The 115,343-nt window shown below is 46.0% G+C and carries 111 protein-coding genes, 3 tRNA genes and 3 pseudogenes (2 of these 117 cut by a window edge); 64 read left to right on the top strand and 53 right to left on the bottom strand.

The genetic code is table 11. The features are described from left to right. Nucleotides 1-839, bottom strand: the 5' end (the start) of a protein-coding gene (locus EYA81_RS14725) for a triple tyrosine motif-containing protein (protein ID WP_119962059.1). Its footprint begins 2,053 nt before the window's first position; 839 of the gene's 2,892 nt are visible here — the first part of the coding sequence; its start codon is at nucleotides 837-839; its stop codon lies beyond the left edge, outside the window. Between the two features lie 537 nt (nucleotides 840-1,376). Here EYA81_RS14725 and EYA81_RS14715 point away from each other — a divergent pair. The 7 genes from EYA81_RS14715 to EYA81_RS14685 all read left to right on the top strand — a co-directional run bounded on the left by EYA81_RS14715 (nucleotide 1,377) and on the right by EYA81_RS14685 (nucleotide 6,003). After that, a tRNA-Thr gene (locus EYA81_RS14715) sits at nucleotides 1,377-1,450 on the top strand. 145 nt (nucleotides 1,451-1,595) lie between these two features. Next, entirely contained in the window at nucleotides 1,596-2,141 is a 546-nt protein-coding gene (locus EYA81_RS14710; protein ID WP_025831900.1) for a DUF4199 domain-containing protein, read from the top strand. A 55-nt stretch (nucleotides 2,142-2,196) separates the two neighbouring features. After that, nucleotides 2,197-3,150, top strand: a complete 954-nt coding sequence (locus tag EYA81_RS14705) for a glycosyltransferase family 2 protein (RefSeq protein WP_016273343.1) — start codon at nucleotides 2,197-2,199, stop codon at nucleotides 3,148-3,150. Between the two features lie 2 nt (nucleotides 3,151-3,152). Next, the gene (locus tag EYA81_RS14700; RefSeq protein ID WP_005835917.1) at nucleotides 3,153-3,638 is read left to right on the top strand and encodes a DUF6452 family protein; all 486 of its coding nucleotides are present in this window, start codon (nucleotides 3,153-3,155) and stop codon (nucleotides 3,636-3,638) included. Next, on the top strand, nucleotides 3,607-4,374 hold the full coding sequence (locus tag EYA81_RS14695; RefSeq protein WP_008663768.1) for a DUF6048 family protein: 768 nt from the start codon (nucleotides 3,607-3,609) through the stop codon (nucleotides 4,372-4,374). The genes EYA81_RS14700 and EYA81_RS14695 overlap by 32 nt, the downstream gene beginning before the upstream one ends. A 7-nt stretch (nucleotides 4,375-4,381) precedes the next feature. Beyond that, nucleotides 4,382-4,960: a manganese efflux pump MntP family protein gene (locus EYA81_RS14690; protein WP_117600722.1), complete on the top strand. Its 579-nt coding sequence runs from the start codon at nucleotides 4,382-4,384 to the stop codon at nucleotides 4,958-4,960. 26 nt (nucleotides 4,961-4,986) lie between these two features. Further along, nucleotides 4,987-6,003 (top strand): FAD:protein FMN transferase, encoded by a 1,017-nt coding sequence (locus EYA81_RS14685; protein ID WP_117600721.1) that lies wholly within the window; start codon nucleotides 4,987-4,989, stop codon nucleotides 6,001-6,003. 21 nt (nucleotides 6,004-6,024) lie between these two features. Here EYA81_RS14685 and EYA81_RS14680 read toward each other — a convergent pair whose 3' ends face one another. Both EYA81_RS14680 and EYA81_RS14675 read right to left on the bottom strand, forming a co-directional pair. Then, entirely contained in the window at nucleotides 6,025-6,393 is a 369-nt protein-coding gene (locus EYA81_RS14680) for a DMT family protein (RefSeq protein WP_005826856.1), read from the bottom strand. A 21-nt stretch (nucleotides 6,394-6,414) separates the two neighbouring features. Beyond that, nucleotides 6,415-7,164 carry an ATP-binding protein gene (locus tag EYA81_RS14675; protein WP_117600720.1) on the bottom strand — a complete coding sequence of 250 codons (750 nt, stop codon included), beginning with the start codon at nucleotides 7,162-7,164 and terminating at the stop codon, nucleotides 6,415-6,417. Between the two features lie 180 nt (nucleotides 7,165-7,344). Here EYA81_RS14675 and EYA81_RS14670 point away from each other — a divergent pair, with 180 nt between their 5' ends. The 7 genes from EYA81_RS14670 to EYA81_RS14640 all read left to right on the top strand — a co-directional run bounded on the left by EYA81_RS14670 (nucleotide 7,345) and on the right by EYA81_RS14640 (nucleotide 15,291). Continuing rightward, the gene (locus EYA81_RS14670; RefSeq protein WP_117600762.1) at nucleotides 7,345-8,775 is read left to right on the top strand and encodes a M48 family metallopeptidase; all 1,431 of its coding nucleotides are present in this window, start codon (nucleotides 7,345-7,347) and stop codon (nucleotides 8,773-8,775) included. Nucleotides 8,776-8,783: 8 nt separating this feature from the next. Further along, the gene (locus EYA81_RS14665) at nucleotides 8,784-9,254 is read left to right on the top strand and encodes an NfeD family protein (RefSeq protein WP_117600719.1); all 471 of its coding nucleotides are present in this window, start codon (nucleotides 8,784-8,786) and stop codon (nucleotides 9,252-9,254) included. A 48-nt stretch (nucleotides 9,255-9,302) separates the two neighbouring features. After that, entirely contained in the window at nucleotides 9,303-10,304 is a 1,002-nt protein-coding gene (gene floA, locus EYA81_RS14660) for a flotillin-like protein FloA (RefSeq protein WP_005826863.1), read from the top strand. A gap of 95 nt (nucleotides 10,305-10,399) precedes the next feature. Continuing rightward, nucleotides 10,400-11,278 carry a nucleoside phosphorylase gene (locus EYA81_RS14655; RefSeq protein WP_117600718.1) on the top strand — a complete coding sequence of 293 codons (879 nt, stop codon included), beginning with the start codon at nucleotides 10,400-10,402 and terminating at the stop codon, nucleotides 11,276-11,278. 262 nt (nucleotides 11,279-11,540) lie between these two features. After that, a complete protein-coding gene (mnmE, locus tag EYA81_RS14650) occupies nucleotides 11,541-12,935 on the top strand; it encodes a tRNA uridine-5-carboxymethylaminomethyl(34) synthesis GTPase MnmE (protein WP_117600761.1) in 1,395 nt (464 codons plus the stop codon). A 251-nt stretch (nucleotides 12,936-13,186) separates the two neighbouring features. Further along, on the top strand, nucleotides 13,187-14,092 hold the full coding sequence (locus tag EYA81_RS14645; protein WP_035449426.1) for a helix-turn-helix domain-containing protein: 906 nt from the start codon (nucleotides 13,187-13,189) through the stop codon (nucleotides 14,090-14,092). 92 nt (nucleotides 14,093-14,184) lie between these two features. Next, entirely contained in the window at nucleotides 14,185-15,291 is a 1,107-nt protein-coding gene (locus EYA81_RS14640) for a site-specific integrase (RefSeq protein ID WP_035449428.1), read from the top strand. Between the two features lie 50 nt (nucleotides 15,292-15,341). On the opposite strand, the gene EYA81_RS14635 is transcribed toward EYA81_RS14640, so the two are convergent. From EYA81_RS14635 to EYA81_RS14620, 5 genes and pseudogenes are all read right to left on the bottom strand, one after another. Continuing rightward, nucleotides 15,342-16,313, bottom strand: a complete 972-nt coding sequence (locus tag EYA81_RS14635) for a hypothetical protein (protein ID WP_242672387.1) — start codon at nucleotides 16,311-16,313, stop codon at nucleotides 15,342-15,344. After that, nucleotides 16,285-16,782 (bottom strand): hypothetical protein, encoded by a 498-nt coding sequence (locus tag EYA81_RS19705; protein WP_242672386.1) that lies wholly within the window; start codon nucleotides 16,780-16,782, stop codon nucleotides 16,285-16,287. Before EYA81_RS19705 ends, EYA81_RS14635 begins: the two co-directional genes overlap by 29 nt. 117 nt (nucleotides 16,783-16,899) lie before the next feature. Continuing rightward, nucleotides 16,900-17,400, bottom strand: a pseudogene (locus tag EYA81_RS14630) (IS1595-like element ISBbi1 family transposase); the annotation flags it as partial. A 1-nt stretch (nucleotide 17,401) separates the two neighbouring features. Continuing rightward, nucleotides 17,402-18,217, bottom strand: a complete 816-nt coding sequence (gene sul2, locus EYA81_RS14625) for a sulfonamide-resistant dihydropteroate synthase Sul2 (RefSeq protein WP_001043260.1) — start codon at nucleotides 18,215-18,217, stop codon at nucleotides 17,402-17,404. Between the two features lie 71 nt (nucleotides 18,218-18,288). Beyond that, nucleotides 18,289-19,197 carry an IS1595-like element ISBbi1 family transposase gene (locus EYA81_RS14620; RefSeq protein WP_005807145.1) on the bottom strand — a complete coding sequence of 303 codons (909 nt, stop codon included), beginning with the start codon at nucleotides 19,195-19,197 and terminating at the stop codon, nucleotides 18,289-18,291. A gap of 259 nt (nucleotides 19,198-19,456) precedes the next feature. On the opposite strand from EYA81_RS14620, the pseudogene EYA81_RS19700 reads away from it, so the two are divergent. Both EYA81_RS19700 and EYA81_RS14610 read left to right on the top strand, forming a co-directional pair. Beyond that, nucleotides 19,457-19,600: pseudogene (locus EYA81_RS19700) on the top strand (mobilization protein); the annotation flags it as partial. Between the two features lie 230 nt (nucleotides 19,601-19,830). After that, a complete protein-coding gene (locus tag EYA81_RS14610) occupies nucleotides 19,831-20,841 on the top strand; it encodes a kinase (RefSeq protein ID WP_117966796.1) in 1,011 nt (336 codons plus the stop codon). A gap of 320 nt (nucleotides 20,842-21,161) precedes the next feature. Here EYA81_RS14610 and EYA81_RS19695 read toward each other — a convergent pair whose 3' ends face one another. Beyond that, nucleotides 21,162-21,428, bottom strand: coding sequence for a helix-turn-helix domain-containing protein (locus EYA81_RS19695; protein WP_226791137.1), 267 nt, complete (start codon nucleotides 21,426-21,428; stop codon nucleotides 21,162-21,164). A 383-nt stretch (nucleotides 21,429-21,811) separates the two neighbouring features. Then, a complete protein-coding gene (locus tag EYA81_RS19690) occupies nucleotides 21,812-22,114 on the bottom strand; it encodes a hypothetical protein (RefSeq protein ID WP_226791135.1) in 303 nt (100 codons plus the stop codon). Nucleotides 22,115-22,937: 823 nt separating this feature from the next. On the opposite strand from EYA81_RS19690, the gene EYA81_RS14600 reads away from it, so the two are divergent. The 4 genes from EYA81_RS14600 (at nucleotide 22,938) to EYA81_RS14585 (ending at nucleotide 27,128) form a co-directional block, all read left to right on the top strand. Next, the gene (locus EYA81_RS14600; protein ID WP_117600704.1) at nucleotides 22,938-24,113 is read left to right on the top strand and encodes an MFS transporter; all 1,176 of its coding nucleotides are present in this window, start codon (nucleotides 22,938-22,940) and stop codon (nucleotides 24,111-24,113) included. A 168-nt stretch (nucleotides 24,114-24,281) separates the two neighbouring features. Next, the gene (gene nhaC / locus EYA81_RS14595) at nucleotides 24,282-25,718 is read left to right on the top strand and encodes a Na+/H+ antiporter NhaC (RefSeq protein WP_117600703.1); all 1,437 of its coding nucleotides are present in this window, start codon (nucleotides 24,282-24,284) and stop codon (nucleotides 25,716-25,718) included. A 65-nt stretch (nucleotides 25,719-25,783) separates the two neighbouring features. Further along, nucleotides 25,784-26,374 carry a DUF4251 domain-containing protein gene (locus EYA81_RS14590; RefSeq protein ID WP_117600702.1) on the top strand — a complete coding sequence of 197 codons (591 nt, stop codon included), beginning with the start codon at nucleotides 25,784-25,786 and terminating at the stop codon, nucleotides 26,372-26,374. 91 nt (nucleotides 26,375-26,465) lie between these two features. Next, on the top strand, nucleotides 26,466-27,128 hold the full coding sequence (locus EYA81_RS14585; protein ID WP_117600701.1) for a response regulator transcription factor: 663 nt from the start codon (nucleotides 26,466-26,468) through the stop codon (nucleotides 27,126-27,128). On the opposite strand, the gene mnmA is transcribed toward EYA81_RS14585, so the two are convergent. Next, nucleotides 27,119-28,183 (bottom strand): tRNA 2-thiouridine(34) synthase MnmA, encoded by a 1,065-nt coding sequence (mnmA, locus tag EYA81_RS14580; RefSeq protein ID WP_117600700.1) that lies wholly within the window; start codon nucleotides 28,181-28,183, stop codon nucleotides 27,119-27,121. The genes EYA81_RS14585 and mnmA overlap by 10 nt on opposite strands. Nucleotides 28,184-28,197: 14 nt before the next feature. Continuing rightward, complete coding sequence (locus tag EYA81_RS14575; RefSeq protein WP_117600699.1) at nucleotides 28,198-29,484, bottom strand: O-acetylhomoserine aminocarboxypropyltransferase/cysteine synthase family protein; 1,287 nt, start codon at nucleotides 29,482-29,484, stop codon at nucleotides 28,198-28,200. A gap of 184 nt (nucleotides 29,485-29,668) precedes the next feature. Here EYA81_RS14575 and EYA81_RS14570 point away from each other — a divergent pair, with 184 nt between their 5' ends. Beyond that, nucleotides 29,669-31,090, top strand: a complete 1,422-nt coding sequence (locus EYA81_RS14570) for a S41 family peptidase (RefSeq protein ID WP_117600698.1) — start codon at nucleotides 29,669-29,671, stop codon at nucleotides 31,088-31,090. Between the two features lie 13 nt (nucleotides 31,091-31,103). Continuing rightward, on the top strand, nucleotides 31,104-32,009 hold the full coding sequence (locus tag EYA81_RS14565) for a DUF4595 domain-containing protein (protein WP_117600759.1): 906 nt from the start codon (nucleotides 31,104-31,106) through the stop codon (nucleotides 32,007-32,009). A gap of 8 nt (nucleotides 32,010-32,017) precedes the next feature. Here EYA81_RS14565 and EYA81_RS14560 read toward each other — a convergent pair whose 3' ends face one another. Then, on the bottom strand, nucleotides 32,018-32,830 hold the full coding sequence (locus EYA81_RS14560; RefSeq protein WP_117600697.1) for an alpha/beta hydrolase family protein: 813 nt from the start codon (nucleotides 32,828-32,830) through the stop codon (nucleotides 32,018-32,020). A gap of 94 nt (nucleotides 32,831-32,924) precedes the next feature. Between EYA81_RS14560 and EYA81_RS14555 the strand changes: the two genes are divergently transcribed. The 14 genes from EYA81_RS14555 to EYA81_RS14490 all read left to right on the top strand — a co-directional run bounded on the left by EYA81_RS14555 (nucleotide 32,925) and on the right by EYA81_RS14490 (nucleotide 45,614). Further along, complete coding sequence (locus EYA81_RS14555; RefSeq protein ID WP_117600696.1) at nucleotides 32,925-34,217, top strand: hemolysin family protein; 1,293 nt, start codon at nucleotides 32,925-32,927, stop codon at nucleotides 34,215-34,217. A gap of 44 nt (nucleotides 34,218-34,261) precedes the next feature. Beyond that, nucleotides 34,262-34,741 (top strand): copper resistance protein NlpE N-terminal domain-containing protein, encoded by a 480-nt coding sequence (locus EYA81_RS14550; protein ID WP_117600695.1) that lies wholly within the window; start codon nucleotides 34,262-34,264, stop codon nucleotides 34,739-34,741. Between the two features lie 160 nt (nucleotides 34,742-34,901). Then, nucleotides 34,902-35,336, top strand: coding sequence for a DUF6078 family protein (locus EYA81_RS14545; RefSeq protein ID WP_005835895.1), 435 nt, complete (start codon nucleotides 34,902-34,904; stop codon nucleotides 35,334-35,336). A gap of 526 nt (nucleotides 35,337-35,862) precedes the next feature. Further along, nucleotides 35,863-36,936 carry a YhcG family protein gene (locus EYA81_RS14535; protein ID WP_057089161.1) on the top strand — a complete coding sequence of 358 codons (1,074 nt, stop codon included), beginning with the start codon at nucleotides 35,863-35,865 and terminating at the stop codon, nucleotides 36,934-36,936. A 116-nt stretch (nucleotides 36,937-37,052) separates the two neighbouring features. Further along, on the top strand, nucleotides 37,053-38,153 hold the full coding sequence (locus tag EYA81_RS14530) for an LPO_1073/Vpar_1526 family protein (protein WP_005826488.1): 1,101 nt from the start codon (nucleotides 37,053-37,055) through the stop codon (nucleotides 38,151-38,153). Continuing rightward, nucleotides 38,150-38,380: a hypothetical protein gene (locus tag EYA81_RS14525; RefSeq protein WP_005826487.1), complete on the top strand. Its 231-nt coding sequence runs from the start codon at nucleotides 38,150-38,152 to the stop codon at nucleotides 38,378-38,380. Before EYA81_RS14530 ends, EYA81_RS14525 begins: the two co-directional genes overlap by 4 nt. A gap of 70 nt (nucleotides 38,381-38,450) precedes the next feature. Next, entirely contained in the window at nucleotides 38,451-38,597 is a 147-nt protein-coding gene (locus EYA81_RS19260; protein WP_005826486.1) for a hypothetical protein, read from the top strand. Between the two features lie 14 nt (nucleotides 38,598-38,611). Then, nucleotides 38,612-39,469: an SDR family NAD(P)-dependent oxidoreductase gene (locus EYA81_RS14520; RefSeq protein WP_005835885.1), complete on the top strand. Its 858-nt coding sequence runs from the start codon at nucleotides 38,612-38,614 to the stop codon at nucleotides 39,467-39,469. 42 nt (nucleotides 39,470-39,511) lie between these two features. Then, nucleotides 39,512-40,201 (top strand): glycine zipper family protein, encoded by a 690-nt coding sequence (locus EYA81_RS14515; protein WP_117600693.1) that lies wholly within the window; start codon nucleotides 39,512-39,514, stop codon nucleotides 40,199-40,201. A 32-nt stretch (nucleotides 40,202-40,233) separates the two neighbouring features. Further along, the gene (locus tag EYA81_RS14510) at nucleotides 40,234-40,545 is read left to right on the top strand and encodes an ATP-dependent Clp protease adaptor ClpS (protein WP_005826483.1); all 312 of its coding nucleotides are present in this window, start codon (nucleotides 40,234-40,236) and stop codon (nucleotides 40,543-40,545) included. Nucleotides 40,546-40,557: 12 nt separating this feature from the next. Continuing rightward, entirely contained in the window at nucleotides 40,558-42,798 is a 2,241-nt protein-coding gene (locus EYA81_RS14505; RefSeq protein ID WP_117600692.1) for an AAA family ATPase, read from the top strand. A 4-nt stretch (nucleotides 42,799-42,802) separates the two neighbouring features. Further along, nucleotides 42,803-43,453, top strand: a complete 651-nt coding sequence (gene aat, locus EYA81_RS14500; protein ID WP_117600691.1) for a leucyl/phenylalanyl-tRNA--protein transferase — start codon at nucleotides 42,803-42,805, stop codon at nucleotides 43,451-43,453. Nucleotides 43,454-43,524: 71 nt separating this feature from the next. After that, nucleotides 43,525-45,153, top strand: a complete 1,629-nt coding sequence (locus EYA81_RS14495) for an RluA family pseudouridine synthase (protein WP_165491393.1) — start codon at nucleotides 43,525-43,527, stop codon at nucleotides 45,151-45,153. Between the two features lie 71 nt (nucleotides 45,154-45,224). Beyond that, complete coding sequence (locus EYA81_RS14490) at nucleotides 45,225-45,614, top strand: VOC family protein (protein WP_117600690.1); 390 nt, start codon at nucleotides 45,225-45,227, stop codon at nucleotides 45,612-45,614. Nucleotides 45,615-45,618: 4 nt separating this feature from the next. Here EYA81_RS14490 and nfo read toward each other — a convergent pair whose 3' ends face one another. The 3 genes from nfo to EYA81_RS14475 are packed head-to-tail and all read right to left on the bottom strand — an operon-like array spanning nucleotide 45,619 to nucleotide 47,324. Beyond that, nucleotides 45,619-46,461 carry a deoxyribonuclease IV gene (gene nfo, locus EYA81_RS14485; protein WP_005835868.1) on the bottom strand — a complete coding sequence of 281 codons (843 nt, stop codon included), beginning with the start codon at nucleotides 46,459-46,461 and terminating at the stop codon, nucleotides 45,619-45,621. 4 nt (nucleotides 46,462-46,465) lie between these two features. Further along, a complete protein-coding gene (locus EYA81_RS14480) occupies nucleotides 46,466-46,783 on the bottom strand; it encodes an MGMT family protein (protein ID WP_117600689.1) in 318 nt (105 codons plus the stop codon). 58 nt (nucleotides 46,784-46,841) lie between these two features. Next, nucleotides 46,842-47,324 (bottom strand): PepSY-like domain-containing protein, encoded by a 483-nt coding sequence (locus EYA81_RS14475; RefSeq protein WP_005835865.1) that lies wholly within the window; start codon nucleotides 47,322-47,324, stop codon nucleotides 46,842-46,844. Between the two features lie 145 nt (nucleotides 47,325-47,469). Between EYA81_RS14475 and EYA81_RS14465 the strand changes: the two genes are divergently transcribed. The 3 genes from EYA81_RS14465 to EYA81_RS14455 are packed head-to-tail and all read left to right on the top strand — an operon-like array spanning nucleotide 47,470 to nucleotide 48,602. Beyond that, nucleotides 47,470-47,928, top strand: coding sequence for a GNAT family N-acetyltransferase (locus EYA81_RS14465; protein WP_005835863.1), 459 nt, complete (start codon nucleotides 47,470-47,472; stop codon nucleotides 47,926-47,928). Nucleotides 47,929-47,964: 36 nt separating this feature from the next. Further along, on the top strand, nucleotides 47,965-48,243 hold the full coding sequence (locus EYA81_RS14460; protein WP_117600687.1) for a zinc ribbon domain-containing protein: 279 nt from the start codon (nucleotides 47,965-47,967) through the stop codon (nucleotides 48,241-48,243). A 2-nt stretch (nucleotides 48,244-48,245) separates the two neighbouring features. Continuing rightward, nucleotides 48,246-48,602: a nitrous oxide-stimulated promoter family protein gene (locus EYA81_RS14455; RefSeq protein WP_117600686.1), complete on the top strand. Its 357-nt coding sequence runs from the start codon at nucleotides 48,246-48,248 to the stop codon at nucleotides 48,600-48,602. Here EYA81_RS14455 and EYA81_RS19685 read toward each other — a convergent pair. Genes EYA81_RS19685 through EYA81_RS14440 form a run of 3 tightly spaced genes read right to left on the bottom strand, consistent with a single transcriptional unit; the run spans nucleotide 48,548 to nucleotide 49,990 of the window. Then, complete coding sequence (locus EYA81_RS19685; protein WP_009036627.1) at nucleotides 48,548-48,754, bottom strand: hypothetical protein; 207 nt, start codon at nucleotides 48,752-48,754, stop codon at nucleotides 48,548-48,550. The two genes, EYA81_RS14455 and EYA81_RS19685, sit on opposite strands and share 55 nt — an antisense overlap. A gap of 2 nt (nucleotides 48,755-48,756) precedes the next feature. Further along, entirely contained in the window at nucleotides 48,757-49,221 is a 465-nt protein-coding gene (locus EYA81_RS14445; protein WP_005826461.1) for a MaoC family dehydratase, read from the bottom strand. A gap of 22 nt (nucleotides 49,222-49,243) precedes the next feature. Next, nucleotides 49,244-49,990 carry an SGNH/GDSL hydrolase family protein gene (locus tag EYA81_RS14440; protein WP_117600685.1) on the bottom strand — a complete coding sequence of 249 codons (747 nt, stop codon included), beginning with the start codon at nucleotides 49,988-49,990 and terminating at the stop codon, nucleotides 49,244-49,246. A 212-nt stretch (nucleotides 49,991-50,202) separates the two neighbouring features. Here EYA81_RS14440 and EYA81_RS14430 point away from each other — a divergent pair, with 212 nt between their 5' ends. Genes EYA81_RS14430 through EYA81_RS14415 form a run of 4 tightly spaced genes read left to right on the top strand, consistent with a single transcriptional unit; the run spans nucleotide 50,203 to nucleotide 54,269 of the window. Next, nucleotides 50,203-52,074 carry a PAS domain-containing protein gene (locus EYA81_RS14430; protein WP_117600683.1) on the top strand — a complete coding sequence of 624 codons (1,872 nt, stop codon included), beginning with the start codon at nucleotides 50,203-50,205 and terminating at the stop codon, nucleotides 52,072-52,074. Nucleotides 52,075-52,097: 23 nt separating this feature from the next. Beyond that, nucleotides 52,098-52,508, top strand: a complete 411-nt coding sequence (locus EYA81_RS14425) for a secondary thiamine-phosphate synthase enzyme YjbQ (RefSeq protein WP_016273290.1) — start codon at nucleotides 52,098-52,100, stop codon at nucleotides 52,506-52,508. Between the two features lie 12 nt (nucleotides 52,509-52,520). Then, a complete protein-coding gene (locus tag EYA81_RS14420) occupies nucleotides 52,521-53,246 on the top strand; it encodes an SDR family oxidoreductase (RefSeq protein WP_117600682.1) in 726 nt (241 codons plus the stop codon). A 42-nt stretch (nucleotides 53,247-53,288) separates the two neighbouring features. Continuing rightward, the gene (locus EYA81_RS14415; RefSeq protein WP_117600681.1) at nucleotides 53,289-54,269 is read left to right on the top strand and encodes a lytic transglycosylase domain-containing protein; all 981 of its coding nucleotides are present in this window, start codon (nucleotides 53,289-53,291) and stop codon (nucleotides 54,267-54,269) included. Between the two features lie 83 nt (nucleotides 54,270-54,352). Here EYA81_RS14415 and EYA81_RS14410 read toward each other — a convergent pair whose 3' ends face one another. The 3 genes from EYA81_RS14410 to EYA81_RS14400 all read right to left on the bottom strand — a co-directional run bounded on the left by EYA81_RS14410 (nucleotide 54,353) and on the right by EYA81_RS14400 (nucleotide 56,659). Continuing rightward, nucleotides 54,353-55,126, bottom strand: a complete 774-nt coding sequence (locus tag EYA81_RS14410; RefSeq protein ID WP_117600680.1) for a TIGR03915 family putative DNA repair protein — start codon at nucleotides 55,124-55,126, stop codon at nucleotides 54,353-54,355. Further along, nucleotides 55,123-56,388 carry a putative DNA modification/repair radical SAM protein gene (locus tag EYA81_RS14405; protein ID WP_117600679.1) on the bottom strand — a complete coding sequence of 422 codons (1,266 nt, stop codon included), beginning with the start codon at nucleotides 56,386-56,388 and terminating at the stop codon, nucleotides 55,123-55,125. Before EYA81_RS14405 ends, EYA81_RS14410 begins: the two co-directional genes overlap by 4 nt. Nucleotides 56,389-56,482: 94 nt before the next feature. After that, nucleotides 56,483-56,659: a histone H1 gene (locus EYA81_RS14400; protein WP_005826447.1), complete on the bottom strand. Its 177-nt coding sequence runs from the start codon at nucleotides 56,657-56,659 to the stop codon at nucleotides 56,483-56,485. A gap of 149 nt (nucleotides 56,660-56,808) precedes the next feature. Between EYA81_RS14400 and EYA81_RS14395 the strand changes: the two genes are divergently transcribed. The 6 genes and pseudogenes from EYA81_RS14395 to EYA81_RS14370 all read left to right on the top strand — a co-directional run bounded on the left by EYA81_RS14395 (nucleotide 56,809) and on the right by EYA81_RS14370 (nucleotide 61,633). Beyond that, nucleotides 56,809-57,450, top strand: coding sequence for a helix-turn-helix domain-containing protein (locus EYA81_RS14395; protein ID WP_025834754.1), 642 nt, complete (start codon nucleotides 56,809-56,811; stop codon nucleotides 57,448-57,450). 291 nt (nucleotides 57,451-57,741) lie between these two features. After that, nucleotides 57,742-57,882: pseudogene (locus tag EYA81_RS14390) on the top strand (sodium:alanine symporter); the annotation flags it as partial. An 86-nt stretch (nucleotides 57,883-57,968) separates the two neighbouring features. Then, nucleotides 57,969-58,595 carry a hypothetical protein gene (locus EYA81_RS14385; protein ID WP_131225963.1) on the top strand — a complete coding sequence of 209 codons (627 nt, stop codon included), beginning with the start codon at nucleotides 57,969-57,971 and terminating at the stop codon, nucleotides 58,593-58,595. Nucleotides 58,596-58,758: 163 nt separating this feature from the next. Further along, nucleotides 58,759-60,855, top strand: coding sequence for a KamA family radical SAM protein (locus EYA81_RS14380; protein ID WP_131225961.1), 2,097 nt, complete (start codon nucleotides 58,759-58,761; stop codon nucleotides 60,853-60,855). A 39-nt stretch (nucleotides 60,856-60,894) separates the two neighbouring features. Further along, a complete protein-coding gene (locus EYA81_RS14375) occupies nucleotides 60,895-61,485 on the top strand; it encodes a uracil-DNA glycosylase family protein (protein ID WP_131225960.1) in 591 nt (196 codons plus the stop codon). Nucleotides 61,486-61,560: 75 nt separating this feature from the next. Beyond that, a tRNA-Trp gene (locus EYA81_RS14370) sits at nucleotides 61,561-61,633 on the top strand. Between the two features lie 57 nt (nucleotides 61,634-61,690). Here the strand turns inward: EYA81_RS14370 and EYA81_RS14365 are convergent. The 4 genes from EYA81_RS14365 to EYA81_RS14350 form a co-directional block, all read right to left on the bottom strand. Beyond that, a complete protein-coding gene (locus EYA81_RS14365; RefSeq protein WP_131225958.1) occupies nucleotides 61,691-62,236 on the bottom strand; it encodes a radical SAM protein in 546 nt (181 codons plus the stop codon). Continuing rightward, the gene (gene queD / locus EYA81_RS14360) at nucleotides 62,223-62,555 is read right to left on the bottom strand and encodes a 6-carboxytetrahydropterin synthase QueD (protein ID WP_005826426.1); all 333 of its coding nucleotides are present in this window, start codon (nucleotides 62,553-62,555) and stop codon (nucleotides 62,223-62,225) included. Before queD ends, EYA81_RS14365 begins: the two co-directional genes overlap by 14 nt. Before the next feature lie 105 nt (nucleotides 62,556-62,660). Next, nucleotides 62,661-63,494, bottom strand: coding sequence for a phosphodiester glycosidase family protein (locus EYA81_RS14355; RefSeq protein ID WP_131225957.1), 834 nt, complete (start codon nucleotides 63,492-63,494; stop codon nucleotides 62,661-62,663). A gap of 14 nt (nucleotides 63,495-63,508) precedes the next feature. Next, on the bottom strand, nucleotides 63,509-64,381 hold the full coding sequence (locus EYA81_RS14350; RefSeq protein ID WP_022401645.1) for a pyridoxamine kinase: 873 nt from the start codon (nucleotides 64,379-64,381) through the stop codon (nucleotides 63,509-63,511). A gap of 35 nt (nucleotides 64,382-64,416) precedes the next feature. On the opposite strand from EYA81_RS14350, the gene EYA81_RS14345 reads away from it, so the two are divergent. Continuing rightward, entirely contained in the window at nucleotides 64,417-64,776 is a 360-nt protein-coding gene (locus EYA81_RS14345) for a YbaN family protein (RefSeq protein ID WP_009036614.1), read from the top strand. Between the two features lie 109 nt (nucleotides 64,777-64,885). Here EYA81_RS14345 and EYA81_RS14340 read toward each other — a convergent pair whose 3' ends face one another. From EYA81_RS14340 to EYA81_RS14325, 4 genes are all read right to left on the bottom strand, one after another. Beyond that, nucleotides 64,886-65,464, bottom strand: coding sequence for an MTA/SAH nucleosidase (locus EYA81_RS14340; RefSeq protein ID WP_005826419.1), 579 nt, complete (start codon nucleotides 65,462-65,464; stop codon nucleotides 64,886-64,888). Nucleotides 65,465-65,622: 158 nt separating this feature from the next. Continuing rightward, nucleotides 65,623-65,913, bottom strand: coding sequence for a transcriptional regulator (locus tag EYA81_RS14335; RefSeq protein WP_005826416.1), 291 nt, complete (start codon nucleotides 65,911-65,913; stop codon nucleotides 65,623-65,625). A gap of 16 nt (nucleotides 65,914-65,929) precedes the next feature. Beyond that, nucleotides 65,930-66,514, bottom strand: a complete 585-nt coding sequence (locus tag EYA81_RS14330) for a hypothetical protein (RefSeq protein ID WP_005826414.1) — start codon at nucleotides 66,512-66,514, stop codon at nucleotides 65,930-65,932. Between the two features lie 12 nt (nucleotides 66,515-66,526). Further along, nucleotides 66,527-66,901, bottom strand: a complete 375-nt coding sequence (locus EYA81_RS14325; protein WP_034525507.1) for a DUF2141 domain-containing protein — start codon at nucleotides 66,899-66,901, stop codon at nucleotides 66,527-66,529. Between the two features lie 529 nt (nucleotides 66,902-67,430). Here EYA81_RS14325 and EYA81_RS14315 point away from each other — a divergent pair. From EYA81_RS14315 to EYA81_RS14300, 4 genes are all read left to right on the top strand, one after another. Next, nucleotides 67,431-67,745, top strand: coding sequence for a hypothetical protein (locus EYA81_RS14315; RefSeq protein ID WP_005835817.1), 315 nt, complete (start codon nucleotides 67,431-67,433; stop codon nucleotides 67,743-67,745). A gap of 14 nt (nucleotides 67,746-67,759) precedes the next feature. Then, nucleotides 67,760-68,050: a cell division protein ZapA gene (locus EYA81_RS14310; RefSeq protein ID WP_005826408.1), complete on the top strand. Its 291-nt coding sequence runs from the start codon at nucleotides 67,760-67,762 to the stop codon at nucleotides 68,048-68,050. Between the two features lie 125 nt (nucleotides 68,051-68,175). Continuing rightward, nucleotides 68,176-69,714, top strand: coding sequence for a ribonuclease Y (gene rny, locus EYA81_RS14305; protein WP_005835816.1), 1,539 nt, complete (start codon nucleotides 68,176-68,178; stop codon nucleotides 69,712-69,714). Nucleotides 69,715-69,799: 85 nt separating this feature from the next. After that, on the top strand, nucleotides 69,800-70,570 hold the full coding sequence (locus tag EYA81_RS14300) for a copper homeostasis protein CutC (protein ID WP_131225955.1): 771 nt from the start codon (nucleotides 69,800-69,802) through the stop codon (nucleotides 70,568-70,570). 76 nt (nucleotides 70,571-70,646) lie between these two features. Here EYA81_RS14300 and EYA81_RS14295 read toward each other — a convergent pair whose 3' ends face one another. Continuing rightward, nucleotides 70,647-71,249 carry an OmpH family outer membrane protein gene (locus EYA81_RS14295; protein WP_131225953.1) on the bottom strand — a complete coding sequence of 201 codons (603 nt, stop codon included), beginning with the start codon at nucleotides 71,247-71,249 and terminating at the stop codon, nucleotides 70,647-70,649. A 25-nt stretch (nucleotides 71,250-71,274) separates the two neighbouring features. Beyond that, nucleotides 71,275-71,508, bottom strand: a complete 234-nt coding sequence (locus EYA81_RS14290; RefSeq protein ID WP_005835814.1) for a hypothetical protein — start codon at nucleotides 71,506-71,508, stop codon at nucleotides 71,275-71,277. A gap of 238 nt (nucleotides 71,509-71,746) precedes the next feature. Between EYA81_RS14290 and EYA81_RS14285 the strand changes: the two genes are divergently transcribed. Continuing rightward, a complete protein-coding gene (locus EYA81_RS14285) occupies nucleotides 71,747-73,204 on the top strand; it encodes an aminoacyl-histidine dipeptidase (RefSeq protein ID WP_131225951.1) in 1,458 nt (485 codons plus the stop codon). Nucleotides 73,205-73,243: 39 nt separating this feature from the next. After that, nucleotides 73,244-74,302 (top strand): endonuclease/exonuclease/phosphatase family protein, encoded by a 1,059-nt coding sequence (locus tag EYA81_RS14280; protein ID WP_117600673.1) that lies wholly within the window; start codon nucleotides 73,244-73,246, stop codon nucleotides 74,300-74,302. On the opposite strand, the gene EYA81_RS14275 is transcribed toward EYA81_RS14280, so the two are convergent. The 3 genes from EYA81_RS14275 to EYA81_RS14265 are packed head-to-tail and all read right to left on the bottom strand — an operon-like array spanning nucleotide 74,299 to nucleotide 77,791. Next, entirely contained in the window at nucleotides 74,299-75,468 is a 1,170-nt protein-coding gene (locus tag EYA81_RS14275; RefSeq protein ID WP_016273209.1) for a mechanosensitive ion channel family protein, read from the bottom strand. The two genes, EYA81_RS14280 and EYA81_RS14275, sit on opposite strands and share 4 nt — an antisense overlap. A 58-nt stretch (nucleotides 75,469-75,526) precedes the next feature. Then, nucleotides 75,527-76,210 (bottom strand): response regulator transcription factor, encoded by a 684-nt coding sequence (locus EYA81_RS14270; RefSeq protein WP_117600672.1) that lies wholly within the window; start codon nucleotides 76,208-76,210, stop codon nucleotides 75,527-75,529. A gap of 45 nt (nucleotides 76,211-76,255) precedes the next feature. Continuing rightward, nucleotides 76,256-77,791 carry a sensor histidine kinase KdpD gene (locus EYA81_RS14265; RefSeq protein WP_117600671.1) on the bottom strand — a complete coding sequence of 512 codons (1,536 nt, stop codon included), beginning with the start codon at nucleotides 77,789-77,791 and terminating at the stop codon, nucleotides 76,256-76,258. Between the two features lie 215 nt (nucleotides 77,792-78,006). On the opposite strand from EYA81_RS14265, the gene EYA81_RS14260 reads away from it, so the two are divergent. Together EYA81_RS14260 and EYA81_RS14255 are read left to right on the top strand one after the other, a co-directional pair. After that, on the top strand, nucleotides 78,007-78,870 hold the full coding sequence (locus EYA81_RS14260) for a GLPGLI family protein (protein WP_131225949.1): 864 nt from the start codon (nucleotides 78,007-78,009) through the stop codon (nucleotides 78,868-78,870). 217 nt (nucleotides 78,871-79,087) lie between these two features. Further along, nucleotides 79,088-81,625 (top strand): carboxypeptidase-like regulatory domain-containing protein, encoded by a 2,538-nt coding sequence (locus EYA81_RS14255; RefSeq protein ID WP_129643859.1) that lies wholly within the window; start codon nucleotides 79,088-79,090, stop codon nucleotides 81,623-81,625. On the opposite strand, the gene EYA81_RS14250 is transcribed toward EYA81_RS14255, so the two are convergent. The 7 genes from EYA81_RS14250 to EYA81_RS14220 all read right to left on the bottom strand — a co-directional run bounded on the left by EYA81_RS14250 (nucleotide 81,616) and on the right by EYA81_RS14220 (nucleotide 89,509). Next, on the bottom strand, nucleotides 81,616-82,302 hold the full coding sequence (locus tag EYA81_RS14250) for a phosphatase PAP2 family protein (protein WP_022401654.1): 687 nt from the start codon (nucleotides 82,300-82,302) through the stop codon (nucleotides 81,616-81,618). The genes EYA81_RS14255 and EYA81_RS14250 overlap by 10 nt on opposite strands. Nucleotides 82,303-82,349: 47 nt before the next feature. After that, nucleotides 82,350-84,248 (bottom strand): LTA synthase family protein, encoded by a 1,899-nt coding sequence (locus EYA81_RS14245; protein WP_131225948.1) that lies wholly within the window; start codon nucleotides 84,246-84,248, stop codon nucleotides 82,350-82,352. A gap of 115 nt (nucleotides 84,249-84,363) precedes the next feature. Continuing rightward, nucleotides 84,364-85,020, bottom strand: a complete 657-nt coding sequence (gene fsa, locus EYA81_RS14240) for a fructose-6-phosphate aldolase (RefSeq protein ID WP_005826385.1) — start codon at nucleotides 85,018-85,020, stop codon at nucleotides 84,364-84,366. Between the two features lie 102 nt (nucleotides 85,021-85,122). After that, a complete protein-coding gene (locus EYA81_RS14235) occupies nucleotides 85,123-86,595 on the bottom strand; it encodes an ATP-binding cassette domain-containing protein (RefSeq protein WP_131226437.1) in 1,473 nt (490 codons plus the stop codon). 10 nt (nucleotides 86,596-86,605) lie between these two features. Beyond that, nucleotides 86,606-88,603 carry a type I pullulanase gene (pulA, locus tag EYA81_RS14230; protein WP_131225946.1) on the bottom strand — a complete coding sequence of 666 codons (1,998 nt, stop codon included), beginning with the start codon at nucleotides 88,601-88,603 and terminating at the stop codon, nucleotides 86,606-86,608. Between the two features lie 34 nt (nucleotides 88,604-88,637). Further along, entirely contained in the window at nucleotides 88,638-89,207 is a 570-nt protein-coding gene (ruvC, locus tag EYA81_RS14225) for a crossover junction endodeoxyribonuclease RuvC (protein ID WP_005826381.1), read from the bottom strand. Continuing rightward, entirely contained in the window at nucleotides 89,204-89,509 is a 306-nt protein-coding gene (locus EYA81_RS14220; RefSeq protein ID WP_005826379.1) for a DUF4286 family protein, read from the bottom strand. The genes ruvC and EYA81_RS14220 overlap by 4 nt, the downstream gene beginning before the upstream one ends. 103 nt (nucleotides 89,510-89,612) lie before the next feature. On the opposite strand from EYA81_RS14220, the gene EYA81_RS14215 reads away from it, so the two are divergent. Together EYA81_RS14215 and EYA81_RS14210 are read left to right on the top strand one after the other, a co-directional pair. After that, a tRNA-Ala gene (locus EYA81_RS14215) sits at nucleotides 89,613-89,686 on the top strand. Nucleotides 89,687-89,751: 65 nt separating this feature from the next. Then, nucleotides 89,752-89,979, top strand: coding sequence for a hypothetical protein (locus tag EYA81_RS14210; protein ID WP_117601196.1), 228 nt, complete (start codon nucleotides 89,752-89,754; stop codon nucleotides 89,977-89,979). Nucleotides 89,980-91,029: 1,050 nt separating this feature from the next. Here the strand turns inward: EYA81_RS14210 and EYA81_RS14205 are convergent. The 11 genes from EYA81_RS14205 to EYA81_RS14150 form a co-directional block, all read right to left on the bottom strand. Next, a complete protein-coding gene (locus tag EYA81_RS14205; RefSeq protein ID WP_227186494.1) occupies nucleotides 91,030-94,359 on the bottom strand; it encodes a DUF4906 domain-containing protein in 3,330 nt (1,109 codons plus the stop codon). A gap of 30 nt (nucleotides 94,360-94,389) precedes the next feature. Beyond that, nucleotides 94,390-95,661 (bottom strand): FimB/Mfa2 family fimbrial subunit, encoded by a 1,272-nt coding sequence (locus EYA81_RS14200; RefSeq protein WP_117601194.1) that lies wholly within the window; start codon nucleotides 95,659-95,661, stop codon nucleotides 94,390-94,392. A gap of 24 nt (nucleotides 95,662-95,685) precedes the next feature. Beyond that, a complete protein-coding gene (locus tag EYA81_RS14195; protein ID WP_117601193.1) occupies nucleotides 95,686-96,648 on the bottom strand; it encodes a fimbrillin family protein in 963 nt (320 codons plus the stop codon). Nucleotides 96,649-96,765: 117 nt separating this feature from the next. Then, a complete protein-coding gene (locus EYA81_RS14190) occupies nucleotides 96,766-97,986 on the bottom strand; it encodes a fimbrillin family protein (protein ID WP_131225944.1) in 1,221 nt (406 codons plus the stop codon). 21 nt (nucleotides 97,987-98,007) lie between these two features. Then, on the bottom strand, nucleotides 98,008-98,994 hold the full coding sequence (locus tag EYA81_RS14185) for a DUF5119 domain-containing protein (RefSeq protein WP_226791129.1): 987 nt from the start codon (nucleotides 98,992-98,994) through the stop codon (nucleotides 98,008-98,010). Between the two features lie 14 nt (nucleotides 98,995-99,008). Continuing rightward, nucleotides 99,009-100,271 carry a DUF3575 domain-containing protein gene (locus EYA81_RS14180; protein ID WP_117601190.1) on the bottom strand — a complete coding sequence of 421 codons (1,263 nt, stop codon included), beginning with the start codon at nucleotides 100,269-100,271 and terminating at the stop codon, nucleotides 99,009-99,011. A gap of 544 nt (nucleotides 100,272-100,815) precedes the next feature. Then, nucleotides 100,816-102,024 carry a site-specific integrase gene (locus tag EYA81_RS14175; RefSeq protein WP_117601189.1) on the bottom strand — a complete coding sequence of 403 codons (1,209 nt, stop codon included), beginning with the start codon at nucleotides 102,022-102,024 and terminating at the stop codon, nucleotides 100,816-100,818. Between the two features lie 1,139 nt (nucleotides 102,025-103,163). Further along, nucleotides 103,164-104,360 carry an MFS transporter gene (locus EYA81_RS14165; protein WP_117601188.1) on the bottom strand — a complete coding sequence of 399 codons (1,197 nt, stop codon included), beginning with the start codon at nucleotides 104,358-104,360 and terminating at the stop codon, nucleotides 103,164-103,166. 136 nt (nucleotides 104,361-104,496) lie between these two features. Further along, the gene (locus EYA81_RS14160) at nucleotides 104,497-105,834 is read right to left on the bottom strand and encodes a RagB/SusD family nutrient uptake outer membrane protein (RefSeq protein WP_117601187.1); all 1,338 of its coding nucleotides are present in this window, start codon (nucleotides 105,832-105,834) and stop codon (nucleotides 104,497-104,499) included. A 19-nt stretch (nucleotides 105,835-105,853) separates the two neighbouring features. Beyond that, on the bottom strand, nucleotides 105,854-109,147 hold the full coding sequence (locus EYA81_RS14155; protein ID WP_131225942.1) for a SusC/RagA family TonB-linked outer membrane protein: 3,294 nt from the start codon (nucleotides 109,145-109,147) through the stop codon (nucleotides 105,854-105,856). Nucleotides 109,148-109,242: 95 nt separating this feature from the next. Next, nucleotides 109,243-111,888: a zinc-dependent metalloprotease gene (locus EYA81_RS14150; protein ID WP_117601199.1), complete on the bottom strand. Its 2,646-nt coding sequence runs from the start codon at nucleotides 111,886-111,888 to the stop codon at nucleotides 109,243-109,245. Between the two features lie 353 nt (nucleotides 111,889-112,241). Here EYA81_RS14150 and pheS point away from each other — a divergent pair, with 353 nt between their 5' ends. The 4 genes from pheS to pgk form a co-directional block, all read left to right on the top strand. Then, the gene (pheS, locus tag EYA81_RS14145; RefSeq protein WP_022401660.1) at nucleotides 112,242-113,276 is read left to right on the top strand and encodes a phenylalanine--tRNA ligase subunit alpha; all 1,035 of its coding nucleotides are present in this window, start codon (nucleotides 112,242-112,244) and stop codon (nucleotides 113,274-113,276) included. Between the two features lie 106 nt (nucleotides 113,277-113,382). Beyond that, nucleotides 113,383-114,579, top strand: a complete 1,197-nt coding sequence (locus EYA81_RS14140; protein ID WP_022401661.1) for an MFS transporter — start codon at nucleotides 113,383-113,385, stop codon at nucleotides 114,577-114,579. Continuing rightward, nucleotides 114,576-115,250 carry an endonuclease III gene (gene nth / locus EYA81_RS14135; protein ID WP_022401662.1) on the top strand — a complete coding sequence of 225 codons (675 nt, stop codon included), beginning with the start codon at nucleotides 114,576-114,578 and terminating at the stop codon, nucleotides 115,248-115,250. The genes EYA81_RS14140 and nth overlap by 4 nt, the downstream gene beginning before the upstream one ends. Nucleotides 115,251-115,338: 88 nt before the next feature. After that, a protein-coding gene (gene pgk / locus EYA81_RS14130; RefSeq protein ID WP_117601185.1) for a phosphoglycerate kinase crosses the window boundary here: on the top strand, nucleotides 115,339-115,343 show its 5' end (the start). It continues 1,255 nt past the right edge of the window; only the first 5 of its 1,260 coding nucleotides appear in the window; the start codon lies at nucleotides 115,339-115,341; its stop codon lies off the right edge, out of view.

Below are 115,343 nucleotides of genomic sequence, written 5' to 3'. Positions count from 1 at the left end.
AGTTGCATGGTGCTGCAATCCACCAGTACCAATCCTTTATGAATGGTTCCCAAGGCAATCTTATCATCCTTTTTGGCCACGCAAAAGACTTCATTCTCACGCATAAACTCTTCGGCACCGGTGATGAACGGTTCCATCGTACGCCCGTCACAATAGTAAAGTCCGTTGTATGCAGTCACCACCAGAACACCTTTCTTATAAGGTATAATGCCACGAATACGTTTGGAAGCTAACGCATCGGCACCCTGAAGAGGGAAAAAAGTGTTTCCAACCAAAAGCCATACACCTCTGTCCGTACCGATGTAAAGAATACCATTGACCATATTGGAACAATCTATCTTGGCATTCATTTCAATGGCGGTATATTTTCCGTTCAGGTACTTCACCACACACCCGTCCCCTTGGAAATACAAAATATTGTCAGTCTCATGGATGCCCCACACGTTTCCAAGAAAACGAACGGAACTCTCCAAAGTATCGGACATGCAATGATAGGCCAAAGAACCGTCCGCATCCGGTTCATAATAGCCGAACTCATTGATGCCCCCCACATAAATTCTTTTTTGGGTAGCAGAAGCCAGAACGGAACGCACATCGGAAGCATTGTTCAATGGAAATACATTCCAGACATTGCCATCAAATTGCACCATACCGTTCTTGTTGGCGAAATATACCCACTTGTCATCATAGGGTGCTATCTGCCAAGTCTGGGTCCCCTTGCCATAAACACTTTTATCAAAATTGACGATAAAGCTATTCCAGCCGGCAATTGCTTCGACCAAAGGGAGAAAAAGAAAAAGGCAGAAAAAAAAGTAGAATGACAATATGTGTTTGTTCATGTGTATAATGACTATATAGTTAGTTGCACAAAAATAATGCTTATTTTCAAGGTAGCGCACAATAGCCTATCAGTTTTTTCGTCCCCGATTATTATTTTCTTCTCGAATGGCAATCTTTTGCATTACTATACTTTAGATTCCGGTATACTAAGAAGTATTCGTCCGACAGTTGTTGAATTATCGTCCGACAGCTGTCGGACGATAATTCAACAGCCGTCGGACGATAAGGTTACATATGTCGGACGAATACTTTTTAGTAAAAGGAATATTTGTCCATCGTAATGCCGGAAAGAATCCGTACCTCCCCTCCAAAGTGTCTGTATAAGGAGCCGTGAAGAGGGATAGAATAGAGAATCTAAAAAAATAAATAAAAAAATCGCCGCAAACTATTGCAGATTTCAAAATAATGCCTACCTTTGCAACCACAAAACGAAAACGGGTAAGTCCTATACGGCCAGCTCCCTTCGAATCCTCCAGGGCTTGATCGCAGCAAAGGTAGTTGGTTGTAGCGGCGCGATATAGCAAGCTTACCCACCCGCCTCTTTAGCTCAGTTGGCCAGAGCACGTGATTTGTAATCTCGGGGTCGTTGGTTCGAATCCGACAAGAGGCTCGAAAGAAAAGCAGATGATACGAAAGTGTTACCTGCTTTTTTCTTTTTGCCCCGCAAAGAATCCTCTAATTTATTTAAAATCTACACATCGGCTTGCCCTTGAATCCAACTATATTTGTACCTTTGCACATTATTTCTAAGAAAGATGGCAGAAAATAGAGGTTACATGCAACGATACGCAATGCTGTTCGGTACCTATATGGGAGGTTTCTGGATATTGAAGTTCATACTCTTTCCTGTGGGGCTGTCGGTTCCTTTTTTACTTTTCCTTTTCATGGGACTCACGCTATGCGTACCTTTTATGGGATATTATTATGCACGGATGTATCGTAATCAGGTATGCGGAGGCGGCATCAGCTTCCTGCATGCATGGATATTCACCGTTTTCATGTATATGTTTGCCGCGCTGCTTGCCGCCGTGGCACACTACATCTACTTCAGGTTCATAGACCACGGATATGTGATAAACACGTGCGAAACGATGGTAGACACGCTTGCCCAAAGCAACATGCCGGGAATGGATTCGTACATCGCCACCTATCAGGAAGCTTTGGAGACAGCCCGACTACTCAGCCCTATCGACATTACGCTACAGATGATATCGTCCAATGTATTTTGGGGTTCGATACTGGCTTTCCCCACCGCCTTGTTCGTGATGAGACGCAAGAAAGACGACGCTCCGGCAGAGTGACGGAACAGCAAAAAGAATTGTTATTTCAATTGTAAAATAGAAAAATCATACATCAATGGATATTTCAGTTGTCGTACCACTATATAATGAAGAAGAATCACTCCCCGAATTGTTCGCATGGATTGAGCGGGTGATGAATGCCAACGGCTTTTCATACGAAGTGATTTTCGTTAACGACGGAAGTACCGACCGTTCGTGGCAGGTTATCGAGCAATTGCAGGCACAAGCTCCGGACAAGGTACGGGGCATTAAGTTCCGCCGCAACTACGGGAAGTCGCCGGCATTGTTCTGTGGTTTCGAACAAGCACAAGGCGACGTCGTGATAACCATGGACGCCGACCTGCAGGACAGTCCCGACGAAATACCCGAACTCTACCGCATGATTACCCAGGAGGGCTACGACCTCGTATCGGGCTGGAAGCAGAAACGTTACGACCCGTTGTCGAAGACCCTCCCCACCAAATTGTTCAATGCCACCGCCCGCAAAGTATCGGGCATCAAAAACCTGCACGACTTTAATTGCGGACTGAAGGCATATCGCAAAGAGGTGGTCAAGAATATAGAAGTATACGGCGAAATGCACCGCTACATCCCTTACCTGGCCAAGAACGCCGGCTTCAAGAAAATCGGCGAGAAAGTGGTGCACCATCAGGCACGCAAATACGGAAAGACCAAGTTCGGGCTGAACCGTTTTGTAAACGGGTATCTGGATTTGCTTTCCCTTTGGTTCCTTTCCCGGTTCGGCATCAAGCCCATGCACTTTTTCGGATTGCTGGGTTCGCTGATGTTCATCTTCGGCTTCATAGCCGTGGTCATAGTGGGTGTCAGCAAGTTGTACTACATGCACCATGGCATGCCCTACCGCCTTGTGACGGACTCTCCCTACTTCTACCTCTCGTTGACCTCCATGATTATCGGCACACAACTATTCGTGGCAGGATTCCTCGGAGAGCTGATTTCACGTAATGCCCCGGAACGAAACAAATATCAAATAGAGAAAACCATTTAACGATGAAAAAATTAGTCAGACTTGTCATACTCGGAGCTATCCTTTGCCCGATAATAAGCATAGCTATCTCCTGCTCGGAGGAGGCAGATTGCTCCATGACGGCACGCCCCATGGTGAATTGCATTCTTTATAGAGTAGACCCCGAAACCCAATACGTGGAGAACGACACGCTCGACTCGCTCACCGTCACAGCATACGGCACCGACTCCATCATCATCAACAACCAGAAGAAGGTACACGACATCTCCCTGCCACTGCGCTATACGGAGGATTCCACCAAGCTGATATTCAAGTATAGCCGGACCAAGAGTGACACGATGGTGATACGCCACACCAACACCCCCTATTTCCTATCGATGGATTGCGGCTATCAGATGAAGCAGGCCATCACAGACGTAACGTGCACCCGCATCTCTCTGGACTCGATATACATCAAAGACAATGAAGCAGGCATCTATGGAAAGGAAAATCTTAAGTTATTCTATTAGTCTGGCACTCTGCCTGCTGATGTTCCTCCCCCTACGGGCGCAGAACGGGAATCCTACCGTCCCCCCCCAGGGAGCACCTCCCAAGAAGGAGAAGAAGGACGCGAAAGAAGAAGTGCACTATCCGTTATACAACGGCATGTCCGTCGGCTTGGACTTGTGGGGAATCGGAAGTTCCGTATTTGGAGGAGATTTCCTGAGTTCCGAAGTGGCCGTGGACGTAAACCTCAAGAACCGCTTCTTCCCTATTGCCGAACTGGGATATGGCTCCACGGACACCTGGAGTGACAAAGGCATACACTACAAAAGCAATGCCCCCTACTTCCGCATAGGAATGGACTATAACACGCTATACAAGAAGCAGCACGGACACATGCTACTCGTAGGCTTGCGTTACGGTGTTAGTAGCTTCAAGTATGATGTAGACGCCTTGGGACTGGACGACCCGATATATGGTGGCATCGTAGGCAATCCGAATCTGGACGACGAGATATGGGGAGGCAGCCTGCCCTATAACCATAAAGGAATGAAAGGCTCCATGCAATGGGCGGAATTTTGTGTCGGTATCCGGGCGCACGTCTGGAAGGCATTGTACATGGGCTGGTCACTACGCTTCAAGTTCAAATTGTCTGCCTCGGCCGATGAATACGGTGACCCGTGGTATGTGCCCGGTTTCGGGAAATATGGCTCCAACACGATGGGAGTAACCTATACGATAACTTATAAACTACCTCTTTAAGCAACTTATGACAGGGTTAGAGATTTGGCTACTGGCCGTAGGACTTGCGATGGATTGTTTCGCCGTTTCTATAGCCAGCGGAATTATATTGAAACGCGTCCGGCTGCGCCCTATGCTGGTGATGGCCGTCAGCTTCGGCTTTTTCCAGGCTTTGATGCCTTTGCTGGGATGGATAGGTGCCAGTTTTTTCAGCCACCTGATAGAAAGTATCGACCATTGGATTGCATTCGGTATCCTTGCCTTCCTGGGCGGACGTATGATAATGGAATCCTTCAAGGACGAAGGTTGCAAGCACGAGTATGACCCTACCAGCCTGAAGGTGGTGCTCGCTCTGGCCGTGGCAACCAGCATCGATGCATTGGCGGTAGGTGTTTCGTTTGCATTCCTCGGTATCAAGCAATTCTCGGCTATTCTTTCCCCCATCGGGATTATCGGTTTTGTATCATTCGCCTTGTCGATGGTCGGCCTGATGTTCGGCATCCGTTTCGGATGTGGCATAGCCCGCAGACTGCGCGCCGAACTTTGGGGAGGGATTATCCTCATTATCATCGGTACCAAGATATTGATAGAGCATCTCTTCTTTTAATTAAAAAGTAAAAAATCAGATAGGATATGGAAAAGAAAGTACAACGGAATTTTTTATGGATTGCCCTACTGGTACTGGGCACCATCTGGATACTTGCCCGCCACAACCAAGTCACTCCTTATCAAACGGATAACGGACTGATATTCGGTACGGTATATAAAGTGACTTATCAATGTGACCAGAATCTGAAGGCGGAGATAGAAGCGGAACTCAAACGTTTCGACGGTTCCTTGTCCCCTTTCAATGATACGGCGACCATTACGCGCATCAACCGCAACGAGGACATTGTGCCCGACACATTCTTTACCAACGTCTTCCGACGTAGCATGGAAATCTCCCGGGAGACCGATGGTGCCTTCGATATCACCGTTGCCCCTCTTGCCAATGCCTGGGGATTTGGGTTCAAGAAGGGTAACTTCCCCGACTCTGCCATGATAGACAGCCTGCTGGAGATGACAGGATACGAAAAAGTAAAATTGTCCGATGAAGGGAAAGTGGTGAAAACAGACCCGCGTATAATGCTCTCGTGCAGCGCTGTGGCAAAAGGATATGCAGTAGATGTCATAGCCCAACTTCTGAAGAAGAAGGGTATCCGCAACTTCATGGTCGATATAGGCGGAGAAGTAGTTGTTCACGGGCAAAACCCTCAAAATGGACTTTGGCGCATCGGTTTGAACAAGCCGATAGACGACTCACTGGCAGTGAACCAAGAATTGCAAGCAGTGCTGCAAGTCACAGATTTAGGCATGGCTACATCGGGCAATTATCGCAACTACTACTATAAAGACGGAAAGAAATATGCGCATACCATCGACCCGCGTACCGGCTATCCGGTACAGCACAGCATCTTGTCAGCCACCGTCATCGCCAAAGATTGCATGAGTGCAGACGCCTATGCCACGGCATTCATGGTGATGGGGCTGGAAGAAGCAGAACGCGTGGCGGATGCACATCCGGATATCGACGCCTGCTTCATTTATACGGATGAAGAAGGAAAGCTTCAAACGTTCTTAACAAAAGGGATGGAGAAGTATATGAAATAATGCGCAAATGCGATTAACCCATCATTTATAAAATACAAAATATACCGCCAGTACCAGACATACAAAAGCGGCAAAATGATTCCAATGCAGCGTTTCTCCCTTGAAAAGAACTGTTGTGAACACCGTAAAGATTATCAAAGTGATTACTTCCTGAATCACTTTGAGTTGCATCAATGAGAACGGGCCTCCATTGCCTAAAAAGCCTATCCGATTGGCCGGAACCTGGCAAGAATACTCAGCCAGAGCTATTACCCAAGAAAACAGCACCACGGCATACAACGGCCAGTTGGAGATGACTTTTGTCTCTTGTAGCTTCAGATGCCCATACCAGGCAAACGTCATGAAAATATTAGATACAATCAATAGCAAAATGGTATAAAATGCTTTCATATATTTTTTAATAATTAATGGTTAATGTTTTATGATTGCAGGCAGCAATTCCTCCTGCACATTCGTCATACTCCCCCATAGACTATAGCGTGCCTCAGGATTCATTTCCTCCAACTGTTTCAGAATGCCTTTCATTGTACTACGGCTGGATTGTGACTCATACGGACAATTCTTCACCTGCTTACGATACCCCCTCACTTGCGCCAACTCCATCAAATCCGCCTCATGAACCAGACACATCGGACGGATAATCGTCATATCAAACTTCTTCATCACCAATCGGGGAGGCATGGAGCTGAACGCTCCCTGATAGGTGATATTCATCAGCAAAGTTTCCAGAATATCATCCATGTGATGGCCTAACGCAATTTTATTACATCCCTGCTCCTTGGCTACGGTAAACAATGCCTTCCGCCTATTCCAAGAGCAAAGAAAACAAGGAGACTTGCGGGTATCTGTCGTGGCATCAAACTCCGTTTCAAAGAGAACAAAAGGCACTCCCCACGACTCTACATACTCCCTCAGATAGTCTACATCGCTCTGATAAGGTATATTCTTCATCACTACATGTACGGCGACAATGGAAAAACGGGGTTTATAGATACGGGCACGCCGTGCCAACAACTCCACCAGCGCCAAAGAGTCCTTGCCTCCCGAAAGCCCGATAAGAATCTTATCGCCGTCCTCTATCAGTCCATATTCCACCACACCTTTGCTAAACCGCTTGTCTATGCGGCGCAACATCTTTTCTTCTTCAGCAAATTGTGCCATTGATACGAGTTATGAGTTATAAGTTATAGCTCTTCCGGCTGCAAAAGTAAGGCAAAAGAACGATTTAAAGAAGAATTAACAAAATAGAATTACGGAAACCAGCTTTATTCACGATAAATTTGTATTTTTGACCTTCTGAACAAATCAGCATGTATCAATATGAATAAAACATGTATCAATATGAATAAAAAATATATCCTTTTCTTTCTATTCAGCCTTTTAAGCATAACAATTTCTGCACAAAGCCTGGCAGAAGCCAAAGCCTTGTACGAGAAGGGAGAATACGAAGAGGCCAAGCCCGCCTTCAAAAAGTTCGTCAAGACACAACCTGGCAATGGAAATTACAACCTATGGTACGGTGTATGTTGCTTGGAAACCGGCGACCCCGCAGAAGCCTTGAAACACCTGGAAAACGCCGTCAAAAGACGTGTCCCCAGCGGGCAACTCTATTTGGCCCGGGCATACAATGATTTATATCGGTTCGAAGATGCCATCGAAACTTATGAGACCTACATTTCCGACCTGAGAAAGAGAAAACGCTCCACCGAAGAGGCCGAACAATTATTGGAAAAAAGCAAATCCAACTTGCGCATGCTGAAAGGTGTGGAAGAGGTTTGCTTCATCGACAGCTTTGTGGTAGACAAGGAAAATTTCCTGGATGCATACAAAATCAGCCCCGAATCGGGCAAGCTGTTCATGTACGACGCCTATTTCAAAGATTCCGGTAAGGAAGGCGGAACGGTATACGAAACGGAGCTGGGCAACAAGCTATATTATAGCGAAATGCAACCGGACAGCACCCTCAGTATCCTTTCGCGCAACAAGTTGCTGGACAAATGGAGCGATGGCAGCTTGTTGCCCGGAAGCATCAACGAGGCCATGAATGCAGATTATCCCTATGTACTTACAGACGGTATCACTATCTACTATGCTTCGGATGGCCCTGGCTCGATGGGAGAATATGACATTTTCGTCACCCGTTACAATACGAATACCGACTCCTATCTGATGCCGGAAAATGTGGGCATGCCGTTCAATTCGCCCTACAACGACTATATGTACGTCATCGACGAATTCAACGCCTTGGGATGGTTTGCCTCCGACCGTTACCAGCCCGAAGGCAAAGTGTGCATCTATGTATTCATTCCCAACTCATCCAAACAAGTGTACAACTACGAAGGGATGGACCCGGACAAGATGATATCATTGGCGCAACTTCACTCTATCAAGGACACATGGACGGACACCGATGCGGTAGAGGCCGCCCGAGAAAGACTTCGGACCGCTGCCAACGCAAAGCCGCGGACTACCAAGAAGCACGATTTTCAATTCGTCATTGACGACCACTCCACCTACTACCAGCTGGACGATTTCCGCTCCCCGCAGGCCAAAGCCTCGTATGGCAAATACAATCAGCTGGAGCAGAGCTACAAACAACTGCAGGAGAAACTGGAAGATATGCGTTCGGAATACTCCCGAGCCAACAAGCAAGAAAAGGACAAGATGTCTGCCGCCATCCTCGACCTGGAGCAACGTGTACGGCAATTGTCCACTGAGATGGAGCAGACTGCCATTCAAGTGCGCAACCAGGAAAAGCAAGCCACCAAATAAAGACAACTATGGATATACTCATTATCGCCTCATTGATTATAGGAGCAATAATCTTGTTCTTAGTGGAATTATTCGTAATTCCGGGCATCAGTATTGCCGGTTTTCTGGCAGGAGGTTGCATCATCTTTGCCAACTACTATGCCTTTGCCTATATGGGCACCACGGCAGGTGTCATTACGCTTATCATATCTGCCCTGGCTTGTATCGGCTCGTTGGTATGGTTCATGCGCTCCAAGACACTCGACAAAATTGCATTGAAAAAAAACATCACCTCCAAAGTAGACCGTAGTGCAGAGGAAAAAGTCAAGGTAGGCGATGTAGGCATCACCACTACCCGCCTGGCCCTCATCGGCTATGCCGAAATCAACGGAGACATCGTGGAAGTAAAGTCATCAGACGGCTTCCTAAACGAAAAGACTCCGATTATCGTAGACCGTATTGCGGACGGAGTCCTCTTAGTGGAGCGGCTCAAGCAGTGAAATTTCTGAAATCAACCTATTTATAACTAACAATTAATATTTAATCTCATGGATCCAAGCACAATGTATTTAACCGCCTTCCTCATTATAGGAGGCATTATCTTCCTGGTACTTTTCTTCCATTATGTACCGTTCTTCTTGTGGCTGTCCGCCAAAGTATCGGGAGTAAATATCTCGCTGGTACAACTTTTCCTGATGCGCATCCGTAATGTTCCTCCTTATATCATTGTGCCCGGCATGATTGAAGCTCACAAAGCAGGATTGCAAAACATCACACGTGACGAACTGGAAGCGCACTACCTTGCCGGAGGCCACGTAGAACGGGTGGTACACGCATTGGTATCTGCCTCTAAAGCCAATATCGAGTTGCCGTTCCAGATGGCAACCGCCATCGACCTTGCCGGTCGTGACGTATTCGAAGCCGTACAGATGTCCGTTAACCCCAAAGTAATCGACACCCCTCCTGTGACAGCTGTTGCCAAAGACGGTATCCAGCTGATTGCCAAAGCCCGTGTAACGGTGCGCGCCAATATCCGCCAATTGGTGGGAGGTGCCGGAGAAGACACGATTCTGGCCCGTGTAGGCGAAGGCATTGTCTCCTCCATCGGTTCGTCAGAGAACCATAAGTCTGTATTAGAGAATCCGGATTCTATCTCCAAACTGGTATTACGCAAGGGGTTGGATGCCGGAACGGCATTCGAAATTCTGTCCATTGACATTGCTGATATTGACATAGGTAAGAATATCGGTGCTGCCCTGCAGATAGACCAAGCCAATGCCGACAAGAACATTGCTCAAGCCAAGGCAGAGGAACGCCGCGCCATGGCCGTAGCCACAGAGCAGGAAATGAAGGCAAAGGCCCAGGAAGCCCGTGCCAAAGTTATCGAGGCAGAAGCGGAAGTACCCAAAGCCATGGCCGAAGCATTCCGCAACGGCAATCTGGGTATCATGGACTATTACCGGATGAAGAATATAGAAGCTGACACTTCCATGCGCGAAAACATTGCCAAACCGACGACGGGCAATACCAGCCAGCCGTTGAGCAAATAACTCGAAAAGTAACTGACAGAAACGCCGAAACCGGTGAACAAGAATCGGCTCCCGGCGTTTCTATTTATAAACATAAAGATTAAAAACTCTATCAAATGAAAAAATATTTCGCCTCTTCCGAACTGATCATCAATGAAGACGGTTCTGTATTTCATCTTCACGTAAAGCCCGAATGGCTGGCAGACAAAGTCATCTTGGTAGGCGACCCCGGACGGGTGGCACTGGTTGCCTCCCATTTCGAGAACAAGGAATGTGAAGTGGAAAGCCGCGAGTTCAAGACTATCACCGGTACTTACCGAGGGAAACGTATTACGGTGGTTTCCACCGGTATCGGATGTGACAACATCGATATCGTGATGAATGAACTGGATGCCCTGGCAAACATCGACTTCGAGACGCGCGAAGAAAAGCCCTGCCTACGTAGCCTTGAGCTGGTACGTATCGGCACCTGCGGAGGCTTGCAACCCTACACTCCGGTGGGTACATTCGTATGTTCTGAAAAATCCATTGGTTTCGACGGTCTGCTCAACTTCTATGCAGGACGCAACTCCGTGTGCGACCTGCCCATGGAACGTGCCTTCCTCAACCATATGGGATGGTCCGGCAACATGTGTGCCCCTGCCCCCTACGTCATTGATGCAAGTGCTGAACTGATAGACCGCATCGCACAAGACGACATGGTACGTGGCGTAACGATTGCCGCCGGGGGCTTCTTCGGACCTCAAGGACGCGAGTTACGCGTGCCGCTTGCCGACCCGCATCAGAATGAAAAGATTGAAAAATTTGAATACAACAGCTACCGCATCACCAACTTCGAGATGGAAAGTTCTGCCCTGGCAGGCTTGAGCCGTCTGATGGGGCACAAGGCCATGACAGTATGCATGGTCATTGCCAACCGCCTGATAAAAGAAGCGAACACGGGATACAAGAATACGATAGATACTCTTATCAAAACAGTACTCGACCGTATCTAAGTTCACCCTCTCTTTCAGCCAGTCCAGGGAGTAAGGTTTAGTAAAGACTTCATCACATCCTGCTTGACGTGCCCGTTGCTGGTCTGTATAGCAGCAATGTTCTGCTATGACCACAATGGGCACAGAGACGGATTAGGCTTTATAAGCATCTATCCATTATCGATTTGTACAAAGTTACAATAAAAGCCCATAAGTTGAATCGTCATCTCTCTTTTTTGTAAAGAAACCATTATCTTTGCTGAATAAAAATAAGCCGGATAAAATGAACCAAGATACCATTTGTGCCATAGCCACCGCCCAAGGGGGAGCCATAGGATGCATCCGTGTCTCCGGACTGGATGCCATAGAGATAACATCCCGCATATTTACCCCTGCCCGGAAGGGGAAGAAGCTGAAGGATGCCAAGCCATATACACTTACCTTCGGTCATATCCATGAAGAAGAAAACATCATAGACGAAGTACTTGTCAGCTTATTCCGTGCCCCCCACTCGTATACAGGCGAGGATAGCACAGAAATCATGTGCCACGGTTCGAGCTATATTCTTCAGAAGGTGTTGCAACTGCTCATCGGCAATGGTTGCCGCCTGGCCGCTCCCGGTGAGTACACGCAACGAGCCTTCTTGGGTGGCAAAATGGACCTAAGCCAAGCCGAAGCCGTGGCCGACCTCATCGCCTCCACCTCTGCCGCCACTCACCGCCTCGCCATGAGCCAGATGCGCGGCGGGTTCAGTAAAGAGCTGACCTCACTACGCAACCAATTGTTGCACTTCACATCACTTATAGAACTGGAACTGGACTTCAGCGACCATGAAGAACTGGAATTTGCCGACCGCTCCGAGCTATGTCTCCTGGCAGACGGCATAGAGCAGGTAATTTCCCGTCTAGTGCAATCCTTCAGTGTAGGCAATGCCATCAAGAACGGTGTGCCCGTAGCCATCATCGGCGAAACGAATGCTGGTAAATCCACCCTGCTGAATGCACTACTAAACGAGGAACGAGCCATTGTAAGCGACATACACGGGACAACCCGAGATGTGATAGAAGACACAGTCAATCTTGGCGGGATAACTTTCCGGTTTATTGATACGGCAGGCATACGCGAAACGAGCGACACCATCGAGAGCCTAGGAATTGAGCGAACCTTCCAGAAATTGGAGCAGGCGGAAATCGTGCTCTGGGTAGTTGATGCCACGAATGCCGTCTCACGGATACCACAACTAACTGCCCAGATACTTCCCCGTTGCGAAGGGAAACGGCTCATTCTCGTATTCAACAAGGCCGATCTGGTGCAGGATGCCTCAACCATCCTCACCCCCAGTTTCACCCTGGCCGCTACTAATGTGCAATGCATCTCCATCTCTGCCAAAGGGCGTACCAACCTCGACAAGCTTCAGCAAATGCTAATCTCTGCCGCTAACCTGCCCACGGTTACCCAAAACGATGTCATTGTCACGAATATACGCCACTACGAGGCTTTGACCCATGCCTTGGAAGCCATCCACCGGGTCCAACAAGGGATAGCAGAAAATCTATCCGGAGATTTTGTTTCACAAGATATCCGCGAATGTATTTTCCATCTAAGCGATATTGCGGGGGAAGTTACGAACGACATGGTACTTGGGAATATTTTTGAACATTTTTGCATCGGCAAGTAACTATCTGATTATCAATGAATTAAATTGATTGTAATCGATTAATATGGCGCTCTTTATGGGGCGCCTTTTTTGTTGCACAAGTATCGTTGATAATCGTTGCTAAGCCTTTTTACGCCATTTTTTGTACCTCTTGTGTACCTCACCACGAAAATCTGAGGATTATCGTTGGCAAGGTCGTGGAGAACTTTTACGCCATTTTACGGGATTTTACGGAGTTATACAAAAATATTGGAGAAATAAGGAGAAATAACATGAGTAGCAACATTGAAATCAGACGAATCTGTGCGTGGTGCAAGCAAGAATTCATTGCGCATAAAATGACTACAACCTGTTGTTCGCACAGATGTGCAAACCTTCTGTATAAACAGAAGAAACGTGAAGCTTCTATTAAGGCTAACAACCAAATTGTCGAAAAAGTCATCAAGGAAAAGCCGATTGAGAAGATCAGAGACAAGCCTATTCTTACTATCACAGAAGCTGCCACATACATAGGCGTAACCCGACCTACTCTTTATGGCTATCTGAAAAGAGGTGAATTAAAAGCCTCTCGACTTGGATATAAATTTCTATTGAAAAAGGAAGATATTGATAACTTATTCAATAAGCCTATAGAATTTAAGATTCCGGTAAGAGACAAACCTTCCATTAATGATTTCTACACCACCGCCGAAGTCAAGGAGAAGTATGGCGTAAAGGATTCCTGGATATTTCATATCGCTAAGGAACATAATATTCCACGAACCTTTCACCGTGGTAAAACCTATTGGAGCAAAAAGCATATTGATGACTACTTTGCAAAGAAAGCTCCCGATCCTGAAATCAAGGAATGGTACAGCACGCAAGACATACAGGAGAAGTTCGGTATGACACTGACGGCCATCTATTCTTTTGTTTCAAAGAATGCCATTCCCAAGAAGAAGGTCGGCATCATGGTGTACTACTCCAAAAAGCATGTGGACATTGCCAAAGGTCTCATTGCCCCAGAAGAGCCCAAATACTACACCATTGCCGAAGCGATGGAGCGATTCAATCTGACACGAGATCAACTCTACCATTATGTGAAATACCATAATATTCCCCGTATCAAGGTCGGTAAATATACCAAGATCCTGCGGGCAGAGCTGGACAAGTTCTTTGAGCCTCCAAAGATAGAATGAGTCGAAAGTTATTTTCCGGTGATAAACATCACCATTAGAACACCTATTTTATTTGCAACAAAAACAAGTATTAATCAAAAAACAATATAGCTATGACACTTACATGCACCAACGTAACTTTGAGACAAAAGCCATTGCGTAACGACCGCATATCTCTTTATCTGGATTATTATCCGGCCATTCGCAATCCTTACACGATGAAGATGAGTCGCCGGGAATTCCTCGGCATTTACATCTATGCCAAGCCCAAGAACGAGCAGCAAAGAATGTTCAATCAGGATATGCTGAATAAGGCAGAGGCCATCCGCTGTATCCGTGTCCAGTCGCTTATCAATGAAGAATTCGGGTTCCTGGACAAGAACAAGCAAAAGGTAGATTTCCTCGCCTACTTCCGGACAAAGGCACGGGAAAAGTATGAGAAATGGGATTGTGTTTACAATCACTTTGAGAAATTTGTCGGCGGCAAATGTACCTTTGGCGATGTCACCGTGGAACTGTGCGAGAAGTTCAGGGATTACCTGCTCAAATGCAAACAAATCAATCATCCCAATGCTTATATCTCACGAAATTCGGCAGCTGGCTATTATTCGACGTTCCGTGCCTTATTAAAAATAGCCTATAAAGAGAAGATGTTGCGTGAGAACTTGAACGACTTTCTGGAAAAAATCGAATGGAAAGAGGTCAAGAAAGAGTATCTGACACTTGATGAAGTCAAAAAACTGGCGGCTACGCCATGCAAGATTCCAGTCTTAAAACAAGCCTCCCTATTCGCTTGTATGACCGGTCTCCGTATCAGTGATATTCTGAAGCTGGACTGGCGTGATTTTGAGGTTGGCCCGGATCAAGGTTACTATATCCGTATCTGCACCGAAAAGACAGAAACCGAGGCTACCCTCCCCATTAGTCAAGAGGCACTGGAGTTGTGTGGCGAATGGGGCACCGGAAAAGTCTTCAAAGGCTTAACCCGCTCCATGACTCATCATCCCTTGAAACAATGGATTGCCGAAGCCGGAATCAGAAAACACATAACCTTCCACTGCTTTAGGCACTCGTATGCGGTCATCCAAATCTCTTTAGGCACAGACATTTACACAGTATCGAAGATGTTGACGCATAAGAATGTCACCACGACACAAATTTATGCTGATTTGGTTAACTCCAAGAAGCGAGAGACGGCGAATAAGATTTCGTTGAAATAATTTAAAAGGGAGTGTGTTGTTATAAACCATACACTCCCTTCTCATTATATTTATAATGTCGGATTTTTATAACTGGGGGCACTGGCAGATGGCTGATGTTTCCCATTAATAAATATAACTTTAGGAATGTATTCTCCTTTATCAATCATATCTTTTTTGACCTCATTTAATTGGGCTTTTATATAATCAATAGAGTCATCCTCAACAATAACCATAAAAATACCACTTGTAGCTTGTTCAGCTTTCATATATGCAGCTAATTGCGTCCGATATCCATGCATTAAATCTTTATTACATGAACGTTTAATTTCCACAACTGTATTTGCTTTTGCACCACGTGTTATTTGAAAATCAAGTTCTCCAACTCCAGGGTTAGACTCGCGAGAAATAGCAACATCAAATTGTCCAGCATTTCTATACGTGTCTGCCACCATAAATAACATTAGTTGCCAATCAGTTTCATCTGGTTTTCTACCTTTGCGATATAATAGCTCTGATAGACGCAAATCTTCTACAAGTCTTTTAAATTGATTACACATTGCTAATGAAAGTTCATAAACCTCTTCTTTTATGTTTTTAGATTTTTCAATATTGCATAAAAATGGGACTTTACTTAATAATTCAGCCAGTAATATATCTTTATATTGTCCTTTTCTATCTTCATTAAAATCATATGGTATTCCCTTAATTTTCTTAAAATACTCAATTGCAACATCATAGCAATCTCTATTGTTGCAAATTAAAGATTTCCAATCAGATTTCTTATATTTAAGACATTCTGTCCAACAAACACCTATAATACTTGCTATTTTCTGTTTCAATCTATTATTGTAATCACAAACTCTATCTATATCATCATAGTCTATAGCATATGGTAAATCGCATAAGAACTGTGTCGGAATAAATAGTATTGGTTTATTTTGATAAAATGGTACATTGAACGATAAATCGTATGAATATCTATATAGTTTTGTCGGCAGTTTCAATTCTGCACTAATGGGTATATGCAAGAAAATGTTCATGTAAAATAGAAATAGTCATATCACTGATTCTATCCGGCCCCATATTATCCTCAATTAATTGCATCAGACAAAAGATCTCAGGATCTGTCATTCCTGCTTTTATAATATCGTATGTGCTTTCTGCTAATTGAATAGACAAGGCTCCACTTATACCTCTTCCACGTGTATTTCCCGTTGAATAACCTAATCCAGTATTTGAAATTTCTTTTAATGTGTATCTATCTACAATCCTTTTAAAAAATTTATCTTTAGTCGATTTACTTCTAGCTGCATTAGTTAATGCAACAAAACCTCTAAAATATTGAAGAAAATCTTCATAAGCATTTTTAAATTCAGGAATTGTACAATCTTTTAATAATAATGGATCTATATGGAGTAATGAATCCTTATCTAGAAATGCATTATATACACCTCTATTAACTAAATCTTCATGCGTAATATTGAAATATGTACTATAATGATTTGCCATATAATTCTATTTTATAGTTTCATAAAGATACTAAATTATAGCCAAACATTAGCATCTAACAAAAGAAATATTATCTCTAATCGAATATTAGAATAATAATTTTATCTGATTATCCGTTTATGCACCTGTTATATTCGCAATTACTAGTCTGTCAAAGAGTTTGTCTCCAAAATACCGTCTGTTTAATTTGTAAATAAACTCGTTGAGATACAACTGTAAGTATTTCCTTTTGATTTTATGGTAGTTGCCCAGCAATGTCCGTTTTGCATTACTGATTGCGATATGCACCCATTTGAGTGTTTCCTTGGTGGTTTTGGCGTCTGATTTCTCGGTGACGTGCAATTCCACCAGATCGGAGATGTCAACGTAAGAAGTGCTTTTGTCCGAAAATACGATGGCATCATCCTCCATGCAGTCCCTGACCACGCCGTTGATTCCTTCACTTTGATGGCTATCCAGTACCCTGGCCTTGAAATAACGCACATGCTTCTCCTTTTTGCCCGTTTCGATATCTTCCAACGGGGTGCTTTCGGCCATCACCGCAACGTTCTGCTTTCCCTCGGCTCCCCGGCCACGTGTACCCTTGCCTCGCTCGATTTCCTTACTGGCCACCGAAAAGTTAACGAATTCTTGCGGTTTCTTTCAGCGCCGCCAATACCGCCAGCCCGTCGCGCAAGGGGCGCGGCTCGTGTGTGCGGATGAAGTCAGCTCCACCTGCGGCGGCGGCAAGCTCTGCAGCGAGTGTCGCGGCCCCGACATCCCCCGGACCACGGCCTGTGAGCGCGCGCAGAAAGGATTTGCGCGAAACAGACAGAAGCACCGGCAAATCGAAGCGCAGCCGCAATTCATCGAACCGCGCCAGCACCGAGAGCGAGGTTTCGGGAGCAGCCCCCAGAAAAAACCCCATGCCGGGATCAAGGACAAGGCGGTTGCGTTTGATACCGGCACCCGTCAGCGCCGCGATGCGCGCGTCAAAGAACGCCGCAATGTGATCCATGATGTCGCCAGCGGGTGCCTCGCGCCGATCTGCCTGCCCGTCTTGCACCGAATGCATAACGACGAGTTTGGCAGATGATTTCGCCAATTGCGGATAGAACGCAGCGTCTGGAAAACCGCGAATATCATTGAGATAGGCCACACCACGCGACAAGGCATAGGCTTGCGTCGCGGGTTGATAACTGTCGAGCGAGACGGGAATGCCATCTGCCTTGAGCGCGTCCAGCACCGGCGCGATACGCGCGATTTCTGTGTCGGACGAAACAGGCGCGGCGTCGGGATTGCTGGATGCCGGACCGAGGTCGATCACATCTGCCCCCTCGGCCATCAGCTTACGCGCCTGCGCAATGGCTGCGTCTGGCGCCAGATACCGGCCTCCATCGGAGAAACTGTCCGAGGTTATGTTGACGATGCCGAAAATGATGAGCGATTTATTCATGGGGGCTTCTATAATAATACCTAAAATCCGCAGGTAGTTAATTAGGATGTTTAAAGATTCTGATTATCCGTTTATGCACCTGTTATATTCGCAATTACTAGTCTGTCAAAGAGTTTGTCTCCAAAATACCGTCTGTTTAATTTGTAAATAAACTCGTTGAGATACAACTGTAAGTATTTCCTTTTGATTTTATGGTAGTTGCCCAGCAATGTCCGTTTTGCATTACTGATTGCGATATGCACCCATTTGAGTGTTTCCTTGGTGGTTTTGGCGTCTGATTTCTCGGTGACGTGCAATTCCACCAGATCGGAGATGTCAACGTAAGAAGTGCTTTTGTCCGAAAATACGATGGCATCATCCTCCATGCAGTCCCTGACCACGCCGTTGATTCCTTCACTTTGATGGCTATCCAGTACCCTGGCCTTGAAATAACGCACATGCTTCTCCTTTTTGCCCGTTTCGATATCTTCCAACGGGGTGCTTTCGGCCATCACCGCAACGTTCTGCTTTCCCTCGGCTCCCCGGCCACGTGTACCCTTGCCTCGCTCGATTTCCTTACTGGCCACCGAAAAGTAACCCTCATCCAGTTCTATCATCCCTTCCAGTGTATACCTTGCATCCCGGTTGCCCATCGCCCTGCGGAGTTTGTGTACCATCGCCCATACCGGTTCGTAACGCTTCAATCCTAATTGCTTCTGGAGTTCGTTGGTGGAGAATCCCTTTTTTGTGCAACTCATCAGGAACATCGTTTTGTACCACACCAGAAACGGCAGCTTGGAGCTCTCCATGATCGTACCGCTGCGCAACGAGGTGCGGAAACGGCAACCTTTGCATTCATAACTCCATTTACCCTGTAACCAATAATGGGAAGTGCCCCCGCATCGCTTGCAGACAACCCCTTCCTTATCACGCTGCTCCTTGAAATGCAAACGACAATCTTCCTCCGAACCGAAATGAGCCGTAAAACTGAATATGTTCATAATCCCTGCTTTTTGAGCGCTAATATACTAAAAATATTAGGTGTGTTTGCGGAGAATCAGATAATTTTATCAGGAATTAGTATAGTTCTTATAAAAGTCTCATTAAAAATTGAAATAATTACAATTCATTGATTATTAGTGTGTAATATTATGTCTTTTGATGAAATCTATTGTCAAAAGGCCATAGTAGGCCAATACTATTGATTTTTTGAAAAAATAATCCTATATATTTGTAGCTGAACAATTAGCAAATATCATCATGAATCAGAAAAAAGCAGAATATATAGCACTTTATTCCTTGGTGTTTGGAGTCATTCTAGTCTTTGGTATTTTAATCCGCCAATTTGTTTTATCAAAAGGTATTGATGACTTCAGTAGTACAGTTGCATTTTTTGCAACGGTAAATAAGCTACATAATACACTAACAATCGACCACTTACACCTTTTAAAATCAAAACCATCCAGGAGTATAAATAGGTATAAATCGACTAATTAACGCCAAACAACAATAATATACAATCTTATTTTGTTACTTAGAAATATTTGAGCAACAAAACAAATGTAATCGCATTGTAAAAAAGTAAACTAATTATCATATTTTGTTATATTTGTACATAAATAATTCTGAAAACCATGAACAATCTGTTATACTATCCATACATAAATCTGCCTAACACTGATTGGGCTATACGAGCTCTGCTTTACTATGACAATATTAGTTCTATAGTACCGACTCAATATTTCTATGAACCAGAACAATATGAGCCTTTTATGCGGGAGGTAATTCAAAATGAACTAATCCACCCAATTAATCCTATGGATGTTCTTGAACATCCTTGGGAAGTTTCAAAAATGTTTATGGAATATTTAACTCAGAACCGAGATATCATACAAAGACGAAGATTTTCACATAACAAATTCGGGACTAGCCATATTCATCCTGAGAAATTTTCATTGAAAAAAAATGGTAATAAATTACACGTAGATAAGTTTGATTTTGAGATTTTTCATGAGCTCACTCAAATGGGATTGGCAGAAAGGATAGATAACAATTGGTATAATGTAGAAAAGAAAACTGCCAATGAACTTATGACTTTTTTGACCTCAGTAATTGCCAATAAAATTGATTTCCAGCCAACTACAGACAAAATTGACTATAGCTTCGCTACAACATACATACGAAACCAAGATATTGAATTACGAACAAGACAATATAAGAGAGATTTGATACTCAAGAATCTGATACCATATCCTAAACAAATAGATTTGATCAATCTTAGAAAATTTAAAGATAAGTACCGTGATTTATTAAAAGCATTCAGTAACAAAGTAGAACTATTAGTTCTAAATCCAACAATTACTCCGGAATCACCATTATTCAAAATAACTCTTGAGGATATGAAAATGGCTAAAGAAGAACTATCCGCAAGGATGAATGAAAGCCATATAGGTGATATCATTTTTGGAACAATATGTGGAACTATTTCCGCAGGAATAGGATTACTAGCCAGTCCTGTTTTAGGTATCCCCGGCTTCCTAAATGCTATCCATTCAGCATGTAAAATTGAAAAACCTGAAAATATAATAGATCAAACGGGATTAAAATATCTGGCTTTAGTTGATAAAAGATTGAGAAGGCAATGAATATCTTCAGAAACAAAATATCATCTATGCAATTTAGAGAAGTTTTGTTGCTTGTTTGTTGCTTAAAAGAGTGTATTTTATGTAATAACTATCTATCATACAACAATATGACTATTTAATTTTCAAATTTTGCATCAGCAAGTAAAGCTAATCATATATACCCAGTTATCCCCAAAGCGAAAACGATGAGAGATTTTCCTTTATAGCTAGCTTAGGATGTTCAGTTTTCCTATCTCCCATTTCAAAACAAAGGCTGTCCATTATCTAATATGTGACAGCCTTTCTATGAAAGTTTTTTTCAAGTAAATATCATACTTTTTTCATAAACTCCTTCGGTGTTTTTCCAAAATACTCCTTATACTGAAGTTTTTCAGATTTCGCATACCCACCATTTCAGCAACCACGGTCACAGAAAATTTTCCGCTTTCCAAAAGTTCCCGTGCCTTCTCCATCCTGATTCTCGAAATCAAATATTTGGGTGCTTCTCCCATCAACAACTTCCACTTATTATAAAAGGTTATCCGGCTCATGCACATCCTGGAGGCAATATCATCTACTGTCAAATCCTCTTTATCCATATTCTCCATAATGTAAAGCTTCACTTCATTCAAAAATCACCAAATCCGGATACTCTTCACATATTACCTCCAATGCTTCCTGACCGTCATCAAAGCTCCTCACTACAAAACATTCCGATAAACGTTTCTCAAGATAATCCCTGAATCCCTTGTCATTATCCGCAAGTATCACTAAAGGTCTAATCCATATTTTTTTCTTCGAGAAACCATGGAAAACCATTTCCGACTCATTCACCTGAAAAGTGTCCGGAATATTTAAGAATGTATACACCCCCCGAAACCGCACACGAACATCTTATGGGAAATCGAAACAGAGCCTCCTTTTCCAAAGTCAGTATTTTCCCGTCACACATATTCATCAACTTGTCAAAAAACACACCGCCCATGCCATACTACTTGCCATGCAGAGGTCGCAGAATAGGAAGCCGCGACGAGTACCATCTGCAACATTTCAAAAATCGCTTGTTGCCTGTGTCCTTAATCTTGATTGCCCAGTAATCCCCCTTCAACAAAACCTGCATCGAGAGGTGCGTTTCCGGCAGAGAACACTCGATGGCACTCAATACAAACCGGTCAACCGGAGATATCTTTCCCGGATCAAACCAAGCGCTTGCATAGTCAAAATCCGGAACCAAATCCAGCTTCATCTGCAACCCGGCCACATGAGACTGTAAAAAAGACACTTTCTTCCTCATAAATGCGCCGATTTCATGTTCTGCAACTACCAGGCTACTAGAATTGCCAAATAGTCGTTTCAACTCCATTAACGCTATCAAGTGCTGCTCCAACCCGCCTATATGATGAAGTGCAACAGCCAGTTCCTTCTTTATGTCTTCCGGACAGTCTCCTTCGTAACTGCCCCTAACGGTGTCTTAATCAAAGAAATGGGATTACGTATGTTTTGAAAGGTATCAATGAAATACTGATTTCCCTCTTTCAGTAAATCTCTTTCTTCACTGATACAGAGCAAATGGAACAAAAGCCAACATAATATACAGATTCCACTAGCCACTATTGGCAGAACAGACCAGGGAACCTTATGATATACGCCGATGGACAGCAGGAAAATGAATAATGACACTACTATTATTATTATCGATAAATGTTTCATACTATTATAAATTTAAGTAATAATGATTCCTACTAATATATACCCGAGTTTTCAGTCAATAGCAGGATAATCCCAAGTATGTCATCAGGAGGCGGTCTAATGGAGGAACGGCAGGTTCCTTGAATCATCAAATTCACCTTACCAACCCTCGTTTGCTAGCAGAGCCTACATTCCGTCCACCTGCATTTCATACCCAGCAACTCTCTAAACCATTCATTTTCCATACCCAACGTATTTTTAAGTACCAATACAATATTCTGCTTATCCAAGATAGCCCCAATCAATTATTTTCAAACAAAATAATAGTATAACAAACGGAAAGATTAAAAAGATGATACCACTTCACACATATTCTTATCATACTCACATATCTTGCCCATGAAACAGAAAGACATTATCTTTGCAGCATGAAACGAGACTTGAAAGAAAACGGAGGATTACCGGCACATATACTCTGGACACTTGCCATCGTAGCTGGCGTGTCCGTAGCCAACTTATATTACAACCAACCCCTGCTTAATATCATGCGGCATGAATTGAGAGTTTCTGAATTCAAAACGAACCTCATTGCCATGGTTACACAAATCGGATATGCGCTGGGATTATTGTTCATCGTTCCATTAGGAGACCTCTATAGACGCAAGAATATCATCCTGACGAATTTCTTCCTACTCATACTTTCCCTTCTAGCCATTGCCCTGGCACCGAACATCTACATCATCTGGGCAGCATCACTCATCACCGGCATCTGCTCCATGATACCCCAAATATTTGTACCGATTGCCTCGCAATTCTCACGCCCCGAAAACAAGGGACGGAATGTAGGTGTCGTCATCTCAGGATTACTGACTGGAATACTTGCATCACGTGTTGTCAGCGGATTTGTGGGTGAAGTGCTTGGCTGGCGTGAAATGTACTTCATCGCCGCCGGAATGATGTTACTATGCGCCATCGTTGTATTAAAGGTACTACCAGACATACAACCGACTTTCCAAGGCAAATATTCCGGGCTGATGAAGTCTCTTTTCTCATTAGTAAGAGAATACCCCTCTCTACGAATCTACTCGATACGTGCGGGACTGGCCTTTGGCTCATTCCTTGCCATGTGGTCCTGCCTTGCATTCAAAATGGGAGAAGCCCCGTTCCATGCATCCAGCGACGTCATCGGCATACTAGGGCTCTGCGGTATTGCCGGAGCCTTAACCGCATCTTTTGTAGGAAAATATGTAAAAAAGATAGGCATACGCAATTTCAACTTTATCGGTTGCGGAATGATTCTGCTTGCATGGGGCTCGCTCTTTTTCTGCGGAAACAACTATGCAGGTATCATTACCGGTGTCATTCTTATAGACATAGGCATGCAATGTATCCAACTCAGCAACCAGACCAGTATTTTCGACATCTGCCCATCTGCCTCCAATCGGGTAAATACGATTTTCATGACCACTTACTTTATCGGCGGCTCTTTGGGTACCTTCCTTGCAGGAAGTAGTTGGCAGACTTGGGGATGGAGTGGCGTGGTCGGCACCGGCGTTATTTTGACAATAATATCGTTGTCCATCACCCTTTACAGCAAGAAATAACAAGGATACTATCATTTTTCCAAGCAAACGCAAAGATTTGATAATTTTTATTTGTCATACAGAGGATAAGAAAGATATTAAACAGAATTGTTATACCTTTGCCGCATCAAACTATAAACGGCAGATTGATAATAGATTTGTCAACCAAGCATAGTCAAAAACAACCCAATGAATTCAGCAAAGAAAATACCCTCTCCACTCGTTTCTCTATTTCCCATCGCTTTTCTCATAGGAATGCTGTTCGCCACCATCCATACTTTCGGAAGTGACGCCTTGAGTGGAGGAAGCCAGATTTCCCTGCTTGCCACCACTGGCATGTGTGTCTTTATCGGCATGGCTTTCTACCGCATCCCTTGGAAAGATTATGAACTTGCCATCACCAACAACATTTCAGGTGTTGCCACAGCTATCATTATTCTATTGATTATCGGTGCTTTGAGCGGCACATGGATGATAAGTGGGGTGGTACCTACCCTTATATATTATGGTATGCAAATTATCCATCCGAATTTCTTCCTTGCTTCTACCTGCATTATTTGTGCATTGGTATCAGTAATGACGGGAAGTTCATGGACCACTATCGCCACCATCGGTATCGCCCTTTTGGGCATAGGTAAGGCACAAGGTTTTGAAGAGGGATGGATAGCCGGTGCCATCATTTCAGGAGCTTATTTCGGAGACAAAATTTCACCGTTATCGGATACCACAGTCCTTGCCTCATCCGTAACGGACACACCGCTATTCAGCCATATCCGCTATATGATGATTACCACCGTCCCCTCTCTCCTCATCACCCTTGTCATCTTTACAGTAATGGGACTCACACACGAAACGAACAATACACAACAGATCGCGGAATTTACGGCAGCATTGGACGCCAAATTCAACATTACTCCCTGGTTACTGGCTGTTCCCGTGATTACGGGAATACTGATTGCCCGGAGAGTGCCTTCCGTCATCACACTCTTTCTCTCCACTCTGCTGGCAGGGATATTCGCCTTCATCTTCCAACCGGGACTACTGAATGAGATAGCGGAAGGTGGGAATATGTTCAAAGGGATAATGATGACATTCTATGGCAGTACCAGTCTACAAACTGACAGTGACATGTTGACAGAACTGATTGCCACACGAGGTATGGCAGGAATGATGAATACCATCTGGCTCATCATCTGCGCCATGTGTTTTGGCGGAGCCATGACGGCAAGCGGCATGCTGGGAAGCATCACTTCCCTATTCGTCCGCTTCATGAAGAACACAGCCAGCATAGTAGCATCCACCGTATGTTCCGGATTGTTCCTGAACCTTGCCACGGCAGACCAGTACATCAGCATTATCCTCACCGGAAACATGTTCAGCAACGTTTACGCAAAGAAAGGCTACGAAAGCCGGCTACTTAGCCGTACCACAGAAGATGCCGTTACCGTCACCTCCCCGCTTATCCCATGGAACACCTGCGGCATGACGCAAGCCACCATTTTGAGTGTACCCACACTGACCTACCTTCCCTATTGCTTCTTCAACCTTATCAGTCCGGTAATGAGTATCTTTATTGCTGCTATCGGATATAAAATAATTAAAAAACCGGTGAACAATCCTGGATAGGCATTGTTCTTGCAATAAACTTATAACGAACAATTTATTTAAACCTAAACAAAAAAAATTCGATTATGAAAAAGTTTATTGCATTAGCAGCAGTAGTATTGGTAAGCATGGCAACAACGACCATGTATGCACAAGAGAGTAGAGCTGAAAAGCGCGCAGACCGTAAAGCCCAGAGAGACGCAGAACGTGCACGCCTGAAAGCTGAAGAACAAGCACAGGATGCCATTTCATATGATGACGCAATGGCGGCCTTGAAAGCTCACCAGTTCGTAATGGAGGCAGACCAGGTGATGTTCCGCAACGGACAGACCGCATTTGTAAACTCCAACACCAACTTCGTATTGGTAAACCAAGGACGCGGCACCGTGCAGGTAGCCTTCAACACCGCATACCCGGGTCCTAACGGCATTGGCGGTGTAACAGTGGACGGAACTGTATCAGACATCCAGATGACTACCGACAAACGGGGCAACGTGAATTGCAACTTCAGCATCCAGGGTATCGGCATTTCCGCCCAGATATTCCTTACGCTGACCAATGGCGGGAACAACGCAACTGTAACCATCAGCCCGAACTTCAACTCCAACACCATGACTTTGAGCGGGAACCTGGTTCCGCTGGAACAATCCAACATATTCAAGGGACGTTCCTGGTAAAACCCTTATATAAATATATATATTCCCACTCCGCCGCAAATCACACTAAAAAGTGTACATTTGTAGCGGAGTTTTTTATATACCAAATGTCATGAGAGAATTTATCATTGCAGACAATCAAGATATCACCAAAGCAGGCATGATGTTCCTATTGGGCAGACAGAAAGACACCTCCCTGCTGCTGGAAGCCGACAACAAGGCAGAACTGATACAGCAACTACGCCTGCATCCCACCGCCGTTGTCATTCTGGACTATACCCTTTTTGATTTTTCGGGAGCCGAAGAGCTAATGGTACTTCACGAACGCTTCAAGGAAGCCGATTGGTTACTCTTTTCCGACGAATTGAGCCTACCGTTCCTGCGCCAGGTATTGTTCAGCAGCATGGCATTCGGCGTAGTGCTGAAGGATAATTCCAAAGAAGAGATACTGACCGCACTACAATGCGCTTCACGCAAAGAACGATTCATCTGTAATCACGTCAGCAACCTGCTACTTGCGGGCAACGGTTCCTCCTCCCCCACCCATCCTGCCATCAAAGACGATTTACTGACTACTGCCGAACGGAGCATCCTGAAAGAGATAGCCCTGGGGAAAACAACCAAAGAAATAGCCGCCGAAAGAAACCTCAGCTTCCATACGGTAAACAGCCACAGAAAGAATATCTTCCGGAAACTGGGTGTAAACAATGCGCACGAGGCTACCAAATATGCCATGAAGGCAGGCATCGTGGACTTGGTGGAATATTATATATAAATCTCCCCACTCCCGATACACAACCGGGCGGCGGCATCATACACCACTCCGAACTGGCCCGGAGCAATGCCTTGCAGCTTCTCTTCCGATATTATGCAGTAGCCCCCCGCCTTCTTTTGCAGCCTGCCTTTGACGAACTCCGGCGTATGGCGTATCTTGAAAGTCACCTCCACCCCTCTCTCTGCTTCCTTCCAGGGGTTATCCGTGATGAAATGGAAATCGTGCATATGAAATTCATTGCCGTATTGCAACGCCGTATGGTATCCTCGTGATACATAAATCACATTCCCTTCAATATCCTTGCGAACAACAAACCACGGTCCTCCACTCAATCCCAATCCTTTGCGCTGGCCGATGGTATGAAACCAATAGCCCCGATGCCTGCCCAACTTCCTGCCCGTTTCCAACTCCACAATATCCCCTTCCCTTTCGCCAAGAAAACGACGTACAAAATCATTATAATCAATCTTCCCCAAAAAGCATATACCCTGACTGTCACGACGTTTGGCACTGGGCAATCCGGCACGCAGGGCTATGTCACGAACCTCATGCTTCATCAGCCCGCCCAATGGAAACATCAGTTTGGAAATTTGCAGATAATCTATTTGTGCCAGAAAGTCGGTCTGGTCTTTCACGGAATCGGCGGCGGTACCGAGCCATGTCCTTCCATCCTTCAACACCGTAGTGGCATAGTGCCCAGTTGCCGTAAAATCAAACCCCTTTCCCACACGTTGCTCAAAGCATCCGAACTTTATCAGCTTGTTGCACATCACATCCGGATTGGGAGTCAAGCCACGTTTTATTTTATCAATGGCATAAGCCACCACCCGGTCCCAATACTCCCGGTGCAGGTCCACTACTTCCAATGACAATCCATAGCGACGGGCAATGGCAGAAGCCATCTCCATATCCTCTTCCGCAGAGCAGTCCATATAATCGGCATCATCCCTCCCTATCTTGATGTAAAAAAGAGAAGGACGATAACCTTGTTCACAAAGGAGATGCACGACAACGGAACTATCCACACCTCCCGACAGTAATACGGCAATATTCATTTAATGTTATCCTTTTAAATTCTGTCAAACGCCTGAGACAAGTCCTCCAGCAAATCATCGATATGTTCTGTCCCGATGGAGAGACGGACCGTACCTGGTTTGATGCCTTGTTCCTCCAATTCCCGTGCACTTAATTGGGAGTGGGTAGTGGTGGCAGGATGAATAACCAGAGATTTCACATCAGCCACATTGGCAAGTAACGAAAATATCTGCAAACTGTCAATAAACGTCTGCGCTTCCTTCACACCGCCCCGCACCTCAAACGTAAAAATAGAACCACCTCCGTTCGGGAAATATTTCCCGTAAAGTGCATGGTCAGGATGCTCGGGCAGAGACGGGTGATTCACGGCAGCCACTTTGGGATGCTTCTGCAGAAATTCAACCACTTTCAAGGCATTCTCCACATGACGTTCCACACGAAGTGACAACGTCTCAAGCCCTTGCAACAGAATAAAAGCATTGAAAGGACTGATTGCAGCACCGGTATCACGCAACAATACGGCACGGATACGGATGGCATAGGCAGCAGGACTGGCAGCGTCGACAAAACGTACTCCATGATAACTCGGGTCCGGTTCCGTCAGTTGGGGAAACTTCCCCGAAGCCACCCAGTCGAACTTGCCGCTATCTACAATAATCCCCCCCAAGGACGTACCATGCCCTCCGATAAACTTCGTTGCCGAATGGACTACAATGTCTGCCCCATGCTCTATAGGACGAATCAGGTAAGGAGTACCGAAGGTATTATCTATAATCAGAGGAATCCGATGACGGTGTGCTATTTCAGCAACGGCATCGATGTCAATGATGTTGCAATTCGGATTGCCCAGCGTTTCAATGAATACCGCCTTGGTATTCTCCTGAATCGCTTTCTCGAAATTGTCAGGATGGTCCGGGTCTACAAAAGTAGTGGTAACCCCATAGGCAGGCAATGTGTGGGCCAGCAGATTATACGTTCCGCCGTAGATGGTCTTAGCCGCCACGATATGGTCTCCTGCACGGGTGATATTTTCAAAGGCATAAGTGATGGCTGCCGCACCCGAGGCTACGGCCAATCCGGCAACACCGCCTTCCAGAGCAGCCACACGTTTCTCAAACACATCCTGTGTGGAATTCGTCAACCTCCCGTAAATATTCCCCGGGTCCTGCAGGCCAAAGCGGGCTGCCGCATGGGCCGAATTATGGAATACATACGAAGTTGTCTGATAGATAGGTACGGCGCGGGCATCAGTGGCCGGGTCAGGTTGTTCTTGTCCAACGTGAAGTTGTAGAGTCTCAAAGTGCAATTTCTTTGTTTCCATTGTCGTTCGTATTTTAGGTAAATAAATCGTTTTTCATTCGGATGTTGCAAAGATAGAGCGATAAGCCGGGGCAGACAATGACATAGGTTAGGGAATTTTATACCACAATTGTGGTAGATAAGCAAGCTATTTTCTATCTTTAGATAAGATAAGCTGCATTTCGGCAAAACTTTTTCATGCAAGCATGAAAGTTCTGCACTCAATTTGCACTATCTTTGCCCCCATGAAAGCAAAAAATATACTGATACTCATATTGGGAACCCTGATTCTTCCCATTTATCTGACTTCCTGCGGAGTGGACCGCTGGAAAGAGTATGCCGGACAGACCCAGACAGACCGCTGGATTGACGACACCATGCGTGTGTGGTACTATTGGGTAGACGCTATCCCCCATACCAACGACCTGAACTATTTCCAAGCCCCTTTCACTTTCTTTGCCTCGCTCAAATCCGAAGAGGACAAATTCTCCACCATCGACAGTCTGGTCAGCGTCACCACTACCCGCAGCATCCCCTATACGGATTACAGCTACGGATTCCAGTTCACTACCAATCAGATAGAAGTAGAAGGAGAAGATAATGCCATTGTTGCACAGATTCTTTACGTTGCCGACGGAAGCCCGGCCTCAGAAATCGGGCTGAAACGGGGTGACTGGATTATGAAGATGGACGGGAACTTTATTACCGAACAGAATTATAAGAAACTGTATGGAGGTAGTGCCATGGAGCTGACAGTAGGTTATTACGACGTGGAGAAAAATGCCATTGTTGCTTACGACAAACCCAGGCAGATAGCATCGGCGCGTCCCGTCAACGACAACCCGGTGCACTATAAGAATGTATATACATCAGGCAGCAAGAAAATAGGTTATCTGGTCTACAACCACTTCAGTTCCGGCCCCACGGACAACAGCAATGAATATGACAACGACCTGCGCAGCGCATTCCAATATTTCGCATCACAGCAAGTCAACGAATTCATCCTTGACTTACGCTACAACAACGGCGGATTACTGAGTTGCGCAGAATTGCTGTGTACCATGCTTGCACCTTCCTCCGCCTTGGGACAAGAGTTGGGGTACCTGGAATTCAACAACCGCTTCAATCCGCAGATAGTACCGTTCACCCTGAACTCCGGACTCATCGGAAACGGAGCAAACCTAAACCTGAATACTCTCTACGTACTTACCAGCAGCCAGACTGCCTCCGCCTCCGAAATGGTGATTAACTGCCTCGACCCGTATATGGATGTTGTCATCATCGGCGGTACTACCGTAGGCAAGAATGTAGGTTCCAGGAATTTCTCCAGCCCCGAACTGATGATAACGATGAATCCCATCGTCTGCAAGATATACAATTCGGAAGGGAAATCTGATTATGAATCCGGATTCCAACCGGCCTACTCGGGATATGTAGTGAATGAGATGAGCGACATGTCACGTTTCCTGCCCTTTGGAGATACCAACGAAGCCTTATTGAGCACTGCACTCGGCGCCATCGACGGAAGCATACAACCGCCCGCACAAGAAGATACCCGTTCTTTAAGAGTGACCACTCTCGCAAACTCCATTGAACGTCGGGCAAGCCATGCCGTACGTATCAAATAAAAAGACAAATAGGATGAAACTAAACAGAAGAGTTACAATCATCACCCGATTTTCGGGAATCATGCTCAGCCTGCTGTTGCTCGGCGGACTGGCAGCTTGCAGCGATGATAACAATGGCAGTGATACGCCAGAACCGGAGCCGTCAACCTACCCCACCACTCCTTTCTCCAAAATCGAACTCAAAGAAGTGATAGAGAGCGATGCGCAACCGGTTACTGCCACCCACACCTACCTTTACAACAGTGCAGGCAGGCTGACCGGCTACACCGGCAAACAGAGCTTTACGGCAGGAGACGAACTCTTCGAGATAGAGAATACCACTACCGTCGAATACAAGGACCATCAAGCCGTGATAACCGACGAAGCAGGTACAGTATCAACCTACACGCTGAATGACAAAGGTTATGCCACCACTTGTACCAGTCAGGATATGGCAGGAAATACCCGTACTTACACCTTCTCCTACCTCATCAACACCGAAGACAAATACTATCTGGAAAACATCACAGAAAGGCTGGACAACGGAAAAGAATACTCATCCATTACAATAGACTACAACAACTTCCGGGCATTACGCATACAGCAAAAGGTAGATGCTTTTGAGCACAACAGTACGGCTACCACACCCTCAGGCGATGAAATTGCAAATATCTCCGAAATACCAAGCCTATTCATTACGGACATGTATCCGCTTTCCATGCATGCGGTTGCCATATACGGGAAGATATTGGGAGAACCTGCAAACTACCTGATTACCCAACTCATCCCGGACAGCAACGGAGAAAGTGAAGAGACCACCACCTATACTTATACGTTGGATAACCGGGGTATCGTCACTTCCTGCCATGCAGTCGTCAGGCATATAAGGAACGGCTACGAGCAGGACTACACACGCGCCGTGAACTATACCATCGAATAACAAGTTACTTACTTCTTAAAGAACTTGTCGAAGAAAAGGACGTGATAGTCTATGGAGTTGTTCCAATACGTTCCGGTATGTCCACCGGGACGGGTGATAAAGTCATGGTCTATCTTCCTTGCCAGCAGCCGGTTGTGCAGGTCCTTGTTCACTTCAAGAAAGAAATCGGCCTCACCGCAGTCGATGATTAGCGCCAAGTCTCCATTTACAATCTTATCCAACTGGTTGACCACCGTATGTGCATCCCAAGATGCCTTGTTGGCAGCAAACTCTCCCAACTGCTTGCTCATTTCCCAATTCTGGGGGAACGGCCGTATATCCACTCCTCCACTCATACTGCCCGCCGCACCGAACACATCCTTATGGCGGATAGCACTCCACAAAGCACCGTGACCGCCCATACTCAATCCACTGATGGCACGCGCCTTTCTATCGGGAATGGTAGCATAGTTCCCGTCTGTATACTTCACCAATTCCGAGGTGACAAAAGTCTCATAACGGTAGGCAGGATTCTCCGGACTGTCCCAATACCAACTGTTCTTGCCGTCCGGACATACAAATATGATTCCTTTCTCATCCGCCATCTGCGGCAATTCCGGCTTCAGCTGCATCCAGCTCCGCGCATTGCCGCCATAACCGTGCAACAGATAAACCACCGGACAAGCCTGCTTGCCGATAGCCTTATCAGGCAATACATACACAACTTTTACATCCTTATTCATGGCTACACTTCTCACCAGCACCGTGTCTACACGTGCCGCCTGCAACATCACGGCAGACAGACACCACAAAAGCCCCAAGGCAGTAATTCTTTTTTTCATCTATTTATTGTTTATTTTTTCTAACGGATGGCAATATTAACAATAAATACTGAAAAATCATTATCTTTGCCTCACAAACTATTCAAAATCCACTATGGAATTTATTATCATTCTACTTTTACTTATCCTGAACGGTATTTTTGCCATGTATGAAATCGCCTTAGTCTCCTCAAGTAAAGCACGCCTTGAAACTCTTGTCGGAAAAGGGAACAAAAGAGCCAAAGGAGTATTGAAACAACTGGAAGAACCCGAAAAGTTCCTCTCCACCATCCAAATCGGTATTACTCTTATCGGTATCGTATCCGGTGCCTATGGCGGTGCCACCATCGCTGATGACGTAGAACCGCTGTTCGCCATCATTCCGGGAGCAGCCGCCTATGCCAAGACTCTTGCCATGATTACCGTAGTAGCCATCATCACCTATCTGTCACTCATCATAGGTGAACTGGTACCCAAATCCATCGCCTTGAATAACCCAGAACGATGGGCCACCATGCTCAGCCCTTTCATGATTGTGCTGACCAAGATCTCCTATCCGTTTGTATGCCTGCTGAGCGCTTCCACCAAACTGATGAACAAACTCATCGGACTGAACAGCGGCGAGGAACGCCAAATGACACAAGACGAACTGAAGATGATCCTCCACCAAAGCTCGGAACAAGGCGTCATCGACAAAGACGAGACAGAAATGTTGCGTGACGTGTTCCGCTTCTCGGACAAAAGAGCGAATGACCTGATGACCTATCGCCGCGACATCGTTGTGCTCCACCCCACAGACACACCGGAAGAGGTGCTGCGTATCATCCATGAAGAACACTTCAGCAAATATCTTCTGGTGGAACGGGGGAAAGATGAGATTATCGGCGTGGTTTCCGTAAAGGACATCATCTTGATGATGGGCGGCGAACACCCCTTCAACTTACGCAATATTGCCCGCCCTGCCCTATTTATTCCGGAAAGTTTGTATGCAAAGAAAGTTTTAGAGCTGTTTAAGAAGAACAAAAACAAGTTCGGAGTTGTTGTAGACGAGTATGGAAATACAGAAGGGATTATCACCCTGCACGATTTGACGGAAAGTATCTTCGGAGACATCCTCGAAGAGAATGAAACGGAAGAAGAGGAAATCGTTGTCCGTCAAGACGGTTCCATGCTGGTGGAGGCTTCCATGAATCTGGATGACTTTATGGAGGCAATGGACATTATGAACTATGATGACCTGAAAGAAGAAGACTTCACCACCTTGAGCGGTCTTGCCATGTTCTTGATAGGACGGGTGCCGAAAGCCGGAGACTTGTTCAGCTACAAAAACCTGGACTTCGAAGTAGTGGATATGGACCGCGGACGAGTGGACAAACTGCTTGTCATCAAGAAAGAAGAAGATGAATAACGAACGCTATTGCGTCTTTATAATTAATTTAAACCATTAAAGCAATGAAAAAAGTAATGATGATTGCAGCCTTTGCCGCTGCATTGGTATCCTGCCAATCAAAAGGAACCCAGAACAATGATGCTGTTGCCGTGGACGAAGGGGTAATGGCTGTTGCCGGCAATGACTCGTCTGCCGTAGCCGTATACGAGGGAATTCTTCCTGCTGCCGACGGTCCGGGCATCCAGTATGTATTGAGCGTGGACAGCGTAGGTCCTGATGGAGAAAGCGGTTATACGTTGGTAACAACTTATTTGGATGCCGAAGGCCCCGGAAAGAACAAAAGCTTTACTTCCAAAGGAAAGAAAGAAGTTATCCAGAAAGACGTCAATAACAAGAAGAAAACAGCCATTAAACTGACTCCAGACGACGGCGACACTCCGGTGTACTTCGTAGTAGTGAACGACACTACCTTGCGCCTTGTCAACGACAGCCTGCAAGAGGCGGTGAGTGACTTGAATTATGACATCATCCAGGTGAAATAGTCCATCCTTGCTTATAAGAAAGAACGGTATAGCCGGAATTACTGGATTCAGTGGTTCCGGCTACTGTTTTTTCAATGAAGAGGCATTTCAAACAAGAGAACAGAAGGCTATATCAAAAAGTTAGTGTTATCTTTGTAGCTTCATCAAAGTATATATAAACATGAAACATTCTTCCGAAAAACCTTTAGCACCTGCCAACTACTCACGCTGTTTCAACAACCAATGCCCGAAAGCCGACAACTGCCTGCATCGCTTAGCTGCCCTTCGCGATACCCCCGAGTACCCGTCCATCCGCATCATCAATCCACTGTGCATTCCAGAGGATAGCAGTCAATGCGCCTATTTCCAATCGACACAAAAGATACATGTTGCATGGGGAATCAGCCACTTGCTCGATGAAGTTCCCTACAAGAATCTCCAACCTCTGAAAAGCCAGTTGATAGCCCATTTCGGCCGCGGAAAATACTACCGCTTCTACCGGGAAGAATCTTACCTTTCCCCCGAAGACCAGAACTATATCCGCAGAACTTTCCACCAATACAACATTCCGGGAGAACCGGCTTTCGGCTCTTACAGCGAGGAATACAAATGGTAGAAAGGTAATCTTCAGCCCCCTTTTCATGTCATTTTATCACTAAAAATATAGATAACACTTTAGTTCACAACGGTGAACACTTTGTTACAACAGTAAGAAACAAAGTGTTCACATACTATGAAACAAACTGTTCGCACTCAATAAAACAAACTGTTTTCTTTAACGGAACAAACTGTTTCCTACTAATGAAACAAACTGTTCTCCATATTGAAACAAACCGTTCTCCTTAGGGAAACAGACGGATTCCCTTTTGAAGCCCTACAAGGGGAATAATTATCGCCTGCGAAAATATAGGAGGAAATACAGCGACATAGTGCGATACCTATTCTCTGCAAAACGGGTGAACGTGTTCGGGAGGATATTGCAGCAACACGGGATGAGGTAAAGGAAAGAGAGGGGGAGATGGTATATTGTGTAGTAAAAGTAGAGAGGTAGAAAAGACGGAAAGGATTACAGTTGAAATAAATTCTTTTTCTTAACTTTGTGAAATAGAAACATCGAATATGACGATGAAGAAAATAAAAATATGAAAACAGCACTATCTATAAATCAACCGTTCAAGGATTGGGTAAACCACCTAAAACAAGACATTCGTAGTGCACAGATTAAAGCGGCTGTACGCGTGAACAGCGAACTGCTTCACCTTTACTGGCAACTGGGGGCAGAAATTATAGAACGGCAGAAAGAAATGACTTGGGGAAGCGGATTTCTCGAAGAGTTGAGTCGTGAGCTGATGGCAGAATTTCCTGATATGAAAGGGTTCTCATATAGAAACATACGCAGTATAAAGCAGTGGTATCTATTTTATAATGAGCCATATACAATTTGGCAACAAGTTGTTTCCAAATTAGGTGAAGAGAAATTTTTCTCCATCCCTTGGGGGCATCATCTCTATATCATCTCCCAATGCAAGGAAGTGGATAAGGCTCTATTCTATCTGAATGAAACTGTAGAAAACGGCTGGAGTCGTGCCGTTTTGCTCAACTTTCTTGATACCAATCTCTATGAGCGGCAAGGCAAAGCGGTAAACAATTTCAGTCGTCTGCTACCAAAACCGCAAAGTGACCTAGCTCTACAGACACTCAAAGACCCCTATAACTTCGATTTCCTGACCATTACCAAAGATTTTCAAGAATTAGAGTTAGAAAAGGTTTTGACACAAAATATCACTCGTTTTCTGCTTGAATTGGGTAAAGGATTTGCATTCGTAGGACGTCAAATGCCTTTGGAAGTAGGCGATGAAACAATCTATCCCGACTTGCTTTTCTACCACTTGGAACTGCGTTGTTATTGCGTAATCGAGCTAAAAGTGCAGAAGTTCAAACCTGAATTTATAGGTCAACTCGGTACTTATATCAGTGCCGTAAACCATCTAAAATGTAAACCTGGCGATAACCCCACCATCGGCTTGCTTATCTGCAAGACAAAAAACCAAGTAATGGCGCAATATGCACTGGAATCAACAAATCAGCCTATCGGCATATCAGAGTATGAGCTGTCTAAGCTGATTCCCGAAGATATTAAAAGTCAACTGCCTTCGATTGAGGAAATAGAGGAACAAGTAAAGAGAATTCAAGGAAAAAAGAAGGAAGAGAGATGAAGGTTATCTTGTATCAATATAGTGAACTTATTCGGAGAAAAGATAAGTCTATTGGTGAAGCATGTGAATATACCACATGACTCAATAGAGTAAAAAAAAATCAAAAACAACTGAATATGTTAGACAACAATAAAATACAGTACATTGGAAAGATTGAGAACTCTAATAATGTAGTTATTATCAATGGAAATCTAACAATTGATGGGCAAATCTCTAAAGACCTCCAGACCTCTTGCCTCGAAATCCTACGGACAGACTTTGATAAATACACTACCACAGCCATAGAACAAGCTAAACAAGAAATTGAAGAGTGTATAAAAAGTATTCTTGAAAAGCTAGCAAAAGAACAACAAAAACACCTGACTGAAAGGTTCCAGTCTTTATCTATGCAAGCCTTTTTACATGATACCCTAATTGAATATATTTCCACAGAAGATAAAAGAGCAAAAGAGTTTATTATAGACGTTTTAATTGACAGACTAAATTTTCAAAACATATCAACAGAAAAAGCTATATTAAACGAAGCGATAAAACTTATACCTAACCTAAATGCATCAACATCTGCTTTGATTACCTTCATGATGCTTAGACAGCAGATGGTCAATCCTTCTATTTCATTTATGCTGGAACTGTTTTTCAAACAACTCTCCCCCATTGTTGACATAGCTTACAATATTAAGACCATTGATATCGAGTATATAATTCAAAGAAATGCTACCATGAATATTTCTGGTTTTTATCCGATAGATACTTTTGAGAATCATTTACTGAAACAATATGATTTATTCTTCAGGCAAAAAATAGACAGACGTTTTTTAGAGGACTTCAAATCAATTCATCCCGAAATTATGAATGCAGTAAACGATATGGGAAGTTGTATGTTTTGTACGTCTCACGAAGAAGACACACTTTCTTTTACAGAGGTAAACAGTGATCTTTTCTATAAAAAATTAAAAGTTAGAGAACAAGAATATCTTATTCCTTTGATTGAAGAGTTTAAAAAGGAAATGCCACCGTTTACAGCCACAGAAGTCAGAAACTATTTTTGTAATTTAAATAAGAACTGGGAGCAAGTATTCAATCTACTAAATAGTTCTACATTAACAAGATTAAGTTTAAGTATCTTAGGATTATATATTGGAACAAAAATCATAGGGAAACTCACTCATTCATCACCGTTATCCATATCTAACTTTAATAAATACATACAAATATGAGCAATCCAGTAGAATTCATACAAAATAATAAAGAGTGGTTAGTTCCCATCATTATAGCCATTTTGACAGCTCTAATTACAGAAATATGTAACTTATTTCGTAAAAGTGGGAAAAGCCACAAACAAAAAGTAGGAAAAATCAGTAAAAGCCATCATATAACTCTCATTAATGGAGAGGTGAATCACCACATTGAAAAAAATAATATGACAAAAGGAAAGAAAACATAATGCTACCCCTATAGCCTTTTCAATACTTTCTCTACCTTTGTAACATTAAACCAAATAAAGTCAAAATGACATGAAGAAACAGATTGCTATACTGACCACCTCCCTGCTCATATTGAATGGATGCGGTTACGTACCCGCCATCGGACAATACCTAAAACAGAACGGACTGGCAGTAGTCATCGGGTACGAAGTGACACACGCCGTAGTTAAACAATAAAACCGGAAACATATATGGCCGATAATTATCTTGAAAATCAGTACGAGCAATACCAGGCACGCAAAGCAGCTTGGGAGAAAGCGAAAAAATCCGGCAAGGTACAAACGCTACATAAGCCGACACTTCCCCTCAAAAAAGGCGGAAAGAAAGTTTTCGTTACCGGAGGTGCCGGGGGTATTGGCAAAGCCATTGTAGAAGCCTTCTGCAAGCTTAATTACCAAGTAGCCTTTTGTGACAAGAATGAAATGAAAGGGCAGCAAACCGCCCAAGCCACCGGAGCACAATTCTATCCCGTCGACCTAAACAGCAAAGAAGCATTGGAACTGTGCTTGCAAAATATTTTCAAGGAATGGGGGGATATTGACATCATTATAAACAATGCCGGCATTAGTGAATTCTCTCCCATCACAGAAACGAGTGTGGAGACGTTCGATAAAATATTGTCTGTGAATTTACGTCCGGTGTTCATTACTTCACATGCGTTGGCAGTACACCGCAAAAGTCAAAACAGCACGAATACCTACGGAAGAATCATTAATCTCTGTTCTACCCGCTATCTGATGAGTGAACCGGGCAGTGAAGGATATGCAGCTTCCAAAGGAGGTATCTATTCATTGACGCATGCGTTGGCTTTATCGCTTGCAGAGTGGCACATCACGGTCAACTCCATCTCTCCGGGCTGGATTCAGACACACGATTATGAACAATTACGAGCAGAAGACCATTCGCAACACCCCTCCGGACGGGTTGGCAAACCGGAAGATATTGCCCGTATGTGCGTATTCCTATGCCAAGACGAAAACGACTTCATCAATGGCGAAAACATAACCATTGACGGAGGCATGACCAAAAAGATGATTTACTGGGAATAGCCCTTTTATAAAACAATCTGCCTAACATAATAATTATAGGATATGAACATGAAAAAGTCTTTTATAGGAATCCTGGCAGCAACCATCATCCTCAGCGGATGCGGCACAAGCCAGATGGCTGCAGGCGACCCTAACGCAGTGCTCGCAGGAGCTGCCATCGGAAGTAATGTAGGCGGTGCCATCGGCGGACTGATAGGTGACAGTAACGGAGGCTGGCGAGGAGGATACCGGGGTTCTGCCATCGGCACCATCATAGGGACCATTGCGGGAGCTGCCATTGCCAATGCAGCCACAGCCCCCCAAAAGCAGGAGGAGTACAGCTACCGGATAGAAAGGACACAGCCCTATCCCCCGCAATCCGGAAGACAGCCGCAAGCATCGGCCATCGACCACTTGAGGATACGGAATATACGTTTCATTGACGACAGCCGCAACCACGTCATCAATTCGGGCGAAAACTGTAAAGTGATTTTTGAAATCATGAACGAAGGAAACAAAACAGCCTACAATGTAGTGCCGGTGGTGGCGGAAACCACGGGCATGAAGCGCATTTACATATCACCGTCGGTCATGATAGAGCAAATAACTCCGCACAACGGTGTGAAATACACCGCCAACATCAGTGCCGGAGAACGGATAAAGACGGGTAACGTCACCATACGCATAGCCATAGCCGACGAGTATGGGGACGAATATGACTGGCAGGAGTTTTCGTTGCCCACACAACGGTAGAACAATGTCTTAACAGTAGTTTTTAAAAAGAAATGGAACAACAGCAATCTTCTTTCAAAGAAAAAGAACGCATAGAATTACGGGAACCCCGACGCTTCAAAGTCACCATCTACAATGATGACTTCACCACCATGGAGTTTGTGGTAAAGGTACTCACCACCGTCTTTTACAAATCATCGGCAGAAGCGGAAACACTGATGCTGCAGGTGCACAAGAGCAACTCCGCGGTAGTGGGCATCTACTCATACGACATCGCCCACTCCAAAGTACAGAAAGCCACCCGCATGGCACGCAATGAAGGTTTCCCCCTCCGGCTCACCGTCACCCCGGAGGAAGAAGAATAAGAAAGAAACAATATGGATATAAAAAATACGATATTCGTAAACCAAGCATTCGCTTCCGCACAAAGAAAAGCCGAGTCTTACCGGCACGAGTTCATCATGCCCGAACATCTGCTGAGCGCCATTCTGGAACAGGAACCCTTTATCAACACCCTGCAAGATACCTTCTACAATTATGTGGAGCTCAGCATCTCACTGGAAAACTATCTGACGGAAGAAGTGGAAACTATCCCCGACAATGTGGAATACGAGTTGGGACTTTCCGTCCAGCTCAGTTCACTCCTGCAACATGCCTATATGGTGACAGAGTATTCCAGCGCCGAAGAGCTGGGTGTTCCCCATCTGATACAAGGCTTGCTGCAACTGGAAGATTCCTGGGCATGCCATTTCCTAAAAGAAGCAGTCGGCGGCGACCTGTCCGAATTCCTCAGTCTGCTCATTACCCACTACGAAGAAGCGGAGCTGGCAGAAGAAGCAGGCGATACGCCATCTCCCGATGAACAAGAGAAAACAGAAGCGTGGCGTAACTACGTGACCTGCCTCAACGACCATCTGGCAGGCCACAACCCGCTTATCGGCAGGGAGATGGAGTTGGAGCGAACCATACAAGTGCTCTGCCGCAAAGAAAAGAACAACCCGTTGCATGTGGGCGAACCCGGTGTAGGCAAAACAGCCCTTGCCTATGGGCTTGCCGCCCGTATCGAAGCGGGCAACGTCCCCGAACGGCTTGCCGGCTTCCGCATTTATGAGCTGGACTTGGGCAGTCTACTGGCAGGCACACAATATCGCGGCGATTTCGAGAAGCGGCTGAAAAGTATCATGGAAGGTATCGGACGTGAAGGACACGCCATCATCTACATTGACGAGATACACAACCTGATAGGCGCTGGACGCACGGGTGAAGGCTCCATGGATGCCTCCAACATGCTGAAACCCTATCTGGAAACCGGGGCAATACGTTTCATCGGTTCCACCACCTACGACGAGTACAACCGCTACTTCGCACGCAGCAAGGGACTGGTACGCCGCTTCCAGCAGATAGACATACTGGAACCGAGCATTGAAGAAGCCATACATATCGTAGAAGGCCTGAAAGAGAAATACGAAACCTACCACGGCGTCACCTACGAGCCCGACGTCATCCCCTACGCCGTAAAGGCAAGCGCCCGCTACATCAGCGACCGTTTCCTGCCCGACAAAGCCATCGACCTGGTGGACGAAGCAGGAGCTTACCGGGAAATACATCCCACAGACTCCGGAGAACAGACCGTGGACAAGGCACTGATAACCGACATACTGGCACGTACCTGCAAGGTCAATGCCCTCGCCATGAAAGAGGACGACACCGTCGCCTTGGAAAGCCTGCACGAACGCATCAGTTCCCACATCTACGGGCAGGAAGAAGCCGTCCGTCAGGTGGTGGAAGCTGTGCAAATGTCCAAAGCCGGGCTACTGGACGAAAACAAACCGATGGCAAGCCTGCTCTTTGTAGGTCCCACCGGAGTAGGAAAGACCGAGGTTGCCAAAGTGCTCGCCGCCGAGCTGGGCATCGCCCTGCAACGTTTCGACATGAGCGAATATACCGAAAAGCATACCGTAGCCAAACTGATTGGCTCGCCTGCCGGCTATGTGGGTTACGAGGACGGCGGCCTGCTGACCGACGCCATACGCAAGACTCCAAACTGCGTGTTGCTGCTCGACGAAATAGAAAAAGCGTATCCCGACGTATTCAACATCCTGCTGCAAGTAATGGACTATGCCGTACTGACCGACAACAAAGGGCGGAAAGCCGACTGCCGACACGTGGTCCTCATCATGACCTCCAATGCCGGAGCACAATATGCCCGCCAAGCGTCCATCGGCTTCAACAGTCAGGTCACCGCCGGAGAAGCCATGCTGAAACAAGTCAAAAAAACCTTTAAGCCCGAATTCATCAACCGCCTCTCTGCCACGGTGGTCTTCCACGACATGGACCGCCCGATGGCATCACTTATCCTTGACAAGAAACTCGGAGAACTGGGCAGCAAACTGTCCTCCCGTCAGGTGGAAATGGTATTGAGCCAGGAAGCACACGAATGGCTGCTCCAACGGGGTTTTATCCCCGAATACGGCGCCCGGGAGATGGACCGCGTGATAGCCGCCCACTTGAAACCCTTGCTGATGCGCGAAATTCTGTTCGGTACATTGAAGGCAGGAGGAAAAGTCCGCGTGCAAGTGGAAAACGGAGCATTGAAACTACAACCCGCAACCGAATAACGATATGGTCTTTCAACTGACGGATAAACTTGCTTTCCCCGACCCTCACTACGGCGACCCCGACGGGTTGCTCGCTGTGGGCGGTGACCTATCCATTGACCGCCTCATCCTGGCGTACTCCAACGGCATCTTCCCCTGGTACGCATTTCGGGAAGAACTGATACAATGGTGGTGCCCGATGGACCGTTTCGTCATCTTTCCGGACGAAATCCATATCTCCCACTCCATGCGTACGCTCATCAACAAGGGAAAGTACGAAATCACCTTCAACGAGGCTTTCGAAGACGTCATACAAACCTGCGGAGAATTGCGGATGGAACAGGAAGGAGCCTGGCTCGGAAAGAAGATGATGGAAGCCTACACGCACCTTCACGAGCAAGGTCTCGCTGCCAGCGTAGAAGTATGGGAAGGAGAACAACTGGTCGGCGGACTGTACGGGGTGACCTTAGGACGTTGTTTCTTTGGAGAGAGCATGTTCTCACTCGTCCCCAGCGCCTCGAAGCTGGCCCTCATCCATCTTGCCCAATTCTTCAGGGAACATGGAGGCGTCATGATAGATTGCCAGTTCGAAACTCCTCACCTCAAGACAATGGGAGGCAGGCACATCAGTTACGACGAATATATGACATACATCGAACAAGACTACCGCTTCTAAAAATAATAACGAAAGAAAGATTTGCAGTACAAACGGCCGTTATAAGAGAAAAGTAGTATCTTTGCAACATCATGTTGCACCGTTTTACTACTCCCATAACCGACATTCCGCTTCCGGAAAGGTTCACCTATCCTTTCTGCTATACTCCACACCCGTTATGTATATTGGCAGCCAAAGAAGTACAAAGCTATCTTACCCGGCAAACTGCATGGAAGGACGAATTGCGCCAAGGCAAAATGTTCGGGGTGCTGATTGTACAGACCGAGCATGGAGAAACCGGATATTTAGCCGCATTCTCAGGCATATTGGCCGGAAAGAACCTACACTCCTTTTTTGTTCCTCCCGTATATGACTTGCTACAGCCACAAGGCTTTTTCAAGATAGAAGAAGAAAACATATCTTCCATCAACCGCAACATCCGGCAACTGGAAAATGACAAAGCATATGCTGCCTTATCAGCAGAGCTTGCCCGAACCATCCGGTCGGCAGAAGACATACTGGCAACAGCCAAAGCACAGTTGAAAGAAGCCAAAACAGCCAGAGAACAGCGCAGAAAAGAAAAAGAACTCAATGCGCAGGAAGAAGCCGAACTGATACGGGAAAGCCAGTTCCAAAAGGCGGAATATAAACGTCTGGAACGTTCATGGAAAGCAAGGATTACCACACTACAAACGCAGACAGAAGACTGGGAAAGACGGATTTCAGCATTGAAGTCTGAACGTAAAACCCGCTCTGCAGCATTGCAGCAAAAGCTATTCGAACAGTTCGGGATGCTGAACTACCGGGGAGAAGTCAAGAATCTCTGTGAGATATTCGGGCAGACCGTGCACAAGACACCTCCTGCCGGTGCGGGTGAATGCGCAGCCCCCAAACTGCTGCAACAAGCTTATCTGCACGGATGGAAACCTATTGCCATGGCCGAGTTCTGGTGGGGTGATTCCCCCAAGACAGAGATACGCCATCACGGCCACTATTATCCGGCTTGCAAAGGAAAGTGCGAACCTATACTGCAACACATGCTGCAAGGTCTACAAGTAGAGGAAAACCCCATGTTGAAAAGAATGCAGGTACCCTCCCAAAATTTGGAGATTGTTTATGAGGACCCATGGCTTTCGGTCATCAACAAACCGGCAGGAATGCTGTCTGTTCCCGGCAAGGAAGATGCAGTCTCCGTCTATAGCCTGATGCGCAGGCAATATCCCGAAGCTGACGGTCCCCTGACGGTACATCGTCTCGACATGGGCACTTCCGGTTTAATGCTCATTGCCAAGAGCAAGCGCGTACACCAGAACCTTCAAGCCCAATTCAAGAACCGCCTGGTCAGGAAACGTTATGTCGCACTGCTCGAAGGTATCGTCCCAGAGGACAAAGGTACGGTCGACCTCCCGCTTTGCCTGAATCCACTTGACCGCCCACGGCAAATGGTACACACCGAACACGGGAAGCCCGCCATCACCGATTATCAAGTTCTGGAACGTCTGGACGGAAAGCGGACCCGTATCGCTTTCTATCCGCGCACGGGAAGAACCCATCAGCTACGTATACATGCAGCACACCCGCTTGGCTTGCACTGCCCCATCATCGGTGATGAACTTTACGGGAAGAAAGCAGAACGGCTTTATCTGCATGCCGAGTATTTGGAATTTACCCATCCTATCACGGGAGAAACCCTAAAGATTACCAAAGAAGCCGAATTCTGACCGTCTGCTGATTTATAATCAGCAAAGTAATACAATAAATGATGATCCTATAAACCATAATAATCAGACTCATGAGAATACATCATATCGCCATCTGGACCTTCCGACTGGAAGAGATGAAAGAGTTCTACACCTGTTACTTCAACGGGAGCAGCAATGAAAAGTACATCAACCCCCAAAAAGGATTCGAATCTTATTTCCTTCACTTCGATGAAGGAACGGATTTGGAACTGATGAGCCGTACAGACATACAGAATACCCCTATTGAGGAAAACAGACTGGGACTGACCCACTTTGCCTTTGCCTTCGACAGCCAGAAAGCTGTCCTCCGACAGACAGAACGGCTACGCACAGCGGGATATACCATCGCAGGAGAGCCCCGTACCTCCGGCGACGGATATTTTGAAAGTGTCGTCCTCGACCCGGACGGCAACCGTATAGAATGTGTATTCAGGGCATAGTCTCTCAATCAGAGGAGACAAAGCTTCTCAACAGTTTTATCTCCTCTGCCCAAAGCGATTCATCGGGCGTCTCCAAAATAATAGGTATACCGTCAAAACGCACATCTTGCATAAAGCGCCGGAAGAAATCCATACCTATCAGCCCCTTGCCGATGCTGTCGTGACGGTCTACTCTGGAGCCGAGTGCTTTCTTGGAGTCATTCAGGTGTATACCGCGCAGATAGCCGAAACCTACCGCTGTGTCAAACTCCTCAAACACCTTGTCATACTCATTCACTATATCATAGCCTGCTGTATACGTGTGGCAGGTATCAAGGCAAACTCCAACGCGAGACTTGTCATCCACCCGGTCAATGATATGTCCCAGCTGCCAGAACTCGTTTCCCACATTGCTACCCTGCCCGGCTGTGTTCTCTATGACAGCCACCACATCGTGCGTCTTGCCCAATATAAGATTAATGGATTCAGCGACCTTGTCCAGACACTCTTCCACGGAAATCTTATTCAGATGGCTGCCCGGATGAAAATTCAGTAACTTCAGCCCTAATTGTTCGCAGCGCTGCATCTCATCCAGAAAAGCGGCACGGCTTTTCTGTAACCCTTCTTCTTCGGGATGCCCTAAATTTATCAGATAACTGTCGTGAGGCAGGATATAGCGGGAATCGAAGCCAAGCTTCCCGCAATTTTCCTTAAACACCCTGATACTCTCCTCCGTCAGCGGCCTTGCCACCCACTGACGCTGGTTCTTGGTAAACAAGGCAAAAGCATTTGCCCCTATCTCACTGGCATTGACGGGAGCCGCTTCCACTCCCCCACTGGCCGATACATGTGCACCTATAAATTTCATAATCTTATTGTATTTGCTCTTTCATGAATTCCCACTGGCATTTTTTCATGTCCACACACCCATTCTTTCTGAACGTCACGCCCTCTGCCTCCAGCAAAGCCCGCTGTTCCGCCCAGCACGGTGCCAGCCTGCCCTGGCTGTTCACTACCCGATGGCAGGGCAAACACATGCCGTCGGGCACATCGTGCATAGCATGTCCCACCACGCGCGAACATTGAGGTCTTCCGACAAGATAGGCTATCTGTCCGTACGTCACCACCCGCCCCGGAGGGATTGCGGCCACTACATTATAAACCTCCTGCTGAAAAGTGTCTTTGTCCATAAAAGTCTGGTTTGGGAAGGCAAAGATATGATAAATTCAGCAGGTATGCGAACAGACGTTACAAGAAAGTGGCTGCGCCGAGCGGATTGTATGTATAGGTGACATTACGGGCACGGATGATTTCGCCCGTCGGGGTAAACAATATCTGATATTTCGTCTGGAGATTTGCCATCCCTACCTCTACCGCCACGATGGACTGCCATTTGGGAAACTGTACCCAAGTGACATTCTGCACCATCCCTCCGGAATATTCACTGGCGGCAAAAGCATTGTAAACGGCAGGGGGCACTTCGTCCATTGTCTCCCAGTCCGTCTGTTGCATTACCCATTGCGCCTGCCCGTCAAACCAGACTTTCGTATCAAAACCGTTCATCAGGAAATCTGCCACATAATAAGATTCATCATGCGACCAGGCAACATCATCTGCCGTAGGATACATTTTCTTCAGTGCAGCTTGTACATCAGCAGGTGCCCAATCGGCAGAAGCCGAGACTGATACCATCAGCATCAAAACCAGAAAAGAGAATTTCAACTTACTCATAACTTCATCAGATTATCATATTATGAGAAGAACGGCGTATGGCAGATTTTGTTCACCGGCAACTCTCAACCATTCAACAGTTAAAAAGAGATATCCATTGTAATTCAATAGAAAATGACTAACTTCACACCAGAAATTCAGAAATATGATAAGAATACATCCCATATCCGGCAACAAAAAGCAATATCTTGACCTGCTGCTGCTTGCCGACGAACAAGAGTCCATGATTGACCGTTATCTGGAACGGGGAGAGATGTTCATCCTATCCGATAATGATACAGTCAAAGCGTCTTGTGTAATCACCTGCGAGGATAAAGGAATCTACGAAATAAAGAGCATAGCTGTCTATCCGGAATACCAGCGCCAGGGATATGGAAGACAACTGATAGCATTCGTTCTTGAACATTATAAAGACCGGTGCCATACTATGCTTGTCGGCACTGGAGACAGTCCGCTAACCATCCCCTTCTATGAAAGCTGCGGATTTGCATACTCACACCGGGTACCCGATTTCTTTATCGATAATTACGACCACCCCATATTTGAAGGAGGCAAGCAACTGAAAGACATGATTTATCTGAAAAGGACGCTTCAACCAAAATAATATCCTATATTTGCATATCACTTAACTCCACACATTATGGAAGCTAAACTTTGCCAAAGCTGCGGAATGCCCTTGTCATCTGCAGAAGTACTCGGAACCAATGCCGACGGTAGCCTCAACGAGGAATATTGCACCTATTGCTACCAGCACGGCAATTTTGCACAAGACTGCACTATGGACGAAATGATAGAACACTGTGCACAGTTCACCGACGAATTCAACAAGAATTCCGGAATGAATTTCACTAAAGAGGAAGCCATTGCCGGTATGAAAGAATTCTTCCCGACCTTGAAACGCTGGCAATCCAAACAATAAACATGCCGTCCCGTATCGAGCAGGAAAAACGGACAGTAGAACGGATGGTCCGCCTCTACTGCCGGAAAAAGGAAGGTAACAAGCAATTGTGTCCCCAATGCGAGGAACTGCTGGGGTATGCCCGCACTCGTCTTTCACGCTGTCCTTTCGGTGAGAATAAATCCACCTGCAGGCAATGCAGCATTCACTGCTACAAGCCCAAAATGAAAGAACGGATGCGTGAAGTCATGCGGTATGCCGGACCACGGATGCTGTTATATCATCCCGTAGCGGCACTCTGCCATTTGTGGCAGGAGTATGTCCATCAGTATCTCACCAAACGCTTCGGAGTCCCGCGCCAGGAACAGCACAAACAATAAACCGTATCCAGGTCGTATCCTTCCAATGAAGAGGTGCTGTCTTTAGGCACAATCTCGCCTTTGTCAGAGATATAGACCGGCAGGCGCTCACCTTGTCCATTCATCACAAAAAATGCCCCCACTTTGCATTGAGGGCATACCATCTTACGCATAATCAATTGAAATAATACAAAAATATAGCTACCCCTTCCAGTGCCTTCTTCTTTTCACCTTGTATCTCGATGGCAAACTTTATTTCCGCCTTTGCCACGCCGCGCAGATTCGACAGAGATTGTAAATGGGCAACCAGCCGGATGCTCTGTCCGGACAATACCGCCTGACCGAACTTCATCTTGTCCATACCATAATTAATCATCATCTTCAGGTTGTTCACTTCAATAATCTGATTCCACAGATATGGCAACATGGACAAGGTGAGATACCCATGTGCAATGGTGCTCTTAAAAGGACTTTCCACTTTGGCACGTTCCGTATCGACATGTATCCATTGATGGTCCAATGTCGCATCAGCAAACAGATTGATACGCTCCTGAGGAAGCTCTACATATTCCGAAACACCGATTTGCTGGCCTACCAGCTTTTCAAAATCCTCGTACGAGTTGATAATCACTTTTTCCATTACTCTCTATTTTATTGATAAATTATAAATTCACGCGCTTTATCCACATATCAGCCATTCGTTTATGCCCTGCAGGAGTGGGGTGGATACCGTCCCAAATCCAATAGGTGTCTTGAGAAGCCGGAGCAGTGCCGAGAATTTCATCGAACATCGCATTATAAGGAAGAAATACCGTCTGATAGTCTTTCGCTATCCTCTCTACGATGGCGGCACAGCGACGTACCAGACTGTCACGTTCTGCAAAATCCCCACTCTTGCGCATATTGCCGACATTGGCAACAAAAGGAGCGCCCAGCACTATCTTCAATTCCGGATTGACCTGCAAAGAACGGTCAAGCAAGGAACGGTAACATTTCTCCCATCCTTCAAAATCAAAAGGCTCTTTTTTGTCACCCTGCAGATAGTAATGTACATCGTTTGTCCCCACCAAGACGGAAAGCACATCCGGTTTCATTCCAATGACATCCTCTTCCCAGCGTTTCTCCAAATCCCTGAGAGTGTTTCCACTGATGCCACGATTAAAAAAAGCATATTCCTTTTCCGGGAAATCTCCTTGATAATGACTTGCACACAAATACATATAGCCGCTACCATAAATATGGTTCATATCCCAAAGACTTCGCTCCGCAGTCGGTTTGGGCATCCCACAGGCATTCCCCCAGTTACCGTCCGTGATAGAATCTCCGATAAACAAGACACGCGGGCCGCTTGCATGGAGTAAGAGTGATATGCAGAAAAAAACTATTACAAAGAGTCCAATACGCTTCATGGCATTTTCTTGTTAAGATGTAAAAATTGCAACAAATATACGTCTTATTCCGGCAAGTACAAAAACTCGGGTACCTTTTTCCCATTTCCCCAAAACACATATAACCCTTATTTTTATTTCCGTTCATCACATATTAATTTGGAAATAATGTATCTTTGTCAATATCTTAATTGTTGTGACAGAACAAAAACACCACTATTAAAGATTCCGGTATGAATTCTAAATTTGATTATGACTTACTGTCAGCAATGATGACCAATGCCAATATGGGATGGTGGGAAGCTGATTTAAAGACCGAAAGTTACATTTGCTCCGGATATATCTCCCGGTTGCTGGGACTGGATGAGAATGGAACCATCAGCTTTAAAGATTTCAACAAACGTATTCTGAAAGAGGAACAACGGCATACTACCACACATTCCTTCAACAATATCCGGCAGGCACAAGAGACTGTATATCTGCTCAACACAGTAGAGGGTCCAACGTGGATAAGAAGCAAGGTATGCCTACAGAGAACCGACGAAAACGATAATGTCAAAATCTACGGCATTGCCGAAACACAAGACGGTCCCGACATGTCATCGGCATCCCAAGCCTTACAAGAGCGTAACCGTCTCCTCCATAATATTTATAAATATCTTCCGGTAGGAATTGAGCTCTATAACCGAGAGGGAATATTGATAGATATGAATGACAAAGAGCAGGAAATGTTCCATCTCAAACAGAAAGAAGATCTACTTGGAATCAATATTTTCGAGAATCCGATTTTCCCGGAAGAGATGAAAAGTAAGTTAAGAAAACATGAAAATGCAGACTTCACTTTCCGGTATGACTTCTCTAAAATAGGCAATTACTACAAGACACAGAAGAAGACGGGCACCATAGACCTTGTAACCAAAGTCACAAGCCTTTACGACGATAATCACAACCTGACCAACTATCTGCTAATCAACGCAGACAAAACGGAAACGACCGTCGCTTACAACAAAATACAAGAGTTCGAGAGCCACTTTGAGCTTATAGGTGACTATGCCAAAGTGGGATATGCCAATTATGACCTTCTTAATGAGCAAGGCTATGCCCAACGCAGCTGGTACAAGAACTTGGGTGAGAAAACAGGAACACCGTTGTCCGAAATCATCGGAACCTACAATCATCTCCACCCAGACGACCGTACTATCATGCTTGACTTCCTACAGAATGTAAAGAGAGGACTGGCACACAAGCTCAGCCGGGAAGTACGTGTTCTTAAAGAAGACGGTTCTTTCATGTGGACCCACGTCAACATCATTGTAGAACGCTACATGCCTGAACAGAACATCATAGAGATTATCTGCATCAATTATGACATCACCCAATTAAAGAAGACGGAAGCAATGCTGATACAAGCCAAGGAAAAGGCCGAAGAGGCAGACCGGCTGAAATCCGCTTTCCTTGCCAATATGAGCCATGAAATCCGCACGCCGCTAAATGCGATTATCGGTTTCTCCAGCCTGCTGCACTATGTGGAAAACGAGCAGGAAAGGGAACAGTACATCTCTTTGATAAACCACAACAACCAACTGTTGCTCAAACTAATCAACGACGTTCTGGACCTTTCCAAGATAGAGGCCGGACATATAGAGCTCCATTCCGAATGGTTCAATCCGGCAGAACTCATCGAGGAAAGTATTACCGAGTACGAACGGAACGTTCCGGCAGGAGTAAAACTCTTTGCCAGGCATCCGGCAGCCCCCGGCCAGATAGAGCACGACCCGATGCGCATCAAACAGATACTGAACAACTTCATATCGAATGCACTGAAAAACACCGTGCAGGGACATATCGAAGTGTGCTACGAAATGGACACAGACAGCATAAGAATCAGTGTTTCCGATACTGGATGCGGTATTCCCCCCGAAAAACTGGGAATGATATTCGAACGGTTCGAAAAGGTGGACTCCTTTGCCCAAGGTGCCGGATTAGGACTCTCCATCTGCAAATCCATCGTTGAGAAAATGAATGGAGTGATTACCGTAGATTCGACAATGGGAGTGGGAAGCACATTCACCGTGGAACTGCCCTGCTGGACAAGACCATCCTGACAACAAACGAAAAACAATGATTTATGACCGCACAGAAAGAATTTACCCTGACCCCTCGCCGGCGTGGCTTTCACCTGGTGACAGAGGAGATTATACGCAACCTTCCACCGCTTCCGCCTGCCGGAATCCTGCATCTGTTCATCAAGCATACAAGCGCAGGCCTCACCATCAACGAGAATGCAGACCCTGACGTACAGACAGATATGGAAGCCATCTTCAACCGCCTCGTAAAAGAACGGGAACCTTATTACCAACATACATGCGAAGGCGATGACGATATGCCCGCCCATGCCAAGGCAACCCTCAGCGGAACCAGCCTCACCATCCCCATCACCAATGGGCGTCTGAACATGGGTATCTGGCAAGGCATCTATCTCTGCGAGTTCCGCAACCGGGGCGGAGGAAGAAGAATTGTAGCAACCGCCATCGGATAATCCCCTATCATCATGCAGAAAGCCATCATCATCGGTGCCACTTCAGGCATCGGACAAGAAGTAGCCAGGATACTTGTACAACAAGGCTGGCATATAGGCATTGCCGGCAGAAGGAAAGAGGCATTGCATGCCCTGCAAGCCACCGCACCCGACCGGATAGTCACGGAACAGCTGAACGTTACGGAAGAGACAGCGACTCTACACCTCCATAACCTGATAAAAAAGCTGGGAGGCATGGACCTGTTTTTCCTCAGTTCCGGCGTGGGACATCAAAACCGGGACTTACAACCGGACATCGAACTGAACACGGCACGTACCAATGTAGAGGGATTTACCCGCATGGTGACTGCCGCCTTCAACTATTTCAAGGAAAAAGGCTCCGGACATATTGCTGTCATCAGTTCCATTGCAGGCACTAAAGGACTAGGCGTTGCACCGGCCTACTCTGCCACCAAACGCTTCCAGAATACCTATATCGAAGCGCTGGCACAACTTGCCCGGATGCAGCATCTTGATATACACTTCACCGACATCCGTCCGGGATTTGTTGCCACCGATTTACTGAAAAACGGAAAATACCCGATGCTGATGAAAGCAGACCGTGTAGCACAGCACATAATCAAGGCTTTAAGAGAAAAGAGACGGGTAGTTGTCATTGACGGACGCTACCGGGTACTGGTGTTTTTTTGGCGTATGATTCCACGATGGCTATGGGAAAGGTTGCCTATAACGAATTGATTTCGTATCTTCACGTCTCCAAACAGAAATATACATACAGACATGAAGAAAAATTCAAAATATATCGTGCTTACCGCTGCCATTGCACTGTGCGCAGGTTCCAGCCTCCCCTTCCTCGCAGGCAGCAGTACGCTGAATCCCGAACGCGATTCCGTGAAATCCGAAGTTCCCTACTGCGTGACCTCCCCCAGCGTACCGGATAAGATCACTTTTGCCGGACAAGCTATTGACCTGCTTCGCTACGACCACCGCGAACGTATGGACCGCGAACTGATGTCCTTCACCTACATGCACTCCACCACCATGCTCATGGTGAAGCGTGCCAACCGCTACTTCCCCGTCATAGAGCCTATACTAAAAGCCAACGGCCTTCCCGATGACTTCAAGTACCTCGCTGTGATAGAAAGCAACCTGAACCCGCTTGCCAAATCGCCTGCGGGTGCCGCCGGCCTATGGCAGTTCATGCCTGCCACCGGACGCGAATTCGGACTGGAGGTGAACAGCAACATCGACGAACGATACCATATCGAGAAAGAGACCAAAGCAGCCTGCAAGTACCTGAAAGATGCTTATCAGAAATACGGGAACTGGCTGTGCGTAGCCGCTGCCTACAATGCCGGGCAAGGACGCATCTCCACACAACTGCAGAAGCAAATGGTGGACCAGGCTGTCGACTTATGGCTGGTAGAAGAGACTTCGCGCTACATGTTCCGCCTGCTGGCAGCCAAAGCAGTCATCAGCAATCCGCAGCAGTACGGCTTTCTGTTGAAACGGGAACATCTTTATCCGCCCATCCCCTACACGGAAGTGACCGTCACAACGGGCATCGGCAACCTGGCACAGTTTGCCAAAGATAAAGGCATCACCTATGCCCAACTGAAAGATGCCAATCCGTGGCTGCGGGATACCTCGCTGATGAATAAAAGCGGACGTACATACATACTAAAAATACCGACACAAGCCGGAATGCATTACAACCCCAAGAAAACAGTGCCCCACGACAAGCACTGGGTTATCAACTAAAAGGATGAAGGATGAGGAATGAAGAATTACCATTCGGTACCACAGCGCGGCTAATTTCTTCATTCTTCATTCCTTATTCTTCATTAAACTTGTTTCTCCGTCAGATATTTCCAATAGCGCACGGGCATGTCCTGCTTGTGCTTCCGGGGATTGAGGCGTTCCTTGATGCAGATTGCCTTAAAATAGGTTTTCCAGAGAGATTGGAAAAGCCGTTCGTCTTTGTCCATCAGACTTTCGTCGAGCATGCCGGTGACAAGATGCCCTTCGCGGCTGTCCTCACCAAAAGTCACTTGGCGCACCTCCTTCAAGTCGTAATAGTATCCATAGGCGCGTTTGATGTCATAAATCAGCCAACGCTGGTCGGAAAAACGGTCCTTGAAATGCTCCGTCACCAGGGGAAGGGCATTCTTCTCGGGCTCGACAGCCGCAAAGAAAGTACCGTCTGCAGCTTTCTGGAAACGGACAAACTGAAGCAGGCGTATACGCTCCCAATCCACCCGCTTCCACATACGGGAGAACTCCAGCACATCAAGGTCGGCAAAGTTTGTTTCAATGGAACGAGGAGCATCTATTGCCTTGCGAATATAGCGGAAAAGGAGCATGGGAGTTTCCGGCTCCTCGGCCAGCCAGCACTGGGCCAGACAAGCAAGTGCCGTAGACGACAGCTTCTTCTGCAATCCCCGCCAGACACGACCAGCCTTCTCCTCATCGGTCACCACGGTAAACAGCCCGTCGTAGAACAAAGGAAGCGGCTCTCCTTCCAAAAGCAGCGCATCGGGAAAGGTACGGCGGGAATAGGCTTCGAACACGGAAGTCAGCAATCCTTCAAACGTATGGTCATACAGGAAAATATTCATTCCTCAAAATTAAGTACCAACTGTCTCTCATCCACCTTCTTACGGTTAGGCTTGGGCAGCAGCAGACTGCGTACCCCCTGCGGGGTCAGTTCGTTGACCGTGTGCATAGGCAACTCACAGCAGGTAATGAAATACTGCGCCTTCTTCATCACCACCCCTATCTTCTTCAACTGGTAGAAACCTATCTTGGAGAAACGCCGGGAAGCCACTATCAGCCGTGCCGACTTCACGCCGATGCCCGGCACGCGGAGCAACATCTCATAATCCGCCTTGTTCACATCAATCGGAAACTGCTCGGGATGGCGCAAAGCCCAGGACAGCTTGGGGTCAACCTCCAAATCAAGGTTAGGATAGGCATCATCCACTATTTCCTCCACCTTGAACTGATAGAAGCGCATCAGCCAGTCAGCTTGGTAAAGGCGGTTTTCACGCACCAAAGGGGGCTGTTTCAATGCCGGCAGGCGCTTATCGTAGGTATTGACGGAAATATAGCCCGAATAGTAGACACGCCGCATCGTAGGTCCCTTGTAGAGAGCTGACGAAAGATACAGAATATCCTTGTCCGTCTCGGCGGTAGCGCCTACTATCATCTGTGTGCTTTGTCCAGCAGGAGCGAAACGGGGAGCGTGGCGGTGTTTCTTGCGTTCTTCCGAACTTTCCAGCACCCCTTGCTGGATGTAGCGCATCGGCGCATATACACTCTTATGGTCTTTCTCCGGCGCAAGCAGTTTCAGATTCTCCTCTTTCGGTATTTCTACATTGACGCTGAGACGGTCGGCATAAAGCCCCGCCTCGTTCACCAGTTCGCGGCTGGCGCCGGGAATGCTTTTCAGATGGATATATCCGTTGAAACGATGGATAGTACGGAGGTCCTTGGCGACACGCACCAGACGCTCCATCGTGTAATCGGGATTGCGCACCACCCCACTGCTCAGGAAAAGCCCTTCGATGTAGTTGCGGCGATAAAACTCCATGGTGAGGTCCACAAGCTCGGTCACCGACAGCGTGGCACGCGGTAGGTCGTTGCTGCGGCGGTTGATGCAGTAGGCGCAGTCGTAGATGCAATAATTGGTAAGCATCACTTTAAGCAGGGAAATGCACCGACCGTCCTCGGCAAAGCTGTGACAGATACCCCAACCGCCCACAGTGTTCCCCAGCATACCCGCCTTGCCGGAGCGCACCGTACCACTGGAGGAACAAGAGACGTCATACTTTGCCGACTCTGCCAGTATCTTCAATTTATTGAGAACGTTTTCATCCATAATACCTGCGCCAAAAGTAACAATAATACTTTTCAAAAACAAAAAAGACCGCCAGTAGTGGCAGTCTTTCGCAGCATCAAATATGCTTTTTTTCTTACTTCTTAGAAGCTTCCAAAGATGCTTTGCGGAATTCCTTCATAGCTTTTTCGATTTCCAAAGAAGCCTTACGAGCGCGAGTTCCTGCTGCCTTGTTACCGTTTTCCAACTGAGCGTTTGCATCTTTTGAGAAGTCTGCATACAATGCAGCTACTTTTTCAACTAATTCTTTCATAATCCTTTTTAAATTACTTCGTTAATAATGTCTGGCAAAAATACATTCTTTCTTGAAATAAATGCAGAAAAACGATATTTTTTTTGAAATATTCGGTAAAATCGCCGCAAAAAGGGGCTCTTACGCGTTTTTTATCTACTTTTGCAAGCATGAAAACGCTTACTGACACCGAATATATACACGCTCTCATAGCCGAAGGAGAGCACCAACAGCAGGATTTCAAGTTCGAAATATCCGACGCCCGCAAGATAGCCAAAACCCTTTCAGCCTTTGCCAATACAGACGGTGGAAAACTGCTCATCGGAGTGAAAGATAACGGGAAAATTGCCGGTGTCCGTTCGGACGAAGAACAATATATGATAGAAGCGGCTGCCGGACTTTATTGCAGCCCCGAAGTGAACTACACCATGCAGACCTATCTGGTGGAAGGCCGCAGTGTGCTGGTGGTACAAATCGAGGAAAGTGACCGGAAGCCGGTATATGCCAAGGACGAAACAGGAAAATACTTGGCCTATCTCCGCATCAAGGATGAAAACATCCTGGCTACTCCCGTCCATCTGCGCGTCTGGCAGCAAAGCGGAAGTCCGAAAGGAGAACTGATAGAATATACCGAACGGGAACAACTGTTGCTCAATCTGCTGGAAGAAAACGACCGCCTTTCACTGAACCGTTACTGCCGCCTGGCGCATCTTTCCCGACGCGCCGCCGAACATCTGCTGGCAAAGTTTGTTCGTTACGACATAGTGGAACCGGTGTTTGAAGGACACAAATTTCACTTCAGGCTGAAATAGGCAAGGAGATTCCGTCAGGTTTTCCAGATTTGTCCATGGTACAAATTGCAGCATGCGAGTTCATACTACGTTGTTATCATCAACTTGCAAGGTATCTATCTCAGTTAACGACAGAGGTAGCCTTGAATAACGACAGAGGATAGCACTTTTTTTATGTGAGTTTTTTACTAAATTGGGATGCACCGTATGGTTTACGTTGAGAACCCGCTTTGTACAGTTCCGGATGATAAAGGAAATGGTACGTCTGCTGGGTGACTCAGACGGGAAAGGCGATGCCAAGGAAAAGTATATCTTATTGCCATCAGCCTGCTCGGAAAATACGCTTTCAGGCTGCTTGAAGACTACCGCACAAAGAAAAGCGCCGGTATCAAAGACCCCGTTTTCACCAAGAACCGCCTGAAAGAGGTAGAAAAAGACATAGAGTGCTGGTGATAACCAACTTATTTCGTACTTTTGCAGCCGGAACCGCCGGATGACCCGCGGTCTTGTAATTTGTAATCAGTAATTCGTAATTTGATATGAGTTTATTTGCCAAACTATTCAACAAGAATACCGGAGAAGTATCTTCAAAGAATGTGGAAGACTTCGTGTCACTGACACGCGTCTACTTCCAGTCTGTAATAGCCGCCAACCTGGGCATCACCAATATCCGCTTTGTGCCGGATGTAGCCAACTTCAAGCGTCTGTTCAAAATCCCCACGCAGGGAGGCCGCCTGGGACAAGCGGAAAAGGCCGCTTCGCGCAAGATGCTGATGCAGGACTACGGCATCAGTGAAAACTTCTTCAAGGAAATTGATACTTCCGTCAAGAAGCACTGCCGTACGCAGAACGACGTACAAGGTTATCTCTTTATGTATCAAGGCTTCTCCAATGACTTGATGATGCTGATGGGAAACCTGATGCAGTGGAAATTCCGCATGCCTTCCATCTTCAAGGGAGCACTGCGCAGCATGACCGAAAAAACCGTACACGACGTCTGTACAAAAACCGTATGGAAAAAGGACGATGTACACAAAACGGCAGCGGCAGTACGCCAGTACAAAGAGCGTCTGGGATATTCGGAACAATGGATGACCGAGTACGTTTACAACGTAGTGATGCTGGCCAAAAAGGAACCGAAACAGAAAGACAACGAAGAGAAATAAAAGAAAAAGAATTCTAAAGAACTTTAGAAACAAGAAGGCGGGAAAGAAATTTCCCGCTTTTTTTTGTTATTTTTAGCAAATGAAATCATTTTCCCCTCACGGAACACAAGGACGCACCCCGCGTCAACCATCATAAATATTAACTTCAAAAAAACAACCGCTTATGAAACAAAAGAAAATGCTTGCACTCACTCTCTCACAACTGGAACAACTTTATCGGCACGAACTCCCTGAATTGGTCAGCATCGCCGTTCAAAGCGACGATACGGAAGCCTTCAAGGCCAACCTGACGGAGTACATTGCCGGACATCCGGAAGTGGACAGCGAGGCCGGTAAGCAAATTCGACTCTTGATTGAATTTGACGGGCAGGAAGTACACGAGCTCTCCATCGGAGAACAGCTGCCCATATCAACTTTATCAATGCTGCATTCCTTCCTCACGGGACAATGGGAAGAGGAAACGGAAACGGACCTGTTCATCGACTTGTTCCAGCAGTTCAAACGCCTCCACCAACCAGCCCCCACCCTGCCCTCCGCACAGAAAATCAAAACCCTGACCGAACGCTGGCCCAGCGGACTGGATGAAGACGTGCAGCATATCCGTGCAAAGAACAAGGAACGCATCCTGCATGCACTGGTGCAGAAGATTGAGCACCGCAAGACCCCGGCTTCCCGCTTCCATTTCGAAGAGGGACTCAGCTACGAGGAGAAGTTCAACCTCGTCAGCGAATGGTGGAATGACTTCCGTTTCCATCTTGCCATGGCCGTCAAAAGCCCTACGGAGCTAAACCGTCTTCTCGGCAACTCCCTTTCTGCCGAAACCATGTACCTGCTCTCAAAAGCCCGTAAGAAGGGAATGCCTTTCTTCGCCACCCCCTATTATCTGTCACTGCTGAACTGCACCGGCAGCGGATACGACGACGAGGCCCTGCGCAGCTATATACTCTATTCACCCCAACTGGTGGAAACCTACGGACAGATACGTGCCTGGGAACGGGAGGATATCGTAGAACCAGGTAAACCCAACGCCGCCGGCTGGCTGCTGCCCGACGGGCATAACATCCACCGCCGTTATCCGGAAGTGGCCATCCTCATCCCCGACACCATGGGACGCGCCTGCGGAGGACTCTGCGCATCTTGTCAGCGTATGTACGACTTTCAAAGCAAACGGCTCAATTTTGAGTTTGACACCCTGCGCCCCAAGGAGACATGGGAAAAGAAGCTGCGCCGGCTGATAGCCTATTTTGAGGAAGACACGCAACTACGGGACATTCTCATCACCGGCGGTGACGCACTGATGAGCCAAAACAAGACGCTGGGCAATATTCTGGATGCCGTCTACCGCATGGCAGTCCGCAAGCGGAAAGCCAATCAGGAACGGCCCGAAGGAGAAAAGTATGCAGAGCTGCAACGCGTACGCCTCGGCTCACGCCTCCCCGCCTACCTGCCCATGCGCATCAATGACGGGCTGGTGGAGATTCTAAGGGAATTCAAGGAAAAGGCGTCTACCATCGGCATCCGCCAGTTCATTATCCAGACACATTTCCAAACCCCGCTCGAAGTCACTCCGGAAGCTGCCGAAGGAATACGCAAACTGCTGGCGGCAGGCTGGCTCATTGACAACCAACTGGTATACAACGTAGCTGCATCCCGCCGGGGGCATACCACCCGCCTGCGCCAAGTGCTCAATCAGTTGGGAGTGGTTTGCTACTACACCTTCTCCGTGAAAGGTTTTGAAGAAAACAATGCCGTGTTTACTCCCAACAGCCGTTCCGTACAAGAGCAACGGGAAGAAAAGCGCTTCGGGAAGCTGACCAAGGAAGATGCCCATAATCTGTCCGTACTGCTTGGAACCGTCCATGACCCGGCAGCCTGCATCCGGCGTTTCCTGAAAACGCACCACCTGCCTTTCCTCGCCACCGACCGCAATGTACTCAATCTGCCCGCCATCGGCAAGAGCATGACCTTCAACATGGTAGGCATCACCCCCGAAGGCAAGCGCATCCTACGGTTCGACCATGACGGCACCCGGCGCCACAGCCCTATAATAGACCAGCTGGGACAAATATATATCGTAGAAAACAAGTCCATAGCCTCCTACCTCCGTCAGCTGCAAGCCATGGGAGAAGACGCCGAAGAATATGCCACCATCTGGAACTATACGGAAGGCAAGACGGAATCCCGGTTCAGCCTCTACGAATATCCTGATTTCCCCTTCCAAATCACCGACAGAATGAGCAATCAGGACATTGCAGGATAGCATATCCAAGATATATTCCGTACTTTTGCAGGCAGAACAATGAAATTGGAAAGTATCGAAATAGAACAACACCCTTTAGAACCCTTCCTTCCCGGCAACGCCCGTCTGCTGATGCTGGGAAGCTTTCCTCCGCAGAAAAAGCGGTGGTCCATGGAGTTTTACTACCCCAACTGGAACAATGACATGTGGAGGATTACCGGGTTCCTTTTCTTCAATGACAAGGATTATTTTGTAGACAAAACGAAGAAGGCTTTCTGCAAAGAACGTCTCATCAGTTTCCTGCAGGAAAAGGGTATTGCTTTGTTCGACACAGCCTCTGCCATACGGCGCCTGCAAGACAATGCCTCGGATAAGTTTCTGGAAGTGGTGCAACCCACGGACGTCCCTGCCCTGCTACACCGGATACCGCAATGCAAGGCTATCGTCACCACCGGCGAGAAGGCTACGGACACGCTATGCACGCAGTTCTCCATCGACAAGCCCAAAGTAGGCGACTTCACGGAGTTTCTTTTCGAAAACCATCCGATGCGCCTCTACCGGATGCCTTCTTCCTCGAGAGCCTACCCGCTGGCTCTGGAAAAAAAAGCAGCAGCGTATCGCATTATGTATCAGGACTTACAGATGTTGTAAGCAACTTTCTTTAGAAAATAAGTACGTCTGTTACTTGTATATTTGAAAGTTTACATTACCTTTGCAGCCGCAAACACGGGAGTAGCTCAGTTGGTAGAGCACCGGTCTCCAAAACCGGGTGTCGGGAGTTCGAGCCTCTCCTCCCGTGCATGAACGAATAATGGCTGTAAGTATTGCTTACAGCCATTATTCGTTTTATAAATGCCTACCGGATATCTATCAGCTTATGTGTCTGCAAACTAAGCCTCCACTTAGGATGCTTCATCACGCAATCCACCGTTTCGACCGTATTGCTGCAAGAGCAAGGCTGAAGAAAGAAATGCCCGGCGGGCAGCTGCTCATAAACAGTAATATCCTGCCCTTCATACACTACCTTCACTTCATTCATACGCGTAATTTCCAGCTTTGCCCCCTGCTTGGGAGAACAGGTCACCCAATCTATATTATCCGGCAGCGGACGGGTACCGTTTGTTTCAATGCAGACATACTTTCCCGCCTGGTGCAGACAATCCACAAATTCACGGTCAATCCAAAGGGAGGGTTCTCCACCGGTCAATATCACGGTAGCGGCAGGGTATTTACTGACTTCTGTTACGATATCTTCATCGGACATCAGTATGCCGTCCTCATGCTGCGTATCACAGAAGGAGCACTTCAGGTTGCAACCGGAAAAACGGATAAAGACAGCCGGGGTACCCGTATGGTATCCTTCTCCCTGCAAACTGTAGAATATCTCATTAATCTTCCTCATAGACGGCAATGTTTGATTCCGACTCCTGCACCTCTACCTTGAAGCAAGTGGGTATCTGGTCGCATATCCAACGGGCTATGTTCTCGGCTGTGGGATTGAAGGACAGCACTTCATTAAGATTATGGTGGTCCAGCTGTTCCTTTACCACCTGCTTGATGTGACTGAAGTCTACCACCATTCCGTCCGCATTCAGCTCTTTGGAACGGCAATAGACAGTGATAATCCAGTTGTGACCGTGCAGATTCTCACACTTGCTGCGATAAGAAAGTTTCAGGCTATGGGCAGCCGACACTTCCATGCGTTTGATGACTGTGTACATATTGTTAATACGCTAATTAATATAATAAGTTGCCGCATCTAATGTCACCTCGATGCGACGGCAAAATTACAAAAAACTTAAGATTTATCCATTTACTTCCCTAACTTATTCGTACACACAAAGAGAATTGGCAACCTTACGCTCTGCACTGCCACTCGGGGTATTGGCTATTCCTTTATCCGGCAACGCCCCACTCCACAGCGTAGAAGAACCACCGCCGTCCAGATTCAACGCATCCTCCCCGCCCAATATACGAATCATATGGGCAAGCTCGGGTATATTGATACCTTCCGCTTTTCCCTTCCGACGTCCGTCAACGACAATAAGCAGGATTTTTCCTTCTCTTGTCAGCGCCACAGCACTGCGGGGATGCTTGGTATCTACAAAATTCCGGTTAGTCCCGGACAAGTCGCACACTTGCCCGTCCTTCAGCATCAAAGGACCGGAAGCCAGCACAGTGCCTTTTTTCAAAGTACATGCCTTTTCATCCTGCTTGCTCCAGGGAATCAGTTCCAGCCTGCCTTTCTTTATGAGTACAGCTCCATTGGACACTGTTGCCAGAACCCCGGTAGAGGTAGTATCTATCACCACCCCGTCCTTACGCAGATAGCAGACGGAATTCCCGACTTTCATGTCAAAATAGGAACCATTGATGGCCGCCACCGCACCTGCATGCCGGGCGGCTACACTGGTCTCCTCTTTGGGATTGTGGACGAGCACATCGAAACGGTAGCGCTTCGGGGATATTTCAAAAATAGACACTTCCTGAGGAACTCCATACAAAGAACTGAATACTGCCTTTTTATAAAGCATCCCTTTCTGCAGGGGCTCAGTCTGCCAGTCGGCAGAAACGATGGCAAGAGAGTCGGCAGCAGTCTGCGCCATTGCTGCAAACATGCCGCAACAGAGAAACACTGCCAGGAATATTTTCTTTTTCATAAGATGAGATTGGTTTAAATTAATTCATAGCTGCAGATTTGAATCGGCATGTCGAGATTATGCAATACCTTTTCAAGCTGTATACCTTCACGGTTGTCGTACTCGTATCCGAAAGTAGCACGGATACCTTGCAGAATGAACTGCGTGGCACGGTCCAGGGCAATGGGCAAACTGTCGCCTTGCAACAGTGCTCCGGTGATGACACTGGTAAACGTATCCCCCGTTCCGGGATAATGGGCCGGCAGGTAAGGACACGTAACCTTCCAGTAGCGGTTACCGTTCCGGTTATAGGCATACACGGACGTCTTATGCTTATCATCCCGTACGGGCACACTGGTAATAATCACCACTTCGGGACCACAATCGGAAAGCCGGCGAAGGTATGACTTCAATTCCTCATCCGTATTCATCTCCTTATAAGGAATACCCAGCAGATAGAACAGCTCCGTCAGATTGGGAGTAACGACATCGGCCTTGGTGATGAGATGTTTCATTTCATCAATCATGGACTCGTGGAAGTTCGCATAAAGCCGTCCGTTATCACCCAACACCGGGTCTACCACAACCAGACCGTCCGGTCGGCGGAAGTCATCAATAAAGTCAGAAACAATATGTATCTGCCGCGGAGAACCCAGATAGCCGGTATAAAAGGCATCAAACTGTACTTCCAGCTTCTTCCACTCGGAAATAATCTTCGGCATTTCATCCGTCAAGTCCAGAAAAGAGAACTCCGGATACTGGGTATGGCTCGACAATACGGCTGTAGGCAACGGACACACCTGAAAGCCCATAGACGAAAGGATGGGAATGACCACCGTCAGAGACACCCGTCCGACTCCCGACAAGTCGTGGACGGCAACAACCTTCTTTACTTTATTCGCATACATATTATCTATATTATTATTTTTCCTACATTTGCCGCATGAAAACCGTCTGCATCATTTTGGGAACAGTTTCTTTGGCACTCGGCATCATCGGCATCTTCCTGCCGTTGCTGCCCACCACGCCTTTCCTGCTGCTCACGGCAGCACTCTACTTCAGAGGCTCACCCAGACTGTACCAATGGTTGCTGAACCACAAATGCCTCGGTCCCTACATCCGCAGCTTCCGCGAGAACAAAGCCATCCCTCTACGTGCCAAAATCATCTCCCTACTGCTGATGTGGGGAACAATGGTTTACTGCATCTTCTTCCTGATTCCACTAACAGAAATAAAGACAGTATTGTTCCTTGTCGCTGTGGGGGTGACTTGGCATATACTGTCATTCAAGACGTTGAGATAAATGAATGTGCTAATGTGGTTAATGTGCTAATGTGCCAATGACCTGCGGTGTGAGAGTCTAATATACACATAGCGCAGCCAATTAGCACATTGGCATATTAGCACATTAATCAAACTCCTCCCAATTTTTCGAAGAATTCTCCCAACCCCTTCCGAGCATCGGCAAGCTTGTCTTCCCAATGTTTCACGGAGTTCTGCCCGATAATATCCGTCACGTACTTCACCGAAATGAAAGGAACATTCTTGGCACGGCATACCAAAGCCTGGGCATAGGCTTCCATATCCACAACATCACCGGACACATCCGAGAGTTCTGTCAAGAAAGTATCCCCCGTATTGCATACACCGCCTGCCGGCCAGTGTAAACAATATCCTTTTTGGGACAACAAATCCATTGAATCAATCTCATACTCCATACCAAGCTCCACCAGCTTCTGCATATCACGGTCTACAAAATGACGGCATACGAAAATATCTCCTACCCGATGACGGATAGTCCCTGCCGTACCTACATTGACCACCAAGTCCGGTTGCGCATGGCTTATCGCTTCAGAAAGATAAAAAGCCGATTTCACCTTTCCCACACCGGTACGGAGATAGCCTATCTGCACCTCTTCCTCCCCTATCAGTCCGGGAAATTTCAATTCCGTAAATTCGCCTTGTACGGCATAAGTGACTAAAATTCTCATATCATTCTATCTTTTTAGAGTCTGTTTAAATTTTGTCCGGCATGAGGGTGGCAAAACGGTTGATGACACACCCTCCTCCTTCTCATGAAAAAGGCAAAGATAGAAACCTTTTTCAGAAGATTTCCATCTTTACCCCATAAATGTAAAGTCACCCACACTCACAACCTCCCTGCCAGATAAGATTTCAATGACTCTACATATTCCTCAAATGCGTCTACTCCTTGCGGAGTGATCTTACAAATCGTACAAGGCATCTTTCCTTTAAAAGTCTTTGTCACCTCCACATATCCCGCCTTGCTGAGTTTGTCTATCTGCACGCTCAGGTTTCCTGCCGTAGCTTTGGTCTGCTGGCGGATATAGACAAAGTCCGCCTCCTCGACACTAATAAGCAACGACATCACCGCAAGCCGCAGTTCGCTATGGAGCAAAGGGTTCAGTTCTTTAAACATATATCATCCTCTTCTTTTATTGTTTGTGACGCTTCGCCACACTGTTCATGTAATGTCCGGGAATCACCATCATAAAGACGAACGCCAATGCAAAAAACAGTATCTGGTCTATGCCGGGCATATAGAAACATCCCAACGAGAGCAAGGCTCCCAGCACTCCCCCTATCGTAACCACTTTCGTGTTCACAATCAGTCCCGTCAGGGCAGTTCCCATCCCCATCATCAGCAAAATGACAAACAGAATAGGAATCTTCCATACAAATATGGCGGTACACGATACCAAGAAAGCACCCAGTCCAAATACCGTCCACACATAATCCACAACACGGTCTATGTAGGTCTTCAACATTTTCCGAGCCTTCCGCTGACTCCACAACGTAGCAGGAAAGGCTATGACTGGAAGCAGGAACCATAGGAATTGCCAATTGTTATTGCCCGTTTCCTTCAATAGAAACCAAACCAGCAACGAGATAATTACCGTTACATATCCCCACAGCAAAAAAGGTGTCCCTGAATTTTCCGCCATTCTGTCCTTCGTGTTCTGTATCATCCGAGTGATGAGTTCTAAACTCTCTTTCTCATTCAATTTTCTTTCTTCCATTTTCCTGCCGCCTTATTTGTTGCTTCCTTTTAATACCCGCTTAAGTGCTATCTCCACCTGCTTCGTGTCGGCGCTCACCTCCACATCCGCTATCGCGCAATACTCAGATGGAATTCCGTCTTCCCTATCCAACTGATAATTGTTGTTTTCATCATGATAGACATAAAGCTTATATTTACCCACTGTCACATCTTTCAGTTCCAGTACCGCCTCCGTGCCCTTGGCATCTACCATACCATACTGCCCCTTGTCAGTGGCAATCATTATCTTTCCCACAGCAGAAGGTATGTTCATCACCTTCACTTTCAGAACATCTTGCGCAGACACCCCCAATGCAAATACACAAAGAAGAGCTGCCGCCATACTTCTACAAACAATCGTTTTCATAATCATTCTCTTTAAGTTATACATACCAAAATCACATTTCGGGTTCGAACTCCGATACAAAGATAAAAGGTTTATTTTATAAACCAAATTATTATATAAATTATTTTATTTATTTCTTAGCATCTCCTCCTTCCTTTACTACATACTATTCCAACCGCACCTAAAGAGTAGTGCCTAAAACAGCAAAAAGTAATTTCGGCCTTACTAAACAGTAATCGTCCAACAACCGTTCAATTATCGTCCAACATCTGTTTAATTATCGTCCAACAACTGTCGGACGATAATTAAACAAGCGTCGGACGATTACTATTTAGTAACGGAGATACTAAGCTTTCGAAAAGCAAGAAATAAAATCCTTCTAAAAAGCAAATTGTTCCATACCTATCCACATCTCTTGAAAAGCCAGCCTCCGCCACCCTTTTTCAATCCCTCAAAACCAGTACTTCATAGGCCACTTCGGTTATTTCGGCACTTCTACAGCATATTTTCCCCGAAAAGTTTTTGTAATCTCCAAGTAAATTGTATTTTTGTGTACAATTTTGGTGTAGTGATGACAGACGAAGAAAAGAAGCTATTAAGTACCTTTGAAGCCAGACTGCGGCATTTAATCTATCTGCACGATGAATTAAAACGCGAAAATGCTGAGCTAAAGCAACTTCTTGAAGCCAAAGAGGAGGAATACGGGAAGGTACAAGCTGAATACCGGGAACTGGAACTTAACTACACGAACCTAAAAACAGCTACGACAATCAGCCTTAACGGCAGTGACGTGAAAGAGACGAAACTGCGATTGTCCAAATTAGTGCGTGAAGTCGATAAATGCATCGCTTTGTTGAATGAATAAAGAGAAGAGGATGTATGAACGATAAGATAAAGATAAACCTGCAGATGGCAGGAGCCTCCTACCCTCTCACAATCAACCGTGAGGACGAGGAAATGGTAAGAGAAGCCGCCAAGCAGGTAGATATCAGGCTCAATGCGTATCGGGAGCATTATCAGAATGTGTCTCTAGAGAGAATTATAGCCATGGTGGCCTATCAGTTCGCTTTAGAAAACCTTCAGTTGAAGGACCGTAATGATACTGAACCCTATACAGCTAAAATAAAGGAACTGACAGAGGTATTGGAGACCTATTTCAAGGAACAATAAGCTGCAATCCCTCCGTCGGGTCGGTAAAAGAGAGAAATTCGCGCACTGTACAAAAGTTTGCCCTTCATCAAAGCAAGCTTTTATGCAGTGCTTTTTTATTTATATACTAAAAACAAATTAATAAAATGACAGTAGTTACAATAGTATTATCCATTGCCTGCTTCATTGTCGGAGGGTTTGCCTCGTACTTGTTCTTCAAGCACGGGCTGAAAAACAAATACGACGGTATCCTGAGAGATGCGGAAGCGGAAGCGGAAGTGATTAAGAAGAATAAGTTGCTGGAAGTAAAGGAAAAATTCCTGAACAAGAAGGCAGACTTGGAAAAAGAAGTGGCCCAACGTAACCAAAAGATACAGCAGGCAGAAAACAAGCTGAAACAACGTGAATTGGTACTGAACCAACGCCAGGAAGAAATCCAGCGCAAGAAGATGGAAGCAGAAGCCGTGAAAGAAAATCTGGAAGCCCAACTGTCCATCGTAGACAAGAAGAAAGAAGAACTGGAGCACATGCAGCGCCAGGAAATAGAAAAGCTGGAAGCCATTTCCGGACTTTCTGCCGAAGAAGCCAAAGAGCGCATGGTGGAATCCCTGAAGGAAGAAGCCAAAACGCAAGCCCAGTCCTACATCAACGACATCATGGACGACGCCAAGCTGACGGCAAGCAAAGAGGCCAAGCGCATCGTGATACAGAGCATCCAACGTGTGGCTACGGAAACAGCCATTGAAAACTCAGTAACCGTATTCCACATCGAATCAGATGAAATCAAGGGACGTATCATCGGTCGCGAAGGCCGCAACATCCGCGCCCTGGAAGCTGCCACCGGTGTGGAAATTGTGGTAGACGATACTCCGGAAGCTATCGTATTGTCAGCTTTCGACCCGGTTCGCCGTGAGATTGCACGTCTGGCATTGCACCAGTTAGTAACAGACGGACGTATCCACCCAGCACGCATCGAAGAGGTAGTTGCCAAAGTACGCAAGCAGGTAGAAGAGGAAATCATCGAAACCGGTAAACGCACTACTATCGACCTGGGCATCCACGGTCTGCATCCGGAACTTATCCGCATTATCGGTAAGATGAAATACCGTTCTTCATACGGCCAGAACCTTTTGCAGCATGCACGCGAGACAGCCAATCTTTGCGCTGTGATGGCATCAGAGCTGGGACTCAACCCGAAGAAAGCAAAACGTGCCGGACTGCTGCATGATATAGGTAAGGTACCCGATGAGGAACCGGAATTGCCGCATGCACTCTATGGTATGAAGCTGGCAGAAAAGTTCAAGGAAAAGCCAGACATCTGCAACGCCATCGGTGCCCACCACGACGAAGTGGAAATGACCAGCCTGCTGGCCCCCATCGTACAAGTATGCGATGCCATTTCAGGAGCACGCCCGGGAGCACGCCGCGAAATTGTAGAAGCATACATCAAGCGCCTGAACGACCTTGAGCAACTGGCCATGTCCTATCCGGGAGTGACAAAGACATATGCCATCCAGGCAGGCCGTGAGTTGCGTGTCATTGTCGGTGCAGACAAGATTGACGACAAGCAGACGGAGAACCTTTCCGGTGAAATCGCCAAGAAGATTCAGGACGAAATGACTTATCCGGGTCAGGTGAAGATTACCGTTATCCGTGAGACACGTGCGGTGAGCTACGCAAAGTAACATCAGAAAAGAAAATAAATGCAGAAAAGGGTGAATTCGTATTCACCCTTTTCTTATTTTTGCACCACAACCATAACTTTACAAAATGAAAGATTATCAGTTTGAAGTTTGTGCCAACTCCGTAGAGAGTTGTATTGCCGCACAAGCCGGCGGAGCAGACCGGGTGGAACTATGCGCAGGCATCCCCGAGGGAGGAACAACCCCCTCATACGGCGATATCCTCATCGCACGGGAAGTATTGCAGCAGACCAAATTGCATATCATTGTCCGTCCCCGTGGAGGAGACTTCCTTTACTCCTCCACCGAACAGCGCATCATGCTGAAAGACATAGAGAATGCCCGCCGCCTAGGCGCTGACGGAGTCGTGTTCGGTTGCCTGACGGCAGAAGGAGATGTAGACATTCCATTGATGGAGCAGCTTATGAAAGCCTCACAAGGGATGTCCGTCACCTTCCACCGTGCTTTCGATGTATGCAGAAATCCACGAAAAGCGATAGAAGATATTATCGAATTAGGATGCAACCGCATCCTAACTTCCGGACAGCAACCTACAGCAGAGCGAGGCATTCCCCTTCTGAAAGAACTCCAACAACAAGCATCAGACCGAATCATCCTATTGGCAGGCTGTGGGGTGAATGAAACCAACATAGCCCACATTGCCCGAGAAACCGGTATCCGCGAGTTTCATTTCTCCGCCAGGGAAAATATCGAAAGTTCCATGCTCTATCATAATTCCGCCGTCTCTATGGGAGGAACGGTGCATATTGATGAATACACACACACCATCACTACTGCGGAGCGGGTAAAGCGTACAATCGGAGCATTAAAAGCCTCTCCCCTAGCCCCTCCCCCGTAGAGAGGGGTCGGGAGAGAGGCCTATAAAAAAAGGATGTACTTTTCAGCACATCCTTTTTTATATCATAGGATAAATATTATTTCTTCACCGGAGAAGAGTATCTTGCATTCAGACCATCCAGAATCTCACGGGTGATGTTGTAGACACTGTCTGCATAGAGCAGGTTGTCAAAACCCGTATTGCTGATAATCATGCTGTAACCTTTTGTCTTATTGTACTCCTTCAGGAAAGCATTGATAGAATCACGCAGTTGCAGGCTGTTCTTTTCATTCTCACTCATCAGCTCAGACTGCAGCTTGTTGCTCAGGTTCTGCAAATCCTGCTCCAACTTTGCAATGCGGTTGTATTCCTGCTGCGCTCTCTCCTGAGAAAGATAAGCGTTGTTCTGATACTTTGTCTGGAATTCCTGCTTCTGCTTCTCCAGTTCGCTGGCTTTCTGGTTCAATGTCAGACGGACATTCTCGCCCTTCTTCACCATAGCCTCATTCAAGTCTATGCAATAGTTGTATTTTGCCAAAAGCGTATCTATTTCAACATAAGCAATTTTCATTTCCGATAATCCGCCGGTTTGTGCAGGAGCGTTTGTTGTCTGTTTATCAGTATTGCCGGCACATTGAGCAAATAAAACGATCAGTGCGAGAGCTGCCAGACCGTTCATGAGGTAGTTTAATCTCTTCATAATTGATAAATATTGTTTTTTAAAATTAGTTCATACTATCGTTTAAGGCTTTTTCCAGTTCATCAATGGAAAAACGGGATTTGCGTTGTGCTTCTCTGTCCTGCGACTGCACGCAACCGATACCTCTATCGCGCATTGCCTTATTGCCACTGACATGCCCGTTAGGGAATCTCCCGCCTTTCACAAAAAAGACCTTCACACCCAATAAAACAATGCAAATAGCAACTATTAACAGAGTTATCAATATTGTATCAAGCATTTCCATTAATTTTGTTACATGAAAATAGTGTTTTTACTATTTTTGTGGGTGCAAATATAGGGCTTTGGTTGGACTAACTCGCCTTTTTTACTCTAAAAAAAGAGAAAGGGGAATAAAATAGTCAATCAATTTAACCATATTTAGCAATAAGTGGTTAATTTAATGGAGAATTGATATTTGACAATTGATAATGAAGGCTGCATAAACACATGTAAGGCAGCCGCTAATTCAGATAATTATGGAAAAAAAAGACTTGAAACCGGCTGGTGTATTTCACTATTTTGAGGAAATCTGCCAAGTGCCGCGCCCTTCGAAGAAGGAAGAGAAAATCATTGCTTACTTAAAAGCATTCGGAGAAAAACATAAGTTGGAAACGAAGGTGGACGAAGCCGGAAACGTTCTGATAAAGAAACCCGCTACTCCGGGTATGGAAAACCGCAAGACTGTCGTACTTCAATCGCACATCGACATGGTATGTGAAAAGAACAACGACGTGAAGCACGACTTCCTGACCGACCCTATCGAAACCGAAATTGACGGTGAATGGCTGAAAGCCAAAGGTACAACCTTGGGAGCCGACAACGGCATCGGTGTAGCCACCGAACTGGCTATCCTTGCCGACGACAGCATCGAGCACGGTCCTATCGAATGCCTCTTCACCGTAGACGAGGAGACCGGACTGACCGGTGCCTTCGCCCTGAAAGAAGGCTTCATGAACGGAGACATTCTGTTGAACCTCGATTCCGAGGATGAAGGCGAGCTCTTCATCGGCTGTGCAGGAGGTATAGATTCCGTTGCCGAATTCACCTACCGGGAAGTGGACGTACCGACAGGGTATTTCTGCTGCAAAGTGCAGGTAAAGGGGCTGAAAGGCGGACACTCCGGCGGCGACATACACCTGGGGCGCGGCAATGCCAACAAGCTGCTGAACCGCTTCCTGAGCCAGACATCCCAGAAGTACGACATGTACCTTTGCGAAATAGACGGCGGTAACCTGCGCAACGCCATTGCCCGCGAAGCATACGCGGTAATTGCCATACCTGATGCAGACAAGCATGCCCTGCGCACAGACTTGAATGTCTTTGCCGCCGAAGTGGAGGCAGAATATGCCGTCGTTGACCCGGACCTCCAATTCGTACTCGAATCGGAAGCAGCCCGTCCCAAAGCCATTGACAAAGATACCGCCAAGCGCTTGCTGCAAACCATCTATGCCGCACCCCACGGTGTGTATGCCATGAGCCAAGACATTCCGGGGCTGGTGGAAACCTCCACCAATCTGGCCTCCGTAAAGATGAAGCCCGGTCATATCATCCGCATCGAGACCAGCCAGCGCAGCTCTACCGCCTCCTCCAAACAAGACATTGCCAATATGGTGCGTACTGTATTCGAAATGGGTGGAGCAGCCGTATCGTTCGGCGACGGATATCCGGGCTGGAAGCCCAACCCGCATTCAGAAATCCTGGAAGTGGCTGTTGAGTCCTACAAACGTTTGTTCGGTGTAGATGCCAAGGTAAAAGCTATCCATGCAGGTCTGGAATGCGGACTGTTTCTTGACAAATACCCGGCACTGGACATGATTTCCTTCGGACCTACCCTGCAGGGTGTGCACTCTCCCGACGAACGGATGCTGATTCCTACCGTACAGAAGTTCTGGGACCATCTGCTGGATATACTGAAGCACATTCCGGTGAAATAAATATCCCGCGTTCCTTAAAGGGGAACGGGAATCGTTTGTATGAACGTTATCCATAAGATAGGAGTTATACTCTTCCTTCTCTGCCCGTACATCAGTCTGTACGGGCAAGAAGGAAGAGATACCCTCACGTTTCGGATAGTAAGCTACAATGTAGAAAACCTATTCGACTCCCGACATGACACACTAAAGAATGACTACGAGTTCCTGCCGGATGCCACCCGGCATTGGAATTACTCTAAATACAGAAAGAAACTGGATAATATAGCCCGCGTCATCATCGCCACCGGAGGATGGACGCCGCCCGCCCTTGTTGCCTTGTGTGAGGTGGAGAATGACAGTGTGATGCGCGACCTTACCCGCTACTCTGCCTTGCGCGAAGCAGACTACCGGTATGTGATGACACAATCTCCCGACGAACGCGGCATCGACGTAGCGCTGTTGTATCAACGTAATCTTTTCAAACTGCTTTCCTATCAGAGCCTCCCCGTAGACAAGCCCCGGAAGAATAGCCGTCCCACACGGGACATTCTTCACGTCAGCGGATTGTTGCTGAACCGGGATACGCTTGATGTACTGGTAGCTCACTTCCCATCCCGTTCGGGAGGGGCAAGAGAGTCTGAACCTTACCGGCTACTGGCTGCCCGAAAGGTGAAGCATGCCATAGACAGCCTATACACGATACGCCGACATCCGCAAATTGTCCTTTTAGGGGATTTCAACGATTATCCGGAGAATAAATCGGTAAAGGAGGTGTTGGAGGCAGCAGCACCGTCAACATTGCAAGACTCTCTACGTCCACAAAAACTTTACCATCTACTAGCAGGAAAAGCCAAAACACGCAAGCACTTCGGCAGCTACAAGTATCAAGGAGAATGGGGATTACTAGACCACATCATCGTATCAGGTACGTTGCTGCAAGAACACGCACCGCTATATACAGAGGAAGCGAAGACAGACGTATTCTGCCTGCCCTTCCTACTGACAAGAGACAAGAAATACGGAGGGCAGCAACCCTTCCGCACCTACTACGGGATGAAGTATCAAGGAGGATACAGCGACCACTTGCCTGTATATGCGGAGTTCCGGTTGATATATTAGTCGGAATACTGATACAGTTTCAAGTCAAACTTCTGTACCATCACTAGCAAGTGGTCGAAGATGTCGGACTGAATGCGCTCGTACTCTTTCCATACCTTGTTGCGAGAGAAGAAATATACCTGGATGGGTACCCCATACGTCGTGGGTTCCTTCTGGCTGATAATCAAGTCCATCTCCTGGTTCACCACCGGCAGGCTGCACAAATAGCGTTCGATGTAGATACGATAGAGCTGCGCATTGGTTGGCACCTCTCCTTCTGCTGGCTGATAGTCGGCCATCAAGGGGACTTCCTTGCGGATATTATCCAGCATTTCCGGAGTGCAGAACTTCAGGGTAGTCATATCCAGAAAGATATTCTTGTTTACCCGTCGCCCGCCACTTTCCTGCATGCCGCGCCAGTTCTGGAAGGAGTTGTTCACCAGGGTATACGGCGGTACGGTCGAGATGGTTTCGTCCCAGTTGCGTATCTTGACCGTGTTCAGCGTAATCTCCTCTACAACTCCATTGGCAACGCCACCCGGCAGCGCTATCCAGTCCCCTATCCGCAACATGTCGTTGGCAGAGAGCTGCACGCCGGCCACAAACCCCAGAATGCTGTCCTTAAATACCAGCATCAGTACAGCCGCAGATGCGCCCAGACCGGCAAACAAGGTCATAGGAGACTTGCCTATCAGCACTGAAACCACTATGATACCTCCGATAAAAAACAGTAGCACTTGCAATACCTGCACAAAGCCTTTCAGCGGACGGTTCTTCTGCTTGTCCTTCATGTTATAAACATCGAGCATCACCAGCAACAAGCCATTGATAGTAAGCAGCACCGCCACAATGATATAGACAGCACACACCTTTTGTGAGAACTCAAGCATCTCCTTTCCACGCACAAAGGCCATGGGCAGCAGGTAGTAAATGAGGATTCCGGGCAGAATATGTATCAAATGGTGTATCACCCTGCGTTTCATCAGCAACGTATTCCACTGATGGGGAGAGCGCCGGGTATAATGCTTCATACCGCCAACGAAGATTGCCTGGCACAAATAGTCCAGCCCTATCGAAAGCCCCACCATCAGCAGTGCAATAATCGTCTCGTCAAACATATCGGCAAACTTCGGGTCTATCCCCCAACCTATCAGGACTTTATTCATCCATCCTCCTAAACTCATCATAAGCTCTCTTTTTTTTGAAGTGTCTTGTTTGTATAACAATCCAAAGATAAAGATGTTTTCAGAGAACGGCAAGCATATACCCTTTTTTCATCAACGACTCAATCCTCACGCTCGGGTCGTTTTTTAGCGACCGCCGCAGATAGGACATCTGTACATTCAAGGCAAGGGAGTTGGCATACGAGGCAGTGCCCCACACAGCATCCAGCAACGTATCGCGACTGACAGTCTTATTCACATTCAGCGCCAGCAAGCGAAGGATATCGGCTTGACGGGAAGTAATCAGCACCTTACTATTTCCCGTACGAATCTCGTTCGTACTGTAATTGAATACGGAATGGCCGAAAGCATACATCTCATCCTCCGCCACGCCGGACAACTGCGAAGTGAAACGCTCGCGGATACGCGCTGTCAGCTCTTCCGGATAGAAAGGTTTGGCAAGATAATCGTTCGCCTTCAGTTGGAATCCTTGCAGGCGGTCGGCCTTATCGCTACGGTCGGAAAGGAAAAAGATCAGGACGTGTTTATCCGTCTCGCGGATGCGTTCAGCCACTTCAAAGCCATTGTAACCGGGCATATTGATATCGAGCAATACCAAATCAGGCTTTATGAGCGGAAATTGTTCCAGAGCAATTTTCCCGTTTCCGGCATAAGTCACTTCATAGCCTTCCTTCTCAAGAAAGCGCTTCAGCAGCATTGAATATTTCAAATCATCATCGGCAAAAAGTATTTTCAAGGCTTTCATATCATTGGTTATTTTAGAGTAGGGATTATGCGGGTTAGCACGGACTTATTGAGGAATATTAATTTCAATCATTGTTCCCTTGCCTGCCTGACTATTTAAAGAAATGCTTCCATGATGCGCCTCTACCAGCAACTTTACATAGCTCAACCCCAGACCAATGCCGGGCAACGAACGGTCGGGAAGATTACTGCCCCGATAGAACTTATCGAATACACGGTTCTGTTCGGAAACCGGAATGCCGATGCCATCATCAGACACCCGTATCGTCAATTGGTGATCCTGCAAAAGGCAATCTACAACAATATGCACAGACTTGCCCGAATACTTTACGGCGTTCTCTATCAAATTACTGATAATATTAGAAACATGCACCGGGTCTGCCGTTACCAGAGTCTCCGAACTGAAATGGGTTTCAATAGCAACATCCTTATCCTCAGGAACATGGTAAAGCCGGACAAGCTTTTCCAAACTCGTCTTTATATCAAATGTACGGACGGAAAGCTGCGTGTGTTCATCATCGGCACGCGTCATATCACGTAGTTTTGAAAGATAGGCCGACAAGTTATCCAGCTCGGACATGGAATCGTGAATCACTTCATCCATCGCTTTCTCATCTGTTCGCATAGACTTGTCATTGAGAAAGGCTATACACATTTTCAGAGCCTGGACGGGACGTTTCAGTTCATGTATCATAGTGTTTACAAAGCTTTTTCGCAGTTCGTCTATCCGCCGTTGCTTCAAGATGGTTTTTATCTGAAACAGCAGACAAAGCCCCAGCAGAAATATCAGGCATGTACTGCCCACTAACTGCCAACCCATACGCACAAGTACCACATGAGGTGAAACCTTCACGGAAACAAGCACAAACTGGCGCTTCAGGGGATTATAAGGATACATTACTTCTATATATGGATTGAACAATGTACCTTGCCGTTTCAGTTCCGCATTCCACTGGTAAATGGAATCTTCGGAAACCACCAGATGCGTAGTAAACGTTTGTTTGTCCAAACGTATGGCAAGCAAGGAATCAAATTGCTGCAACGCAAAAGGCACATCCAACTCCAAACGATAAAGATTAATAATAGAGTTCAAATTAGGAGCATCTTTATCGGACATATTGATTTTGAATGAATCCTTCGCAATGAGCCGCTCTTCCGGCAAAAGGGTGTCTAACGCCAATGCCCATTCCCTACGCTTTGCCTCTCTCTCTTTATCATCTGTACTGGCAGAGTCCTGCTGCTCTATTTTGAGAGTTTCTATATTCTTTTGGCCCAAGCTCTTCAAGTCCCGCCCTTTCAGAACACCCAAAATTAATTCGTCGATAGTGGTCCGCTTTTCCAAATCAATGGATTTGCTAAGCTGATAGAAGAACATATTGGTATTGCTAAGCACCTTTTTGGGTTGGGGAGTACGGATAGAGTCATACTGTTGGGCGGTCTGCAAGATGCAATCATAAATACCATTGATTTGTTCATCATTCATATACTGATACTGATTACGCAACCAGTAGACCTGTCCGCAGGTAATAAGCAGTATCGATGCGATGGAGAATATCCAAACGATCTTAATCCGTTGTTCCATAATTGTTCTTTTTTAGTCTCACTTAGAAAGACTTTCATTTAGTACCGGCAAAGGTAGAAGTTAGCTTGCAAATATAGGTACGTGCGAGGCAGATATTATGCATTGAGTAATATTTCAGTAATAACTTTCAGCCTCTTCTGAAGCAAAATCCGCATAGTTTTGCAGTACAATAATCGCTGGAAGCAATATGTAAAACCTCTAAAAATGTAAAAACTATGAGTGCAAGAATTATTTTCCTCAATCTGTGTCTCGCTATATTGTTCGCATCACAAGCGAAGGCACAAATCATCGTTTCTGATGGAACGAAAATACAGAATGATACCATCGGTGAAGCACAAATCCTTGTGCAATATGAAACGCGCTGTATCAGTAATACGGAAAAGCCGGAAAATGTTACGGAAGAAACCATGATGCTGGAAGTCGGTAAAAATCTCTCTAAGTTCTACAGTTACACCAAGTATGTTTGCGACTCTGTACTGGCAGTAGACTTCGCCAATAAAGCCTCGCAGGAAACGATTAATGAACATCTGAAACAATACGGAACAAGCAAACTGAGCGAACGAACCTTCAGAGGTTATCCTGCCGGAAAAGTAACGACCCTCGATGAAGTGGCAGGCATGACGCGCCTGCGTTGCGAAGAAACGGATGAACGTCCGCAGTGGAAGATACTGGCAGAAAACGATAGTGTCCTCTCCTACCTTTGCAGCAAAGCCGAATGTCAATTCAAAGGCCGTACATGGACGGCATGGTTTACTGCAGAAATACCCGTCAGCGAAGGTCCATGGAAGCTTTGCGGACTGCCCGGACTGATACTGAAAGCCGAAGACAGTGAAGGGCATTATTCATTCACTGCCACAGGTGTAGAGCAATGCCACACATATCGGCCGATACTTTTCGACGGAAAGAAGTACGAACCGATGAACCGCAAAGCATACAACAAAGTGCACGAACGTTATTATGCCGATCCGGTAGGATTTATCACCGGAAGCATGCCGAACGTCACCGTTAAGGTTAGTGATGAACATGGCAATGCAACCAAGAACCCGAAAAACGTTCCTTATAATCCACTGGAACGATAATATTTCTCCACACCCGTAAGCATTCGTGAAATCTATCGCATACTGAATGCATTTCAGTCGTATACTGAACCCTATTCAGTCGTATAGTGAATGCCACTCAGTCGTATACTTAAATATTCTCTTTTTGCACATTGATAATCAACGGATTATAAAATTATCATAATTGTATAAAAATTTCAACAAACTTCAATTGCCAAACAATCAATTATTGCAGTGTATGAATAAAAAAACTATCATTCTATTTTTCCTGTTTCTCTTTAGTTTCTTGTCGCCTACCTACGCACAGACGTTGAGCGGCAAGATAACAGATGCAGAAACCAATCAACCGCTGGAAGCTGTAATGATTAGTGTATTACGCGGAAACACAACGATAGACTATGCATTGACCGATGCCAAAGGACAATTTTCTTTGCCGTGGAAGCATAGCGGAATGCTGCAACTCAATATTTCTTTGTTAGGCTATAAGAGAGAAATGCGGAATATCAATGCGGCAGGAATCCTGAATCTCAGCCTACAACCGGAAGCCATCGTATTAAAAGAAGTACAAATACGTCCCGGACGTATCAATACCCGAAAAGATACGGTGAGATATGACTTGGCACAGTTTGCTTCATCTAAAGATGTGCACATAAAGGATGTATTGAAGAAACTTCCGGGCGTGGATGTAGATGAAAACGGACAGGTTAAGTATAAAGGGAAAGCCATCGACCACTACTTTGTGGAAGGAATGGACGTGACAGGCGGACGTTATAACCAAATCAACAACAACCTGAGTGCCAAAGCCGTAAAGAGTGCGGAAATCATGGAGAACTATCAGTCAGTAAAGGCCTTGAAAGGAAAAATCAATTCCGATGAGGTGGCATTGAACCTGAAACTGGATCCGAAAGCACGCGATCAATGGATAGCAAACGGTACTCTGGGAACCGGATGGAGTGACAACAACAAAATCCTGTGGGAAGGCAGACTGAATGCCCTTCAACTGGGTAAAGGAAAACAGAGTGTCTATAATTACAAGACAAATAACAATGGCAAGGACCTCAGCAACGAGCAAACCAAACTGACCGGAAATGGCCAGCAACAAGTTCCGCTTTCCGGTTTTCTCTCCCAGCCGGGCATCAGCGCACCATTAGACAAGAATCGCTTATTATTCAATGAAACCCACACCCTGAACGGCAACCGTATGTACAAATGGAATGATGACCGCAGCTTACGCCTGCAAGCCGGATATACTCATGAGCTAATCCGACAGCAACGGGGAAATACCCAAATCTATTATCAACCGACAGATACCATACAAATAGACGAAACCTACCATTATCGTCTGAGAAGTGACATCGCTAATCTGGAACTGCGTTATGAAGATAACAGCAGCCGGAATTATATATCCAACCGCTTCACCGTAGACGGAGAAATAAATCGCGGATGTTCGGAGGAACTGGGACAAACTCTGCAAACGTCACAGCTAAGTGCCGGAAACTACTTCAATCTTATCCGAAACCGGGAAAGCGGAACCTGGGAATTTCGTTCGACGACACAGTATGCTTACCAGCCTGCATCCTTACTACTCGAAGAAGGAAAAAGTAAATTCAACCAGCACAACTTCTACACAGATAACAGTGCCGCATATCTACGAAAGTATGATGGATTTACCCAACAATATAAGGCAGGAATACAAGGAGAACGGGCTACCCTGAAATATACTCCGACAAGACAGCCCAATGATTTCAATGCTTCGCATCTGTCATTGTATATTACCCCCTACCTCCAGCTGGAACGTGGAAAATGGCTGGCTACACTTTCGCTTCCTCTGAAAGCAGATCGGTATTTCTCACAACAGCGTTCGTTCCTGTTCTTCAATCCGTCCATGTATTTGCGCTATAAACTGGATTATCATTGGACGTTCTCCCTTTATGGCAGTCTGAAACGCTCGGCAGAAGACTTCTCCGACTTGTATCCGGGACTCTACCAAACTGATTACCGCACCTGGCGAGACGGCAACGGACTTTTCCCTACCAGCCTCACGCAAACCTACAATCTCTACGGAGAGTACAAAAACACTGTACAGGAATTTTTCATCACTGCCGCACTAACCTACAGCCGCAGCAACCGGAATACTCTTTTCGAACAGAGTGTTTCCGAAAATGCCATTGTCTACACTCGTCGTGAACTACCGAACCATAACGATAGCTGGAATCTCAGCAGTACTTTCTCCAAAGGTATATACGACTGGAATTTGAAAACCTCACTCACCCTACTACTCAGTCGCAGCAATGGCGAACAGCTTACCCGCCTGGCTGACAGCGAGGGTAACCGGCAAAGTCTTCTGCAGACCTATCGTTATGATTATCTGAAAGCAGAGCCTAAAATAATCTGGTCGCCCGCAGATGTTTTTGAAGCGGAATATCATGCCACATTAGGCTATGGCGGCAGTAAGATAGGAAGTGATACCCGTCTCACCCCGTTACTGGACTTCGTACAACGGCTACATCTCACATTCAGTATCGGGCAGGTAGACCTACGGCTATCCGGCGAGCATTACCGGAATGACTTAGGAGGGGACGCACATCTCAACACCGTGTTCGCAGATGCATCCCTTATCTATAAAAGAAAAAAATGGAGATTGGAAGCAAGCCTCAACAACCTGTTCAACAAAAAAGAGTATGCTTACACAACATATTCCACCACGCAAAGCTACACTTCACGACTAAATATACGTCCGAGGGAAGCAATGGTGACGATAAATCATCAGTTCTGAGCCTGCAATATCATCACCGTGGAATATATCAATATCCCAACTATCGTCAATCCGCCCACCAATATGGGAGCATAAATATGGGGGACTTTCTTCATGGTCTTATACCCGCTGACTTTCAGGAAAAGGCGATATACAATGTATGCGGCAATCAATCCAACCAATGTTCCCGCGATGAGATCGCCCGGATAATGCACTCCCAAGTAGACACGTGAATAGCAGGTCAGCAACGCCCATCCCATCATAAACACAGTGAGCCATCGTTTACGGAAAAGAAACCAGACAAAGAATGCCAGGCCAAAAGTATTGGCAGCATGACAGGAGGGGAATCCATAACGCCCTCCTCGATGTCCGTTTACGATATGCACCATGTCGGATATGGGATTTTCCAGATTGGCGGGACGAAGGCGTTCCACATACGGGCGTATCAATGTTGCCCCCGTCTGGTCGGCAATGGTAATTACGAGTGCCAGACCGACCATGCAGAACAAAGTCACTTTCCAATGGAAGTTGCGCAGCATCACATACCAAATGGCAGCATACATCGGCACCCAGACCCACTTACCGCTGTAGGCACTCATAAAGTAATCGAAAAAGGTGTTGTGCATCCCATTGATGAAAAGGAATATGTTTGTGTCTATATCTATCGCCCCTTGCAAGACATCCATAAGTGCTGTCATACTTTATACTCTTATACTTTATACTCTTATACTTTAATTATCTTCCTTTATCTTTTTGCTATATCGTCATACAATTTCTGCAGATAGGCTTTGCCCAACGGCAAGTTCTTTCCCTTTGCCGTGCCCTCATCCACTACCACAGCACCTGCCTGGCAATTGAATATCACCTGGTTGTCTGCTGTCACCATACCGAAAGCATCGGGTACGGTAAAGAACGCGAAATGAGGGGAAGCGGGATTAAGCATATCTTTACTGAAAACAAACTCTTCATGGGGTAGCGCCAATTGGGCCAGCAATGTGGCTGCAATGTCATGTTGCGAGCCATAGACGTCAATGCGCCTCGGCTCTCGGACGGCACCGCCCACCATCAACAGAGGTATCCGGTAGCGTTCTACCGACAAATTGTCGATATGTTCGGGATAAGCTCCCAAGTGGTCTGGAACAAACACAATCACCGTATTCTTCCACTGGGGGAGCTCACGAAACTGTCTTACAAAATCACCTGCACAACTATCCGTATAGGCAAAGGCGTTCAGCCGGTCATTCTCCAGACGACGGAAAGGTACTTCAAAAGGCTCGTGGCTGCTGGAGGTCTGCAAGACACGGAAATGAGGAGTTTTCTCTTCTGCAGTTCCTTCGGCAGCTTCGGTTTTCAAGTCTTCCAGCAGACGGTTGAATACGAGATGGTCGTGCGCCCCCCACTTACTTAAACGTTCCGTTACGGGAAAGTCCTGGTCGGAAACAATGTCTTCAAAGCCCGATGACATCAGGTAGGAACGCATATTGGTAAAGTCGGCATCACCGCCATAATAATACTTGGTACCATAACCCGCCTTCCGCAAGCTGCCTGCAATGGCAGGAATGGACTGCGTTTTACGGGGATACTTCATAATACTCGTAGTGGGCTGGGCAGGATAGCCACTCAAGATAGCCACCAGTCCACGGTCCGTACGAAAACTGTTGGCGTAGAAGTTCGTAAAGAGCACCCCTTCCTTACTCAAGCTATCCAGATGGATGGCAATATTCGGCTCACCTCCCAAAGCTGTCATCAACCTGGAGGAAAAACTCTCAAGAATCACAAAGAGTACATCGGGACGCTGAGTATTGAATAAAGTATGCAGCGAATCGGCAGATTGCTGCACAGAATCCGTCTCTTCCGTTTGACCACCGGCAACTGCGGGTTCAAGCATGTCTTTAAAAAGCCGGTCGGCCTCCGCAGCTTCCATAAAACGGTACTGCTTGCTAAAGTCCTTCTGCTTGGCAAGAGATTCCATCAGACTGAATGCAGGGTTGATAGCTGCATGATTCAGACGCTGCTCGGCACTGAAATAGACTTTCCCCACATTCATGGTAGATACTGTAAAGCCTCCACGGATAGGAATAAACAGCAGCCCCGTCATCAGCAACAATATACCTGACACCTTCAGGCGACGATAAGGCAGTTTCATCTGCAGCAACAGTTTCTTCTGCAACAAGATGCTGTAGAAAACAACATACAGCACGGCAGCATAAACAGCCATTGCAACAATTCCCCCCAGCACCATCCAGATACTGACGCTGGCCACTGCATCTTTAGGAGAAGAAAAGAAATAGAACAACGGTGTGGCATCCAAACGAAATCCCCAATACTCGTATAATCCTAAATCTACAGTAAAAATAATGGATAGAAGAACAGAAATGAAGAGGAAGTAGCCACACCAGATGCGATGAAGGGATTTGGAAAGTGTCCATACCGAAGCAATGAAAAGGAAACCGGGAATAGCTGTCAGATAACCAGCCAGAGATAGGTCTAAAGGTAACCCATGCCACATGACACTGAACCAGTCCGCACACGAGGCATCCGGGTACAGCGATTCGTAAAACAGCATAAATAGTGGTTTCTGCAACACAAAAATGCAGACAAACAAGCAGTATGTCTTAATAAATCCTATGAGCCTATCTTTCATCGGTGCCTTATTGTATATCTAAATATAAGGCGCAAAAATAAATCTTTTTATTCGATTTCTCACCAATATTAGTCAATAATTACATTGAAAGATAGGCTTATAGGATATTTTAAGTTTATCCGTTCACGCGTTTGTAATCTTCAAGGAACTTCTTCAGACCGGAATCGGTCAACGGATGATTGAGCAAGCCCTTGATGGCTGAAAGCGGACAAGTAGCCACATCAGCACCCACCTCTATACACTGCATGATATGTGCCGTATGACGGATAGAGGCGGCAAGTACCTGGGTGGTATATCCATAATAACGGTACATCTCTACAATCTTGGCAACCAATGCAATGCCATCCTCACAAATGTCATCGAGACGCCCTACAAACGGGGAAACATACGTTGCACCTGCTTTGGCTGCCAGCAATGCCTGACCGACAGAAAATACCAGAGTACAATTTGTACGGATACCTTTGCCCGAGAAGTATTTAACGGCCTTAATACCTTCTGCAATGCAAGGCACTTTCACTACGATATGCGGATTCAAGGCTGCCAATTCTTCACCCTCTTTAATCATACCTTCATAGTCGGTGGCTATCACCTCGGCACTTACATCGCCTTGCACAATATTACAGATGTCCACATAGTGCTTACGCTGGTTCTCCACTCCTTTGATACCTTCTTTTGCCATAAGCGAAGGATTAGTGGTAACTCCGTCGAGTACGCCCAAGTCATAGGCCTCCCGAATCTGTTCCAAATTTGCCGTATCAATAAAAAACTTCATGATATAAATGTTTAGATGGTTGATATTACAAATATACGAATTTACACCATAAATGGTTCCCGCCAGTCCTTTATTATCTTTCCCTGACGCAATATTATCCGGTCAGCGGTTTCGCTTCAAGAATAAACGGTTTGTAATTGTTTGCGGCAATTCATTCTCATAGTGGGTTACCATAATCATCGTTTTATCCCGACGATGGCAGAATGCCTCTATAATCTTCTTGACCCGACAGCGGTTGTATGTATCGAGTCCATGAAGCGGTTCATCCAATATCAGCAGTTCCGGGTCCTTGACAAAAGCACGAGCCAATAATGCCAGACGCTGTTCTCCACTGGAGAGTTGCAGAAAAGGCTTGTCTTTCAAGGCTGCAATACCGAAAATATCCATCCACCACTCGCATACCGACATCTGTTCGGTATGAGGACGCTTATACAATCCGATGCTGTCGTGCAGACCGGAAGCGACAATCTCTATAGCAGGCAGATTCTTCAGATAAGCACGATGCATTTCCGGACTGACATAACCGATGTGTTTCTTGATTTCCCAAATACTCTCCCCCGTTCCGCGCTTCCGTCCGAAAAGACTGATATCGCAGGCGTATGACTGCGGATTATCCGCACAAACCAAACTAAGCAAGGTAGACTTGCCGGCACCGTTCTCGCCACTCAGCGCCCACTTCTCACCACGCATCACTGCCCAATCCAGCTCCTTCAGAATTGTACGGTCATCGTAACGGATGCTAACCCCGTTCAATTTCACCACTTCGTCCGAAGTGAAATTCGCATGTTCGTAGGGCAAATCGAGAATACGCCGCTGCAATTCCTCCAACGATCCGGCCTCTTCTTGAATACGCATCTGATTGCCCACACGGAATGCCTGCACATACTCCTCACGTTCCATCTTCTCGCCCACCTTCATGTCCTCTACCGGCACAACGTGTGTAACAAATGAAGGTATGTCATCCAACATAGAAAGCACAAGAACAATTTGCAACTTGCCTAACCGAGTAAGCCGCTCCAGCAAATTAAAAAGCAGTTCACGGGTAGGCGCATCCAGCCCTATGAAAGGATTGTCCATGATAAGAATTCGGGGAGCAGTCAGCAAAGCTTTAGTCAACTGAAACTTGCGCAGCTCCCCACTGCTGAGAAGAATGATTTTCTTGTCAAGCATCGGCTCTATGCTGAAAAGTTCAAATAGCTGCCGCCTCAAGGCATCGTCTTTTACCTCTCCCAGCACTTCGCGTACTAGCGGAGCATCCTCCTGGTCGTGGGCATTCCAACGCTGTTGATAGTAATAATTGGCATCGGCAGAACCGTAAGTATCACGGAAGGCAATGTATTTGATATTGTCATAGGCAGTTTTCGTGAGGGAGGGAGAGAAATCATAGGTAAGCTCACCATCACGCAAAGGATACTTTCCCATCAGCATATCCACCAGGAGGCTCTTTCCGGCTCCGTTCGGTCCTACAATGGCAATGTGTTCTCCTGCCAGAAAATCAAGGGTGACAGGCTCTGTCAAACGAACAAGCGGGTTGCGTACTACGCCCCCCGCTATGTGTATTGTATGTTGCTGCATCATCCAATCATCATTTATACATAATCAGTGCCGATTGGGCCGGAACAACAACTTCGGGGCCGTACAGTGTGCCCAAACCTTGTTCATTGATAAAGCCATCCTTGCAGACCACTGTATATTTACCTTCGGGTACGGTAAGTTTGGCAGGCTCCTTACGGGCATTCAAGACTACTATAATATCTCCCCATGCATCACCGTTGGCATTTTCTTTCAGACGGTAAACCACCACATTGCTGCCGTCAACCGGTAGAAATTCCAAATGCTTACGCACCAAATCCGCATCACCCATACGGAAAGCCGGATGCTTTTTACGAAGCTGTATCAAACCTTTATAATAAGCAAATACATCTGTATGCTCCGCCTTTCGTCTCCAATCAATCGCATTGATGGAATCGGGACTCTCAAAACTATTGTGTACTCCCTTCTTGTCACGCATCACTTCCTCACCGGCATAAATAAACGGTACACCTTGGGAAGTGAATACGGCTGTTTGCGCCAGTTTGTCAAGCTTTGCCAATTCTACGGGAGTAATACCCGGGATACTTGCTTTCAGCCTATCCACCAAGCACATATCATCATGGCAGGAAACATAGCTGATCATCTGTGTAGGTTGTTCCGCCCACGGAGCCTTACTATAATTCACAGAGTCATTATTTACTTGCGGATGCCTGATGGCTCCTACAATACCAAACTTTATACTCTCCTCTCCTCCCGGCAATCCGGCAAGGAAAGCACCTTGATGATTGTCATTGAACGGACCGCGCAAAGCATCACGCATTTCGTCAGAGAAAGCAGCAACACCCGGCATCTTATAAGTATTGGCTTTCATTGCCAGAGAATCTTCCGCCATCTGTGGAGCCGATGCCGCCCATCCTTCACCATATATAAATATAGTCGGATCTACAGACGTTGCCGCCTTACGGATTTCGTTCATTGTCTCGATGTCATGAATACCCATCAGGTCAAAACGGAATCCGTCAATGTGATATTCATTAATCCAATGTAATACAGACTCTATCATGTATTTACGCATCATCGGACGGTTGCTGGCAGTTTCATTGCCACAAGCCGAACCGTCTGCATACGTTCCGTCCGGTCGCTGACGGTAAAAGTATCCCGGCACTGTACGTTCAAAATTACTGTCGGATGTATTGAAAGTATGGTTATACACCACATCCAGAACAACACGGATACCTACTTTGTGCAAAGCCTGCACCATCTGCTTGAATTCCCGGATACGAACATCCGGTTTGTAGGGGTCGGTAGAATAAGAGCCGTCAGGCACATTGTAGTTCTGCGGATCATATCCCCAATTATACTTGTTCTCGTCCAGCCTTGTCTCATCAACGGAGGCATAGTCATAAGACGGAAGGAGATGTACATGTGTCACTCCCAATTCTTTCAGATGGTCAATGCCGGTTGCCAGCTTGTCGGGACTTACCGTTCCTTGTTCTGTCAATGCCAGGAACTTTCCTTTATGCTCAATACCCGACGACGGATCAATGGACATATCACGATGGTGCATTTCATAAAGAATCACATCGGCAGGAGAGGCCAATGCCGGACGTTTATCATCTGCCCATCCTTCGGGGTCCGTGGATTTCATGTCGATGATGGCGGCACGCTTTCCATTCACCCCTACAGCTTTGGCATTGATACCCGGAGTGTCCCCCAACCACTTATCATTGATTTTCACATTGAATGTGTAGAATTTACCTATCAAGTCCTTTTCAACTTTAGTTTTCCAAGTTCCTTCTTCAGAGGATTCCATTGAAATAGTTTCATAGGCATGCCCTCCGTCTCCTGCTTCGAACAACATCAGGCGAACTTCATCCGCCGTAGGTGCCCACAATGTGAATTGCGTGGCAGCAGGTGTATATTCCATCTCTGTCAGACTACCCGAACGGACAGGGTAAAGTTCGTACGAAGCATACTCCGTCTTCGCGGGAGTGCAGCTTACAACCGTCGTTGCAGCCACTCCAATGATAGCAAGTTCATTCAATTTCATGATATTATTTTTAGATTCTACATTTCAATTCTTATCACTTCTTCACCTTATCCGGATTTTTGGCAATAAAGTCTTTCCAGCCATGATAGCCTTTCTCCACCGTGGGACGCCCCATCTGCAGAAAGTGACAATAGGCAGCAGCAAGCCCGTCCGTTGCATCCATAAAAGTAGGCATATCCTCTTTAGGAAAATGCAGCATACGCTGCAACATGTCCGCCACCTGTTCCTTGGATGCCTGTCCGTTTCCGGTGATGGCCATCTTTATTTTTAAAGGAGCATATTCCGTAATGGGAATATCCCTACTCAAAGCAGCTGCCATTGCTACGCCTTGCGCACGCCCCAACTTCAACATGGACTGTACATTCTTTCCGAAGAAAGGGGCCTCAATAGCGAGCTCGTCAGGCAAATAACTCTCTATGATACTCAGTACCCGTTCATGAATATGGCGTAACTTCAGATAGTGGTCTCCAAATTTGCGGAGGTCGATAATTCCCATGGCTATCATTTCCGGCTTGACACCTGCCACACGCAATACTCCATACCCCATAATGGTGGTACCAGGGTCTATACCCAATATTATTTTCTCTTTGACCGGTTGTATCACACTATTACCTCCATCAATGTAGGAAAGCCAATCACTTTATCTTTAAAGATATTCAGTAATTCCTCGTTCAGTTTCACTCCTTGCTCTTGATGCCAACGATGCAGTTTGGCAGAGTTTTCCACCTCAAACTGAACAGAATAGCAGATGCTTCCTTCCTCAATATGACTCAAGATACGGGCTATACGTGGAGCATACAATGTTCCGTTCTTTTCTACCTCGGGAAGATAGTGTTCCTGCATCCATATCAGGAAGTTTTTGTCTTCTCCTTCCTCTACATGATAAGTGGTATTATATATCAGCATAACTTATTTTTTCAAATTCTTTCGCAAACATAGCAATTATTTCAGAATAATGCATTATATTTGCACCATCAAAAACGAAAGCAAGCCTGCAAACGTTGGCAACGGGGCGTTAGCTCATCTGGCTAGAGCGCGACACTGGCAGTGTCGAGGTGATGAGTTCGAGTCTCATACGCTCCACGAGTAAGACATACAGCAATAGTTGTGTGTCTTATTTTATGCCTATATGCCTAGAACACCCTATTATGGCACATTCTGAAACATCAAATAATGATTCTATTAAGAAAGCTGAAACAATGATTTCAAACAATGAAATCAAACAATGTTTTGTCCAAAAGATACCCCCCTACCATAACCTAGTAAAACCTAAAGAGACAAAATCAATAATGTTTTACTTCATAGTAAAAATCAAAAACGAACAAGTGCGTACATCTACAAGATGTAAGGTACCCCAATCAATGGGAGAAGAATAAAGCCAAAGTAAGTAAACTGCTTCCTAAACTAGAATCAAATAATAATATGATCCTTAATAACCAAATCAAAATATCATTGATGTAAGTTTTATCTGTGCCATAACAACAGATTTGCTACATTAGCGAATTTTTATTCTTGTCGGGACGGGTGGTCCCGACAAGAGCGCTGGCCGTTCCCCGACCGATGAATTTAAAAGCGTAAAACAATCCGCGATATATTTTGATTGTTCACAGCTTATTGAATAAGAGTTTTCTTGTTTCTATGTTTTATGAATTTAAAAATGAATTGTACTTTCTGCTTTTTTATTGGGATATACACGAATAGTTCTCAAAGGGGTGCAACCATCTATGGCTGTGAACTGGTATGCCCCGTTTCGTACTTTCATTACATCCAGCTGAGCCCTCTCTCCTAGAATTTCTTTACTGTATCGTGTACAGGCTGACTTTTTACGTCGTTTCACAACAGTCTTGACTTGATGCTTTTTTAACACATACCACACCGTCATGGCTGAGAGCTTTATTCTCTTCCTAAGCAGATAGTTGGCAATCCGTTGCGCTCCCCCATCTTCTCATCTCACGCAGATTAAGGATAGTGGTTTCAATTTCAGGTGTTATCTTCACATTGGCAAGTCTTGATGGACGTTTAGACTTATCGGACAAATCCGACTTGCCTTGTTCTTTCTCACGATTTATCCAAGGGTATAACGTGAAACAGAAATCCCTCGCCGAAGGGCAGTCTTTGTCATAGAACCCGTTTAACCATATAGCTCAAGCCATTTTTGGCGCATCCGTATTTTCCGTATATCTTCTTTCATGCTACGAAGATACGGATTAAGATTTGCCTACGAAAAGAAAAAGTGTAGCGTATCTATTGATACTTTACAAATTAATCATGCTAAAAAGTATGCTTTTAAAAAATGAGTATGCCGATGATGGAATGTTTCATCGGCATACTTAAACCCACAATCTTTTACCAAATATGCAATTTGACAATCTCTGGCATTTTCGAATAGATTCTTTGAAGAAAAACTATCCGATTATTCCTACAGATCAGTATCTCACATCGCGCACACAGAACACACCGGCTCTGCCGTATTTTTTCCGTTCTTCCTTGTCTTCCTCCACCATGCCTCTCTCATCTGAATAGTAGCGCATCATATGCATTTCTACCCGGCGAATTTTCAGCAACTCCCCTTCCGAATCGGTCTTCCAATAGTTCAGTATGTAGCCGGTAGGCGTATATTCGTGTCTACCGGGATAATAGCGGCTGTAAGAATACGCCGTACGGCAATGGAACACGGCGCAAAGCCGGTGCTTAAAGTTATGATTCCTTTTATCACTTAAATCGCATGTCAGACTGAGTGGGTTGTACCAGCCGTAAGCATCACCTACGGCATCCTCGTCTCCCGGCTTCACCATGGGCGAGAAAGGCAGGTTGTCCTCATCCTGGAAGAAGTTGAATGCCAGCTGAATCAATGTCAGTTCGCGTTCATTGGGCAAGCGCCACGCTCCGGCGGGGGTCACTCCGTCTCCTGCTTCGTGATAGTCTTGGGCTATGGTAAACTTATCTCGTTTGACATTGTCTATCTCAATAAGTTTCAATGTCGTACCTGTCCATGTTACCTTACTGGGAGTATCTTTATCAAATCTCAGGTGACTCGGGTCAGTGCACTCAAATTCCGCAATCGTATCCATCAGCATGGGTTCTTGTGCCAGCTGGAATTTCTTGTACAGACGGTTCTGCGTATCGCGTTCGTTATGGGGCTGAAGCTCCCGGTAACTGAACGAGCGCATGGCTTCGTCCGCCAAAAAGACTTCCAGCGTACGGCTTGCTTCATCGTATTTGTAATAAGGAGACGAAACTTCCCTGTCCATCCTGCCACTCACGACTCCGCTTCCCAAGCTCCTCACACTAATCATGTGTCTCAGATACGTATGACTTATGTATCCTCCCAGTTCCGACCATATTGTGGAATAAGAACCGTGTGTACTGGCCGTATATCCCTGTACGGGATTGTCGGTTATCTCTTTCCCTTCCGCTCCTATATATATATCGAAAGACGCTTTCCACAAGGCGGCTTCTTTTGCCATGGCAGGCTCTCCCAGCCACATACCCACCAATTGCCCTATGGCAGGTACATACCAGCGCAGTTCTTCCTCGTCCAGATAGCCGTTGCCGTTCAAATCACGGTTACGTATCAGCATGATAACCGGATCGTCGGCCTGTCCGCTAATCGGTCGGGATTCCTTCAGACTTCCATCTTTCCTCAGTATAAAACCGGATAGGAAAGGTGATGTTTTAAGCCCCCATTCCATACCATGTATATTACAATTTCCAACCTGACCATCCAGCTTTTGCCAAGTATTCTTTCTGCCGTCCCAAACTTCCCTCTGGTCCGATTCTGGCTCATACAGGATGGCCGTCTGCTCTTCCACCGACTCCAAGCCGAATTTATTGAGAGTCTCATCGTTCATATCATAGAAGCAGGCAATGGAACGTTGTTTCAGCGTATAAACCGACTGCGACACCGCGCTCTTACCATCTTGGCTGAACTTGAGGTCCGTAGCAAGCGAGAAGATACGGTCCTTGCAGTTGATAAAATCTTTCAGATGCACCGATGCCGTAATACGCGGGTCGGGATGTTTCTCATAAAAGTTCTCATCCACAAAGCAGGTGTAGTACGCCGAATCCTCCTTGCTTGCATAAAACTCATCGAGCGCATCGAACACACTTTTCACCTTGTCAGGATGATAGTATTCCAGGAGATAGGGGCTTTCTTTATCCGGTTTTGTTCCATTATAGAAATAGTTATCCGGTGTCTTCTCTCTCGCAAACTCCAGCCACGCCAGATAGCCTTGTGCCACATCTTTGGTAATACCGAAACTGCTCACGGATACACATTTGCCTTCCGCACCTCCGTCGGGGGTACCTTTAGGATAATACATCACCCCCATGACCCCGAAAGGTGTGTCGGTATACAGATAGACACCATTCTCAATGTCTTTCCGCATGAATTTCATCTCCACCTGGTCAAAATGGGCATCGATATGTGCGAAAGCCTCATGCTTGAACACCACTCCTTCCGCTCCCGGAGTCTTTTCGTTCTCATCTTCCACTTCCACCACTATATCATCCACTCCGTTGATGGTTACATTATACGTATAGTGATGGTCGCGCTCCACGCTGAAGTGATTGAGGTCTTTCCCGAAATTACCCAAATGGATATAATAACGGACATCGGCAGCAACCGTCTTGTCTGCATTTTCAAACCATCCGGTCAGTTCAATATAAGTAGAAGCTTTCGGAGCAAACTCAAACTTGTAGTGCCCTTTGTGATTATCGGCATTATCAGCATGAAAATCATCGGGAGCGGTCTCTTCCGTATTTTTATTGTCGGCAGTCTTCACCACCTTATCCCGCTGCCTGTATTCGGTAATCTCCACGCCGGATCTTACCTTGCGTATGTTCTCCGGCAGGTATATAGTAAAAGTGAGAGAATCCAGTAAACCGAAATTCACCGGCTTGGCATCTTCCACCAGGATACGGTCCCGCTCTTCTTCCGTCCACGCCTGTGCGGTGGGCGACACATAATGAGGTATATGGCGAACCGTGTAATCTCGCGCCGTAAACTTCACTCCTTTACCTTCCCTGATATTCATTGTAATCTTGCTCATCAGGCGTTTCAGCACAAACGAGTTGTCTTCATCGTGTTTACCGTCCGGCAACAGTATATGAGTTTTTCCCTCTTCATCCGTATAACTGATTTGTCCCTGTTCGTTCACATGACATAATCCTGTATTGTTGTTCACCATACCCGTAAGCGGCAGATAACCGTCTACGCTGTGTATATTTCCGTTCCACTTCGGGGTTGCTTTTTCAAAAAACTCCGCCTGAGTGCCCAGCGCATCCCCACCCGATACTCCCGGAAAGAAATTAAGGAACGAACTTTGCGCATTGCCCAACAGATAGATGTATACATCACCCACCGGAACATAGAACTTGATTTCACCGCATGTAGGGTCGTCATTATCGGCGATCCATCCGCCGGTAGCACCTTCCAGCGGCTTATTGGACGGATTGGAGAACAGATGATAGGCCAACAACTCATTTTCTTCCGGATTGTCGCTCTTCGCTTCATATACAAAAGCCATCACGCCCGAAAGCTGGGAGTCATAATCAATCTCTCCACCTGCCGCACGGGTTGTAATCGTGGTAGTGATGCCACGTCCCACACCGAACGGAAGCCTCACCTCCACCCGCTTGTCACGGTCTACTCCCTGCAAGTCGTTTCCTTCGATGAACTCATCGGTGCAAGATGCAAGCGACAGGAGCGCCAACAGTCCCGCCACTAGAATATGATTCACTGTTTTTTTCATCATGCTGTATATTTTTGTCTGTTATTCGTCTGCCTAATTAAATTCCACATCTCCGCCTCCGGTTTCCCACGGAACAATCATCCAATGTGCTGTCATAGCCACGTGTCCGTGCATGGAAATAACGGAAAACAGCCGCAGGTTCATGTTGGCTTCCACTTCGGGCAAAGCTACATATTGCATATCAGCCTCATGTCCTTCCGTACCGTCACTTCCCACTTTATGTTCATGCGACAGTATTTTCAGATAATATCCCCTTGAACTCTCAGCTGGCGGATTCTCAGGATAACGGTCTGCAATTTCATTGGAGTTGGCAAACAGATAAATCGGTTTGGCTGGCATCCACTGAAAGTTTTTCGTGTCTGTATTCCCGGCATGTGCCAAAGCCTTAATCTCGTTGATATGGGTCTTCTCCTGCAAGTTCTTTTCATACTCCTCATATTCCGGTGTCCCTTCTTGCGGAGCGATTTCCGGTTCCTCCGGCCATCCCGCACTCAGAATTACCTTGCCGTTCTTCTGATTCTTCGAGTCGGAATTTTCACCGGCTCCCTCCAGAAAATTGAAATCTCCCGTATATTCGTACTTTTCTTTCGGAAACAGATACCCGTATTCCGGCATATTGTAGAGATACAACCCGCGCCCCATATAGAACTGCCCCTCTCCGGCGTCTGCCACATCCGCCTTGGCAAAGTAAAGCTGTAGCTTCGCTATGCTGCGTTTCAGTTCCAGGTTTATCTCCTGATTATCGTGCGTAACTGTTCCACGATACTTACAGGTCATTGGCACAATGGCAGAGCGGTATTTTTTTCCCGTTTCATCCTTGTCTGTTTCCGTTCCGCCCGACACATATTCCGCTTCCGGCAGCCGGCTGAAAGTCAAAGACTCCAGTCTGTCCGGCACTACTTCCAAGCCTTCGACCGGATGTACTCCCCCGACAGTCTCACCGGGCAGTACAAAAATGTCTCCCTTGTTTTCGCAAAGCAGTTCTCCGGCCTCCTGCTCGTTGGCCACTGCATAAAACCAGACTTCTCCCTTCGGCAATTTCCATTTAAAAGTATGAGCCGGCACATCCTCCCCGCCATAATAATACCCCACCGGGCTGCCATTCTGGAAAGCATACACCCTGAGCGTCTTCACCTGCGAGTCGAAATCATCCGTTTCTGCCGCCCTTGTATCGATTGAAAATTTCACCTTCACCGGTTCTCCCTTTCCGGGAAACATCCCTTCCTGCCCGTCCGGTGCACAAGCCGTCATTATCCCCGCCGTTGCGGAAAACATACATATATATGAGTATTTCAGGATTTTCATATCTTCTCCTTCCTGTTTATGAGATTACCAATCTGCCGAAATATCCTTGCTGTCCCAATCGCCCACGTTCACTTTGACAGTAATGTCGGCATCGGCAGCAGGCAGCGTTATTTTATAATGGTAAGTGTTCGACTTTATCCATTCCGTTGTCAGGGCCGCATCCAGGTATACCATCGCTTCTTTTGCCTCCGACAGCGGTTTGCCGGCATAGGCATACTTAAAGGTTACCGCCACATCCTCCGTCACCGGCTGCGGCAACAGCAATACGCCATCCAGCACGGTAGCGCTGCTTCCGGCTTCTATCCGCACGCTCCCGCTGCGTACGAAAGGAGTTTTCTCTTCCGTACATTTCACCCGGTTTTGCCATGTCGAGTTTTCCGGCGTCCACAGCAAGTCACCTTTATAGTCCACACCGAAAAGTCTGATGTCCGACACTTCCGCCTGCTTCTCTCCGGTACGGACAGTTAATTTCACCTGTGCCAGTTCATGTTTGAATGCCAGAAGCACGGGCGCCATCGTTCCGCCACCCTCATAAGTCACGTCTGTCTCTGTTGCCGTCATCAAATCCACGGCATCCTTCCCCATTCCGGAAGAATCAAAACCCGTAACCCTGAGTTCGCCCTTGTCGTTGCAGGAAACTTCGGTAGCGACACCAATCTCTTTCATTTCTTCCGGATGCACCGCATAAAAGTCATAAGGCCTGCCTACAGCCCAGAAACGTTTCTCGCCATAGTTTCCCGACGGAGTAACCGAAGCGGCATCGAAAAACAGTTTCGGCCCGTCGCTTTCCCGTACCCATCCCCACAGTGTGAAATTATCCATGCCCTCCTTGTCACTTTCCACCACGGCGCGGGTGGCAACTTGTGTGCCAAAGGCAATCGGCACCTGTTGTTCCGGATTGTTTTCTCCCGTCATGCTATCGGAACAGCCGGCAGCGACCAGCATGGCCGTAACAAGAAGAAAATCCTTTTTAAAATTAAGTCGCATAGGCATTTATTTTTTATTTGAATAAGTAGTGACCGGGAGGGGAACATTCACCCCCGCCCGGTCTGTTATATTTCCGCAACCCGACGGGTGGAAAAGACAGGTTTGCGGTGGTTCAGTTTATTTTCCGGGGTTTGAATCAGGAACGCTTACATCGAGGTCCTGAGGATATTCAACAAAGTTATCCACAGTTACGTCGAATGTGATAGGAACCAATACTGGTTCCGGATCCGGATTTTCAGGATCGGGGTTTTCAGGGTTAAAGCCACCGCCTTCACCAAAGATAAGGGTATAAACATAACGCTTGCCTTGTTTCCAGACTTGTTCGGTTTTTCCGCTTATGTCCTTGGGTTCTCCTACCAGAGAGACACCCACCCATGCGGTTTCCTCTTGTGAGTCCTTGTCTGGCCACAATTGTACATCAGATGCCGTATCTACCAGCTTGCATTTAACAAGCACACGTGCTGTCCCCGTGATTTTGTACTCCGGATTTTCATCTGTTCCACCGGTCTTCGTAATCCAGGGATTCAATGTCTGCGGCAAAAGGAGCAGTCCCTTATAGCCATTGCCTGTTTTAACAGTCAAGTCCCGCACAGATGCATCTTTGGAACCTGTAAAGCCTGGTTCCATAATCGGAGTAATCTCAGCGGCATAGCTGTTCTGCTTTGCGTTCTCTTTGTTATATGCGATATCCCATGTTCCCCATGACTTGTCAGTTTCCGTATCCTTTTCAGTTCCCTGCCATTGGGTAGTAGTGCTCAAAGTCGGCCAGGAGAATGTACCCTGTTTCTCTATTCCCTCCACTTTCACTGCGTCTACGAACACTGTCAGGTTGGAACTGGTGTTCTTGATTCTGAATACAATCTGTGACAGGGCATGGCGGAAGTTGACCGTAACCGGTTGTTTGCCCTCATGTTCGGCTTTCTTTTCAGCCAGGTTCAAGGCATAAAGCAGGTCCTCATCGCCGGGTACCTCATAGCCGGTAATTTTCTTGTCGCCATTTACTGTAATGTCAACATTACCATTCTTCGTATCCGTCGGACTATACGAATAGAAGTCCACATCTGTTTCCGGCCAGAATTTGGTATCGCCATACGACCATACGTTCCCTTGTCTCCGGACATCGTGATTCATGTATTCTGCTTCTTGGGTAAAGGCAAATACATGGAATTTGTCTATGCTGTTGGTTGTGGTGGCTTCGCTTCCCGTACGGATTGCCTTTCCTGCTATCGCACTCAAACTGATGCCTTCACCCTGGTTCATTTCTATTGTTTCATCATTGGTACATGCCGTTACCAATGCCATGGCCAATAGTGCCATTAGAATTGATTTCGTCTGCATAACATTAAAAGATATAAAAAACTACATAATGATATCGTTTTCGACTTCCACCCAATCATCAACCTCCACATCAAATCCCCCCTCGTCCGGAAGCGGTTCCGGAAAGTCCGCATTATCAATGATGATGTGCACATGCTTCCTGTCCGGTGCTTTATGTACTTGGTCAGTCACATCAAAGGTTGTATAGAATTTCTCCTTATTGGAATACCATACATAAAACATCATTTTGTGCGGACGGGCATTCTCTTCATGATGACCGAACGTATAAAACTTACCGGTCATTTTCGAACTCTCGGGGTGGAGTTCTGTTTCGAAGGGGACTGTGACACACTCCCTGTCCAGTTCCTCGTTGGCAAACAGCATGGAGGGAGCCATGCTCGACAATGACCCGCAAGCCTGCGTCATATACTCCATGTTCTTGACATTACGGACCTCATAGGTGTAGGTACATATCAGTTCGGCAGGATAAAGCTTGATGACATGCTCGCTACTTTCTATCCATTCGACCTTGTCTTTGTCTGTAAAGGGAACACATTCATAACTTAGCCCTGATTCGGTGATTTCCACATTTCGGGCGTTACTTCCCCACATCATGTCAGGGCAGATGACGACACGCTCGTCTTCCGAACCTTTGGCCGGAGGCGCATAATGGGCACCGTTACCGTAAATACTCTCAAAAACGTTACCGTTCCGCGTATATCCCTCATGGGTGTCAAATCCTTCCATTCCTCTGAACAGTAAAGACTCCGTGTCATTATTGTAACAGAGTATCCGGTACCTTCCTACTTTAATCTCTACCGGTCCTCCGTCTTTCCCTGCAAAATCGAACCGAACCGGATATCCGCCTTCTTCAGGATAGAAATACACGCACATTCCCTCAGGATTGGCCTGCGGAGCGTTCTTCCAATCAAAATCCACTCTGACCGTAGCCACATGCGGATGATGGAAACAGAGTTCCTTGTGCTCGCATGAGAAAAGAATCATGGTCAGCAGTGTGTAAACAGTCATTCGTATTCCGGTTTTCATCGTCTGCCTCCTTTCCCTTTGTTGAAGTTTCCCCTGCCAATCAGCCATACCAGCGATATTTCCGCCTTAGTAGGGCCGAACCAGTGCCGCTCCTTGGTAGCCTGCCATACGTAGCAGTTGTCTATGGGGGTATATTCATAATAGGTCCCCCCCCAATACCCGACAGCGATAGTGAAGTCAATATTCAGTTTGTATGCCACCGGCAACGAGTAGCCGTATTCCACACCTGTGGAATAGTTCATTTTGTCCCAGAGTGTTCCTCCGGGTTTTCCACCCATATAGCCTTTTCCCCCTGTTTCAAAATCATAAGTAAAAATCTGCCCGTAGAGTCCCACATGATGTCCCGTAAGAGGCTTTTCCTTGGCGGCCTTACCGAACCATTTCCGAATGGCTATGTCACCGCCATAAGTTCTCCAGTACCAGTGCCGCCGGTCTGTTTTCCACCAGGCATACATCCAGTTAGCACTCATACTCCAGTCTTTGCCAAGATAAAATTCCACACCGATATTCGGTACGAGCAATGCGTCGTACAGCATATTTGTCTTTACGGCAAGATACAGCTTACGTGGCTGCGTAGGTATGTATGGGACAAGGGGGAGAGGTTCTGTCGGTTTTGGTTCGGGTATAGGAAGCTTGAAGGGAGGCATTGGCATGGGGGCAATAGGATTCCATACTTTCTCATACCATAGATATAACCGGGAGGCGCGCAACTCCGGAAAATATTTTTTATACATATACCGATAAGGTGCCCCACCATGCAGTTGCTGTATCCGTCGCAGATGGTCACCTTTTGTAAGATTGTCATTTGCCGCATCCTCTGCCAATTCATGCAATAAATGTAGCGTTTCTTTCCGGTAGGGTAGTTCCCAGTCATCACTCACCAAACGGATTAGACCGTTCCAGTCTCTCCCGAGGAACACGTTCGTTTTCAAGGAGTCGGGTAGTTCTCCATAACGTGAAAGATAATCAAACAGCACATTGGCTCGCTTTACAGATAAACGTCTGTTTAGGAGAATGCTGCCTTCCGGTGATGCTCCACCCACTACCTGGATACGTTTCAGTTGGTAAACAGAGTCCGCATAGCTTGTCCGCAGACTGTCTGCTATCCGGTCCAACGCTTCTCTGTTGTTTCTATGGGATGGTTCCAATACAGAATATCCTTGTCTGAAATAGATTTTTACCGAATCCTGTATCTCTTGTGCCTGGATATGGCCTACATAAAATATCAGGAATACAAGTAAGATTTTATTCGCTTTCATATTGATTCCATATTTGTGTACACATTACCAATACACCTCTAGGAGAAAAGCATCACTGTTTATTTTGTGGAGGGCATATACTTTGAAGTGCTTATGACATTTTACCAAAACACCTTCGCTTTTTACAAGCTGTTTTCTCATGACTTAGGCATATTTACTCCACCAATTCTCCATGGTAAATAGACCTCTCTTCATAAGAGAGGTACGTCTTTAGTTATAAAACTTGAAATAGAGTAACCATCGTAACTTTATCTTCATAAGAGAGGTACGTCTTCCGAATACATAAATAGTAATTGACTGATTACTAAAACCATTCAGGAGTGTATATTAGAGTGATTGTTTTTTATTTTACACACTATGTTGAACATTTTGGGAAACAAATCATAAGAAAGCCACAAAAAAAGTTTATTTTTTACTTTATTTTTTAGTTTTTTTGTATCTTTGCAAACGAAATATACATCTCTTATGAAGATATGTATCTTTTTGAATGGCTTTGATATTCTTTTGTCATATTCGTTAATGATTATTATATAAATCACTTTATTCATATAGACATCAAAATGAGACTATTTGCCGTGTCTACAATAGATGCATCTAAAGAGGCAAGATAAATTCGGGTGGTTTGCTCCGAATCATGTCCCAATGCTTCACTGATAACAGATAAAGAGACATTTTTACTTTGAGCAATACTGGCCCATGCATGGCAGGCAACATAAGTAGTAAGTGGAATACCCAAACCCATCTGTTTGCCAATGTGTTTCAAATTTCTGTTGATACGGTGCGCTTCATTTTGGTATTGATGCCATTCGTCCATACCATTATTTCGAATAATCGGTAGTAGGTAGGGAATATCAGAGGTGTCGTATTTATCAATGAGTTCCTGCATGGGTTTTTCCCATTTGATAAACAATTGCTGACCGGTTTTATGTCTCCGGTAAGTAAGGATCCCATTTTGCAGGTCTTTCTTTTTCAAGAATGCCATATCCACAAAGGACATTCCACGTGTATAAAAGCTGAATAAAAAGATATCCCTGGCAAAGACCAGTGATTTTTTCGTCAAATTTAAGTCGCGTATTTCCCTAACCACATCTAAGGATACAGCACGTTTCCTTGTTTTATCAATGCCAGTATATACATGCTTAAAAGGATTTTGTTGGGCAACAAAACCTTGTTCTACCGCACGATTATAGATAGCTCTGAGATTACGCATATAATAGGAACTGGTGTTCGGACAAATGCCATTCCCTTTGAGCCAGCTTTCATAAGCTATCATCTGATTGGAGTCCAGTGCATCCAACGAGACATCACCACGGTTATTCAAGTAACGTTCAAAGCTATTCAAGGCACTCTGATAGGTACCCGCTGTACGTACCTTGCCTATTTTCCTCAATTCAACCAGCAGTTCTTTTCCGTATAAAAGGAAAGTGTAATTTCCTTCAGGAACAGTGTAAAGCTCTATGATGCGTTCCACAGTGAAAGGAGCATCTTCCTGAACCAAACGGTTGATGCATTTCTCTATTTTAACAAGGTCTTTATCAATTTGCTTTTTTAACGCAATAAGATAGTTTTTTCGATCTTCTCCACTTCCTGCCGAGACATCGATTTCACCGGAAGCAGAAATCCACTCACTTGAAAACAGTTTGTAACCGGTACGGATATGTCGTACCTTACGATGATGGATTATTTGATAATGAAGCGTTCCCTCTTTGAGGATAATGGATGAAGGGCTGAATTTTACTTTTACACTAGTCATAAACAATCAATTATTAGTTTAATACAGAATTATAAAAACAAGAAGCAATTCAAAATACTTCAAACTGTTATGTATACTTCCTGCTAAACTATTCTTGACTGATAAAAGATGCTTTATCTAAAAAAACGTCGCTTTAATGGCGTAATTATAAAGTGTATATTCGTGCAAATCAAAAGCTTTCTGTGCTCAAAGATAACGAAAAAACAAGCTTCAAAACATTTTTCCAAAAGATTCTTCATATAAAAATTGCAAGGACAAAGATCAATGGCAATTAAGAATTTGGATTGCATATTCGTGCCGGTTGAAAGAATAGACCGATAATCTGAATATCCTTCGGTGACTATCACTAGACTGTACGTTTAGTGCCAAGTTCGATATCGGGAGCAAAATCAACTGAAGGTAAAGATACCGTCTTGTCTTTTGTTGAGGAAACCAATTTACCGCTTAACAGAGAAATGACAAACTGCACTGTAACCAATATCAATAAAGATAATTTATTAAACATGACTGTCCGCTAAAACTTTTTGCTAATACAAAAATAGAACTGGTATCTCTTTTGAGATATCAGCCCTTTAGTTACGTTTGAGTTGCCACACAAAAAGGAGGGGGAGCAAAGCACATTCTGCCATTCATGCAAATGGATCCTTGATGCTGATAACTATTGCCTCGTACGCATCTATATCTATCTACATACACGTTTTTTTCAACATGCAACGCGTGTTACCCGGGTTCACTGTTCCTTTTATCCTTTCTGTATAGCTACTGCTAGGATTGTGCAGTTAGCTGATGCCTAACATGCTATTCATTTCTACTTCCTACATCGATTACTTACAATGTTTCAGTATGGATATAAACCAGGTGATGTTTCAAGGAAACATTATGACCAGACTATTTTTCCTTGCAGGCACCCTCGTAAATTCCCGGAATGCAGCAATATATACCATATATTGGGGGAGTTATTCCTCTCCTATCTTGTGTACCATTGCTCTAGAAGACCAAAATTGGATGAGCTGAATATGGGCAGTGTATTTCGTTTTACTCTCTGTAGCCTTGTAAATTGTAGGAATTAACTGAGGACTCACTACATTGACTGCACCTTTCGTTCTCTCTGCATGGCTGACAATGGGAATACAAAACCTCTATCTCTTTTTCAAATTAGGCAGAAAGCAAGCCACCAACCCCAACAAAGGCATAAAGGCACATACATTATAAACAGCCTCTATACCATACTTATCTGCCATACCTCCCAATATAGCCGAAGCGATACCGGCAATTCCAAAAGCGAAACCAAAGAACAACCCGGAAATCAAACCCAACTTATTAGGCAGCAATTCCTGTGCATACAGCAATATGGCAGGAAAAGCGGAAGAAAGCATCAGACCGACACAGAAACTCAGCACTACCGTCCATGCAAGCCCTACATGAGGCATCATCATACTGAATGGAGCCGTTCCAAGAATGGAAGCCCAGATAACATACTTACGCCCAGCTCTATCACCTACAGGGCCTCCCACCAATGTTCCGATGGCAGTGGCTACCAGGAAGACAAACAAAAAGAGCTGTGAGTCCTGAACAGTGACACCAAATTTATGGATCAGATAGAATGTATAGTAACTCGTCAGACTTGCCATATAGATATATTTGGAGAAGATAAGTATCAGCAGAATACTTATGGCAAACACCGTCATCCTTGAAGAAAGGGGACGTTCTATCTTTCCTGCCACGAGCATCGGGCTTTTCTTGATGTGGTTCAAGTAGGAACGGAACCAACGGCATATAGGAATCATCACCACGATGGCAATCAAGGCAAAAGCCGTGAAAAAAGCAATATGTCGCCTCCCATAAGGAGCTACCAGTAAAGCCACCAGCAATGGTCCAAGCGAGCCTCCCAAATTCCCACCCACTTGAAACAGAGACTGCGCCAGTCCGCGTTTTCCGCCAGAAGCCAGAAAGGCAATGCGCGACGCCTCTGGATGGAGTACAGATGAACCGATACCCACAATGAATACCGAAGCCAGCAGCCAATACAGATTAGTTGCAAAAGCCAGATTCATAATGCCGACCAAAGTAAAGCACATACCTATTGGCAATGACCAGGCAATGGGGCGCTTATCAAAGAACAATCCCATTAGAGGCTGAAACACGGACGCCGACATCTGATACACCAACGTAATCAGACCAATCTGGGCAAAACTCAAGGATAAATCCTCCTTGAACAAAGGGTATATCGCCGAAATGACCGATTGCAGCATATCGTTCAAGCAATGCGAAATACTCAATGCTATAAGAATTGGAAAAGCAATTCTACGGATAGGAGGTCTCTGATTCTGTATCATCTTATATTGTCTATTACAAAAACGGTGCAAAGGTACGTAAAAAACATATATCCAATCCACATTAAGACAAAACTCCCCGATTCCCTGCGCTGTTCAGCCGAGAATCGGGGAGTTTAATCTTTACCGGTCATCTTTATCAGTTCAGCAATCCCGGATTGGCTTCTATGGCTTCTTTCGGAATGGACAATGTATAACGGGCATCATCTTCTTCGAGTACATAACGCGTACCACCAAGCACTTTCTCCAAACGTGGACGAGTGGAACGACGAAGGTCAAACCAACGATGTCCTTCAAAAGCAAGTTCACGGGCACGCTCATCCAATATTTCCTGTACCAACGCTTCCTTATCCATAGCGTTGACAGCAATAGATTTTGCTTCGTAAGCCTCCGGTACATAACGTTTCCGCATCAATTCCAGCAGGCGGGTACGTGCCTGAGGCAGTTGTCCTAGTTGAGCAGCAGCCTCAGCAGCCGTCAGATATATTTCACCTACACGGAAAGTACACAAATAGTTGTTACTTCCCGCCTTCTTGTTCTTCCTGAAACCTTTTTCATCCGCTTCAGCAAAATATTTATCCAGCCGAAGGTCGTTCTCAGCATAAAGGGAGAGAAAAACCGGAGTAGCCAGAGCAGCCCCATTGACTGTACTACTCAAAGGTGTCTCCAACGGAGTGATATTCTCTACGGAATTATAATTGTTAGGAAGAGTTGCAGCGTCATCATTCAAATCTACCAATACAGACTTCACGGCAAGCACTGCTTCAGCAGCATTCCAAGCTGCTTGCCACTCACCCTTGTAAAGGGATACACGCGACTGAAACGCCTCTACCGAAGCTGTATTGAAACGATATGAATATCTCTGCTCCCATTCTGCCTCCGTAACCAGTTTGCGCGCCTCATCAATATCTTCTTGGATGGAAACATAAACTTCTTTCACTGTATTGCGTTTCAGGACTTTCTCCAAATCAGTATCCAGTTTCAGCGGCACCGATTTGGTATCCAAAGCTCCCTCCTTAGTATAGGGCTGCCCATAAAGATTTACCAATAAGAAATGTACATAAGCACGGAGCATATACGCTTCTCCTACAAGCTGATTTATCTCTTCTTCAGTACCTTCTTTGATATCACTCTTGCTCTCTATAACATGATTGGCAATAAAAAGCACATTATAATACTTGGCCCATTCAAACGATGAGGTATAGGCATTGGGGGCAAGATCGTTCCAGCGCTCTATATCCATATAATAATTTTGATCATATTCATCATCCCGAACCTGCATCTCGTCGGAACGGAAACAAGCCATTCCCCGGTCACTGAATTTACTCACGTCCTTATAAGAACGGGCAAGCAACGCCCTATACTCAGCCAAAGAATTGGGAATGACACTACCGGTAGGCTGTATATCCAGATAGTTGTCGCATGCCGCAAGCAGAAGCATGCAGGCCATTATCATCAGACTTATTGTTTTCTTCATTTTCTTTCTGCTTTTGAAGTTAGAAATTCAAGTTCAAACTGAATGTAACCGACTTGGGTACGGGAGTTGCATAAGGATTGTACATCGACTCCGGATCCATGTAGTTATTATATCCCGAACCAAACACGAAGAGATTGCGTCCTTCAACAGATACCGTTGCCGAGTTCATTCCCAAACGCTTTGTCAGGAGTTCAGGGATACGGTAACCCAGACGCAGATTCTGCAAACGTACGTAGTTCAGCTTCTTCACCCAGATATCCAAATCTCTCCAGATGGTTTTAGAATCATACCAAGAGTACTCTTCCGGGTTGGAAGCACTCAGCATAAATGCCGGAAGCTCCGCATTCGGGTTTTCCGGAGTCCAGCGGTTCAGCACATCAGCATTATAGTTCTTGCCATAATCCGGATTGATGATGTCATAAGAGGGCTGCGTACGTACGTACCCACCAAACGTCAAAGAGAAATTGACATTCAACTCCCAGTTTTTATAGCTGAAGGTATTAATCAAACCTCCCGTATAAGGAGCATCGCTACTCCCGATATACGAATAGAAGGTCCTCTCTTCGGCTGCAGTTACATCGGAAGAGGCAATACCTATCCCCCACTCATCTTTCAGGCGGTAGAGTTCCTTCAAGGTCACTTTCTCTCCCTCCGGATTATAGAACATCATGTTACCTGTTCCCTTATCTACACCCGCAGTCTTCAGTGCGAAAATTGCTCCTACTGGATAGCCTTCACGCCCCGGAGTGGTCTGCTGTTCGGGAATATTTTCTTGCAGCACCTTATTACCGTTATAAGCAAAATTGAAATTTGTATACCAAGAGAAATTCTTCGTCGTTATGTTACGGGTAGACAAGCTGATTTCCACACCTTTGTTCTCCATACTTGCCCAGTTGACGTTCATAGAAGTAAAACCCGTCTCCAAAGGAAGCATGCGCAAAGCTATTAAATCGGTACCCTTACGGTAATAATAGTCCACACTCAGATTGATAGCCTGGTTCAATACAGAAAAATCAAAGCCTGCATTGACTGATTGCGTCTTTTCCCAACGCAACTTCTTATTGGGAGCGGAATTAATAACAATCATATCTTCCGACACACCGGGCAGAATACTTTCCGATCGGTAAGTACCCAGCAGGAACGGAGAGGTATTCTTATCAATATTTCCCTGCAGACCGTAGGATGCACGGAACACCAGGTTGTCCACCCACTTGGCCTGCTGCATAAACGGTTCTTGTGACAGACGCCACAATGCACTGACAGAATAAAGAGGAAGATAACGGTACTTCTTATCCACACCGAAAAGGTCGGAACCGTCAAAACGGATACTTCCTCCCACCGTGTAGCGGTTCAACAAAGAGTAAGAGGCCGTAGAGTAGAAAGATACATAAGCATTCTCCTTATACGTTGTCTGATGGAGCGGGAAAGACGTGGCGTAACTTTCGTTGGGGAAAATCACCGGTTTGGTCGTCAACGTCTTGCGGTCGAAGCCATACCCTGCCGAGAACAAGGTTTCATACCAAGTCTTGCGTAGTTCGGTACCCGCCATCACTTCCAACTCGTGAATATCATTGAAACTGTCACGATATTCTCCCATCGCCTTCCAGGTAATTTGTGAATTGGAATTCTCGTATGACTTCTGCATCCCCCCTTCGGGTAGAAAATGCTTCGTTTCCCCATCCTGAGAGTATTCGCTCAACTTGTAATAATAACGCATGGCATAACTTTCCCAGTCTGCTATCTCTTCTCTGGAAGTCTTTTCCAACTGATAACCGAACTGGGAAGTCAGCTTCCATTTGTCATTAAAACGAAGTTCCGCATCAAATATGGACGAAAAAGAATTCACTACGCTTTCATTGGACGTGTTCCGACGTTCCTCAAAGATATTAAACCCTAAATCCTTATCGGTATTATTCTGAATATCATAATCGTAATTATAGTTTCCATTTTCATCGTAAAGCTCGAAATACGGATTAGCCTTGCGCGAATAGAACACGGGATTGGACATGCCATATGCATCTGTCAGATAATTGGTATTTTTACGACGATTGGCAAACATGGAGGCACCCACCTTTAATATATTGTTTACTTTGTAAGACGTCTTTCCTACCAGGTTAAAACGGTCCATACTCACACCGTCCACATTTCCATCTTCTTTGTAATAGCCGAAAGAGGTATAATAAGTAACTCTTTCCGTACCGCCGGAAAGACTCAGATTATATTCCTGGCTGAAAGCATCACGGAAAAGAACATCTCCCCAGTCTGTATTTATATTCTTCAAACGGTTGATAGCAGCTTGCGTCTCACTGCTCAGAGCATCCCATCCTCCATTCTGAAAGGCAGACAACTCATTGTAATTGGAAAGAATATTATATACACCTCCTTTATGATTGTCCGGAGAATAGTTGTTACGGATCATATCCATTTCCAATCCTACTTTCTCCGCTGAGTTCAGCAAGTTCAACCGGTCAAGGCTCAATGTAGGAGTATAGGTAAATCGGGATGAGAAACTGATAACCGGTTTACCGACCTTCCCTTTCTTTGTCGTAATCACAATGACGCCATTGGCTGCACGCGCACCATAGATGGCTGTGGCTGCCGCATCCTTCAGAATGGTGATATTCTCAATATCCGCCGGATTCAAGCCCGCAATGGAAGATTGTTTCATGTTGGTGATGTCATTCAGTTCATCCGGTTCAGGAACATCCGTTCCCTCCAAAGGAATGCCGTCCAGCACCCATAAAGGGTCTTGTGTACCATTCAACGAAGCGGTACCGCGAATGCGTATCTTTGCCGGAGCACCCGGAGCACCTGAAGTCGGGCTGACAGAAAGTCCGGCAATTTGTCCGGCAAGTGCCTGATCAATACTTTTTACTGCACCAATAGTCTCATCCGATATATCCAATTTGGACACCGCTGCCGTCAGCTTGCGACGCTCCACCGTCTGATAACCCGTCACAACAACGGCATCGAGCATTTGGGAAGATACATGAAGTGTTATTTCATAAAATTCCTTCCCCGGAACAAGCTTTACTTCCAATACGTCATACCCCACGTAGCTACAAAAGAAACGGGTTATCCCGGCAGGTATAGCTATAGAGAACTGACCATCCACATCAGTAATAACCCCCATTGTAGTCTGAGCACTTCCCGCCTTTTTCAAGTCTTCCGGAGTCACATAGATGGAAGCACCGATAAGCGGTAGGTTATCCTCTGAAGATATTACTACGCCCTGGACTTTTTTCTCTGCAGCAAAAGCAGATGACAAAACTCCCACAAGGCATAGCAAAACGATTAATACACGTTTTTCCATGCGTTACATATAAAATTAAATTAATACTCAAATTAGGGATTAAGGATTAGCGGTTAGTTACTAACGACTTATCCCTAACCCTTAATCGCTAATCCCTAATTCTTCATTCCTAATGCTGTATTGATACGCAAAATCAAATCCTTATAATGATATCTAGTGGCTATATCCGATGTACCTAAACGGCTCTGAAGCAGTTCCTTGATGCGGAGCAACTCACCACGCTTCACTGAAATGACATCAGATACGCGGTTTATCTGCGAACCGTAGAAGTTCAGTTCGCGGTGGGCCCCCATACGGTCGGCATCCAAAGTCTTACCAACATGCTCGTCACAACTGCAAAGGGCAGTCTGGTGGTCCAGCAAGAAGTGGTTGTCCATCAGTTTTTTGTTTATTTTCACTCCTTCGCTTTCGGCAGCTGCCGTAATCAGCGCATCTACGAAATTCTTCTGCAAGGCGCGTGTCATGACGTCCGGCAAAGCACCGCGTTCCGTAGTGGCAAAGATGTTGCGATGCAGGCCATCCATCAGCTCTACCACCGTGAAAGCCTTTTTGCCGTTCACCGATTCGTTCTCCAACATACGCATCAGGCGGTTGTTGCCCAGCAAATCCCAAAGGATATAGGATTGGGCATTCTTCAACACCTGTGTCGGTGCATTCTCCACTACGCCCAGCGGAGTGTTGCGCAGCAAGTAGGTGTACTCTCCCACTTCCGTGTCGAACAGCCATTTGGGATAGGTCAGCACTTCGTCCAGCAGGAACTTCAAGGCTGCTTGCTGCTTTTCTTTTTCTACGAAGGTATAGGTTTTCTGTCCGTCGCCCACAACGGTGTTTTCTATATAGATACCACCGATGTTTGCCAATACATGATAGAGGTAATTGTTCCATTGGTTGATAACCGCATAGTATAGGCGGGAAGCTTCTTCATAAGTCTGTCCTTTCTCGCCAGTGGTAGTCCATTGGATGATTTGAGGAACAATACGCTTCAAGTTCTCAATACCCAGCAGAGATGAGCGGACAGCATCATCGCCCAAATCTTCATTCTGTGCACGCGGGTCTACGGCATCACGCACATCCTGCGCCTCACTATATTTATATAAACGGTCTGCATGACGGCTCAGGAAGTCGGCAAGCAAATCCTTCTCCGCCTCTGGGGTTTCTTTACCATACCAACGATAGCCGTATTCTATGGCAAACATATCATACGGACCGATATGGGGAGAAAGCGCCGTAACACCGTCACCCGGCTGTGCCACATAGTTGAAACGTGCATAGTCCATGATAGAGGAAGAAGTGGTATTCATACAATCCGTAAATGTTTTGGAACGCAGGGAATCTGTCGGAAAAGTCCAGGAAGCAATCATATTGTGACGCAAACCCAACGAGTGCCCCACCTCATGGCATGCCACAAAACGCATGGCATCACCCATCAGTTCATCCGGCAGCTTTACTCCTCTTGCTTCAGGACGTACGACACCGGTTTGCACTGTAATCCATTCCTGGAGCATACCCAGCACATTATGCCACCACATGATGTCCGCTTCCAATATCTCGCCAGAACGTGGGTCAAGGATAGAAGGTCCCATGGCATTGGCTTTGGTGGAGGCCGCATAGGTCAGCACAGAGTAGTTCACGTCATCCTTATCCACATTCATACTGTCCGTTAACTCCCTTGCGACGATGGCATTCTTGAATCCGGCACGTTCAAAAGCAGCCTGCCAATCCTCAATTCCCTGCTTGATATATTTCCGCCAACGACGGGGAGTGGAGTTCTCGATATAGAACACGATTGGTTTGACCGGTTCCACCAATTCACCACGAAGATAACGCTCCCGGTCTTCCGGTTTCGGTTCCAGACGCCAGCGGGTGATGAAGGGTTTCTTGTCTACACGCTGCTGACCGTCACTGTAATTCAATAACGGATTGGTAAAGTAACCTACACGCGGACTATCCAGACGTCCCATCATCGGTTTCTCCGGCAACAGCAACAGAGAGGAACTGACTTCGACCGTAACAAACACAGTCGTTGTTCCCTCAGTCACCTTAGTTGTCAACTCGGAAGTAGCTACCACATTGTTCTCAAAAGCTTTGATAGATAAAATGCGGGAGAGATTTTTGATGGCCGAAGTTCCCAGGTTGATATTTGTAAAGACATTATTGATGCTCGTCTCCGTACCATCATAAATATCGTTGACCTTGACCACTATCATGGTAGAGTCATTATTGAATGCTTCTATCTTGAAACCGGCTATCAGCGGAGAAATATAATTATCCAGTACGGACTGCCGTATGGCATCCTCATCCGGCGCCAATGGAAGAGGACGGCTCTGACGTACCAACAGCTTGTTGGCAGCCTTGTCCAATTCAAAACGCACCATCTGATTTTCGTAATTCGTACCACGGTTCACACCCGCCTCATTCAGTTCGGAAGGAACACGCTGTAATTTATTTACTACCAGCATATCACGTCCCAGCAGCCTTGCCGGCACTTCAAAGTAATAATCGCTCTTCTTCTGGTAAACATTGAACATTCCCTTGCAGGCAATAGCACCTGAACCCGTCAATTTCTCGTAGTCGCTCTTGGATTGAACGCTGTCCTTGGCTTCACTCTTCTTTTTCTTACGGAACCATCCCATAGCTTCGGAAGAAGCAAAATCAGATGTACCGGCATGCAACAATACGGCAGGCTCACACATGAGTACTCCCGCAACTGCCACGACTGGCAGGATTGTCTTCAATTTCATCAATTCAAACTCTAACTTTAATGCAACAATTACTCCGTTAACTCTCTCTTTGACGTATGTTAATAAATACCAACCGCCAGTTTGTTCTACCTCCATAGAACGGTAAACGGGGCGCAAAGATACAAAAAGTATATTTTAAAAGTCACTAAACAACGCTCATTTATGTTTTTTCCATAAACAATATGAAGACTTTTATATATTATTATTTTTTCTCCAATCCTTTATCATTGCTTCTTCACATGAAATTTTGTACCACTGACACCAAATAATCTTCCCCAATTGGCGGCAAAACAATGATAATATTGTATCTTTGCACCGTTTTTAACTTAGAAAATAAATAAGATAACAACGATATGATAGCTAAAATCAATCAGCTTCTGCAGGAAGTAGAGGCACTGAAAGCCGCTAACCCCGAGGAATTAGAGGCACTCCGCATCAAATACCTCAGCAAAAAAGGAGCCATCAATGACTTGATGGCAGATTTCCGCAATGTAGCCGCCGAACAGAAAAAAGAAGTGGGTATGCGCTTGAACGAACTGAAAAACAAAGCACAAGAAAAGATTGCCGCCTTGAAGGAACAGTTCGAAAGCCAGGATACTGGTTGTGACGATATTGACTTGACTCGTTCAGCCTACCCGATAGAATTAGGAACCCGCCATCCGCTTTCCATCGTGAGAAACGAAATCATCGATATATTTGCCCGTATGGGATTCAATATCGCCGATGGACCGGAAATGGAAGACGACTGGCACGTATTCTCCTCCATGAATTTTGCCGAAGACCATCCGGCACGCGACATGCAGGATACATTCTTCATCGAAAATGATACAGAAAACGTATCGCACAGCATCATTCTTCGCACACACACATCCAGCGTGCAAAGCCGTGTTATGGAGACCACGCAGCCTCCTATCCGCGTACTTTGTCCGGGACGTGTATACCGTAATGAGGCCATCAGCTACCGTGCACACGCATTCTTCCATCAGGTAGAAGCCTTATACGTAGACCGCAATGTGTCTTTCACTGACTTGAAGCAGGCCTTACTGCTCTTTGCTCAAGAGATGTTCGGCAGTAACACCAAGATTCGTCTGCGTCCTTCCTACTTCCCCTTCACCGAGCCGAGTGCCGAAATGGACATCAGCTGTAATATCTGCGGCGGCAAGGGCTGTCCTTTCTGCAAGCATACGGGTTGGGTAGAAATTCTGGGATGCGGTATGGTAGATCCGAATGTATTGGAGCTGAACGGAATAGACAGCAAAGTGTATAGCGGATATGCCCTGGGTATGGGTATAGAACGCATCACCAACTTGAAATACCAGGTGAAAGACCTTCGTATGTTCTCTGAAAATGACACACGCTTTCTGAAAGAATTCGAGAGCGCTTACTAAATATAGTGAATAACGGCTAGTGATTAGTGATTAATAAGTTGCGCATTTTCAGCATATCATTAATCACTCATCACTAACCACTCATCGCTAACCACTATTTTTCGCTATGGCAAAAGACAAACTTGTAACTTCCGGCTATTGCCTTATCCTGGCTGCCAATTTCCTTTTGTATTTTGCCTTTTATCTGATACTACCGGTTCTTCCATTCTACCTGACTGAGGTATTCCATACCGGAAATGCAGCAGTGGGTGTCATCTTGTCATGCTACACCATTGCCTCGCTCTGCATACGCCCGTTCTCGGGATACCTGCTCGACACGCTAGCCCGCAAGCCTCTTTATCTGGTGGCATACTTCATCTTTATCACCATTTTCGCAGGTTACATGTTAGCGGGAGTCCTATCCTTATTCATCATGTTGCGGGTTGTCCACGGCCTTGCATTTGGAATGGTGACCGTAGCGGGAAATACAATTGTAATTGATATTACCCCTTCGTCCCGTCGCGGCGAAGCCGTAGGATATTATGGACTGATGAACAATACAGCCATGAGCTTCGGCCCGATGATTGGTCTTTTCATGCATGACATATATTCCTTTGAAACGATTTTTGCCTGCTCGCTCATATCAGGAACTATCGGTTTTGTTGCCGCATGCCTCGTCAAGACCCCACCCAAACAACCTGTCAAACGAGAACCTATCTCATTGGACCGCTTTGTGCTGCTGAAAGGTATCCCGGCAGGAATCGCACTGCTACTGCTCTCCATACCATATGGCATGACAAGCACTTATGTAGCCATGTATGCCAAAGAAATAGGAATTACCTTGAATTCCGGATTGTTTTTTACTTTTATGGCCGTCGGCATGGCAGTGTCCCGTATGTTCTCCGGCAAACAAGTGGATAAAGGACATATCACCCAAGTCATAACTTTAGGACTATATCTGGTATGTAGCTGTTTCTTCATATTATCCGCTTGCGGACTACTGATGAAGACCGTCCCGGAACTGACAAACATATTGTTTTTTATGGTTGCCCTCCTATTGGGAGTAGGCTTCGGGACGATGTTCCCCGCCTTCAATACGCTGTTCGTAAACCTGGCCCCCAACAACCAGCGCGGAACAGCCACCTCTACCTACCTGACTTCATGGGATGTAGGCATTGGTATAGGTCTGACAGCAGGAGGTTATATCGCACAGATTACCTCATTCGATATGGCATATTTTTTCGGAGCCTGCCTCACGGTTATCTCCATCTTCTATTTCAATCTGAAAGTATCTCCTCACTATCATAAAAACAAATTAAGATGAGAAAGAAAGAGCGTTATGAAAAAATCCTTGCTTGGTTTAGGGAGAACGTTCCCGTAGCCGAAACAGAGTTGCATTATGACAATCCGTTCGAGCTGTTGATAGCAGTTATTCTCTCTGCACAATGTACGGACAAACGCGTCAATATGATTACCCCCGCCCTTTACCGGGACTTCCCTACTCCCGAAGCACTCGCCGCTGCTACTCCCGACGTGGTATACGAATATATCCGCAGCGTCTCCTATCCCAACAACAAAGCCAAACATCTTGTAGGCATGGCACAGATGTTGGTGAAAGAATTCAACAGTGAGGTACCCGATACCCTTGAAGAACTGGTAAAACTGCCCGGCGTAGGCCGCAAAACAGCCAATGTCATCCAATCCGTTGTTTTCAATAAAGCGGCTATGGCGGTAGACACACACGTGTTCCGCGTCAGCCATCGCCTGGGCCTGGTATCAGATAAATGTACAACTCCGTTCAGTGTCGAAAAAGAATTGGTAAAACATATACCGGAAGCAGATATCCCCATAGCTCACCACTGGCTTATCCTGCACGGTCGCTATGTATGCCAGGCACGTACTCCACAATGTGATACCTGCGGTTTGCAATTAATGTGCAAATATTACTGCCAGAAATATAAAGTTAGCAAAGAGAACGGCAAAGACAAAGAATAAACAACGGTTTCATAGCAAAAAAAAGAAATAAATGCTAACTTTGCGCTCACTAAAAAGAATTTAATAACACTTTTAAATAAAATAGAGTATTAT

The organism is Bacteroides sp. A1C1 (assembly GCF_004328515.1).
In the GTDB taxonomy this organism is placed as follows: domain Bacteria; phylum Bacteroidota; class Bacteroidia; order Bacteroidales; family Bacteroidaceae; genus Bacteroides; species Bacteroides uniformis.
Note: the sequence above shows the minus strand (reverse complement) of the source record. Positions and strands in the feature narration are given on the sequence as shown.

Coding starts and splice junctions, on each gene's coding strand:
- EYA81_RS14710 (WP_025831900.1), top strand. CDS start 1,596: ATGGCAGAAAATAGAGGTTACATGCAACGATACGCAATGCTGTTCGGT.
- EYA81_RS14705 (WP_016273343.1), top strand. CDS start 2,197: ATGGATATTTCAGTTGTCGTACCACTATATAATGAAGAAGAATCACTC.
- EYA81_RS14700 (WP_005835917.1), top strand. CDS start 3,153: ATGAAAAAATTAGTCAGACTTGTCATACTCGGAGCTATCCTTTGCCCG.
- EYA81_RS14695 (WP_008663768.1), top strand. CDS start 3,607: ATGGAAAGGAAAATCTTAAGTTATTCTATTAGTCTGGCACTCTGCCTG.
- EYA81_RS14690 (WP_117600722.1), top strand. CDS start 4,382: ATGACAGGGTTAGAGATTTGGCTACTGGCCGTAGGACTTGCGATGGAT.
- EYA81_RS14685 (WP_117600721.1), top strand. CDS start 4,987: ATGGAAAAGAAAGTACAACGGAATTTTTTATGGATTGCCCTACTGGTA.
- EYA81_RS14680 (WP_005826856.1), bottom strand. CDS start 6,393: ATGAAAGCATTTTATACCATTTTGCTATTGATTGTATCTAATATTTTC.
- EYA81_RS14675 (WP_117600720.1), bottom strand. CDS start 7,164: ATGGCACAATTTGCTGAAGAAGAAAAGATGTTGCGCCGCATAGACAAG.
- EYA81_RS14670 (WP_117600762.1), top strand. CDS start 7,345: ATGAATAAAAAATATATCCTTTTCTTTCTATTCAGCCTTTTAAGCATA.
- EYA81_RS14665 (WP_117600719.1), top strand. CDS start 8,784: ATGGATATACTCATTATCGCCTCATTGATTATAGGAGCAATAATCTTG.
- floA (WP_005826863.1), top strand. CDS start 9,303: ATGGATCCAAGCACAATGTATTTAACCGCCTTCCTCATTATAGGAGGC.
- EYA81_RS14655 (WP_117600718.1), top strand. CDS start 10,400: ATGAAAAAATATTTCGCCTCTTCCGAACTGATCATCAATGAAGACGGT.
- mnmE (WP_117600761.1), top strand. CDS start 11,541: ATGAACCAAGATACCATTTGTGCCATAGCCACCGCCCAAGGGGGAGCC.
- EYA81_RS14645 (WP_035449426.1), top strand. CDS start 13,187: ATGAGTAGCAACATTGAAATCAGACGAATCTGTGCGTGGTGCAAGCAA.
- EYA81_RS14640 (WP_035449428.1), top strand. CDS start 14,185: ATGACACTTACATGCACCAACGTAACTTTGAGACAAAAGCCATTGCGT.
- EYA81_RS14635 (WP_242672387.1), bottom strand. CDS start 16,313: ATGAACATTTTCTTGCATATACCCATTAGTGCAGAATTGAAACTGCCG.
- EYA81_RS19705 (WP_242672386.1), bottom strand. CDS start 16,782: ATGGCAAATCATTATAGTACATATTTCAATATTACGCATGAAGATTTA.
- sul2 (WP_001043260.1), bottom strand. CDS start 18,217: ATGAATAAATCGCTCATCATTTTCGGCATCGTCAACATAACCTCGGAC.
- EYA81_RS14620 (WP_005807145.1), bottom strand. CDS start 19,197: ATGAACATATTCAGTTTTACGGCTCATTTCGGTTCGGAGGAAGATTGT.
- EYA81_RS14610 (WP_117966796.1), top strand. CDS start 19,831: ATGAACAATCTGTTATACTATCCATACATAAATCTGCCTAACACTGAT.
- EYA81_RS19695 (WP_226791137.1), bottom strand. CDS start 21,428: ATGGAGAATATGGATAAAGAGGATTTGACAGTAGATGATATTGCCTCC.
- EYA81_RS19690 (WP_226791135.1), bottom strand. CDS start 22,114: ATGAGGAAGAAAGTGTCTTTTTTACAGTCTCATGTGGCCGGGTTGCAG.
- EYA81_RS14600 (WP_117600704.1), top strand. CDS start 22,938: ATGAAACGAGACTTGAAAGAAAACGGAGGATTACCGGCACATATACTC.
- nhaC (WP_117600703.1), top strand. CDS start 24,282: ATGAATTCAGCAAAGAAAATACCCTCTCCACTCGTTTCTCTATTTCCC.
- EYA81_RS14590 (WP_117600702.1), top strand. CDS start 25,784: ATGAAAAAGTTTATTGCATTAGCAGCAGTAGTATTGGTAAGCATGGCA.
- EYA81_RS14585 (WP_117600701.1), top strand. CDS start 26,466: ATGAGAGAATTTATCATTGCAGACAATCAAGATATCACCAAAGCAGGC.
- mnmA (WP_117600700.1), bottom strand. CDS start 28,183: ATGAATATTGCCGTATTACTGTCGGGAGGTGTGGATAGTTCCGTTGTC.
- EYA81_RS14575 (WP_117600699.1), bottom strand. CDS start 29,484: ATGGAAACAAAGAAATTGCACTTTGAGACTCTACAACTTCACGTTGGA.
- EYA81_RS14570 (WP_117600698.1), top strand. CDS start 29,669: ATGAAAGTTCTGCACTCAATTTGCACTATCTTTGCCCCCATGAAAGCA.
- EYA81_RS14565 (WP_117600759.1), top strand. CDS start 31,104: ATGAAACTAAACAGAAGAGTTACAATCATCACCCGATTTTCGGGAATC.
- EYA81_RS14560 (WP_117600697.1), bottom strand. CDS start 32,830: ATGAAAAAAAGAATTACTGCCTTGGGGCTTTTGTGGTGTCTGTCTGCC.
- EYA81_RS14555 (WP_117600696.1), top strand. CDS start 32,925: ATGGAATTTATTATCATTCTACTTTTACTTATCCTGAACGGTATTTTT.
- EYA81_RS14550 (WP_117600695.1), top strand. CDS start 34,262: ATGAAAAAAGTAATGATGATTGCAGCCTTTGCCGCTGCATTGGTATCC.
- EYA81_RS14545 (WP_005835895.1), top strand. CDS start 34,902: ATGAAACATTCTTCCGAAAAACCTTTAGCACCTGCCAACTACTCACGC.
- EYA81_RS14535 (WP_057089161.1), top strand. CDS start 35,863: ATGAAAACAGCACTATCTATAAATCAACCGTTCAAGGATTGGGTAAAC.
- EYA81_RS14530 (WP_005826488.1), top strand. CDS start 37,053: ATGTTAGACAACAATAAAATACAGTACATTGGAAAGATTGAGAACTCT.
- EYA81_RS14525 (WP_005826487.1), top strand. CDS start 38,150: ATGAGCAATCCAGTAGAATTCATACAAAATAATAAAGAGTGGTTAGTT.
- EYA81_RS19260 (WP_005826486.1), top strand. CDS start 38,451: ATGAAGAAACAGATTGCTATACTGACCACCTCCCTGCTCATATTGAAT.
- EYA81_RS14520 (WP_005835885.1), top strand. CDS start 38,612: ATGGCCGATAATTATCTTGAAAATCAGTACGAGCAATACCAGGCACGC.
- EYA81_RS14515 (WP_117600693.1), top strand. CDS start 39,512: ATGAACATGAAAAAGTCTTTTATAGGAATCCTGGCAGCAACCATCATC.
- EYA81_RS14510 (WP_005826483.1), top strand. CDS start 40,234: ATGGAACAACAGCAATCTTCTTTCAAAGAAAAAGAACGCATAGAATTA.
- EYA81_RS14505 (WP_117600692.1), top strand. CDS start 40,558: ATGGATATAAAAAATACGATATTCGTAAACCAAGCATTCGCTTCCGCA.
- aat (WP_117600691.1), top strand. CDS start 42,803: ATGGTCTTTCAACTGACGGATAAACTTGCTTTCCCCGACCCTCACTAC.
- EYA81_RS14495 (WP_165491393.1), top strand. CDS start 43,525: ATGTTGCACCGTTTTACTACTCCCATAACCGACATTCCGCTTCCGGAA.
- EYA81_RS14490 (WP_117600690.1), top strand. CDS start 45,225: ATGAGAATACATCATATCGCCATCTGGACCTTCCGACTGGAAGAGATG.
- nfo (WP_005835868.1), bottom strand. CDS start 46,461: ATGAAATTTATAGGTGCACATGTATCGGCCAGTGGGGGAGTGGAAGCG.
- EYA81_RS14480 (WP_117600689.1), bottom strand. CDS start 46,783: ATGGACAAAGACACTTTTCAGCAGGAGGTTTATAATGTAGTGGCCGCA.
- EYA81_RS14475 (WP_005835865.1), bottom strand. CDS start 47,324: ATGAGTAAGTTGAAATTCTCTTTTCTGGTTTTGATGCTGATGGTATCA.
- EYA81_RS14465 (WP_005835863.1), top strand. CDS start 47,470: ATGATAAGAATACATCCCATATCCGGCAACAAAAAGCAATATCTTGAC.
- EYA81_RS14460 (WP_117600687.1), top strand. CDS start 47,965: ATGGAAGCTAAACTTTGCCAAAGCTGCGGAATGCCCTTGTCATCTGCA.
- EYA81_RS14455 (WP_117600686.1), top strand. CDS start 48,246: ATGCCGTCCCGTATCGAGCAGGAAAAACGGACAGTAGAACGGATGGTC.
- EYA81_RS19685 (WP_009036627.1), bottom strand. CDS start 48,754: ATGCGTAAGATGGTATGCCCTCAATGCAAAGTGGGGGCATTTTTTGTG.
- EYA81_RS14445 (WP_005826461.1), bottom strand. CDS start 49,221: ATGGAAAAAGTGATTATCAACTCGTACGAGGATTTTGAAAAGCTGGTA.
- EYA81_RS14440 (WP_117600685.1), bottom strand. CDS start 49,990: ATGAAGCGTATTGGACTCTTTGTAATAGTTTTTTTCTGCATATCACTC.
- EYA81_RS14430 (WP_117600683.1), top strand. CDS start 50,203: ATGAATTCTAAATTTGATTATGACTTACTGTCAGCAATGATGACCAAT.
- EYA81_RS14425 (WP_016273290.1), top strand. CDS start 52,098: ATGACCGCACAGAAAGAATTTACCCTGACCCCTCGCCGGCGTGGCTTT.
- EYA81_RS14420 (WP_117600682.1), top strand. CDS start 52,521: ATGCAGAAAGCCATCATCATCGGTGCCACTTCAGGCATCGGACAAGAA.
- EYA81_RS14415 (WP_117600681.1), top strand. CDS start 53,289: ATGAAGAAAAATTCAAAATATATCGTGCTTACCGCTGCCATTGCACTG.
- EYA81_RS14410 (WP_117600680.1), bottom strand. CDS start 55,126: ATGAATATTTTCCTGTATGACCATACGTTTGAAGGATTGCTGACTTCC.
- EYA81_RS14405 (WP_117600679.1), bottom strand. CDS start 56,388: ATGGATGAAAACGTTCTCAATAAATTGAAGATACTGGCAGAGTCGGCA.
- EYA81_RS14400 (WP_005826447.1), bottom strand. CDS start 56,659: ATGAAAGAATTAGTTGAAAAAGTAGCTGCATTGTATGCAGACTTCTCA.
- EYA81_RS14395 (WP_025834754.1), top strand. CDS start 56,809: ATGAAAACGCTTACTGACACCGAATATATACACGCTCTCATAGCCGAA.
- EYA81_RS14385 (WP_131225963.1), top strand. CDS start 57,969: ATGAGTTTATTTGCCAAACTATTCAACAAGAATACCGGAGAAGTATCT.
- EYA81_RS14380 (WP_131225961.1), top strand. CDS start 58,759: ATGAAACAAAAGAAAATGCTTGCACTCACTCTCTCACAACTGGAACAA.
- EYA81_RS14375 (WP_131225960.1), top strand. CDS start 60,895: ATGAAATTGGAAAGTATCGAAATAGAACAACACCCTTTAGAACCCTTC.
- EYA81_RS14365 (WP_131225958.1), bottom strand. CDS start 62,236: ATGAGGAAGATTAATGAGATATTCTACAGTTTGCAGGGAGAAGGATAC.
- queD (WP_005826426.1), bottom strand. CDS start 62,555: ATGTACACAGTCATCAAACGCATGGAAGTGTCGGCTGCCCATAGCCTG.
- EYA81_RS14355 (WP_131225957.1), bottom strand. CDS start 63,494: ATGAAAAAGAAAATATTCCTGGCAGTGTTTCTCTGTTGCGGCATGTTT.
- EYA81_RS14350 (WP_022401645.1), bottom strand. CDS start 64,381: ATGTATGCGAATAAAGTAAAGAAGGTTGTTGCCGTCCACGACTTGTCG.
- EYA81_RS14345 (WP_009036614.1), top strand. CDS start 64,417: ATGAAAACCGTCTGCATCATTTTGGGAACAGTTTCTTTGGCACTCGGC.
- EYA81_RS14340 (WP_005826419.1), bottom strand. CDS start 65,464: ATGAGAATTTTAGTCACTTATGCCGTACAAGGCGAATTTACGGAATTG.
- EYA81_RS14335 (WP_005826416.1), bottom strand. CDS start 65,913: ATGTTTAAAGAACTGAACCCTTTGCTCCATAGCGAACTGCGGCTTGCG.
- EYA81_RS14330 (WP_005826414.1), bottom strand. CDS start 66,514: ATGGAAGAAAGAAAATTGAATGAGAAAGAGAGTTTAGAACTCATCACT.
- EYA81_RS14325 (WP_034525507.1), bottom strand. CDS start 66,901: ATGAAAACGATTGTTTGTAGAAGTATGGCGGCAGCTCTTCTTTGTGTA.
- EYA81_RS14310 (WP_005826408.1), top strand. CDS start 67,760: ATGAACGATAAGATAAAGATAAACCTGCAGATGGCAGGAGCCTCCTAC.
- rny (WP_005835816.1), top strand. CDS start 68,176: ATGACAGTAGTTACAATAGTATTATCCATTGCCTGCTTCATTGTCGGA.
- EYA81_RS14300 (WP_131225955.1), top strand. CDS start 69,800: ATGAAAGATTATCAGTTTGAAGTTTGTGCCAACTCCGTAGAGAGTTGT.
- EYA81_RS14295 (WP_131225953.1), bottom strand. CDS start 71,249: ATGAAGAGATTAAACTACCTCATGAACGGTCTGGCAGCTCTCGCACTG.
- EYA81_RS14290 (WP_005835814.1), bottom strand. CDS start 71,508: ATGCTTGATACAATATTGATAACTCTGTTAATAGTTGCTATTTGCATT.
- EYA81_RS14285 (WP_131225951.1), top strand. CDS start 71,747: ATGGAAAAAAAAGACTTGAAACCGGCTGGTGTATTTCACTATTTTGAG.
- EYA81_RS14280 (WP_117600673.1), top strand. CDS start 73,244: ATGAACGTTATCCATAAGATAGGAGTTATACTCTTCCTTCTCTGCCCG.
- EYA81_RS14275 (WP_016273209.1), bottom strand. CDS start 75,468: ATGATGAGTTTAGGAGGATGGATGAATAAAGTCCTGATAGGTTGGGGG.
- EYA81_RS14270 (WP_117600672.1), bottom strand. CDS start 76,210: ATGAAAGCCTTGAAAATACTTTTTGCCGATGATGATTTGAAATATTCA.
- EYA81_RS14265 (WP_117600671.1), bottom strand. CDS start 77,791: ATGGAACAACGGATTAAGATCGTTTGGATATTCTCCATCGCATCGATA.
- EYA81_RS14260 (WP_131225949.1), top strand. CDS start 78,007: ATGAGTGCAAGAATTATTTTCCTCAATCTGTGTCTCGCTATATTGTTC.
- EYA81_RS14255 (WP_129643859.1), top strand. CDS start 79,088: ATGAATAAAAAAACTATCATTCTATTTTTCCTGTTTCTCTTTAGTTTC.
- EYA81_RS14250 (WP_022401654.1), bottom strand. CDS start 82,302: ATGACAGCACTTATGGATGTCTTGCAAGGGGCGATAGATATAGACACA.
- EYA81_RS14245 (WP_131225948.1), bottom strand. CDS start 84,248: ATGAAAGATAGGCTCATAGGATTTATTAAGACATACTGCTTGTTTGTC.
- fsa (WP_005826385.1), bottom strand. CDS start 85,020: ATGAAGTTTTTTATTGATACGGCAAATTTGGAACAGATTCGGGAGGCC.
- EYA81_RS14235 (WP_131226437.1), bottom strand. CDS start 86,595: ATGCAGCAACATACAATACACATAGCGGGGGGCGTAGTACGCAACCCG.
- pulA (WP_131225946.1), bottom strand. CDS start 88,603: ATGAAATTGAATGAACTTGCTATCATTGGAGTGGCTGCAACGACGGTT.
- EYA81_RS14220 (WP_005826379.1), bottom strand. CDS start 89,509: ATGCTGATATATAATACCACTTATCATGTAGAGGAAGGAGAAGACAAA.
- EYA81_RS14210 (WP_117601196.1), top strand. CDS start 89,752: ATGGCACATTCTGAAACATCAAATAATGATTCTATTAAGAAAGCTGAA.
- EYA81_RS14205 (WP_227186494.1), bottom strand. CDS start 94,359: ATGATGAAAAAAACAGTGAATCATATTCTAGTGGCGGGACTGTTGGCG.
- EYA81_RS14200 (WP_117601194.1), bottom strand. CDS start 95,661: ATGAAAATCCTGAAATACTCATATATATGTATGTTTTCCGCAACGGCG.
- EYA81_RS14195 (WP_117601193.1), bottom strand. CDS start 96,648: ATGCGACTTAATTTTAAAAAGGATTTTCTTCTTGTTACGGCCATGCTG.
- EYA81_RS14190 (WP_131225944.1), bottom strand. CDS start 97,986: ATGCAGACGAAATCAATTCTAATGGCACTATTGGCCATGGCATTGGTA.
- EYA81_RS14185 (WP_226791129.1), bottom strand. CDS start 98,994: ATGACTGTTTACACACTGCTGACCATGATTCTTTTCTCATGCGAGCAC.
- EYA81_RS14180 (WP_117601190.1), bottom strand. CDS start 100,271: ATGAAAGCGAATAAAATCTTACTTGTATTCCTGATATTTTATGTAGGC.
- EYA81_RS14175 (WP_117601189.1), bottom strand. CDS start 102,024: ATGACTAGTGTAAAAGTAAAATTCAGCCCTTCATCCATTATCCTCAAA.
- EYA81_RS14165 (WP_117601188.1), bottom strand. CDS start 104,360: ATGATACAGAATCAGAGACCTCCTATCCGTAGAATTGCTTTTCCAATT.
- EYA81_RS14160 (WP_117601187.1), bottom strand. CDS start 105,834: ATGAAGAAAACAATAAGTCTGATGATAATGGCCTGCATGCTTCTGCTT.
- EYA81_RS14155 (WP_131225942.1), bottom strand. CDS start 109,147: ATGGAAAAACGTGTATTAATCGTTTTGCTATGCCTTGTGGGAGTTTTG.
- EYA81_RS14150 (WP_117601199.1), bottom strand. CDS start 111,888: ATGAAATTGAAGACAATCCTGCCAGTCGTGGCAGTTGCGGGAGTACTC.
- pheS (WP_022401660.1), top strand. CDS start 112,242: ATGATAGCTAAAATCAATCAGCTTCTGCAGGAAGTAGAGGCACTGAAA.
- EYA81_RS14140 (WP_022401661.1), top strand. CDS start 113,383: ATGGCAAAAGACAAACTTGTAACTTCCGGCTATTGCCTTATCCTGGCT.
- nth (WP_022401662.1), top strand. CDS start 114,576: ATGAGAAAGAAAGAGCGTTATGAAAAAATCCTTGCTTGGTTTAGGGAG.